This is a genomic window from Chryseobacterium sp. 7, assembly GCF_003663845.1.
Lineage (GTDB): Bacteria > Bacteroidota > Bacteroidia > Flavobacteriales > Weeksellaceae > Chryseobacterium.
In genome coordinates, this window is the sequence record NZ_RCCA01000001.1 from 3,806,314 (window position 1) to 3,921,656 (window position 115,343).

Here is a 115,343-nt window from a genome sequence, read left to right on the forward strand (position 1 = left end):
AAGGAGGTATAGGTCCTAACCTTACCGATACCCACTGGATCAATATTAAAGAAAAAAGCTTATTTAAAAATGTATTCTGGATGCTTGAAAATGGCTCTCCAAACAATCCTACCATGAGACCTTTCATTAAGGAAGGAACCATTACCGGAAGAGACGCTGAAAAAATTGCAGCCTACATTTATCACATCAATCAGGAAACCGCTCCTATCACTACGGCACAAGGCGGTGCCGCTCCTCAGGGAGAAGAAGTGAAATGGGAAAACGGAAACAACTAAATTATTATTATCTATCATATAAACCATGCCACGCCCCCTTCACAACTACTAACATTTGAATTTCATTTTTGCTAACTACCTTTTCAACATTAAAAAATGATAACATGGGGGCGTTTTTTACAAATAACAATCCTTACTTTGGCTGTCTTACTCAACTATTCACTTGACAACTACAAACTAGAAATTCCATAAAAAGACAGCCAAGGCAGGATTTTTGCATACGCAAAGGGTACCACAACAAAGACCAAATAAAATAGTATTATTATCTTTGTTAGAAACCACCTCGCATTTGAAACTGAAAATCAACATCACAAAACTCTTAAGGCGTATTGCAATAACCTTTATTTCGATATTGGTTCTTCTTACCCTGTTGATCCTAAGCTTAAGGATTCCTGCTGTTCAAAACTTCATCAAAGACAAGCTTATTGTTTATCTGGAAAAGAAAATTAAAACTCCTGTAAGCCTTGAAAGGGTTTATATAGGTTTTCCCAACAGCCTTGTTATGGAAAATCTCTACCTTAAAGGACAGGATGTAGATACTCTTCTTGCCGTTAAAAAGCTGGATGTAGGACTGCATATGTTGAAGCTTCTTAATTCTACGGCAGATATTACCTCTGTCAATATGGAAGGTGCGCGTGCTAATGTGGTACGAAAGCCGGATGGCAAATTCAATTTTGATTATATTATTGATGCTTTTGCTTCCACGGATAAGGAAGAAAGTCCTTCCAAGCCATTTATTATTTCTCTTGATAAAATCAATTTAAAAGATGTTGGGGTAACCTTCAATGACCAGCAATCGAAGAATGATATTCAACTCTACTTTAAGTCTTTTGATACCAGGGTAAAAACTTTTGATCTCAGCAAAAATAATTATGCGGTTAATGATATCAATCTTGACGGATTAAAATTAAAGTTAAAGCAGGGACTTGTAGAAGAAGTGGCAAAAAAGGTAGAGAAAAAAGTAGATTCTCTCAACGAAAAAAAGCCGATGAATATTGGATTGAGAGGAATCAAGCTTACTCATTTCGATATTGATTATGGTGATGAAAACACTAAAACATTCGCAAAAGTCATCTTCAAAGAATTGAGCACAAAGATCAATAAACTTGATCTTGAAAACAATGCTTACAATGTTTCCAATGTATTTCTTTCCGGGGCAGATATCAATGCTAATCTTTATCTTCCGGCTCAGAATGCCAATCCTAAAACAACAAAAGAGCCTGAAGTTTCTAAAGCATCTGATAAAGATAAAGCCATGAAACTTCTCTTAGGGAAACTTGTTTTAAATGATGTAAAGGTCAATTATAACAATACAGCCATCGCTCCGACAAAACAAGGAATGGACTTCAACCACCTCAACTTTTCAAAAATGAATGTAGAGGTAAGAAGCTTCAAAATGGAAAACAATACCTTTGCTGGGACAGTGAACACGGCAGAAATCAAAGAAGGAAGAGGCCTGGATATCCAGAAATTCAATACTGATTTTGTATACGCAGAAAAAGAAGCCTACCTGAAGGATCTTTATCTTCAAACCCCGAAAACGATATTGCGTGATGAGGTTATTTTAAATTATAACTCCATTGATCAGCTCACTTCAAACCTTGGTGCCGTAAAGATTTCAGCCAATATTAAAGATTCAAAAATAGGATTTTCTGATATTCTGAATCTGGTTCCGACTTTAAAAAATACCGTTCCGTTCAACAAATATCCGAACGCTATTCTTAATGTCAATGCAAATGTAAAAGGAAGCGTGAACGATCTTTTAATTCAGGATCTTAAAGTTTCCGGTCTGGATCAGCTTAGGGTAATGGCATCAGGAAAGATCAAAAATGCGATGAATCCTGATCAGCTGTATTATGACCTGAGAATCGGAGAATTTTCTTCCGGTGCCAAAACGATATTTAACCTTGTCCCTAAAAATACAATTCCATCCAATATTTCTCTTCCTTCTCATTTCAGTATCAAAGGAAATGCAAAGGGAACAACCAAAGTAGTGAATACAGATCTTAACCTCTACTCTACTTTAGGGAATGCCGCTATTATCGCGCAGGTAGACATGCGCAGGAAAAATCATGAATTGTATGATGTAAAGGCCAATCTTCAGGGAATACAGGTTGGAAAAATTATTCAGAATAAAGATATTGGTCCCATCACCGCACAAATTGCAGCAAAAGGAGAAAGCTTTGATTTTAAAAATGCCAATGCGGACTTAAAAGGTCATGTTGCTTCCGCGGTTTACAAAGGATACCGTTATCAAAATATGAACCTTACCGGAAAAATTAATAAAGGAGTTTATCATGTTATTTTGGATTCCAAAGATCCGAATGCCAGTTTACAGCTGACCGCTTCCGGAGTTTATGATGAAAAAAATCCTACAGTAAAAGTGAATGGAGAAGTCATCAAACTGGATGTCAACAAACTGGGTTTCTATGAAAAGCCAATGATTATTGCCGGAAAAATTGATGGAGATTTCACCAGCTTAGACCCCAATAATCTTAACGGATATCTGAACCTTAAAGATTTCGCTTTCTCTGATACCAAAGAAGTCTATCCTGTACAGGAAGTCAATCTGAAAGCATCATCCACAACAGATTCCACGCAAATTATTTTCAATTCTCAGATCGCGGATGTAGAACTGAAAGGTAAATATAAGCTTACCCAGATTTTTGGTGCTTTAACAAAAACTGTGAATCAGTATTACCAGTTCCAGAAACCGGATAACAAACAGAAAATTGATCCGGGACAGCATTTCATCTTTACAGCGAAAATTAAAAATGATGATCTGATCAGAAAATTTGTTCCGGACCTGAAAGATTTTGAAACCATCAATCTTGTCGGAAATTATGATGCAGATTCTCAGAAAATTGAGATTGACGGACAGATCCCAAGATTATTATATGGTGAAAATACCATAGAAAAAGGATCTTTAAAAGTTACCAATGAAAACCAGGCATTACAGTACAGCCTGAATGTTGCAGCCTTGAAAAGCTCAAGTTTTTCTTTAAATAAAATTAATATTGATGGAGATGTTGCAGACAATACCATCCGATACAACGTCACTACAAAAGACGAGAAAGATGCTACCCAGTTCCTGATTGCAGGAAATGCAAAATCACTGAATGACATTACCGAAATATCTTTAAATCCGAATGGATTGAAGCTCAATTATACAGACTGGAATGTTGCGGACAACAACAAAATCCAGATCAGCAGCAAAGGAATTCTGGCGGATAACTTTATTTTGTCCAATAGAAACAGCCAAATTGCAGTTCAGTCTGAAAGCAATAGCCCAAGCAGTCCTTTGAACATTTCGTTGAAAGATTTCAAAATTGAAACCATTACGGAACTTATCAAAAAAGATACGGTTTTGGCAAGAGGAACTATCAACGGAACAGCGCAGCTCCGGGATGTAACGAAAAAAATGACTTTCAATTCTGATCTGAATATTTCAGACTTAATTGTGTATGGAAGTCCTGTCGGAAATCTTGCCGTAAAAGTAAATAATGCTTCACCGAATGTTTTAAATGCTGACATCGCGCTTTCCGGAAATAATAATGATGTAAAAATCCTTGGTGATTATAATACTTCTTCCAGTACTTTCGACCTGAATATGGCCATCAACCAGCTTCAGATGAAGAGTATTCAAGGATTCTCCATGAATGCCATTACCAATACGGAAGGCTATCTTTCCGGAAATTTAAAAATCACCGGAACCGCTGACAAACCTAATATTTTAGGAAAAGTAAAATTCAATGATGCCGGACTGGAAATTGCAAAAACAGGAAGTGACTTCCGACATCTGAGTGATGAAATAGATTTTACCAGCCGCGGAATTGAGTTTGATAAATTCAAAATTAAAGATAAAGATGGAAATGCTTTGGTTGTAAACGGACAGGTTCTTACTCAAACTTACAGAGATTTTGCCTTTAATCTGGATGTGAATGCGAAGGATTTCAAAGTTGTTAATTCAGAAAAATCAAATGATGCGATGATGTATGGAATTCTGGCGATTGATGCCGGACTTCATATCCGCGGAAACCTTGACCTTCCTAAAGTAGATGGAAAACTGAATGTAGCAGATAATACAGACTTCACGTTTGTTCTTCCTCAATCTTCCCCATCTTTACAGGAAAGAGACGGTATTGTAGAATTTGTAGATCAGGATCAGGTTGTTTTAAATAAAACCATCAAAACAGATTCCCTCGACTCGAAAAGCCGTATCAAAGGAATGGATGTAAGTGTGAATATTGAGGTAAGCAAAGAAGCCAAGCTTTCTATTATTATTGATAAAGTAAACGGTGATTTTGTAAAACTTCAGGGAGAAGCAGAATTGACAGGTGGAATTGATCCTTCCGGAAAAATGACATTGGTAGGCGTTTATGAAGTGGAAAAAGGAAGTTATGATCTTTCTGTGAGCTTGCTTAAACGTAAGTTTGACATTCAGAAAGGCAGCACGATCACTTGGACGGGTGAACCTACAATGGCTCAAATGGATATTACGGCAGTTTACAAAACTGAAGCTGCTCCTATAGATCTTGTAGAACAGCAAGTAGGTACTGAAAATGGCGGGGCATCGCTCATCAACCAGTTTAAACAGAGAATCCCATTCAATGCTTTATTAAAAATGAAAGGGGAACTTCTGAAACCTCAGCTTACGTTTGACATTACTACGGAAGAAAAAAACAATTCTATTTCTACGAACGTAAAAGATGTTGTAGATCAGAAACTGGCTCAGCTAAGAACTCAGGAATCTGAAATGAACAAACAGGTATTTGCGTTATTGCTTCTGAACCGTTTTATTGGAGAAAATCCATTCGAAAGCGGTGCCGGAATGTCTGCAGAAACTATGGCAAGACAGAGTGTGAGCAAAATTCTTTCGCAACAGTTGAACAACCTTGCTGCCGGACTGATTAAAGGAGTAGATCTTAACTTCGGGCTGGATTCTACGGAAGATTATTCCAGCGGAGAAAAAAATACCAGAACGGATCTGAATGTTGATATCAGCAAAAAACTACTGAATGATCGTCTGAAAGTAACGGTGGGAAGTAATTTCGGGTTGGAAGGTCAGGCCCGCCAAAATGAAAATATGACCAATATTGCAGGTAACGTTTCCGTAGATTACAGTCTTTCCAAGGATGGAAGATATATGCTGCGTGCGTATCGTAAGGATGAATATCAGGTAGCTCTTCAGGGGCAGATCATAGAGACCGGAGTAGGATTTATCATTACATTGGATTATGACAAATTCCGTGAGATCTTCCAGAAATCTAAGGAGAAAAAGCAAAAAAAGAATCAAAATAACCAGGTGGTAGAATTTAAATAATGAGTAATAAGTTCCATATATATTGTAAGTATCTGTTGGTTTCCGGAATGGCATCCACAGTAGTCTCGTGCAGCAACACAAGGTTTTTGAAAGAAGGGCAGATGCTGTACACAGGAGCCAAAGTAAAGATTGAAAACGATACAATTTCCAAAAAAGAAAAAAAAGATCTCCAGGCCGCACTGGAAGAAAATCTTACACCAAAACCCAATTCTACATTTTTGGGAATGCGTCCTAAGCTGTATTTTTATAATATCGCCAAAGAACCTAAAAAGGATAAAGGTTTTAATTACTGGCTTAAATATAAAGTAGGTGAAAAGCCTGTACTCTTGGGAGATGTAGATCGCGAGTTCAATAAAGATATCATCGTCAATTATTCTGAAAACAAAGGATATTTCAATGCGAAAGCATCTTATGATACAGTTTCAAAGAACAAAAAGGCTCAGGTTATTTATACCGTAAGACCGGGTTCCAGATATCTGATTGACGGTGTAAAATTCCAGAAAGATTCTACGCTGGTTAATAAGGAAATTCAAAGTTTTACAAAAAGGACTCTTCTTAAAAACGGAAAACCGTTTGATCTGGATGTCATCAAAGCAGAAAGGGAAAGAATTGACAACAGATTAAAAGAAAGAGGTTTTTACTATTTCCATCCCGATAATATCATTGTGCAGGCCGACAGTACGGTGAGCAAAAATCATAAGGTTGAGCTTAATGTAAAACTGAAAGACAATACCCCTGATTTAGCCACCCAGCAGTTCAGCATTGATAATGTTATTGTATTTCCCAATTACAACATTCAGGATGTAAAAGATGGCAAATACAGTATCCCGATGGATAAAGATTCTCTTTCTAAATACGCTTTTGATGATATTTATGTTATTGATCCTCAACATAAATTCAAACCGAAAATTTTTGACAGAGCGTTATACTTCAAAAAAGGAGATCTTTATAACCGTTCCAATCACAATCTTACCCTAAACCGGTTGATCAGTCTGGGTGTTTTCAAATTTGTAAAGAATGAGTTCATCGTATCTGATTCTTTAAGCCATAAATTTGATACCTATTATTTATTAACGCCAAGACAAGTTCAGTCTCTTCGTCTGGAAGCGTTGGGTAGAACGAACTCTGCCAATTATGCAGGTAGTGAGCTGAACCTGAACTGGACCCACAGAAATTTCTTCCGTGGTGCAGAACAGTTTAAAGCAGCTATCTACGGAGCTTTTGATTTCCAGATGGGAGGTGCACAGAATGCCAATAATATTTTTCGTGCAGGAACGAATGTACAGCTTTCTATTCCTAGAATTGTGGCTCCGTTCCGTTTTCACTCGTCCAGTGAATTTGTTCCAAGAACGAATATCACATTGGGATATGAATTCCAGAACAGAACACAATATTATACCCTTAATAACTTCACCGGATCATTTGGATATGTGTGGAAAGAAAATGCAAGAAAAGAACATGACCTGAAGGTAATTGATATTACATTGGTTTCTCCAGCAAAGGTTACAGAAGAATATGAGATTAAATCTGCTACTAACCCTGCTATGCAAAGAGTCGTAGCGAAGCAGCTTATTTTCGGTCCAACTTATTCTTACACCTATACCAATACCATGTTGCCAAGGACCAATACGTTTTATTACAAGGGGACGCTTGATCTGGCAGGAAATATTACAGGACTGGTTACGGGAGCCGACGTAAAAAAAGATAAAGAGAAGAAAATTTTCGGTATTCCTTTTAGCCAGTATGTAAAAATTGAAAACGATTTAAGATTCTATCATAAGTTTACAGAAAAGTCATCACTTGCAACAAGATTTATAGGAGGAATCGCTTATCCCTACGGAAATTCAGAGTTTATTCCTTTCTCCAAACAGTTTTTCTCAGGAGGTAGTAACAGTATCAGAGCATTCCGTGCGAGAACTTTAGGGCCGGGAAGCTTTGATCCGAGAACTATTGATGCAGGTACTTATTTTGACCAGTCCGGAGATGTAAAACTGGAATTAAATGCGGAGTACCGCGCCAATCTTTATAAGTTTTTAAATGCTGCCGTGTTTGTAGATGCCGGAAATATCTGGTTGCTTCATGATGACAAAGACAGACCGGGAGCTAAGTTTTCAAAAGACTTTTTAAATGAAATTGCGGTGGGAGCCGGAGTTGGTCTGAGACTGGATTTTTCTATCCTGATTCTGAGACTGGATCTCGCGATGCCACTGAGAGTTCCTTACTATCAGAAAGGAGACAGATGGGCTTTCGATAAAATCAATTTCGGAGACTCAAGCTGGAGAAAAGATAATCTTGTTTTAAATATTGCCATCGGATATCCATTTTAATATGATCAAAAATGCTAAATTTTTCTGGGAAGTTCTGAAAGATACGTTTACGGAATGGAACAATTCTTCTGCATCAAAAGATTCAGCAAGTCTTGCTTATTATGCCATCTTTTCTATCCCCGGTTTATTGATTATTATTATTTGGGTGCTTGGAAATTTTTTTGGTGAAGAGGCCATCCGTGGGCAGATCAGTACACAGATCAGCGGTATTATGGGACCGGATGTGGCTAAAAGTATTGAAGGGATGCTCGCCGGTGCTTTGATTGACAAAAAGAATATTTTTATGAAAGCTGTAGGGGTCGGATCATTGGTTTTTGGTTCTACTACTCTTTTCTTTCAACTACAACATACGTTAAATACACTTTGGGAAGTAGAAGCTGCACCCAAAAAAGCACTGGTCAAGTTCTTATTAGACAGAGCCAATTCTTTAGGAATGATTCTTATTCTGGGATTCCTTCTGATGATCACAATGGTTTTATCTTCCTTAATCAGCCTTTTTAATACTATTATCACTCAATATTTTGGTTTTGAAACCTATATGCTGGTAGAAACGGTAAATTTTGCTGTTGGTTTTGGTCTTGTGATGCTTTTATTTGCTTTAATGTTTAAAGTTCTCCCTGATGTTTTGGTCAGCTGGAAACCGGTATGGAAAGGAGCATTTCTGACTACTGTTTTATTCACCCTTGGAAAGTTTTTATTAAGTCTTTATTTTAACCAGATAAAACCTACTTCAGCCTTTGGTGCTGCCGGAACAGTTATTCTGATTATGATGTGGATTAATTATTCCTGCATGCTGATATTCTTCGGTGCGGAATTTACCAAGGTTTACACTTACAAAAAAGGATATAAAGTAGTTCTTTCCAAACATGCACGATGGACTCCTGCGAAGTTGTATGCGGATAGTTTGAAGCAGATGAATGGTGAAAGTAATACTAATGATAAAACGTAGATTCGGGTTGCGAGATTCGAGATTGTGAGTTCGTTATTTTGATACGAGATTATTTTATGAACTATTTAAAGTTCTATTTCTGAAACATTAAGATTGTATTAAGGCGTTAAGAGTATTAAGATAAGCTTCGCTTTAAGCTTAAAAATCAGAATGATTCATCTTAACTATACTTTATTTCTTAACTCATTCTTAATGGTTTTAATATATTCAACATTTTTTAAGTCTAAACAACTCCTATATACAAAAAAGCCTCCTGAATTTTTCAGGAGGCCTTTTATTTTTACATTCTGTTTACCGTTCCGATTCCCAGCAATTCTAACGATTTTTTGATCGTCTTTGCTGTGATATCTGAAATATTCAAACGGAATTGTTTTACGTTTTCATCTTCCTGATTCAGAATTGGGTTATTCTGATAGAAAGAGTTGTAAGCCTTCACAAGATCATACACATAGTTGGCTACTAAAGCCGGACTTAAGGTTTCCGCTGATTTGGCTACTGTCGTTTTAAAGTTGGTCAACTGCATAATCAATTCTTTTTCAGATTGATTTAATTCAATATCAGCAGTTTCCGTCTGCAAACTACCTGCTTTAGACAGTAATGACTGAATACGTGCATAGGTATATTGAATGAATGGACCTGTATTTCCGTTGAAATCAATACTTTCCGCAGGGTTGAAAAGCATTTTTTTCTTAGGATCTACTTTAAGCATGAAATATTTCAATGCTCCCAGTCCTACCGTTTCATAAGATGCTTCTTTATCTTCTTCTGAAAGGCTTTCTAATTTTCCTAATTCCTGAGCTTTAGATTTTGCCGTTTCATACATTTCCTGCATCAGGTCATCCGCATCTACGACAGTTCCTTCACGGGATTTCATTTTACCTTCAGGAAGCTCTACCATTCCGTAAGAAAGGTGGAACAACTGATCTGCCCATTCATATCCAAGTTTTTTTAGAATTTTAAATAACACCTGGAAGTGATAATCCTGTTCGTTTCCTACTGTATAGATCAGTTTCTGAATATTATTTTGCTTAAAACGTTCCACTGCCGTTCCAAGATCCTGCGTCATATAAACAGATGTTCCGTCTGAACGTAATAAAAGTTTCTGATCAAGTCCTTCATCCGTAAGGTCACACCAAACAGAACCGTCTTCTTTCTGATACAGAACACCTTTATCCAATCCAGCCTGAATAAGATCTTTTCCTAAAATATAAGTATTGCTTTCATATTGAACCTGGTCAAAGTCAACACCTAATCTTTTATAGGTTTCATTGAATCCTTTGTAAACCCATGAGTTCATTTCTGCCCAAAGCGCTCTTACTGCCTCATCTCCATTTTCCCAATCTAAAAGCATTTTCTGAGCTTCTTTCATTACAGAAGCCTCTTTTTTAGCCTGCTCTTCTCCTACACCTTGCTCTACAAGTTCTGAAATTTCTTTTTTATAATTTTTGTCAAATTCTACATAATAGTTTCCAACAAATTTATCTCCTTTCGTATTCGTAGTTTCAGGAGTTTCTCCGTTCCCGAATTTCTCCCAAGCCAGCATAGACTTACATATATGAATACCTCTGTCATTAATGATTTGAGTTTTGATCACATCATATCCGGCTTCTTTTAAAATCTGAGCTACCGAAAATCCTAATAAATTATTTCTGATGTGCCCTAAGTGCAATGGTTTATTGGTATTCGGGGAAGAATATTCTACCATTACCGTAGCATTTTTCTTTTCTATAGCTGAAAAATTCTTGGTTACGGATCTGAAATTGTCTACAAATAATTGGTTTTTCACCTTTACATTAAGGAAACCTTTTACTACGTTAAAGCTTTCGAAAAGATCCGTCTCTGTCAAAGCTTCACCTAATTCAACTCCAATGCTTTCAGGATTTTTTTTCAACTGTTTTACCAACGGAAAAGTGACAATGGTAAAATCGCCCTCAAATTCCGTTTTATTTTCCTGAACTTCCAGCTTGATGTCTTTTAACTGATATACATTTAAAATGACTTCCGAAAGCTTTTGTTCTATAATATCTTTAATATTCATTTTTCTAAATTCTCTTTTTAATGCTTACAGCTGAAACATTTTCACAGTATGTTTCCGCCTAAAATCTGAGCTACAAATATACGGAAATAAAAAAACCGCCAAATGGCGGTTTTTTTAGATAAATAAGAATATTTATTCTTTTCTGAAAACTAACACAGCTTCATCATTTCCCGGGATATTATCCAGATTTTTACTGTTATCATTAATTCTCAGCTCTGTATCAGAATATGACTGTACTTGTTTTTTCATAGTTTTGGTATCTCCTGCATCTGTATAAGTAATTGTAAGTGTATTATACAGACTATCATAAGCCCATTTTCCTACAAAAGAGTCTGATAAATTACAATTCCCGGAAGTTCCGGATTCATATCTGTCATAAGATCCTGAAAAATCTGCATTAATCATTATTACTCCTTTATCTTCACAATCATTCAGCGCAATATTTTTACCTCTGAACTCATATTTAAATGGCCTCCAGGTTCCGTTGATACCTACCTCGTTTACCACCACATTATTATCTTCATCGCTGGAACATGAAACAATTCCCATCAATAAAAGAATTCCAATAACATACTTCATAATTAATTATTTTCTACATCCGGCTAATATTATTATGATTAACCGGATTATTATTCAAATTAAAACTTATCCCAAAAGATTTTCGTAGAAACCTTATCTCCTCCAATCTTTGCAGCAGCAGCATTTACGTTGGTAGAATTCAAAAGATATTCCTGATCAGAATAACGCATTCTTATTGGAACGGCTTCTACTCTTGAGTTTGAAGGATTTACAAATACCGGGAAGTCAAGTCTTCTTGAAAAGTTCCATGCCTGGAAACCTTTATTAAACATGGCTACCCATGATTGTTCTCCAATTGACTTTTTCCAGTTAACAGCATCATATGGATTGGCAGCAATATAAGCTGTAGCATTAGCATTGCTTACTCCATATTCTGTCATAGAAGCCATAATGGCATCAGAATACAAAGTAGCAGCAGCACCTCCCACACTAAATCCTCTTTGTGCCGCTTCAGCTCTTAAAAACATGATTTCTGTATAATCTAACAAAAATCCTTGTGCATTTTCTCCAGAAATAACATTAGTAAAGTGAGAATACTGCCCGAAAACATTTTGTTTAGCATATTTCCCGCCAAGATACGCACCGCCTACAGTAGTAAACCAAATAGCTCTTCTTGGGTCATTTTTACCGTTCATATAATTTACCAAAACATCAGAAGGTAAAAAGTCATTTCTACCAGACTGAATTACATCCTGATAAACAGGGTTTGATAGTAGACCTGAAGGGAAAGTCTGTAATCCGAAGTTATCTAATTTATCCGTAAATAATCCTCCTGAATATGCTGCTTCAGCATAAGTTTTAGCCAAAGCCGGCTCTACATCAGCAAGTGTGACCGCTAGCCTGAACTTCAAAGAGTTACCCATCTTTTTCCACTTTGACATATCTCCTTTATAGATCAAATCATTGGAATATCCTGTACCTGAAGTATCAATCATAGCAAGAGCCGCATCTATTCTTTTTATCAGATCTAGATAAATAGTTTTCGCATCATCATAAGGAATTTCAGAATTCCCAGGATTTTCTGCTGTGGCCTTAAGAGCTCCAAAATAAGGGATATCTCCATAGGTATCTACTAAATTAGCCCATGCATAAACATTTACCAATTCAATCATGGCAATATTGTTATTTTTCGCAATACCACTTACGCTTTCCCCATCTAAAAATTTTCTGGCATCTCTCAATGCTGAAAGAACTCCCGGAGAATTTACCGTAGCTGAGGAAGAAGCCATCATACGATTGTAATGGTTTCTAGGGATAGGTCGTGATACCATGTCATATCTTGATTCATCAATATATGTTGTTTCTGACCACTGCTGAGTAAAAAACCTGGTAATATTACGGTTAACATTCACATTCAAAATCTGATCAAGCAAAACCTGTTCAGCACTTGCAAAAAGTACCCCGGAAGGCACTTCCGTTGGATGCTTAGGGTCTTCATTCAACGATGTAATCTCTCTTTCACAAGACGTAAAAGTTAATGATAATGAAGCCAAGCCTATAATTAAAAATATTTTTTTCATTTTTTTAGAATTTTAAAGTTAAATCTATTCCAATATCACGAGTCGTAGGCAACACTCCAATAGACTGTCCTTTTGCGGCTAGTCCGTTCCCTGTACCCGCTTCCGGATCAGCATATGGCAAATTCTTATGGATAATCCATAAATTTCTACCTACAATAGATATTTTTGCATCCCGAATAGAAGTATTCGCTAAAATAGATTTTGGCAAAGAGTATCCAATACTAGCTTCTCTTAATTTTACATAAGAAGCATCATATACAAATCTCTTGTTTGGCATAACACCATATCCATCTACACTACCCGCCGAAGTTGGATCACCTGCAACGGTAGTATTTACATTTCCGTTTGGATTAACTCCCGGATTGATCACACCGCTTTCTCTGTAATAAGCTGTTTCTTCATATAATCCGGTTGCTGTACCATAAGCCATATCCGGAGAATATACATCTCCTCCTTGTTTAACATCAATAAGGAAGCTTACAGAAAAATCTTTGTAACGGAAACTGTTTCTTATACCTCCCACCCAATCTGGAGTAATATTTCCGATAACCTGGTTATTATTTCTAAGATAATTTCCACTAACAGGATCTACAATTTTATTCCCATTGGCGTCATACTGATAGTCTGAGCCTACCAATGCTCCAAATGCTTCCCCAACGCGGGCATTCAAAGAAACTCCATTCTGATAGGTTGCCATCAGATAATTCTGTGAATTCCCATTTAGTGAAATAACTTTATTTTCGTTTTTAGACCAGTTCACATTAATATCCCAGGTAAAGTTATCGGATTTAAATGGCGTACCATTCAATTGAATCTCAATACCTTTATTATCAATCTGCCCGGCATTTACTAAGAATGTTCTGTACCCTGTAGCTGAAGATACCGGTAAGTTGATGATCTGATCAATAGTTTTGGTTTTATAAATAGCGATATCAAATCCTAATCTATTTTTGAAGAACTGAGCCTCCATACCAAATTCGGTTTCTTTAGATCTTTGAGGCTTCAAATCAGGATTTGCAAGGAAATAAGGCTGATCAAACAAACCTTCTCCTCTTGCTTTAAATGTATTGGCTAATCTATAGTTGCTAGTAGAAGACCCTACTTCAGCATAGTTACCTCTAATTTTCCAGAAACTAAGCCAAGGCTGTTTCACAAATTCTGACAAGATAAGGGATCCTGTTACTGATGGATATGAGTAACTGTTATTTCCTTTTGGTAAGTTAGAAGATTGGTCAACACGGAAGGTTCCATCTACAAATAAGAAATTTTTATATCCGAAAGATGCCGTTGCATATAAACTTGATGTCACAAATTTTGCATAATTTTCATCTGGAGGAAGTATTGTTCTTACTGAATTGGAAATGGCAAAAAGTCCCGGTTTAGATAAACCTCCTTCTGTACTCATATACACGTTATCGATCAGATTTCGTCTAACGTTTCCTCCGGCAATACCACTCACATTCAAGTCAGGAGTAATGTCAAATTTATAGTTAGCAAACAAATCAAAATTCATTTCTGAATTTTTTACATTCGTTCTTGCATATCCTGAACCTACGTTAAGACCAGAAGCACCAAACACCTGAGGCAATGATCCGTTCATTAGTCTTTCTTCAACAACCATCTGTAAATCATCATAAGACAACTTACCTGTGATACCGAAGTTTTTAGAAACATCATACTTTAATTGCGCATAACTAAAGACTCTTGTTCTGTCATCTGACTGATAACTCTGATATCTTTGGAAATAAGGGTTATTCCAGTATTGTGGAGTACCATCATCAGCAGAAGTTCTGTTCCAGGAAAAATTACTGTTTCCATTGTTTTGGTAGGCATTTCTCAGAGCGTACACATCTGTGTTGGTCTGCCACCATTGTCTAAAACCAGAAACAATATTATCTGAATACCCTGTTTCATTACGCCCTCTTGTTCCCTGTAAAGTTAATGTCGTAAAAACAGAAGCATGTAATTTGTCCGTAAAATCGTGACTAAATTTTGCTGAGATTGTATTTTTTCTCAATTCTGAATTAGGCATCAAACCATTAGATAACATATTGGAATATGATAAGGAAAGGTTTGACGTTTTATTCCCTTTTTCAAGGGTAATGGTATTAATATAAGTGACTGGTGTTTCAAAAAACTTGATGGGTCCGTTTTTGGCGGCTACCCAAGGTGTTGCTTTACCATAATTAGGTGAAGACGGGTCAAATGAATCCCATTGATACACTAGTGAATTTGGGTTAAATGCTGGTCCATAGGATGCATCATCTCCAAAGTTAGCATAATTATATCCTCCTGGTCCAGGCGCTTCATTCCAAGATTCTCCTCCATATCCGGCTCCATATCTTGTCTGATATTTAGGAAATGTAGATTTATCAATGAAACCCGCTGTAATTCCCGAGTTTAAAGTAACTCCCCAGCTACCATCATTATTTCCTCTACCACTTTTGGTTACAATAAGAATAACCCCATCACTACCTCTTTCTCCGTATAAAGCAGATGCGGCAGCTCCTTTTAGAACGTTAATTGATTCAATATCTTCCTGGTTGATATCTGACAAGAAATTACCATAATCGAATGGAGCTCCCGTTGTTACTGTTGTATTATTAACAGGCGAGCCATCAATTACGATAAGTGGCGAGCCACCATTTAAAGATTTGTATCCTCTGATCAAAAGGTTGGCAGATCCGCCAAAGTTGTTATTTGTATTTACCTGTAGTCCGGCTACCTTACCTGAAAGAAGAGATGCTACGTTACCGGTATTGGTAGTTCCACCGGTTAATTCCGCAGCCTTAACTTCTTCAGAAGCATAACCAAGAGATTTTTTCTCTCTTTTAATCCCGAGCGCGGTTACAACCACCCCCTCAATTTCTTTTGTTTTAACAGTATCATTCTTTTGCTGAGCGTTGGCAACAGCTATAGAAGATGACACTACCAAAACAAGAAGACTTGCTGTTAGTTTCTTCATATCAAATTAAATTTTTATACTTTACAAATTTGTAAAACTTTCTTAATACCACAAAGAAAAATATAAAAAAATTACAACTTATTCAATATTTTAGAATAAAAACAATTAATAAATTATTAAAACACGTTAAAAACAAAATATTTAACAAAAAAAATTCATTTAAAACTTGGTTTTTTTAAGAAATAATAACAATCAATTAAATTGATATAATCTATATTTCAAATACAAGTAAAATCAAAAACAAACTGAATATCAATTATTTAAAAAAATACAAGATAAAAATCAGTAAGATTAAAAATCAATCCTATGCCACACATATTTCTACAACTAAAGAAATATTCACGCTTCAAGACAGAAAACCGACCAATTTTGATTTTAAGAAGTAGTCGTTTAATTCTTAGTAAAGTATTGTACATTTGTTATAGGAATGTTAGCTAGCTAACAGCATAGATCAATTTATATTTTATTAAGCTTCGATAAAGTTGTAATTATAAATGTTACTGAGAAATCTGTTCTGTTATAATAATGAAAGAGTTTTTGTTGGATCGATTCCTTCTTTAACCAAAATTTCTGAATCACAATTACGCCAATTTATTTAGTATTAAGCCTACCTTAAAACTACTTTACTTTGAAACACGACAATATGTATATTAGAAGTACTGAATGTCATATATATTATAAGTAATAAAAATAATTATAGTTACAACATTACAAAACAATAAAGATACTCACCAGCTCCATTAGCCAATTCTAATATTTTATATGCATAAGTAGAAAAAAAATTATATCTCAAGTAAGATCTTTTCTTTTAATGGGAATTAATCCTAAATCAAGCTCAATGCGTTAGTCTAATTTATTACGTTAAAAAAACTTTCCATTTTCATTAGGTAAAACAATAACTTATTGTTTTAATTTTGTACCGTTATTTAAGATCAATATGGAGCTAATAAAAAACTGGTCGAATCTTTATATAGAAGCAGGATGCGATGAAGTAGGAAGGGGATGTTTAAGCGGGCCGGTAGTGGCGGCAGCGGTAATTTTAGATGATGATTTCCAGCAAAACCTCGTTAATGATTCAAAAAAGTTAACATTTAAAACGCGGATGGAGCTGGATAGTTATATCAAGGATAATGTTAAAAACTACGCTATAGCAGAGCTCTCTCCTTCATTTATTGATGAGCACAATATCCTTAATGCAAGCATTCATGCCATGCATCGTGCATTGGATAAATTAACAATAACTCCGGAACTCATTTTAGTGGATGGCAATAAATTTCATCCTTATAATTACATTCCGCATCAATGCATTATTAAAGGAGATTCTAAGGTTTTATCTATTGCCGCAGCATCAATTCTTGCGAAAAACTACAGGGACACCCTAATGATTCAACTTCATGAGGAACATCCAGAATATGGCTGGGACACCAATTTCGGTTATGCTACAAAAAAGCATCAGGAAGCACTTATAAAATTTGGACCCACCCCTCATCACAGACAATCATTTAGGTTGAAATATGACTAAAAGCTATTGATATTCAATTATTAAATTCCTACAGACTGATCAGAAATTTAAAACCATTCTAAATAATTTTAAAAATAAAAAAAGAGAAGCAATTCAACAATTGCTTCTCTTTTTTATATCATAATGAAGAATTACTTCTTCTTATTTCGTTGTTGTTCCTGAGTTTTTTGCTGCTCCTGAGCCTTCTCCATCATTTCTCTCATTCTTTTCTGGAACTTACCTTCTGCTTTTGGTTTTTCCTTATTAGACTGAATCTGAGCATGAATTTTCTTCTCATCCAGAATTACGTACTTAATAACAAGGATAATTAAGATGTTAATCGCATTCGATACAAAATAATACCATGAAAGACCTGAAGCGGAAGTGTTAAGGAAGAATAAGAATGTAATCGGGAAGATGTACATTAATACTTTCATATTTGGCATTCCCTCCTGTTGAGGCTGCTGCATGTTTCCTGACGTCATTACTGTATAAATCAAAATAACAATGGTACAAGCTAATGCAAAAATACTCAAGTGATCTCCAAGGAAAGGAACTTTAAACGGAAGCTTGATCAAATCATCATAAGCTGTCAAATCCTTTGCAAACCAGAACCCTTGCCCTCTAAGATCAATAAAGTTCGGGAAGAAACGGAATAAAGCATAGAAGATAGGAATCTGAACCAATGCCGGTAAACACCCCGCCATCTGATTCACTCCGGCTTTTCTATAGATCTCCATTGTAGCCTGCTGTTTCTTCATTGGATCCGCATCCTTGAATTTAGCATTTGCTTCATCAATTTCCGGACGGATCACCTTCATCATTGCACTTAATTTGTGCTGCTTATACATAATTGGTGATAAGATCAGTTTTACAATGATTGTCATTACAAAAATAACCCAACCTGCTGATAATCCCCACGCAGCGATAATACCATATAACCACATAAAGAAATAACGGTTCATAGCACCAATGAAAGACCAGCCTAATGGAAGAATCTCATCAAAGTTTTTATCATAAGATTTAAGCAATGGCAAATCCAGCGGCATGAAATACCATGTAAAGTCCTGGTTCAGCTCACTTCCTGTCATCTGAACAAAACCTTCGTAGTTGAATTTCTTCAGATATTCTCCTTCTTCAACAGTTTCCTGATTTCCTTTACTTTGGGTAAATCCGTTTTTAGCTTCAATTACGGAAGAGAAAAACTGCTGCTTCACTCCAATCCAGTTAAGGGTTTCTTTTTCTTCCTCCATTGTAGTTCTTCCATCATAATCATAGTCTTTATAATTATTGAAAGCATAGGAAAATTCTGAGTGAGACTGCTCCTGAGCTCTACCCTTTTCTAAGTTTCTTACATTATAATCCCAGATGAAATCTGCTTTGTTATCTGAAGTAATTTTAGAAAGTCCCTGAGTTCTTACTTTGAAATCAAGGGTATATTTAGGAAGCAGTGTGTAAATAAACTGAATTACAGCACCGTTGTAATCTGCAGTTAGGGTTACGGCATTTCCATTAACAGTAGGTGAGAAAACTAAATCCTTAGTATTGATAACCTTTCCTGTTTTGTCTTTAAACTGAAAACCGTAGTTTGAGTTATTTTTAGTGATCAGATAAAGAGGCTGATCTGCATTGTCTGTTTTGTGATTGTAGGCTTTATACTTTAAAAGCTCTACTTTAGAAACCTGCCCTCCTAAGCTTGAAAATTCAAGTTTCAATTCATTATTTCCAAGACTTGCAGTCTGGATTGCATTAGGAGTTACATTTGGATTGATATTGTTTGCCTGAGTTTGTTTTACGGCATTTTTTACCTGTTCCGTTTTCTGCTGCTGAGCTTTTAACTCCTCTTCTTTCATTTGCTTGTTCTGGAAGTAGAACATAAAACCGAAGAGAACCAGGCATAAAACCGCGAAACTAATCATTTGTTTCTTATCGATTCCGTTGTTTTGTTGCATTTTATTTTATATTAAAATTTTAAATTTAAAATATACGTATCAACGTACGTAATTTGAGCTGACAAAAATACTGTTTTTTTATCAAAACTCTATGCTTTACGTTGTTACTATATAATAAACTCAAGCTGAGAATAATCAGCCTGAGTTTATATGTAGACGTTTATGATAAAATTTTACCTTATTTCTTTTCGCAAGCCTTAATGAAAGCTCTGAACAAAGGATGCGGCGTAGCTACTGTACTCTTATATTCCGGGTGATACTGAACTCCCACATAGAATGGGTGATCCGGAAGTTCAAGGGCTTCTACCAAACCTGTTTCAGGGTTTGTACCTGTAGCAAGGAAACCATTTTTTTCAAATTCCTGAAGATAATCACTGTTGAATTCATAACGGTGACGGTGTCTTTCAGAAATATTTTTGGCTCCGTAGATATCATTTAGTTTAGATCCGTTTTTCAAAGAACATTTCCAAGCTCCAAGACGCATTGTACCTCCTTTATCTACTACATTTTTCTGTTCTTCCATCAAAGAGATTACAGGATCCGGAGTAGCCGTATCAAATTCCATAGAGTTTGCTTTGGTATGTCCTAAAACATTTCTTGCAAATTCAATGGTCATAATCTGCATTCCTAAACAGATTCCCAACATTGGAATTTTATTTTCTCTGGCATATTTTGCCGTAAGAACTTTTCCTTCAATTCCTCTGTCTCCAAAACCAGGAGCCACAAGAATACCATTCACTCCTTTCAGTGTATCTTTGATATTTTCTTCTGTAATATCTCCACTGTAAACCCATCTTACTTTTACTTCAGTTTCAAGGTCTGCTCCTGCATGTTTGAAAGCTTCAGCAATAGAAATATAAGAATCCTGAAGAGAAATATATTTTCCTACCAACGCAATTTCAACTGTTTTCTTAGGGTTCTGGAATTTCTTAAGGAAATTCTTCCAGTCTTTAAGATCTGCATCTTTATCACTTTTCAGATCCAGCTCCTTCAATACTACATCATCGAAATTCTGTTTCTGAAGATACATTGGAACTTCATAGATGGTTTCAAGATCTTTACATTCGATAACATTATCTAAAGGAACGTTACAGAACTGAGCTAATTTCGCTCTCTGATCTTTAGGGATTTTATGTTCTGTTCTGCACACTAAAACATCTGCCATAATTCCGCTTTCCATCAATTGACGAACGGAGTGCTGGGATGGTTTTGTTTTTAACTCTCCACTAGATGCCAGATAAGGCAATAATGTTAGATGAATAACCATAGAATTCTTCTCTCCTAACTCCCATTTTAACTGACGAACAGTTTCAATGTAAGGTAAAGATTCAATATCTCCGACAGTTCCTCCGATCTCAGTAATAATGATATCGTAGTTCTGCTTGGAAAGCATTTTAATTCTACGTTTAATTTCGTTAGTAATATGAGGAATTACCTGAACTGTTTTTCCAAGGAAATCTCCTTTTCTTTCTTTTTCAATTACAGTCTGGTAGATTTTTCCTGTAGTAACGTTGTTGTTTTGGGATGTAGGAGCATCAAGATAACGCTCGTAGTGGCCTAAATCCAGATCCGTCTCTGCACCATCTTCAGTCACATAGCACTCTCCATGCTCATAAGGATTCAAAGTTCCCGGGTCGATATTGATATAAGGATCTAGTTTTTGGATCGTTACGTTAAAACCGCGTGATTTTAGCAATAGTCCCAGAGAAGCAGACACGATTCCTTTTCCCAAAGATGAAGTTACACCTCCTGTCACAAAGATGTACTTTGTATTCTTTTTACTCATTAGATTAGGTTTGTGCAAAGTTATGGGAAAAAGAGATACAAAGCAATCTTTTACATTTTGAAAATGATAAAACATCCTTCAAACAATCATAAAACCTGATAAAATTTTTTATCTATAATGAGTATAAGCAAATGAAACAAAGTGATAACCACAATGATTCTGGTATATAAATTAAAAGCAAAATTTTAGCAGTTTATCATTTCTGTTTTGTAACATTTTTAAGGTCAAAGCCAGGCATACTAAGCACACCTAAGTTTTATGAAAATCAAAGCTTTTGTGACTTTTGTAGTTTTGTAAGGTTTAAACAATTCTCATAAAAAAGGTTTTCCGTTCAAATGGAAAACCTTTTTAATTTAATATTTTTTGAAAGTCTACTGCTTCACCAGTTCAAAGTAAGCTGTTACCTCAACATCTTTTGCAATGCCTGCAGCTGTTGGATCATATTTGATTCCATAATCCAGACGGTTTACTATAAATTTTGTCTGAATTCCCATCACTTCTTTTCCGTCTTTGTTCTTTGTAATTCCGCCAAAAGTAACGGGTGCGGTAATTTCTTTCTCCACCCCTCTCATGGTCAGTTTCCCTTTAACGATATAATTGTTGTTTTTGTCCTTGGTTACGGAAGAACTTTTAAATTCAATGATGGGATATTTTTCCGCATCAAAAAAATCTTCACTTACCAAATGCCTGTCTCTTACGCTTACTCCGGTATTAATGGTAGCCACACTTACGGAGAAGCTTAGATCTGCCTTATCCAGGCTGGCACCACTAGTAGCTGCTCTTCCGTCAAATTTGTCAAATCTTCCCTGTACAAAGCTAATTCCCATGTGCTTAATATTAAAGTTAACAGAAGAATGCATCTGGTCTGCTTCCCAGGTACCCTGTGCAAAAGCAACAACACTTAAAAGCACAAATACAAAAGATAAAAATACTTTTTTCATTATAATGATATTTTACATTAATATTTTAGTTGAATGAAGCTAAGATATGAAAGATATTCCGACCAAAAATACATTAGTTTTTAATATTACCTGTATTTAGATTCTGAAAGAAAAATGCTTTTTTATAACTTCGCAGTATGGCAAAACTGAAAACAGCATATTTCTGTCAAAACTGCGGATCTCAATACTCCCAATGGATGGGACAATGTAAAAACTGCGGACAATGGAACACTTTAGTAGAAGAGGTGATAGAAAAACCTTCTCACAAAACGCCTCCTTTCTCAAAAACCAAGCAGCATGTGATTAATATTGTTGAAGTGGAAACAAGTGAGGAACCAAGAATAAAAACTCCTTCCGAAGAACTGAACCGCGTTTTAGGCGGCGGAATTGTTTTAGGTTCCGTTACCCTGATTGGTGGTGAACCGGGAATCGGGAAATCTACACTGCTGCTTCAGCTTGCTTTGAAAATGAAGAAAAAAATCTTCTATGTTTCCGGTGAAGAAAGTGCTTCCCAGATTAAGATGAGAGCAGACAGACTGACAGATATTCAAAATCCGAACTGTTTTCTCTTTACTGAAACTTCTTTGGAAAAAATCCTTCATGAAGCCAAAAAACTGGAACCGGATTTCATGATTATAGATTCCATTCAGACCCTGCAGTCTCAGCTGATAGAAAGTTCTCCGGGAACTGTATCTCAGATCAGAGAATGTTCTAATGAGATTATCAAATATGCCAAAGAAAATAATACTCCCGTATTTCTTGTAGGACACATTACGAAAGACGGACAAATTGCAGGACCAAAGGTTCTGGAACATATGGTAGATGTGGTTCTGAATTTCGATGGAGACCGAAATCACCTTTTCAGATTGCTGAGAGCAAATAAAAACCGCTTCGGATCTACTTCCGAGATTGGGATCTACGAAATGGTTTCTCAGGGACTGAAAGAAATTAAAAACCCTTCTGAAATTCTGATCACCAAGAAATTTGAAGAACTTTCCGGAAACTCAGTTGCCGTAACATTGGAAGGAAACCGCCCGATGCTTCTGGAGATTCAGGCATTGGTAAGCACAGCTGTTTATGGTACTCCCCAAAGAAGCTGCACAGGCTTCGATTCCAAAAGGTTGAATATGCTTTTGGCTGTTCTGGAAAAAAGAGCAGGTTTTCAATTGGGTGCTAAAGACGTTTTCTTAAATATTACCGGAGGAATTAAAACAGATGATCCAGCGCTAGATCTGGCCGTCATTGCTTCCGTTCTTTCTTCCAATGAAGACATTGCCATTTCGGAACATTACTGCTTTGCCGGAGAAATTGGGTTAAGTGGTGAGATACGTCCTATAGCACAGGTGGAACAAAGAATTACTGAGGCCGAAAAACTGGGTTATGAAAAAATATTTGTTTCCAATCTTAATAAAATTCCGAAAAGAAAATTTGGTATCAAGATCGAAGAAGTGAGCAAGATTGAGGATTTTCACGAGAGACTTTTCTGATCATAAATGGTCAATTTTGCTTCGCAAGTCAATTATCAATTGGGATGTCAGATAAGAAATTCACTAGCGAAGCGAATTCACTATTCACTATTCACTATTCACCTTTCACTATCCACATTTAATTCATATCTTTAAATTATGAATTATCTGGCGCATTCCTTTCTTTCTTTTACCGACGGGCAGATCGTGGGGCAGTTTCTCGAAGATTTCATTCCCAACAGAGACCGTTACTCTTTTCCGAAAGATATTCAGGACGGGATTACTCTGCACAGGGCCATTGATACGTTTACAGATTCCCATCCTGCCATTCATGAAGCCAAAAAGGTATTTGCTCCATTGGTAAGATTATATGCAGGAGCGTTTGTAGATGTTTCTATGGATTATTTTGTGGCCAATGATTTTTCTTTAAATACCCTCGCGGAATGGAAAGATCATTCTCTTAAGGTTTACAGTGTTTTGAATGCGAATGATCAGTGGCTGCCGGAAAACTTCAAAAAAATGCTTGTCAAAATGGAGCATGACGATTGGCTTTATAATTACCGTGAAGACTGGGGAATTAAATTCAGTATTCAGAATGTGTTGAATAAAGCGAAGTATCTTGATAAAGATATTCCTGTTTTTGAAGCTTTTTTAAAGAATAAAGATCATCTTCAGCAATGTTACGATGCCTTTTTCCCTGATTTACTGGTTCATGCGAAGGGAATTAATACCTTGATTCAGCTGGAAAATTAATATGTTTAAAACTGCTTATAAAGATAACGGTTAGGATAGGTAAGTTTTTCGCTCTTTCTTTGTCCGTTCACAATGATATGAACGATATTAATCTGATCATCAAAAAGATTATAGAGAAAACTAACTGCAGTTTCTACTTTTTTAGGCGTGGTAACGGGTTCAGATTCCAGAAAAACATTTACAGATTCCTGGTCTTCTTCGTAGCCAATATAATTAACCTTTAAAAATTTGTTATCGGCTTTTAATTTGAAATATTCAGCACAGTATTTCTGTAATGCATCATTCAGTTTTGTCTTGTATTTTTCATCATTAAAATGAAAAGCTCCTCCATATTTCTTTCCTAAACCATTTTCCATGTCATCAAGGAAGAATCTTCCTGTCACTTCAAATGTTCTGGATTTCGAATTATAATTAATTTCTACAGAACCTACATGATAGGGGTGAAAAGCTTCACCATTCGTAAAACTCTGAAAAACCATCGTTAATGATAAAAGAAAACTCAAAAAAACTTACCCGACATGAATCTTATTTTACAGCAAATATAAAAAAGCAGCAGTTATAAAAACTGCTGCTTTACTATTTGAATCTGATAATGAAGTCTTATTCTTTAATTACTTTTTTCGTAATTTTTGTGCTATCCTCCAGAACAATGCTAAACAGGTAAGTTCCTTTTACCAGTTCAGAAACATTAATTCTCCCTGAATTAGCATCTACATTTACAGTTTTTACTAATTTTCCTGAAGCATCATAAATCGTTACTGTTCCTTTGGAATGTCTGCCCAATGTTACATTGACAAAGTCTTTTGCAGGGTTAGGGTTGATATTCACGTCAGAATTGATCTTAACATCCGCTGTTCCCAGTGTAGTTCCTGTTTTAACAAAATATCCGCCAAAACCTGTTGCCTGAAAACTCACTTCCCAATATTGATAAGTATCATTCCAGATAATATCTGCAATACTCGGCGTAATAACTGTTGCCGTTCCTCCAAAAGAAGCTACGGTACCTGTAGTACTTGTTCCTGTATATTTTTCAATAAGAAGATTAGCTTTATTGGCAACATCGGTAGGTGAAGTAGGCAATTTTACTCCACTTGTAAGATTATAGGCATCAAAATCTGCCTGTTTGAAGTATAAAGTTACTTTTCCGGTTGCAATAGTTGTATTTGCATCAGAATTGATTTCATATCTTCTTGCAACATAATTTGGCTGTGCATTATCCACCCATACTTTTGAAGTCACATTTCCTGTTACTGTACTTGCCGTTTCTTTTTCCACTCTTGCGATAAGCTGGCAGGCATTGGTGAAATAATTGTTTCCATTGGCTACCGTACTTGCTTTCGTTTGATTGGAAGTTGCTAAATTCTTTACCTCAGCAACATTTTCATATACTGTTGCTCTCATTTTAAGGTCAAATGTTCTGGATGTCCATGTAGTGCCGTCTGTAGAAGTTTTGGATCTGTTATTCACTACTGCATTTTCGGCCTTCATGGCAATTCTTCCCCCTAATCCATTGACTACGATATAAAATTCTTTTCCGGTTACCATTTGTACATTCAAATCGGAAAGATTAACATAATTCCAGGTAAATCTTTGAGTATTATTAAGCCATGAAGTAATAGTTTTAGTGGCAATAATATCTCCTGGATTTCCATTGGTATCTACTTTTCTGATCTGAACATCTACCGGAATATCCGAAGGAAGTGAAGTTCCCGTTAAGAATGAAAAACCTCCCAGTTTTCCTGTTAATGTAGGGGTATATCTCACAGCAAGGGCTATATTATCAAAATAATAATTGGATTCTGTATTTGCAATAATATAAGGCTCATCATAACCTATTGTCTCAAAATTAGATTTCACACAGCCTAACTCATCCGTAACGGCTTTATAGATATCCAATTTTCCATATCCCCATCTCATATTCGGAACAGTACCGGTTGCACCATCCATTCTTGCGTTAGCTGTAAGACGAGATTTCACCTGTGCTGCCGTTAATGTAGGATTTGCCTGAAGCAATAAACCTACTGCTCCTGCAACTCCTGGTGAAGACATACTGGTCCCCTGATTTTTTACATAATAATTGGTTCCGGCAATAATATCTGTAGCTGTAGGAGCAGAATCAGCTGATCTGGAAGAGATTACATTCTGGCCAGAACCTGCAATTTCCGGTTTTTGAACACCATCCACTCTTGGCCCTTGTGAACTGAATGAAGAGATGGATTCCTGAGGAGTAAGTGTAAAATAACCGCTTGTTCCGCTATACCAGCTTGCTCTTCCCATATATGAAGCTACAGTAATAGCATTAGAAGCATTTCCTGGGGATCCTACAATATATTCATTATCTCCGTTTTGTAAAGTTGTTGTCACTCCCTGACTGTACAGCCAGCCATGGGTTGTAATCTGCTGTGTTCCGTTATTGGTAATTTCTAATGTATAATTCCCCTGAGCATTTGTAGCTCCTGAAGCCCTGGTTACAATCAGCTGAACATATCGTTTGTTATTGTCAGTTCCCCAATAGTTATACATAGTAGCTGTAAGATCACCTCCCAATATGCTATGAGCGGTATTGGTGCTTATATTCTGAGTATACTGTTGTCCGTCAGGAGTCGTTAATTTTGCGGTAACCGGAGTATTGTCATTGGCATACATGATGAATGAAAACACTGTAGCTGAAGAAGTATTACTTGCTACCGTAAAATTATAAGTCTGAGAAGTATTAGCTGCAATATCAACTTTTCTGTGAAGATTAGCTCCATAATCATTACCTGCTGAAATAACAACTACTCTTCCTGCTCCTGAAGTGGTAAAACTGTTAACCGCTACTTCATGACTGGAAGTTCCGTCGTGCGCAGTTCCCTGCCCTCCGATACTCATATTAACAACGATGGGTTTATTAAGAGCCGTAGCTACATTTTTGAAATAAGTTAAAGCATTAATAGTATTAGTTGTAGGGAAAGATCCGTTACCTCCTTTTACAAAAACAATATCTGCATCGGATGAAAACCCTTTATGCCTTTTATCTGTAAAGGCTGCACCATTTCCTGCAGCAGTACCCGAAACGTGGGTTCCGTGCCCGTTGGTATCATTTTCACGAACGAAACCTACAGGAGTTCCATCCAGTTCATCTTCAATCTGTGCTCTTGTATATTCTACGCCTGTTGAAAATCCTGTTGGTGTTGTTTCTCCTGCCTGTGCAGTTAATGTTTGATCCCAGATGGAAACAATTCTGCTCTTTGTCTGATCGTCAGCTTTTCTGAAATCCGGATGTTTCCAGTCTATGCCACTGTCATAAATCCCTACTAATACACCGGTACCGTTATAAGCAGTATTATTAAAAACACCATCCTGCAAAAGGCTTGCTCCGGACTGCGCTCTGCTCACATCATTATGAAGCTCATCAAATGCAGGCCCCATTACTGAGGTTACATACGGAAGCTTTGTAAGTCTTTCAATATCTTCAATAGAAACCAAAGCTGTGGAAAAGGTTGGAAGCTGGCTCTGTACAAGGAAACCATCAGCTTTTAGCTTTTCCGGTTCTTTAGTATAAATTATACATGAATACATGGTTTGTGCTCCCTTGGAAGTCACTACCAAATGTTGATCCAATTTCATATCCGGGCGTTCAAGCTCTTTAACCGTTCTTCCGTTGGCAATGCTTTCTTTATTTTTCAATAAAAGATCAAATCGGGAGTCCAATTTCTGAACCTGCCCGTGAAAAGCATAGGAATATAATCCTAAAAAGGCTGCGGTAGCATTTCTGAGAAACTTCGTTCCTCCGGGCGAAATGTGTACTTTTGTAAAGAATAATTTTTTAATATCCATATTTTATTTTTAAGCAATACAATTATACAATTTTTATTTAAAATAAAAATAAAGTAAAATATTAATAATAATTAAGCGTAAAAATTAAACCAAACAATAAAATTAATAACATTTTAACAAAACATTCAAAATATTAAAAATTTTAACCAAAATGCAAGATTTTATTTTTTATTTAAACCTTGGGTGGGAACATATTATCTCTTTGGATGCTTTAGATCATCAGCTTTTTGTTCTTGCTTTGATTGCCGTTTATTCTTACAGTGACTGGAAAAAAATTCTTATTCTGGTAACCGCATTTACTATCGGACATTCTATTACACTAGCTTTAAGCATTATGGATGTTTTTCGGGTTCCTTCTGATTGGGTTGAATTTTTAATTCCTCTGACTATCGTTGTAACCTCATTAGATAATATCATCATGAAAAACCAGAAACAGACTTTGATGCGGGCTAACTACTACCTTGCACTGATCTTCGGACTGGTTCACGGAATGGGATTTGCGAATACAGCAAGAGTAATGATTGCAAAAAGTCAAAGTATTGCTGTACCTCTTTTGGGATTCAATATAGGTCTTGAATTGGGACAGATTGTAATTGTTGCTGCTATTTTAATCATTCTGTTTATTTTACTTAATCTTTTTAAAGTGAATAAGAAAGATTGGATTCTGTTTGTTTCTTCCGGAGTATTTGCTCTTTCTTTAAAAATGACTTTGGAAAGAATTCCGTTTTAAAAGTTAAATATTTTTATTATTTCAATAGCTTATTCCTATCTTTGATCATTAATAAATCATTTTCGGTTATGAAACTAAAAGTTGTTATACTTTCACTTTCTGTATTTGCATATACAGGTTTCACCGCACAAAATATTCAGAATAACCCTGGCAGCAATCATGGAAACAAGTTTGAGCAGCTGGGAACAATTCTACCAACACCCAACATCTACAGAACGGCTTCAGGAGCTCCGGGTCACGGATACTGGCAAAACAGGGCCGACTATAACATTTCCGCTTATCTGGATGAGGATAAAAGAAATCTGAAAGGTTCGGAAACCGTTACTTATTACAACAATTCTCCGGATGAACTGGATTATATCTGGCTGCAGCTTGATGAAAACGAGCATTCCAGCATCAGAAATGCCGGATATGACAATTCATCTGTACTTCGTCCTTCCACTACAGATCAGCAGCTTAAAGTTTCTGAGCTTCCTGTGAAAGACAATGGCTATGGAGTAAGTCTGGAAAAAGTGACTGATGCTTCAGGAAATCCTTTGAAGTATACCGTCAACAAAACGATGATGCGTATTGATCTTCCTAAGGTTTTGAAAAAAGGGGAGAAATTCGTTTTCAAAGTAGACTGGAACTACAATATCTCTAACAGAATCAAAATGGGAGGCCGCGGCGGCTATGAAAATTTCCCTGAAGATGGCAATGATTTGTATACTATGACACAATGGTATCCAAGAATGTGCGTATACAGCGACTTCCAGGGATGGCAGAACCATCAGTTTACAGGAAGAGGTGAATTTGCTTTGGTTTTCGGAGATTTCAAAGTTTCCGTGAATGTTCCTTCCGATCATATTGTAGGAGGAACCGGAGAGTGTAAAAACTATGACCAGGTGCTTACTTCTGATCAGCTGTCAAGATACAGAAAAGCTGAAAACGCAGCTGAACCTATTGAAATTGTAACGTTGGATGAAGCTAAAAAAGCCGAGAAAAATCATTCAAAACAAAGAAAAACATGGGTTTTCGAAGCGAAGGATGTTCGCGATTTCGCATGGACTTCTTCCAGAAAATTTGTCTGGGACGGAATGCGTGTAACGATTCCTGAAAACAATAATAAGGTAATGGCAATGAGTTTCTATCCGAAAGAATCTTATGGACTTTACAGAAAGTTTTCCACAAAAGCAGTTGCGCATACCATTAAAACCTATTCGGAATTTACTATTCCTTATCCATATCCTGTAGCGCAGTCTGTAGAAGCAGCCAACGGAATGGAATATCCTATGATCTGCTTCAATTTCGGAAGAACGGAGAAAGACGGGACGTATTCTGAAGGAACCAAAAACGGAATGCTTGGGGTAATTATCCACGAAGTGGGCCACAACTTCTTCCCTATGATCATCAATTCTGATGAAAGACAATGGGCATGGATGGATGAGGGCTTGAATACCTTTACAGAATATCTTACAGAAGAGAAATGGGATAATAAATTCCCATCTAAAAGAGGACCGGCATGGACAATCGTAGATTATATGAAACTGCCGAAAGATCAGCTGGAACCTATCATGAGCAATTCTGAGAATATTGTTCAGTATGGCCCGAATGCGTATTCAAAGCCTGCTACAGGATTGAATATTCTACGTGAAACCATTATGGGAAGAGAACTATTCGACAAGGCATTTAAAACCTATGCTAAAAGATGGGCTTTCAAACATCCTGAACCTGCAGATTTATTCCGTACGATGGAAGATGCAAGCGGTGAAGACCTTGACTGGTTCTGGAGAGGATGGTTCTACGGTACAGATCCTGTAGATATCGCTATTGATAAAGTAACAGTAGCTGTTCCAAACCTTGAAACAGATCCAAAAGCTGCGGCGGAAGTAAAATATCAGGTAGAGAAACCTTTGGTAAGCAGTTTTGAAGATCTTTCAAAAATCAGAAACAGAGAAGACAAGAATATCAAATTCTATGTTGACGGTGATAAGGACGCTCAGGATTTCTATTACAGATATGACAGAGGTCAGGAAAAGGTAGATAATAATAGGGAATACACCATCAAAACAGAGGCAGGCCTTCCTTTAGATGCCAAGGATAAAGAAAAGTTCAAGAATATTACAGGATATCAGATTGATTTTGTGAACAAGGGCGGATTGGTAATGCCTATCATCCTTGAATTTACTTTTGAAGATGGTTCCAAATTATATGACAAGTCTGCCGCACAGATCTGGCGACTGAACGAGCAAAAGGTTTCCAAAACCTATTATTTTGATAAAAAAATAAAATCTATTCAGCTTGATCCGATGAGAGAAACTGCTGATATTGATACAACTAATAATTTATGGACCAGTGCCGGATCCGGTGCTGAAACTTCAAAATTCCAGCTCTTTAAACAAAAACAGGAAGCGGGTTCTGTAAGAGGAGGCTCCACCGGAAAGGTCAACCCAATGCAGGCCGCCGGAAAGAGTTAAAAGCCAAAAGGTTGTAACTTTTAACAAATACAGCATTACTTATTATTAAAAAGATCATGAAAACTATTCTTTTCCTTTTAATACTAAGTAGTGCTAATTTTTTTCCCCAGAAACTACTTACTCCTGAAAATTCCGGGATCAATTCAAAACTCATCCAGAATGAAACTTCTGAAGCGGTATGGTTTGCTGAAAATGCAGGCACAAAAATAGAAATAGGAAGCATTATTACTGAGATCAAAAAACTCAACAAAGCAGATCTTCTTATCAGAACTACTGTAAAAATGAAACAGGCTCCGGATGCTCAATGGACGGATTCTACTCTTGTAAAAACTTCCAATTTCAGCCCAGTCTACCACTCTTCTTACAATTCAATGAGAGACATGGTTCTCAAGTCTGAAAAAGATAAGGTCACCGGATATTATCTGGATAAGAAATCTCAGAAAAAAGACGTGATCGAAATTCCTGCAGATCCCTATTTTGACAGCAGCAGCTATGCCATGCTGATCAGATATCTTCCTTTGAAAGAACACTATACTGCCGAGATTTCTATTTTCGATTATAACCCCAAATCTGAGAAAAAAGGGATGATGAAAGCCTACATTCTGGATACTCAAAAAACAGAATATAAAGGAAAACCAGTTTGGGCAGTAAAAACCAATGATGACATTAGCAATAGAGCTACCGCAGTAACCTATTATATTGATGCAGCAACAAGGAAAATTGTAAAGCAGGATATAGAAATGGCAGGAAGAAAAATGTATTTAGAAACAGCTCCATAAATTACTTAAATCCAGATACCAACATCTTATTTTCATCTACAAAAAAACATAACAACCTGAATTAAAAAGTTTTATATTTGAATCACCATAAACACCAAATGTCAAAAACCTGATTGACTTTAAATGTTCAGGAACGTACAAATCAAAATATTACTTATGAAAAATGCAAAATTATTAAGCAGAGATGCTCAAAAAACAATCAATGGCGGAATTGCTGCCAGACTTGTATGCTGCGAACGCGACGACAACGGAAAATGTACTTTATGGATTGGGCCGGGACAAAACTGTCCTTAGTTCGATGATGTGATAACAATTTTGAATAAAGCCGGAAATTTCCGGCTTTCTCTTTTTATATCTTCCATTATCTGTTCATTACAATCTGATAATCAAAATTTTATTAAAAAAAAACACTAATAAAATATATCACACAATAAAGAAAAATAGTATCTTTGATTTACTTCTTTTACACCAAATGTCAAAATCCTGATTGACTTTAAATGCTCAGGAATGTACAAATCAAAATATTTCTAACTATGAAAAATGCTAAATTATTAAGCAGAGATGCTCAGAAATCAATCAATGGCGGAGCAGCAGGACGTTTTTGCTGTGAGTACAATTACAAAGGACAGTGTATCCTGTGGATAGGACCGGGACAATATTGCCCATAGTCTGTCATCAGATAACAATTTAAGATAAAGCCGGAAATTTCCGGCTTTATTTTTTATCCTAAATGTTCTTTTAAATTCTTTTTATAAGTTCTTCCCAACGGAAGTTCATCTCCGTTTTTCAAAAAAACATGTCCGGAGTTATAAGAATTGATATGCTCTGATAACACAATATAAGACTTGTGAATTCTGATAAACCCGAAATGTTGAAATTTCTCTTCAAAATTAGACATTCTATCCAGAATCATATACTTTTTCAGAGGCGTCATCAGGACAATATACTCTCCAAATCCCTGTATCCATAGAATATCTTTAAGAAAGACCTTATTCATCACATAATTGGATTTGAACATGATGTAGTCTTCCTGCTGCTGATTATTAGCCGAGCTTTTAAATTGAACAAAATCCCTTGCTTTATTGACTGCTTTTTTAAAAGTATCAAAATCTACAGGCTTGATAAGATAATGAACAACATCCAGCTCAAATGCTTTCACCGCATATTTTGTTTCTAAGGTAATAAAAATACAAAGTGGCGGATCGGGAAGCTGCTGCAAAAGTTCAACTCCGTTGATCCCGGGCATATTGATATCGAAAACAACCAGATCTACTTTATTTGCTTTCAGAAAAGCCAGTGCTTCTTCCGGTTTCTGAAATGAAGCCAGCAATTCAACCTCTTCAAGCTGATCGCAATATTGTTTTACAAGCTGCAATGCAGGATATTCATCATCTACATTAACGATAGTCAGATTAGCCATTGATAGTAATTGTTAAAGCAATTTTATATTGATCTTTTTCTTTCGGTCCGGAATAAAATTCATACTGATCCATATAAAATTTTTCCAATATATGAATAATTGCTTCATTACCCAACCCGTGATAATTGGATTCCACCTCATGAATTCTATCTTTCCCGACAGAATTTATAATTTCAAAATACAGTTCAGACCGTTCAATTTTACAGAACAGTTTTATAAAACCGTGAATATCTTCCCCTATCGCTGAATGTTTTAAAGCATTTTCAAATAAAGTAAGCAATATAGCAGACGGAATTTCAGCAATGTCAAATTCTTCCTGATCTTCAATATCCATCACAATATCAAGTTGATTATTGTATTTAAGCTGGTATAAAGCGGCAAGTGCTTTCAATGAAGAAAATTCCTGGGAAACGGTTACTTTTTCTTTTCCGCTGTCATAAATAATATATTTCAAAAGTTTGCTCAGCTGCAAAATAGAATCCGATGTCTTTTCTGAATGGGTAAAACTGTTCGCATAAATGTTATTAAGGGTATTCAGCAAAAAGTGAGGATTTAGCTTAGATTTCAACAAATCAAGGTAAAGCTGATCTTTCTCTTCACCAAGGCTGATCACATCCTGCTCTATTAAAAATTTGTCTTTGGTAATCCCCAAAAAAGAACCTACAAGGATTATTATTCCCTGAGAAATATACACATTATACAGAAAACCGACATGGTAGCCTTTTTCGCTGAAGTCTATCTGAAAAACGGCTGGCTCCCACAGAATCCTGAAAAGGCTGGATACTAAAAAGCAGATTAAAGCATACAGGATAAACTCCGGATATTTATTGGATAAATAGAATCGGGGAACCAAATAATAGTACACCAGATAATAAATTCCAACATTGAAAATGGTATTCAAAATAATGCTCACTACCAGCTGAGTGGAATCCAGGAAGTAGTTTTCGGTGAAATAAGTCATCAAAATGAAGATGAAAAGGAAAAATACATGCTGAAACCTCAACAAAAACTTCCAACGGTACTTCATAAGACTTTCCAGAATCTTACCACTAAATAAAATCCTGATAATCAATAATATAATTATAAAATTAATGATTAAAAACATACTCCATACCTTATTTTGAAACGCATCAAATATAATATCTTTTTATCTCAAAATGCAGTTCGTTGAGAAAAACTGTCATTGATTGAAAAAATCTAAGCCCGCTCTTCTGAATAAATATATTTGAGAAACCGCAATATTAATCAAATATTACATGAAACTTAATATACAATTAACGCTAATTTTATCATTTTGCTTGATAACTGGTCTTTTACGTAGTCAGAGTAAAGACAACTATAATATGTGGTTTCAGTACCTGATGTCGGCAAAATTAACCGATAAAAGTACTTTAACTGCACTTACCCAATATCGTTCCTTTGACCTGGCTTACGACACAAGGCTTTTTCTTGTGAACGCTTATGTGGATTATGAAGTGGCAGAAAATATCAGACCCGCTGCAGGAGCTATGTTTTTGATCCTCGAATCTTATAATGCTGACGATTCCAAAAAGATAAGATATGAAAAAAGACCTTTCCAGCAGGTAACTGCTGATTATTACATTGGAAGAACGTCAATTTCCAACCGTCTTAGAGTAGAAGAACGTTTTATCAGCAATCCTGATGAATTTGAGGTAAGGATCCGTTATCTGATCTCTGTGAGAATTCCTTTCAATAAAAAAGGAGAAAAAGAAAAACTCTACGGTATTCTTAAAAATGAAATAAGAATGAATGTTGACAAATTAGAACCTTTCGACAGCAATCGTATTACGGCAGGCCTTGGAATAAAACTAGGAAAAAATTCCGCTTTGGAGCTTGCCTTTATCAATCAGCTGGAAACCAAAAAAACAAGTAATTACGGATTTATAGGTTTCAGAAACAACTTTGACTGGAGAAAAAAGAAACAACAATAACCTCATTAACATTATAACATACTATGCTTACATTTCTTGGTTTTTTAATGATTTTCATCTTCATGATCCTCATCATGAACAAAAAGATGACTCCGCTTACGGCTTTAGTTCTGGTACCGGTACTTATTGCTGTAATAGCAGGATTCGGGCCTGATCTTGGGAAAATGATGAAAGATGGGGTAAAAGAAATAGCACTTACGGGGGTTATGCTGATTTTTGCCATCCTGTATTTCAGCCTGATGATTGATACAGGGCTTTTCGAGCCTCTGGTTAATGTCATATTAAAGGCTGTAGGAGATAATCCTGTAAAAACAACCATCGGAACTGCCCTTCTCACCACTTTAGTTTCTTTAGACGGCGATGGCTCTTCCACTTACATTATTGTAGTAGCTGCGTTACTCCCACTTTATAAAAAACAGGGCATGAACCCTTTGGTTTTAACCTGTATTATTATGCTCGCAGGTGGTATTATGAATATTCTACCATGGGGAGGTCCCACCGCCAGAGTAATGAGTTCTCTTAAGCTGGGGCATACTGAAATATTTGTCCCTATGATTCCGGTCATGCTGATCGGGCTGGTATGGGTATTTTTTGTTGCTTATATTCTGGGAGTTCGAGAGAAAAAAAGAATAAGCAAACATGGAAAATATACCAAATACAGCGGACAGGATATTGCCGGTGAAGATGACCCTGCATTAAGACGTCCGAAACTTATTATTGTCAATTTAATCCTGACCATTATCCTTCTTTGCGTTATGATTCTTGATATTATTCCTTTGGGCATTGCCTTTATGATTGCCTTCTGTATAGCTTCTCTGATTAATTATCCGAAACTGAAAGACCAGCAGAAAATTATTTCAAAACACGCTGGAAATGCTTTATCCGTAGCCGGAATGATCTTCGGTGCAGGAATTTTCACAGGAATCCTGAACGGTACAGGAATTATGAATGCTATGGGAAACAGTATCATCAGTATTGTTCCTAAAACCTGGGGTGGCTATCTGAATGTCATCACCGCAGTATTCAGTGTACCGCTTACGTTTTTCCTGACCAATGATGCTTATTATTTTGGAATATTACCTGTCATCACAGCAACGGGCAGCCAGCTTAATATTCCTCCTGATATTTTGGGACGTGCCAGTCTTGTAGGGCAGGCTTCTCACTTATTAAGTCCGTTGGTACCATCTACTTATCTGTTGGTTTCACTGGCAGGGGTTGAATTCTCTGACCATCTGAAATTCACTTTAAAATGGGCTATCGGATCATCAATTGTAATGTTGCTGAGTGCATTGGCTCTTGGTATTATATAAGATTATATCTTTGAATTTTGTAATCTTACCTTATAAAAAGTGAATGATGAAACCTTCTAAGCAAAAAACGTTTACAGACTCCTATTTAAGAAACCTTACTCTGTATGTGTTCACAGCGATTATCTGTGGAGCATTAACCGGTTATTATTTTCCGGAAGTCAGTAAACATCTGGAAACAGTAAGCAGTTACTTTTTCACACTTCTTGAAGTTTTGATTATTCCTGTTATTTTTATTGCAGTAACTTATGGGGTAAGCTATATTTTCAGCACCAAAAATGCTTTTAAAATTGTAAGTCAGATGGTTCTCTATTTTTTAATCATCACTTCCATCAGTATTTTATTGGGCATCGGATCCGGACTTCTTTTAAAGCCGGGAGCCAATACGGGGATTATGATTTCTTCCCACAAAGCGCTTCCGGAAAGATTTTTAACAAGAACAACAAATCCTTTACATATTAGCAACTATGTACTTTTTCTTTTAATATCAATAACTGCAGGTATCCTGATTGGTCTTTCAAAGAAAAAGAATAACATTCTTAAGGCTATAGACCTGGGAAGAAATCTGTTTTTCAAACTCATCAAGTATGTTTACATCTTTCTTCCCATCGTCATTTTCTCTAATATCGCTTATGGAATTTCTGTTTACGGAATTAATACTTTGCTGCCATTAAGTAAAATTGTAGCCACAGTATATCTTACCTGTGTATTTTTCATTTTCGGGATATTAGGTGTTATAACGGCTTACTTTAAAATTAACCTTTGGGATTTTTTGATCAGCATCAAAGAAGAAATCATTCTTGTGGTAGCAACTTCGTCGTCAAAGACCGCATTTCCAATGATCTTTGATAAAATGGAATCTCAGGGATATGACAGGAAAATTCTTCGCCTTATTATTCCTCTAGGATACAATTTTAATTTGGCAGGAGCTTGTATTTACCTTTCCATTTCATGTATTTTCCTGATCCAGTTTTATAATATTCCACTTACCATAAAAGATTATTTCTGGCTTTTCATCACCATTTCAGTTGCTTCAAAAACGGCTTCTGGAGTTCCAGGATCAGGCTTCCTTGCCCTGATGTTTACATTAAGCCGGTTTGGCAAAATTCCTACTACCGATCTTGCACTGCTGTACAGTATAGACCGCTTTATGAATGAAGCCAGATCTGTCACCAATTTCATCGGCATTTCAGTTTCTGCTGCCATTATTTCAAAACTTAACCAAAAATCAACCCCTCTAAAAAATGATATTTCCTGATTTCACACACCTCTTCAATGACATATTAGAAAACCCAGCAAAATCAATAGCCATTATTGGCAATCTTATCCTTATCGAAAGCCTCCTCTCTGTAGACAATGCAGCAGTACTGGCAACCATCGTCATGGATCTGCCCGAAAATCAAAGAAAAAAAGCTTTAAAATACGGAATTATTGGAGCTTATGTATTCCGTGGACTGGCTCTTATTTTTGCTTCTGTATTGATTTCCGTTTGGTGGCTAAAACCACTGGGAGGATTATACCTTCTCTATATTTCTTTTGATTGGTTTATCAAAAAGATGAAAAACACAAATGATGAAGAAAATCCGGAGGAAAATCCTGACAAAGAATCCAGCTGGCTGTATAAAAATTCTATTGGATTGCTGGGGCATTTCTGGGCTACGGTTGCTATTGTGGAAGTAATGGATCTTGCTTTTTCTATAGATAATGTTTTTGCTGTAGTGGCTTTTTCAAACAATTTGCTACTGATTACGCTGGGTGTATTCATAGGAATTTTAGCCATGAGATTTATTGCACAGTGGTTTGTTCGTCTGATGCAAATTTTTCCTTTCCTGGAAACTGCCGCTTTTGCTGTGATTGCTATTTTAGGAATTAAACTAAGCTTGTCATTATATGAGCACTTCTACCCTGCTACGGCATTCGCTCAATTTTTAGGCAGTCATACCATGGAAATTCTAGTTTCCGTCATTACCGTTCTTTTGTTTGTAGTACCTGTAGCTACCAGTTATCTTATTGGATTTCCCGCCCGCAAAAAATAATTTTTCTGCCAAATTTTCACATTCGGAAATAAAAGTCTGCCATTTCATCCATCAGTGTCTCATGGCATACATTTAGAGAATTACTATGCAGAAATAATTAATAAATAAACATATTATGTCAGTAAACTTTAAACCATTAGCAGACAGAGTTCTGGTAGAACCTATCGCTGCAGAAACTAAAACAGCTTCAGGTATTATTATCCCCGACACTGCAAAGGAAAAGCCGCAAGAAGGTACTGTAGTGGCAGTAGGTCCTGGTAAAAAAGATGAGCCTACAACTGTTCAGGTAGGTGACAAAGTTCTTTATGGAAAATATTCAGGTGCTGAATTGAAGTTGGAAGGTAAAGATTACTTAATCGTAAGAGAAGCTGATTTATTAGGAATCATCGGTTAATTTGTAAAAAGTAAAATGTATTCATGTAAAATGATATTTTCAGGATACAAAATCATTAATACATTGTACAAAGTACATTAATACAATAAAAATTATGGCAAAAGAAATAAAATTCGATATTGAATCAAGAGACGCTCTAAAGAGAGGTGTAGATGCATTGGCTAATGCAGTAAAAGTAACTTTAGGCCCTAAAGGGAGAAACGTAGTCATCGAAAAATCTTTCGGTGCTCCACACGTAACTAAGGATGGTGTGTCTGTTGCAAAAGAAATCGAACTTGAAGACAGAGTAGAAAATATGGGAGCGCAGATGGTAAAAGAAGTGGCTTCCAAAACTAATGATATTGCAGGAGATGGTACTACTACCGCTACTGTATTGGCACAGGCTATCGTAAGAGAAGGTCTTAAAAACGTAGCTGCGGGTGCTAATCCAATGGATCTTAAAAGAGGAATCGACAAAGCAGTAACTGCTGTTGTTGAAAACCTTAAAGCTCAGTCTCAGGCTGTGGGAGATTCTACAGATAAAGTAAAGCAGGTAGCTTCTGTATCAGCTAACAACGACGAAACAATCGGTGCTTTAATCGCTGAAGCTTTCGGAAAAGTTGGAAAAGAAGGAGTAATCACTGTAGAAGAAGCTAAAGGTATTGATACAACGGTAGACGTTGTAGAAGGTATGCAGTTCGACAGAGGATACCAGTCACCTTACTTCGTGACTAACCCTGAGAAAATGCTAGCTGAACTAGAAAACCCATATATCCTTTTAGTAGAGAAGAAAATCTCTTCAATGAAAGAATTGTTACCAGTTCTTGAGCCAATTGCACAAGGTGGTAAATCTCTATTAATTATCTCTGAAGAAGTTGAAGGTGAAGCTTTAGCTACTTTGGTAGTTAACAAATTAAGAGGTTCTCTTAAAATTGCTGCTGTAAAAGCTCCGGGATTCGGAGACAGAAGAAAAGCAATGTTAGAAGATATCGCAATCCTTACAGGTGGACAGGTAATCTCTGAAGAGCAAGGTTTCACCATGGAAAATATCTCTTTAGATATGCTTGGAACTGCTGAGAAAGTAACGATCGACAAAGACAACACTACAGTTGTAAACGGTGGTGGTGACGAAGCGAAAATCAAAGGAAGAGTAGCTCAAATCAAAGCTCAGATGGAAACTACAACTTCTGACTATGACAGAGAAAAACTTCAGGAAAGATTAGCTAAGTTAGCTGGTGGTGTTGCTGTACTATACGTAGGTGCCGCTTCTGAAGTGGAAATGAAAGAGAAAAAAGACAGAGTAGATGATGCCCTGCACGCTACAAGAGCAGCTGTAGAAGAAGGTATCGTTGCAGGTGGTGGTGTTGCTTTAGTAAGAGCAATCTCTGCTTTAGACAACCTTACAGGAATCAATTCTGACGAAACTACAGGGATCAAAATCGTAAAAAGAGCAATCGAAGAGCCATTAAGACAAATCGTTGCTAACGCAGGGGGTGAAGGTTCTGTAATTGTTGCTAAAGTAGCAGAAGGAACAGGAGACTTCGGATACAATGCTAAAACTGACGAGTATGTTCAAATGCTTGAAGCAGGAATCATTGACCCAACTAAAGTAACAAGAGTTGCTCTTGAAAATGCAGCTTCTGTATCTGGAATGCTTTTAACAACTGAATGTGTAATCACTGAAGTAAAGAGCGCTGAACCAGCTATGCCAATGGGTGGTGGGATGCCAGGAATGATGTAATAGCGTAAGCTAAGACAATTTAATATACTAACCGTTCTACTTTGTAGGGCGGTTTTTTTGTTTAATTCTGATTTTATTAGTAAAATAGTATATTTAGATTTTTAATTAATAACCAAAAAATAGATAGAATCTAAACAAGATTAGCACAATTGTATATTGTGTAATCTGTAATTTGAATGCTATCTGCAATTTACCAGAATGAAACGTATACTACAATTTACATTACTGATTAGCTCAATGAGTTTGTTTTCTCAAAATTTAGAGGAAAAAATTTCAAACGAAATTTGTACCTGTTTAGGAAATGTAGAAAATTTAAAAGATCCGGAAAAAAAATTGGAAGAGTGTGTCCAAAAAAGTTTTGAAAATAACTATAATAAAATCATTAAAAAATTTAATGATCCTCAGAATACAAATACAAAAGACATTCAGGATTACTATGTTTCTATCGAAGGACTTTTATTAAGTAATTGTAAAAGTTTTTTAGATTACAGAAAAAAGAATTTATCCGCGAAAAACAAGAAAGTATCTCTAATTGTGACGATATTAAAACAGGAATTTACTATTATGAAACGCTGCAAAAAAGAGAAAAATCGTATCTGACATTTACAAAAAATGAAGTTATCGAAACAAGAAGAAATAATGTTTATACAATTAATAAAATTGAATGGACTGATAAATGTACCTACAAATTAAATCTGAAGGAAACTAACAGTAATTATGATGAAACATATCTCAAAAATAAGTCACTAGTTTTCAAAGTCATTGAAAATAACCCAACCTACTTTGTTGTACAAACTGAATATTTTGAAAACGGAGGCTTAAATAATGTGAAAATTTTTAAACTTCCCTTTACCAATGAATAAAAACTATTTAGTATTAGCAAAATATAGAGTCACTGACGAGTATATAAACATCCTTGAACAGATATCATTGACCCAACTAAAGTAACAAGAGTTGCCCTTGAAAATGCAGCTTCTGTATCTGGAGTGTTTCTTACAACTGAATGTGTGTTATCACTGAAGTAAAGAGCACTGAACCAGCTATGCCAATGGGTGGTGGAATGCCAGGAATGATGTAACGGTCAGCGACCGAGACAATTTAATATACTAACCGTTCTACTTTTTGTAGAGCGGTTTTTTGGTTGAATTATGATTTTCCTTAAGAAAATGGTATATTTTAATTTAATGATTCACAAATAGATACCTAAAATCAAAACGTCATTAGCCCAATTGCATATAATATATAATGGCACAATGCGTAAATTTGAATACTAACAGCCATTATAGAAGACTATAACCAAAGATAAACGAAGAATTGATGACAGAGAAATTTCCCACAATAAATAGTACGCTTTCACCGAATGCACTTGGCCAACTTATTCAACAAAAATATGGATTAAGTGACAGAACCGAATGTAGCATATTTCGACTTGCCATGAACCATTTATACATCGTTCACGACAACGAAGACAAATATGTTTTTAGAGTTTATACTTATGATTGGCGGACAAAATCACAAATTAAAGAAGAGCTAAGGCTTTTACTTCACTTAAAAGAAAATAACCGGCAAGTTGCTTATCCAATAAAAGACAAATCAAACGAGTACATTCAGGAAATTGAAGCACCGGAAGGAAAAAGATTTGGAGTTTTGTTTTCATATGCCAAAGGAACAAAGACCGCAAAATTTTCATCTCAGACAAGTTTTCTTATCGGGGAGGCATTGGCCAAAGTACATCAATCGACAGAAGGTTTTGAACTGGAAAGGATGTCTTACAATAGTGAAAACCTGCTTATAAAACCTGTTTCCAGGATAAAAGAATTCTTTCATAAAAACATCAGCGAAATTGAATTTTTAGAAAAACTTTCTGCTTTTTTAACGCTGAAAATCCAGAATGCTGACCTATCGAAAATGAGACATGGGAGTGTTCATCTTGATGTTTGGTTTGATAATTTACACATTGATGATGAAAAGGAAATAACATTTTTTGACTTTGATTTTTGTGGTAATGGGTATTTATGTTTTGACATTTCTTATTTTATGTTCCAGCTACTTTCCACTCATTTAAACGAAGAAGAATATCAGGAAAAAGTAGGAAGCTTTTTGAAAGGTTACGAAACAGTAACTAAAATCAGCAACGAAGAAAAGCAGTTTTTACCCTTCGCCTGTTTAGCCATTATGATCTACTACATCAGTGTACAATGTGACAGATTTGAACATTGGACGAATATTTTCCTGAATGAAGATCATTTAAAAAGAATGGTTGGAAATTTGAAACGTTGGCTAGAATACAACAAAATTGAAATTGAATAACGGTCAGCGACCGAGACAGATTAATATACTAACCGTTCTACTTTTGTGGGGCGGTTTTTTTGTTTCATAATTTTAAAACTACACAAAAGGGTAATTGATAGATATCTCTTAAATGAAATAACTTTTGGTAATAAAAACAATAATTATGGAAAAACAAAAATCATTTTTTAAGTTTCAATATATTACACAAGAAAATTTACAGAAAGAAATCATTAGTTTTATATTTGGTGTATTTTCTATAGCGACAGGTTTAATTTTAGGATTAAATGCTGAGCGTTGTACACAAGAAAATAAAGAAAAAAATCAAATAAACAAGCTCATAGATGCTATAAAATTAGAAGCCAAAATAAATGATTCAATCTTTCCGTTTTATAAAAGATATTCTCAAAGTGATACAGAAAATATTAAAAGCGAATTCAATATTTCAATAGCAATTGAAACCAGTAAATCTGAAATATGGATAAAAAGAGCAACTCCAAATCAAATGCTTCAACTGAATCAATATCTGGTTTTTGTAAATAAAGTGAATAAATTTAAAGAAGAAGATACTGAGTTTAAGAAAGAAAAAATGAAAGGAAATACCACTTATCCTGTAGAATACAGAAATAACTTTAAAAAAGCTTTTGATATGACTTTAAATAATTGTCAAAGAAGTATTACATCAATTTTATTATTAAAACAAACTAAATAACATAAGTAAACTACAGATTAGTAAATTCCCTGCAACCTATCACCGGACTCAGGACACTTTAGAGAAATTTATACTTTTCTAAACTTTATGTGTAATCACTGAAGTGAAGAGCGCTGAACCAGCTATGCCAATGGGTGGTGGAATGCCAGGAATGATGTAAGGGTCAGCGACCACGGCAATTTAATATACTAACCGTTCTACTTTGTAGAGCGGTTTTTTTGTTTTATGGTTTCCCGTAAGGAAAAACCATTTTAATATTTTAGTTTAGAAGGAAATTTATATATAAAAAACAATCTGCAAAAAATACAACATTAATTATATAAAATATTAATATAATATGTAGATTCGGATTTTATTTAAAACACTAATAACTAAAGAAACTCATGAAACCAAGAGTATTTATAAGTTCTACTTACTATGATTTGAAACATATAAGAGAGAAAATTGGGAAATTTCTTGATAATTATTACTTAAAACTATCAAAAAACCAATGATACTTCCATGGATATAAGTTCTAAAGATTTCAAACAAATTTTAAATGGTACACCTATACAAGATAATATTGTACAATATGAAAGTGATAGAATCATATTAAATGGAGATTTCAAATTAAGTGATGATATTATTTTTGAAGAAAATGAAATTTATGACAAAGAAATTATTTTTGATGGAGGCACATATAAAAACATAATTTTCCTTGGAGCAAAGTTCAATAAGGTTTTATTTCGGAGAGGTGATTTTAATGGTTTTGTAAGTATTAGAGGCGGAACTATCAAAAACTTAATTTTACTAGGCGGCAATTTCAAACATTGGCTTGGCACGCTTGATGGAATTCTTAATAATGAAAATGAAGTTTTGAAAACTAGCCAAAGCCTTAAAATAAATAGATTTGAAATTGAAGGTGGAAGTTATACTAACAATATTTGGATTTCAGGCGGTGATATTAATAGTTTAGAAATCAAATGCGTTACCCCTGTTAAAATTCATTGCTTACCCAATGATGATAAAATTTTTGATATCAAAACAAATACTTATACTAAAAAGTATTCTTCAAAACCAAGAATAAAGAATTTTCTAATTTCTCGCTATTCAAATAGAGATACCTTCTATCATTTAAGCGAATTAGATTTAGACACTTTAAAATTTGAGAACTTTACAAATATTGGAAATATAACAATTTCGAAAATTTCAATTTCGGAATCGTTATCCTTTGAAAATTCAGATTTGGGTAAAACAACATTTATTGACTGTAATTTTTTTGATCAAAAAATGATATTCGATTCATCAAAAATTACAGAAATAGCTCTTGCAGGGACATCTCTACCTAATCCTATAAATATAGATAGTACAAATATTGATAAAACATCTCAACGAAAACTTGCTCTTAGCCAAATAAAGAAAATATATCAGAATATGGGTGATAATCTAGCTGCGAGCCAATACCATACTGAAGAATTAAACACATATTTAAGTACATTAAGCTGTGGAGCTGAAAAAATTAATCTAAGCCTTAACAAATTTACAAATAACCATGGCCAAAGCTGGGAGAGAGCATTATTACTTTTATTTGCATCAACAATTATATTATATTCATTATATTGTAATAGCTTAGGTTTCAAAATTAATTGTAAAAGTCATGGAACTAATTATTTTTGGAAAAATGCAAGTTATCTACTAGAATTTCTAAACCCAATTAGGAAAAGTGACTTTTTACCAAAAATTTTGTTAGATAAATCAGAATCAGAAATTTCTCCGGCAAGTATTTTTATTGATAATGTCTCAAAAATAATAAACTCCTATTTAATATATCAATTTGTTGCTGCATTTAGGAAATTTGGAAAAAAGAGCGAATAATTAATAGCATTGTAAAAATTCAATGGAATATCCAAACTATCTATATACATTAACAAAATGCAGTCATATGATTTTAAACCAATTACTAAACGATCACATCATATAGCTTTAGCTTTTTTAGATTATATTATTAGAATGTTTAATCTATAATACTAAAAAAACATGAAAAGATTCGGATCAAAAACAGAAGAATATGAAATTAGAAGAATATAAAACATTTGAAGAAAAAAAAGATTTTTTTAAAAATGGTGATTCAAAATTGGATAAAAATGTTCAAAAAATATTTGAGCTAATTAAAGCTTTTCAAGAGACAGGAGATGGCTTTATATACAGAGGTTGTGGAGAAGCCAAATATAAACTATATAATTCTGCTCAACGAATGTATATAAATCAAGAACTGCACAAACAGGTAACTGATGATATGATTAGTGAACATTATAAAGACTTTATATCAAACTTAATTTCCGCAACAAAGAAATGGAATAATGAGGTAGTGAAAAAACTTTTGATAAATTCTGGAATTGATGAAAACAATGATTTAGCTTATCTAAGTTACATGCAACATTTTGGTGTTCCAACACCATTTTTAGACTATACTAATAACCCATATGTTGCTTTATTTTTTGCTATAGATGGTATAAATTTTACTCCTAGTGATAACGAAATCGACAATTATTTTTCTCTATATTATACTTATAAAACGAATACAGCATTTTTAACCTGGCAAATGGTTTTTGATAAAAATATAAAAGAAAAGGATATTTCATATGAATCAATTGATTTAAATTGTATGAGCATAATATTACCTGAAACTGAATTTTATAAAATTTTTAATAGTGCAAATATTATTAATCAAGAGGGCTTATTTTTTTTTAATAATCATCCTTGGTATCCCCTAGAAAAAACTTATAAAGAAGATGTAGAATATACTAAAAACTCTCTGGGAGAAGATAAATTTAATGAATTAATGATTCTAGATGATTTTTCAGGTTGTATGAATATACATAAATCATTAATTCCTGCAATAAGACTTAAATTAAATGAGATGGGAATTACAGCAAATTATATTTACCCAGATATGATCAATTTTAAACATAAAATTACCAACGATGGGATATTGAAAAGTTTAAGCTAACAATTTATATTAAATTATAGATAGCAAATATTAAGTAATATATATTTATTTTATTTATCCGCTGCGCAAAGTCTCCTAACTTCGAGCTAATAAAGTAAAACAAGCATATTTAAAAATAATCTCCGAAGTCTTCAGACTTCGGAGATTGGTTTATTATTCTATTTTAAAATCAAACAATTCTTGAGGATGTACTTCTAAACCTTTAGCTAATTCCTGTATCGTTGAAATTCTTAAATCAACTTCTCCTTTTTCAATTTTGCTGATATTACTATGGTCTACATCACATTTTTGAGCTAACTCCCGATAGCTTAATCCCAACTTCTTTCTAAATTTTTCAACTCTTTTACCAAAAGCTATTCGAAACTCAATTCTATCCATTGCAATACCATTATCAAAGCAATTTGGAAAGATTACAATAAAAAAATGTAGTTGAATTAACCTACAATTCGAAAATTGTATTATATTTGTACAATAAGCTACAATAAATGTAGCTTTGCGATACTTCAAAGAAATATAGAAGCTATTGCTTAGAATCTTGCTTTTGAAAACTGGTAATTTTTAATAGGAACAAGACGATAAGCAGGAAGCTCACGACCTAGGCGTGGGCTCTCCTTATCTGTTCCAATGGTATACCAGTGCCTCAAAAGCGGATATTGTAGAGTCTCATGCCGTTTTTATGTTCATGCCGTACTGTTCTCTACAATCATCTTTTTCTAAGCCTGCTTTACCATATAAAGTATCATGATACGGTACAATGGGGTGTACAATCCATTGCGGCTTTCGGGCTTTTAGAAAAACACAAATTCTATTATATTCATTGGCTTGTATAGGCAGAAAGTTCAGAACTTTCTCCTTTACAGCCAGTAAAATTGTGCAATAAAAACAAAATATATAACCATTAAGGAAGATGAAGAGAATAAGATAAGTTAAGATCCATCAAAGAGGGATGAAGCACCCCGCTGAATACATAGCTTCAGCTATGATCTTAACAATTCTTAATCCCTTAAAAACTCTTAATGGTTCAAAAAAATTGCACCCCAATTAATCATTTTAAAATCACAAAAAATACAAACTCATGAAAAAAATCAGAACAGACTTTCAGTCCCGGCTGGGGAAAAATCACAAGAAGTACTATGGCATACAGATGATGGAGACTTATTTTCAGCTCAATGACCTTACCGTATCCAAAGAACAGCTAAACAGCATTATGAATTATGCCCTCAAACGAAACAGCCGGATACAAGAAGATCCGTGCGTTATTCTTCATTTTTACCAGGCGATGCGGTCATTCATCCGTGCAGGTTATTTCATAGCGATGAAGGAGAAGAAAGGAACCTTCAATACTCCATTGGAAGAGGTCTCTCCATTAGTTCTTGGCCTGCTTTCTGAGAAGGAATACCAAAATCCTCTGCTGGTCTTTAAAAAAGCATTCAGAGAATACAGCATACAGGAGTTTGATTATTTTATATCCGGGATGGCCTACTTCTCACTTGGGGTATATAACAATCTCCCGGAAAGGAATATGATAAACCCATATATTCATCTGATCAAAATGCTGGATGCAGCGTATCTCCTTGTGGAAAGGAGAAGGAAGAAATAAAACCTCCGCTACATAGAGTCTCCGACTTTGCACCAATAAAATAAATCATTCCAAAATCATCACATTTCGGTACTAAAACACCCTTTACCCCCTTATCTAAGAGGGTAGCTACACCTGATAATAGAATACAAAACGTGACTGAAGTAGTCCATTTTTTAGTAAAAGATCTTTAAATGGCTAAAAAGCATTCTTTTCAACTTTTTCTTATCTTTAAACCACCTTATTCAATTAAAGAGACTTAAATAAACTAAATACTAATGCCATTGAAAAAGTTATTAATTCTTTCATTTTTAGGTTCAATGCTAGCCCATGCACAAACACTTCAATTTAAAAGCCTTGCCAATATGTCTATGGGCAGAGGTGCTATAACCAGTGTAATGGTAGACGATAACATCTATGTGAGCAATGGATATCAGGAAACCGGAGGCAATGCCAATTATATTGAAAAATATAATATTACTGATAATAAGTGGAATGTTCTCAATACTACCCTGATTCCCAAAAGATATGCTAATTCGGAGACGTATAATAATAAAATTTATATTTTTAACGGTTGGGGAAACAGCCATCTTGAAATTGTAGACCTCAAAACTTATAAAGTAACAAAGGGCGCTGTTAACCGTTCCTATACAGGACATGCAGGTTCTGCCATCCATAACGGCAAAATATATGTGTTCGGTGGCAGTGGATTAAACGGAGCTGCCACCACTTCATTTTCCAATAAATTCCAATATTACGATATTGCTTCAGACACATGGCATCCATTACCCAATATGCCTACCGCCAGGGAAACAAAGGGCAAAATTGTGAATGATAAGCTGTATGTTATTGGAGGTTTCAACGGTACCCCATCCCGTCTGATCAATGTTTACGACCTCAACACTAATCTCTGGACCGATCAATATACGATGCCTGCCGGGATATCCGGACACTCATTAGCCGTATCCGGTGATAAAATTTTTATTGTAGGTGGTTTTAATAATCAAAATTTTCTGGCCTATTTTGATACTACTACCAATAAGGTACATCAGCTATCATCCAATATGATTCCCAGAAGGCACGCTGCAGCGGAAGTATATAACAATCAATTATACATCATCGGCGGAAGTACAACGTCTTTAACCAAATCTTCTATTAAAAGCATACAAGCAGCAGATATCAGCGAAAGTGCATTAACCAGTGAAAACCGCACATTAGAAAAAAAGGTATATACAACGGCATCCAGAGATAATTTTGTAATCGGTAACGAAAATAACAGCAATCAGTTTGAATATACCATTTACTCAGCAGATGGAAAGCAGGTCAGTAATGGTTTTGCTTACTATAATAAAACCATAGATCTGTCTAAAATACAGCGCGGAACATATATTTTTAGTTATAAAAATGAGAAAGGAGTTTTACAGCAGGTTAGAATTGTGAGATAATGCACGTGCTCAGAAAAGTCTCCCGCCTTTGTGCAAATAATGCAACTCATCCGAAGTCAAATAAAGTATCTCAACCTATTCAAAAAATGATCATCATTTTACTCATACCATGAAAATTATACATCTTTTGATGACCTGCCTTACCCTGGTGTTTTATCTCAACATCAGCGGGCAAACATTCAACATCACTGAACGTCAAATCCAGATCAATACAAACAATATTTTCAGACCAGCTTCAAGAATTACAATGATCAGTTCATTGAAGTTTAAAAATAATTATTATTCAATTTTTGAAGAAACCCAAGTTTATGATTTTGGGCAGACAAGAAAGTATCTTGTAAAATATAATCCTCAGGGAGAGATTCTATTCGCAGAAAAATTACAGCAGGAGCTTTCCAATAGCCATTATATAGATCTTTTTGTCTTGGATGATCATATCTATCTTCAGCTCAATAATAATGCAAGATATATTCTTGATGCTGCTACCAACCATTTTACAGAAACCACTAAAGGAAATGACCTTGTATATGATGATGACCATTATAAAGTGATGTATAAAAATTTTGGAGAATGGGGTGAAGCCACATGGTTTATCAATAAAAAAGATAAGTCCGAGTATTTTACAAGTTTAAATGGGCAGGATATCAATTTTTTGGCGGGAAAGTTTTACGTCACCAATCTTTCTTCCATCTGGGAAATTTCCAATCCTAAAGAATTGACCCAATGCAAACCCAATCAGTATTATGATTACATCAATAAAAAGGAATTTGGGATGTTTGATTCCTATGATTACAGAAAAGGAGTTACTTCTGTTTATAAAGATTCTGCTCAATATGATCCTTATAACAGAAAATCTATTGATCAGTTAAATTACATCTTTATGACCTCTTTCGTTAATGATGATCAGCTGTATCAGATTACCCAGCTAAAAGGCAGCACTGCCATTTCCAGAATTCATCAGAATAAGGTAGAAATCATTCACAAGTTCAAAGAAAAATATAACTTTTTTTCATGGTATAATCAGTTCAGAAATACCCGTAATGATTATAAATTTCTGAGATTCAATAATGGGTATAACGCGTTTGGTTTTTTTGAAACAGATCATCATAATATTGATATCACCAAAGTAAATTACAGCTATGATACTTTACAATATGTAAAGTCTGACAGTATTACCCGGCTCATTACTGACATTTCAAACAGAAATATGCTATCTAAAAAAGAAATCATTGAGCTTGAAAAAGCAACTCTTGGATCAGACATTCAAAACTATAGAACCAGCATCAATCACAATGGATATTACCCTCGTAAGTTTGAAAAAACTGATATTGAAACCATAAATTTTGTAAAATCAGAAAACGAATATATTACACAGGACATAGAATATTTATTCACTAAAAAAGATCAGGAATTAAATGCCATCTTCATCGATTGGGGAAGAACAAAATTTTTTAATTCTACAGGTAAGAATTATTTCCCCATCACAAATGAAAACACCTCTGAAAATGATAAAAAATTCAAAGAGAAATATTTGAAAATAAAAGAACACCTAAATAAACTGGGAAAAAAAATACCTGTAAAAGTAAAACCAGGTAAATCCGGATACGAAGCATGGATTATTAACGGATGGCGCTTCAACCTCTATGGAATTTCTGAAAAAGACATAAACGGGTTCAGATTTTTTATCTGTAGACAGGAAGACTTCAATGAGAATGAATAAACTCTGCTAAAGAAAATATCCAGCTTTGTGATCATAAGGTAATCATGATAAGTAAAGGTATATTTTACCAATTAAGATATCATGGTAATTCGTAGATTTGGACGACAGAAAACTAAAAACCATTTTATGAGAAATTCAATTTCAATCGTTTCTTTATTGCTCTCAACATTTTTATATGCACAAAATCTTTCAGATACAACAGACCAGATGATTGATAAAATGTGCTTAGATCTTAAGAAAAATGAAACCCTTAGCGACTCATTAAAAATAGAAAGTATCAACCAAAAATTTATTCTTCCTTATCTGGCTCAGTTTCCAGATTCAGAACATGAGGATAAATTTAATCATATCTATTTCAGACTGCAAAAGAGATGTCAGCATTTTAAAGAATTTCTGCAAAGAACAGATCCTATAAAAAATGATAGCTGGATCAGGCTGGATACTCGCCCCAATATTACAATATCAGAAAGTGAAATCAATAATTTCAAAAATAATAATCAATTCTACTATTTAGAATATGATGGTGGTGAAAAAATAATCGTAAAAACGGATAAAAACTTTTGGATAGAGACTTTTGTTGACGGAACCAATTCAAAATTACACTACAAATGGATCGGAAAAAATAAATTTGAGCTGGAATTTATTGAAAGTAATAATACAATCAGAAAGAATTTCAGCAAAAAAGGAGATCGATATATTTATCAGATTATAAATAAAGAAGATAATTTTTACTGGATACTTGTTGAATCTCCGAACGAAATCGTGAAGTTTAAATTATTTGTAAAGAATTAAAAGTTTTCATCTATAAATCCATCAGTTTATCATTTCAAAATGAGACTGACACATGCTAAAAATACCCCCTAACCATGAAAAAAATAATTTTATTCTTTTCTGTTTTATACTCATTAATACTATATTCACAGGAAAAACCCAATTATCCGGAACCCGAAAAAGGGATGAAAAGAGTTGATCTTAAACTGCCAAAAATTGAGAACTACAAAGACTATAAAGTTGAAATAAAATTTGGGATAGAAATGGAAGTTTCTGAATGCTCATCTGTTGAAGATTTCAGCTTTAATAGTAAGAATTTAGTAGAAAAATTTGCAATCCAACCGTACAGATACCCTTACTACGAATTACCCAAAGAAATGCCCATAGAGATGCTAACCTTTAACAAGCCGAATTGTGATGAAACCAAAAAGATAAAAAAGAAAGTTGTAAGCTCTCAGAATATCTTTAGGGAATATAATGGGTATTATGCAATTCCGTTCTATATTCCTGAAAAATGGACGGTAGAATACAGATTGTGGAAGGTGAGCTCAGAATTTCAAAGTGCAGGACTTTAGAAAAATTTATGCAATATTGTACTGGCAAAATATAAGATTAAAGCCACAACAGAACTATCAAATTCAAACAAAAACAATGAGAAAATATATTATTTCAGGTATTTTAGTATTCATTTTTCAGGCATTCTGTGCACAGATTAATACCGACTTAATCAAAAAGAACGTCACTGAAAATCCGCAGGAAAATTTTTATAAGCTTTTAGAAGTATTCAAATTAAATCCTTCTGAATTGACTCAGGAACAGTTGAATCAATTATATTACGGGAGTAAATTCATAAAAATTGATTATACCATTGGGAATTATAACAGTGAATCCGGAACATTCTGGAAACCCGCTCAAAAAAGGCTGTCAAAAAGTAAAGCAGAAAAAATGGTGAGTGAAGCTGAATCAAAATATGCCATTAATCCTCTCAACAAAGATTTACTGGATGATATGATGAATATTTATCGTGCACTTGATAATAATGAAAAAAGAGAATTGTGTTCCAAACAAAAGGATGTAATCATGCAAACGATAGAAAAAAGTGGCGACGGGAAAAGTGAAGAGACCGCAATTTGTGTTTTAACCCCTGGAGAAGTTTTACAACAGCTTGACAAACTTGCTATCTCAGGGCCGAGAGCTGAATTCAGCCAAAAAATGAAACAACTTTCAGACGGTAGTATACTAACAATTTATAAAATCGGAGACAGGGAAGTATTTGTAAAATTAGTTGGTGGATATTTTTTCTAAAATGATTTCTGTTTTAAACAATACAATTTACTTTTCTTAATACAAAAAATATTTAACAAAAATGATGATCAAAGAAAAAACTAATCATGTCATATTATAAACAATTATTCTTATTTTTCAATATACTTCTTCTTTCCATCAATAATTCATTTGCCCAAAACAAAAGTACAGCTAAAATAGATTCCCTGATGAAGGAGTTTCATCAAGCGGGTTTCTTTAATGGAAATATTTTAGCAGCAAAAAATAATAAGATCATTTACAATGCTTCTTTCGGTTTCGCTGATGCTGCAAAAACGGTAAAGCTGACTCCTGATTACAGATTTAATATCGGTTCTATTACAAAAGAGTTTAGTGCCGTTGCGTTATTACAATTACAGGAGCAAGGTAAATTAAAGCTGGATGATCATGTTTCTAAATACATTCCGGAATTACCTAAATGGGCAGATAAAGTCACCCTAAAAAACTTACTGCAGTACACAAGCGGCATTCCTAATGTAAACTGGAAAAAAATTAAAAGTAATCAGGATATTTTCGATGATTTAAAATTAATTGACAAACTTGATTTTGTTCCGGGAACTCAGTACAATTACAACATGAACAATGTCTTTCTAAGGCAGTTTATTGTTGAAAAAATTACTGGAATGACCTACAAAAAATATATAACTAAAAATATTTTCAAACCATGCAAAATGAGTTCAGCAGAAATCACCCCTATTGTGGATGAAAAATTTGTTGCCAAAGGGTTTAATAACAAATTGATAGAAGATAAACCAGATTTTTTAGTTGGCGGAACCTTCTTAACGACAACTGATTTGCTAAAATTCTTGAATTGTCTTCATTCAAAAAAACTGATCAATGAAAATTCGCTGTTTGCATTGGGACAACAATTTGATTTGCCTGATACTCAATCCTCTTTAGGTGAAGCTAAATTTAAAAACAAGAAATTAATTGACCACTCTCATGATGGGAGAGCGGGAAGCTATGAAGCGCTTCTGGTTTCTGATCTGAATGAAAAATTGACCGTTATTTTATTAGGAAACAACTACAACGGAAAGTTATTTGAGATTTCTGATACCATTAAAGCTATTATGAATAACAGGAAAAATAGTTCTCTAAAAAAGTAAGTAAAATTTACTGTTAATCATAAAGCCATACTTTCACAATCTATTTTTTAGCCTAATTTTACAAAAAATAACACTCAATATGAAAATTGAATTAAAAGCAATACTTTCAATCGAACACGAAGAGTTTCCTCAAATTCTTGAAATCGATATTGATGAAAACTCATCATCAATTGGAGAACTTATCTCTAAGATCCATGAAGTGACAAAAATCCCGACCCATATAGAACTAAAATGGGATAATCAAATTGAAAATATATCCTGCATGCATTATGTTTTAGAAAAGAAAGAATATGATGAGTACATTATAATTACAGATTTAGAAGAAAAAATTTGTAATTTCCCTAAACATGGGCAAGACGGATCGTTATTCATACTTATAGAAGGAATTACCAGCCTTGTCAATTAATTATATCTGGGGACAGGATCTCAGCTATCCGGAAATAAAAGAAAATTTACAGCAGGGAAATTCTTTGGTAATTGTAAAAGGCTTTCCACTGGATGACGATGAACTGCAGGCATTCGTAAGTCAGCTGGGAATTTCATTAAATGAAAAACGGAATAATAACGGCAAAGCGGTTTTTGATGTAAAAATAGCCCGCCGTAATCATTTTTTTACATCCATTGCCAATTCAAATCTGGTTTTTCCTTTACATACTGACTGTGCTGATTTTGATACCATTCCCAACACCATAGGATTACTGTGTGTAGAACCTGCTGAAGAAGATCAGGGAACTAATTATTTCATGCTCCTGAATAGCCTTTTGAAACATTTAACGGAAGATGAAAAACAGAAACTTTTAAATAAAAAGTGGAAATTCAGAAACAGGGAAAGAAGTATTTTAGAAATTGAAAACGGAAAATATAAAATCTGTTACGACAGAATTACAATGGAATCTTTTTCGAAGCTTACTCCCACTGAAACTGAAGAACTGAGCCATCTTGATCAACTGTTCAAAAGTCTTTCTTTCAGCATCAAATTAGAAAAAGGAGATTTGATTTTATTTAGGAACGATCTCATGTTACATGGAAGGAGCTCTATTAATGTAAATTCCAACAGGTTGATAAAAAGGATCAGATTTACAATAAGCTAAGTATTAAAAACATCCCAATGATCATCGAAAACAAAGGAATAAAAACAGAAACTTTTTATATCCCGCCATTCACTTTGAACGCGGGAGAAATTGTTGTACTACATCTCTACAACGGATATCATTTCTATGAAACAGAAATGTTTCTTAAAGATATATTTTGTGGTAAGACAGATCATGAAAATGTTATTATCCACAAAAGCATGACTTTTGCTGAACCTTTTAGAGAATCAAATTTTAGAGATATTTTTTTTCCTGTGACTGTGGGAGAATATTTAAGGAAAAATGCCAATCTTTTAAGTCCCTATGCCACAAAAATTTATGAAACGGAATGGATAAACAAAAAAATAAAAGTCAATACCCTTGCAGGTACTCCGAGACGCTTATTAACTTTATACACAACGCTTTCAAAGACAAATAATATTGTTTTTGATTTAGTAGGACAAGATCCTATGGGGGCTAAAGAAACTTATAAAATTGTAAAAGAAGTAGTAGAAAAAGGTGGTTCAGCAATTTTACTCGATGGATATAACGAATTAAAAAACGACTGTACAAAATACATTGAGCTGCAATGGCTGCAAGCATAACCTTCATTTAATAAAAAGACATGAAAAAAGCATTTGAATTTCTGACTCATTTAAAAGAAAACAACAATCGTGAATGGTTTGCTCAACACAAATCTGAATATGAAGCCATTGTAAAAGAAAACAAAGTTTTTTTTACTCAGATCTATCATGAGCTTCAGGAGCATGATCAGCTCAAGGGAATTCATATTTTCAGAATTTACAATGATGTTCGTTTTTCTAAAGACAAGGCACCTTATAAGAATAATTTCGGAGTTGGATATTCCCGTTCGAAACCTATGCTGAGAGGTGGATATTATATTCAGCTGGAACCCGGCAATAGCTTTGTAGGCGGTGGATTTTGGGGTCCTGAGGCCAAAGATTTACTTCGTATCCGTAAAGAATTCGAAATCAGCAGTACAGAAATTGAAAAAATTATTTCTGATAAGACTTTTATACAGTATTTTGGAACACTCAAAGGTGATTCTGTAAAAACAGCTCCGCGAGGTTTTGATAAAAATCATCCGGCAATAGATTTGATTAGAAAAAAGCAATTTCTGGTGATGCGAAAGTTTACCGATAAAGAAGTTTTATCTGACAATTTTCAAAAAGAAGTACTTCTCACCCTGCTTGCCATGAGACCTTTTTTTGATTATATGAGTGAAATTCTGACCACGGATCTAAATGGAGAACCTTTGTTCTAACATTCAGTTATCATCCATTTTTAAAAACTAAAACCATATGAAACCTCTCCTTCTGTTTTCTTTTTGTTTATTGATATTAGGATGCCACTCATCAGACAAGGCTCAAACGATGAATCCGAAACATACATTTGAAATTATAAAGGAGACAGATTCAACATCTTTTTTACGCTGGACCAACGGAAAAAGCACTTTCAATTCTTCAATACCCATTAGCAACCATTATCTGGATCATAAAACATCCTTACAATGGAGCAATGATCTCTATATGTGTTTGAGACATCCCAACGGTAGCGATACATGGACAGATTTAATTTTACCATTTAACAACAATGAAGTCAGGTTGTATGAAAATGCATTAGCTTATGACAAAGTAAACGGTATTGTTATCTATGAAACAGATTCTCTCCCTTATCGGTTAGCGGCTGAAAATATGATTGAAAAAAAAAGACAGTTCCTGGGGGAAAACTGGAAAAACTGTTCAAGTCTGTTTCCTCATTATTGTATTGACAGTATTCATGTTGAAAATAAAGAATTGTATATAGATTGGGTGACTCCTAACAAAATCGACAAGCCCAATACAACAGAAGTAAAAAAAATTAAATTGGAGCTTTAAAACAACGATAATCAGCTATGAAAAATATATTCTTATTCATTACCACTTCTTTTATATTCTTTAGCTGTTCTGAGAATTCACAAAAAACAAAATTACTGACCTTTGGCAGCTTTACAATTCAGGCACCCAAGGATTGGAAAAAAATAAACTCGGATTCTTACGATAGCAATGCCGGCATCATTGTTACAAAAAATAATGATTCTATTTTTTATGATTATGGACCTTATTCCTATTCATTAGAAGAAAATGTCACCATTATTAGCAGAAAAGATTTCAACGAACTTCTAACAGTGAATCCAAAGGCTGATACAACAGAATTTATTGTCATTGATAAAAATACCAATAGAGAAGATTTCATCAAAAGTAAAATAACCTATCAAAAAGTTGATGGATACAGGGCAAAAATATTAGTACCAAAAAAAGTTGGAAAAGGAATGACCGGAATTTATATAGACAGCCTCAAGACCGGACCAATAGGAAAAATAAGCTTCAACCTATATGGAACAGACCTGCCAAAACAAAGCCAGACCGAGCTTCTAAAGGTTATTCAAACTTTGCAGTTTTCCCACTAACTTTTTATATTTTTGAGATTCCTAAAAACAAATCACCAATCCTTAAAATGAAAAAAATAATATTAGACCTTGCCACTACTCTAGACGGATTCATTGAAGGACCCAACGGTGAAACCGACTGGTGCATCATGGACGATGATATGGATTTTGATGGATTTCTTTCCGGAATAGACAGTATTTTTTATGGAAGGGTAAGTTATGATGCCTGGGGAAATTACCAGCCGGAAGAAAACGCTGCTGCCGAAGAACAAAAGCTTTGGAAGGCAGTGCATTCAAAAAATAAATTTGTCTTTTCCAGTCAAAGCAGAGAAGATAACAATGCTGTTTTTATTAGTTCTGACATTGTGGAAAAAGTTTTGGAAATAAAAAATCAGGGAGGAAAAGACATATGGCTGTACGGAGGGGCAAGTCTTATTAAAACCTTTATTGAACATAATCTTATTGACACTTATAGAATATCCGTACATCCAATAGCTCTGGGGAAAGGGAAACCTCTTTTTGAAGATTTAAAAGAACGACTGAATCTAAAACTTGTCAGGACCCATATTTTCAAGTCCGGTGTTGTACAACTTATTTATGAAGCTTAAATTAAGAAGATATGAATGTTCATCTCAGCACCATTATTCTGTATGTAAAAAATGTTCCATTACTTACCCATTTTTATGTAGAAAATTTTAATCTGAAAGTGATTGAAGAAGATCCAATATGGGCTTTGCTTGATACTGGAGGTATTCATATCGGATTGCACAAAATTGGGGAACAGTACTTTGACCAAATAGAGGAAGAACATACTTTTGACAACAATACAAAACTTGTTTTTGAAATTGATATGGATATAATATCTGCAAGAAATGAGCTGATTTCAAAAAACATCAACATGAGAGAAATCAAAACCTTTGAAAACTATCCTTTCTGGCTTTGTGACGGAACCGATCCTGAAGGAAATGTGTTCCAGTTAAAAAGTAAAAAATAAGTTATGAATTTGATTATAAAGTAACCCCTGGAATCGTAAAATTAAAAGATCAGCTTTATGATCATCTTCCAGGCTGGGAAATGGATTCTCCAACAGTCAGAATTAATAATTTTGGTCTTGAAAAAACCTTATTGTTTGAAAGGAAAGATCTTTAAGATTTTTAATAGGTTAATTTTATTTTAATCTGATAACTACGCCATGAAATATACATTAATATTAATTTTATGTTTTTTCTTAAGCTTCATTGATGCCCAGAAATGTGGTTGCTCAAAAAATTTGAAATTAAAGAATTTAATTTCCTGTAAACCTGCACAATTTCAAAATGGGGCGAAGGTATTTTGGGAATACGACTGTAACACTTCATGGATCACTTTTCAAAACAGAAATATCAAAAGAAAAATCTTCGAGCTTGAAAAAGACTTTATAGAATTAAGCGGAAGACTGGGCTACAGAAACTGGACGGAGTACAAAAAATCATTTCTCATAGAAAATAGCATAGTATCTGGCTGCTGCCAACCGGGAGAATATATCTTGTATGACAAAAATAACGGCAGAAAAATAGCAGATCTCGGTTCTATTATTTTCATCAGTAAATATAAAAATATTCCCTATACTATAACTTTAAAAACAAATAGCAAATTATTGTATACCAACCTTAATAGTAGTAAATCATACCCTATTAATATTCCAAAAGATAAAATTGAAAAAACATTAAAAAGTGCCCACGAATTTTATCCTGAAAATCTTTTTGAAAATATTAAAATCAAAAATAATATACTGTATATTCAACTAAGGTATAAAGTATCAAAGAAAGCTCACTGGAAGATAGAAAACATAACAATGAATGTAAAAAATGCTAATCACTATTAAAATAAAAAACAAAACCAATTGGGCAGTAACCATTGTATTGGGTTTAGGTTTATTGATGCTCTCTTTTATTATTCTGATTATTATTCCTCTTACAAGTCTTCAGGAGCAAGGGTTTTATGCTGTTTTAAACTTTTTTTCGTCTGTCACTCCTTTTGCAGCTTTTTTTATACTGTTCTTATATTTCTGGCTATGGAACACCTTTGGAAAAACAATTCTTATCATCGAACCCGAACAAATAACAGTCCGGTATAAAAACAAGCTGTTTACAAAACCAAAAATCTACCTGAAAAAAGAAATTGAGCAGATCATGGTAAAAGATTTCAAGGTGGAGAAGTCTAAATTGGGTGTTCGTTATCGATGGGTCAACTTATTCTGTTGTGTTTATACAAAACGGAAACGAAACAAGAATTGTAGACTGGATCACCGAAGCCAAAGCCAGCGAAATAGTGGACGAAATAAAAAAATAGGGTATTACAATGCATAATCCAATTCGAAGAAATAGAAATATCGGCACAAAAAATCAAGGGCACGGCCAGAATAATAAACTGACCATTTCTTCTCCTTACGGAGATCTCAGGCCTTTTTATGAAAAACTTACTGATTACCAAAAAGAAATACGGCTCATCAACAATCATGAATTTATTTTTATAGTTGAAAGTACCCGTAAAAATTCTTTCCACTCCTGCTCCATTAATGATATTCAAAGAATTATAGAGAATATCCCGGCAAAAGATTATGGAGAATTAAAATATATCATTTTAAGGCAGCCTAAACGCAAAGAAGAAATCCTTTCACCAGTTTGGGGAAGATTAATTTATAGTTATGACTTCGAAAATGAGTATTTCCCTGCCATAATTCTGGATGCTGTTGATTTGGAAAAATATTTATCATGGCCAAAGAAACAGACTATTGAAGATCAGCAGGAATTTGAGAGGCTAAAAGCAGATGGCCACATCTTTACTGAAACAAAAAGAAATTTCATAGCAGAGTTTCGCACTGAAAATATCAGAAATACTCAACTTTACAGAACTTTACCACACGAATTCGGACATTATGTTCATTATTTGGAAGTTGTTGAAAGACCTGGGCATCATGATAATGAAGAAGACATAGATTATGATGCACAGGACAAAAGAATGGATTTTTATTTTCGTATTCCCAAAAGTGAAAAAGAAAAATTTGCCCATACTTACGCTGAGAAATTTAAAGACAAACTCATTAATGAAAATAAAATTCCTTTTGATTCTTTAGACTAAAGAGCAATTGTAAAAAACCGTATCATTCATTCTTAAATATCTTTCCAGGTCCATGTAATATTATCACACCCAAAAGTGTCTTATTTAAAAAAATTACATGAAACCTATTTTAATCTGTATCGTTTTATTACTGACGGTGAATCCTCTTTTTTCACAGAAGTCTAAAAAACTGGAACAGTTATTCTCAACCTATGAAAAAGCTGGATTGTTCAGCGGCTCTGTTCTGATTGCTGATAAAGGAAAAATTATTTTTGAAAAAAGCTACGGCTACAGAAATGCTCCTAAAAAAGAGAAAAATACCAATAACAGCCTTTACCGGGTTTTCTCTACCACAAAAATGTTCACGGCAACAGTTATTTTTCAGCTGGAAGAACAGGGGAAATTATCCCTGAATGACAAACTATCCAAATACTATCCTGACTTTCCGAAAGGCGACAGCATTACCATTGCTAATCTGCTTTCCCACACTTCAGGAATTCCTAATGACACAAATTCTGAATATACTGTAGATGAGGAAACATTTATAAAGTATATTTCTGCAAAACCTTTGAATTTTTCTCCGGGAAAAGATTGGGACTACTCCAATTCCGGTTATTATATTCTCAGTTATATTATTAAAAAAGTGACAGGTCTGGATTATGATCAGGTCATAGAAAACAATATCCTGAAGCCGCTCAAAATGAACCACAGTGGCTTTCATTTCAATAACGTGATTGATGAAAATAAAGCATTTGGGTATGAATTTTTATCTGATAATAAATCTAATGAAGCATTACGTTTCAAAACCGACCATCCTTTTGGAGCCGGAGCCATGTATTCTACGGTGGAAGATCTTTTTAAATTCAACGAAGCATTAAAGAATTACAGCATCCTGAAAAAGGAAACCATAGATAAAGCTTTTACCCCTTATCTTAAAGATGATTATGGATTAGGGTTTCAGATTTCGACTGTTTTTGACAAAAAAAGAGTGGGTCATGATGGCGGCGGACCTGGCTATAGAAGCAGATATTACAGGATTCTTCAGGATGATATCTGTGTGATTGTAATTTCAAATTCAGAGCTATCACACACGGATTTTATTTTTCCTCTGGTAGAAAAGATACTGTACAATAAACCTTATAACATTCCTACCATTGCAAAAGTGAGCAGGGAGGACTTAAAAAAGCTGGAAGGCGTTTATTCTGCTGAGAATTCAAATTTCTATATAAAAAGTGCCGATGGGAAACTTGTTTTTAAAGAAGGCAGTTATCCCAGAAACGCTTTATTACCGTTAAACAAAACGTCCTTTCAGCTGGATGAGAAATTCACCTGTACATTCCAACCGGATCAAAACGGAAAAATAAATACTGTTGTTATTCATTTCTGGGACGGAACTGTGAAAACAGCAAAAAGAAATACCAGTAATCCTACCTGGGGAATTATTGGAAATGCTACACCAAGTGGCTGGGACGGAAAAGATATTCCACTGCAGACAGATCCTAAAAATCGCAATATTTATTTCCTGAAAAACTATACATTGAAAAAAGGCAATCTGAAATTCAGGTTTAATAATGACTGGGGATATAGCCTAGGACTGAATAATGATAATAAAAGTATCGCCTTTGATGCCTATGATTTTCCTATTCATGAAGATGGAGTTTATGATATTACTCTTGACATGACTGATATTGTAAAACCACAATACAGCATTAAAAAATCGAATTCATAAAGCAGGTATTCATTAAGTAAAAAATACATTTTCAAACCGTTTTGTTTTCAGAACGGTTTTTATTTTTAATATTCATTGATATTTTTTATTATTTTTAACTTACACAAAATCAAAACACAAAATATAATCTATGCCTCATTTTATTATAGATTGTTCGCAGGATATTCTTCAGCATAGACCGCCTGATGAATTAATGGATGCCGTTTATAAAGTAGCTGACGCAACAGGTCTGTTTGCTCCCAATGACATCAAAGTAAGACTTCAACCCTATCAATATTACAGATTGGGTACAGGTAAGAAAAATTTTTTGCATGTGTTTGGATATATCATGGAAGGGCGCACTACAGAACAAAAAGCAGAACTTTCCGGACAGATCAGTACCCAACTTTCAGAATTACTGCCGGATATTTCTTTTCTTTCTGTGAACATCAGTGATTTCGAAGCGGCAACTTACAGCAACAGAGCACTCATTAATCCTGAAAATACAGATAAAGACCGGCATTTCGGATTGTAATTTCTTCTGACACCAACTAAATACTAATATTATGAGCTTAAAAGCATTAGTCAACAAAACCGTTCAGTACAACAACTGGGTAGTCAATAAGTACATCGACTGGTTATCCACAAAGTCTGACGAACAGCTGAATCAGGAAACTATTTCAAGCTTTCCTACAATTTTGAAAACATTACATCATATCTGGCAAACCCAGGAATACTGGTGGAGTCATATTTCTGAAAAGAATGATTTTGATTTTACTAAAACTACAGAAACCACCAGTAAAGAAGATGTTTTCAATGCGATAAGAAACAATTCACAAATGCTGGTAGATTATGTAGAAAGCTTGTCTGAAGAGAATCTTTCGAAAAATGTAAAGATAGATTCCCAATGGTTCCAGTGTGATTTTTCCAAATACGAATATATTCAGCATGCTATTATTCACGGGACTTATCACAGAGGACAAATCGTAACAATGGGAAGAAATATCGGAATCACCGACGCTCCTATGACGGATTTTAATTTCTGGAATATTTATAAAGATCAGCAATAAATCCATCAATTTTGTGGATAAGTATGAAAGAGAATTTCAGAATAGCATTTCCATTTAATTAAGTTATTGGTTTCAAATTATTTACACTCTAAACAATCAGTTATCCACATTTTTGACTATTTGTGGATAACTTTTTATTACCTAATTTTTACTTGTGGATAAACTATGGATAAGTTTTTAGATAATAAAACAAAACGTTATAATCATCTATATTTCATTAAATTACAGCAAATATTATTTTTTGTGAATTTTCCACAATAGAAAACCATGTGGATAAATTTTGTGGATAAACTGTCCACATTTTTACTTTGAATTCATGTTAATCCACAATTGTAATTCTTATATGATCATAGTGATTTTGTAAATTTGTTATTACACACTAATACCAAAATTTGAAATGGAAAACTACGCAATCTCATCAGAGGGTCAGAAAATTTATTATAAAGAATCCGGAAACGGGAATCCAACCCTTCTGTTTATCCACGGATGGCTCGGAAATACCGAATGGTGGCAAGTTCAGCAAAAATATTTAAATAACCAGTATCACATTGTACTGATGGATCTTTCCGGACACGGAAAATCGGATTCTTCCAGACTGGAATGGACGAGCGAGCGATATGCAGATGATATCAAAGCTGTTGCAGATGCTGTTAATTCTCAGGAAATAATTCTTGTGGGGCATTCAATGTCCGGAGCCTATGTTTTGGAAGCTTCTTTAAAAATCCCACAGGTAAAGGCTTTAATCCTTATTGATACCTTGAAAAACTTAGATGAATATTATACTGAAGAACAGACTGAAGAAGTTTTATCACTGTACAAAGCTGATTTCAAATATACCGTAGAAAACCTCTTACCACAATATCTTTTTTCTGAACAAACTCCTTCTGATGTAAAAGAAAGATTACAACGCGAATTTCTTCAGAATGAACCTGAAATGGCTATCAACCTTCTCAGACCTTTATATAAAACTGATTTTAATACTATTGCAAAGCACGTTCAAATACCCGTTATAGCCATCAATTCTGATGCCTCTCCTACTGATCTGGAAGCCAACCGCAAATATTTGAAAAACTATGATTATGTTACGATAGAGGGGGTCGGGCATTATCCTATGCTTGAAAAGCCGGATGACTTCAATACCATTTTAGATCATGTTCTGAAAAGACTGATTTAAATGTATATTGAGAAAAAACAGCAACTAAAGACGACAATTACTATGGCTAAAGCAAATAAAACTACCGAGACAAATGTAAACGTAACTGATTTTATTAATTCATTTGTAGAAAAAGATGAAAAGAAAGAAGACAGCTTCCAACTAATACAATGGATGAGTGAATGGACAGGATTTGAGCCTAAAATGTGGGGACCTACCATCATAGGATTTGGCAGTTATCATTATAAATATGCAAGCGGACATGAAGGTGATATGCCCCTTATTGGATTTTCACCCCGTAAAGCAGAATTTTCACTGTATGTTTATTCGCCAACCGAAGAAAGTAAACACTTATTAAATGATTTTGGAAAATTTAAAATGGGAAAATCCTGCATTTACATCAAAAAACTTTCTGATATCAATATTGAAACTTTAGAGAAAATGTGTAAAGCAACCATTGCTTATTTAAATGAAAATCATGAATGTGCCTGTAGAGAAAAATAATGTAAGTGATTAGTTATAAATTTCTTCTCCAATTCAAAAAACTTCCCGAAATTAGCGGTCTGTGCGTTAAATACTATTCAATGAAATAAAAATTTAAATTACAACATACAGCAAAACTTAGTATAAGTTTTCTTCGGGGCAGGGTGCAATTCCCTACCGGCGGTTACAGTCCGCGACTCCTTTCTTCGGAAAGGACTGATCTGGTGAAATTCCGGAACCGACAGTTAAAGTCTGGATGGGAGAAGAAAATGAGATGACCAGTAAGATTCCTTATGGACTCTTATTGCGTTGTATTTCATTTCCATGTACCGAAGAGTATTTTAACTTTTAAAAGTAAAATAACATGGAAAAATTATTAGAACAATTCGGAGCAACCTCCAAAGAACGTGTAGAAAAAGCACTTCACACATTACAACAGGGAAAAGGTATTCTATTAGTAGATGATGAAAACCGCGAAAACGAAGGCGACATTATCTTTCCCGCTTCCACAATTACAGAACAGGACATGGCACTTCTTATCCGCGAATGCAGCGGTATTGTCTGCTTATGTATTTCTGAGGAAAAAAGCCGCCACCTCAACCTTCGTCCGATGGTGGAGGACAACAATTCAAAAAATCAAACTGCATTTACCATTTCTATTGAAGCCAGAGAAGGGGTAGAATCCGGAGTTTCTGCAAAAGATCGTGTAACGACTATCAGAACCGCTGTTGCATCAAATGCCCAGGCAGAACATATTGCAAGCCCCGGGCATGTATTTCCCCTGATCGCCAGAAAAGATGGTGTTTTTGAAAGACGCGGTCATACTGAAGGCAGTGTAGATCTTGTAAAAATGGCCAATCTGGGAGATGATGCCGTACTCTGTGAACTGACCAATGAGGACGGTTCTATGGCAAGACTTCCGGAAATTGCAGACTTTGCTATCAAAAAAGGGATGAGTGTAGTTACCATTGAAGACATCTACACTTACCGTAAAATGATTATAAGCAACTAAATTTTAGTTTTTTAACGCACAGAACCGCCGGCTGATCTTATCAGCCGGCGGTTTGTTTAAATATTTAATCAAAAACAAATTAATTTAAAAATTCAATACTATTTTTAATTAATTTTAACAAAAAATTTCCTGACTATGAAAAAATCTATACTCTTTTTATTGGGGACTTCTGCCATGCTTTCTGCGCAGATTACATTGACGAAAGCCGCCAATGATCCCGTTTCCGGAGACGTTGTTAATTACAATCAGCTAAACGGAACTGTGGACAACTCTGCAACAGGAGCTAACGTTACATTTTCAAACGGAAGTCTTACGATGGGAGCTTCATCTCAAACGACTTATTCTGTTCCTACTTCAACTGAAATCACTACATTTCCCGGATCTACCATTAAAATGGTGGATGGAACAAATACTATTTATTATAAAGCATCTGCAACAAAGCTGGAAATTACGGGAATTGTAAATCCTCAGGCCACTTTAAATTTCAGTGTAGATAATGGTACTTATAATAATTATCCTACAACCTACGGACCTGCTCAAAACGATACTGCTAAAGGCACTTTCACCTCATCTGTTGCCAACGGACTATTCAGTGGAACACTAGCCACTCAGGCTGACGCATACGGAACTTTGATTGTAGGCAACCAAACATACAGCAATGTCCTTAGAGTAAAGTATACTCAGAATTTTAATTTATATTCTTCTTTTGATGTCATTTACTCTAACCCGATTGGAACAGTTACCAATACTGCATATGCCTATTATGATGCTTCTCACAGATATGCAATATTAAGCACAACCAACGGAAACATCAGCGTTCCATTATTAGGAATCAATCAGTCTACTTCAAGTGCACAGGCGTTGAGCGAAACATTTCTGGCTGTAAACAATGCTGTAAAAAAAGAAAATCTGGTTGTTTATCCTAACCCGGCTAAAGATTTTATTGGCTTTAAAGGAAATACAGAAAATTACTCCAAAGCAAATATCTACAGTCTGGATGGAAAACTGGTTAAAACTTCAGAGGTAAAATCAGGAAACATTCAGATCTCAGATCTTCCGCCAGCTTCTTACTTCATTGAGATCAGTGGAAAAAATACGGCAGACAAAAAGAATACAAAATTCATTAAGAAATAATAAAAAATCCCGTTCAACAGATTGAACGGGATTTTTTGACAAGGAAGCTGGAGGATGGAAGTTATTTTAGTCTAAGAATACATAGAGTTTAATTTTTATTCTATTTTCATAATCTGCACAATATAAACTCCCACCTTCCAACTTCCCTCCCTCTCCCCTCCTAAAAACAACTTTTAAAAAGTAGCAGCAGGAGCCGTTTCATTATTCAGTTTTCGCTGAATTTCTGTCTTTTTGCCTTTGGAAAAATCATAGCTTAGCCCTAATACAAACATTGATTTATTATTCATAATTTGTGTATGAACTTTATAATCTACCAAACTTTCCGGCAGACTTTTCGTTTTGTATTCTGAAGGCATTCCAATCCAGTACATTCCGGTGGAGAACGTCCAGTTTTTGTGTTTATAACTTACAAAAATATTATTCTGGTTTTCATTCGTATTAAGGAATGCGCCATTAAGGCTATAGACCGGAATATTGAACTGATACTGCACTGAAAAAGATTTATATTCAGAAGAAAGCGAAAAATAATTTCCTAAATAATCATTTTTGATCAAAGCACCTTTACTTGTCCTTACAGTCTCAGACGTTGGAGTGATGACTGCTTTTATCACAAGAAGGCTATTTCCAAAAGGTTTATAAGATCCCGTTAACTGAGCACCATACCGTTGTCCGTTTTTTCCATTCTCATACGTCAGAGCATATCCTCCCAATACATCATCCTGAACGTAATACTGATTGATTACCCTGTTGGTATATCTGTAAAATAAACCTGCATTAAAATCAAAGTATTTATTATTAAAAGAATAAGTCAGGTTATTAGAAAAAACCTGTTGAGATTCCAGGAAAGGGTTTCCCCGCTGAACAATATTAGGTGCCAGCTGCACCACATTACTGCTCAAAGCATTACTCCCCGGACTTATCGGATTGTAACTTGCCGTAAAACGAAGGTTTTGGTTTCCTTTAAGCTGATAGGCTAAAATAACTTTTGGGGTAAACGTCCATTCATCAAAAGTATTCTCTGCACTTTTATTGTGAATATTGGTCAGCCCCGCTCCAAGACGGTAACTGAATTTATCTACTTTTCCGGAAAATTCTGTATAAAAATACTGTTCCAGATAAGTGACACTGTACTGGGAATATCCGGCCAGGTTATTCAGGTCATTGGAAATAGAAGACCTTGAAATTCGGTATCCCGATGACAATTTTCCGGCTTTAAAATCATGAACATGGGCAAGTTCTCCTACCAGACTCGTTTGCCTGGCTTTCAGAACCATATCATTATCGTATACGGACAGTCCTGAACCAACGATCCATTCTTGGGCTGTTTCTGTAGTATTTGTCGTATAGTGAGAACCTACCAGGTTAATGCTCAATTCATCTTTTTCACCGATTTTTTTAGAATAATAAAGATCCAGCTTAGGAATTACGTAGTCTGAGCCATTATTTTTAAACATATTATGCTCTTCCATCAGATTATCCTCGGTAAAGACACTTGCCCCCACTCCTTTTGAAAATCTGCTGAAAATATCCATATTCAGTTTAGCCTGAAAAGAATAATCATTAGGAACAAGTCTGGTATAACGCAAGGCCACATTCTGGAAAGTATACCCGAAATGATCTGTTTTGTTTTCATCAGAGCGGTAATGTGTTCCGTTCAGCTGATAATCATAGATACTATTGACCCTTCTGTCATTGTAATCCCTAAGGTTCAGGGAATATTCCAGTCCGAAATTATTTTTTCCTTTTGTATAATTGGCGTAAGCAGAACCATTCACAAAGCCTGTATTTAAAGCCGCAGAAACATCAGCACCAAAAACATAGCCCGTTTCTGTAGATCTTGTCAGAATGTTCACCACTGTATCAGCTCTTGTTGCCCATCTTGCAGGAGGAATATCATAATACTCTACTTTTACCACTTCACTGGGTGCTACACTCCGGATCTGCATATCGGTAGCTTCAATACCGTTGATCAGAAATAAGGTAGTTCCACCTTTCGTACTTGTGATTGTATTGGTTACCGGATCCAGCTGCAATTCCGGAAGAGTGCTCAATAAATCTTTTGCGTAGCGCGCCTTTTCCAGCGCTTCCTTATCAAAAGTATATACAGCTTTATCTGCAAACTGTTTCTTACGCTGTGATTTCAAAATAACTTCCTGAATTTCTTTTGTCGCTGCTACATTTGCCGTATCATTTTTCTTCTCCTGAGCATACAGTAAAGTTCCGCAAAGCAAGAAGATGGTATATATCGCTTTTTTCATGTCCGAAGATGGGTTATACCATTAGGACAATCAATCTCCGATGTTTATTACATTCATAATCACAACTCAATAAATAATTATCAATAAATTTTCTTTAATTATGATTATTATGTTAAATTCAGCCCGTTTTTTGCTGGTATTTTTTTACATCACAAAATATAGAGTCATGAAAAAAGCATTCCTATTAATCCCGTGCTTCCTGTTTTCCGGATTAGGAGCTCAGGAAATTGAGAACAGTTCTGCTGAGAAGATGAATATTATCAAGACCAATGTTACGGCCTATGCATTCAGGAACATTAATCTGTCTTATGAACGCGCCATCACCCAATGGTTTTCTTTGAACATCGGCTTCGGAACAATGCCGGAAGGTAAAGTACCTTTCATCAATGCCTTTCTGAAAGATGAAGACGAGAAAAGATTCCAGAATTTGAGAGTAAAAGCTACAAACTTTACGATAGAACCAAGATTTTATATCGGAAAGGGTTATGGAAAAGGATTTTATTTTGCACCATACTACAGATATTCAAGTGTTACTTCCAATACTTTTGATTTTTATTATGATTACAAAGGTCCTGATGGAAATACCTATCCAATTCCACTCAGAGGACAGGGAGATACTAATGGAAACAGTGGAGGATTAATGGTCGGTGTTCAATTCTTTCTGACCAGAAGTCAGAATCTTGTATTGGATTTCTGGATTGCAGGAGCCCATTATGGAAGTGGAAAAGGTGATTTTACAATGAATTCAGATTATGTTTTAACACCTGACATGCAGGCTCAGCTTAAAAAAGAAATTGAAAACCTGGATATTCCGTTTGTAAAATATAGCGTAGAAACCAATGCCAATGGTGCCAGAATAAAAGTGGACGGCCCATGGGCAGGCTTTAGAAGCGGACTTTCCATTGGATATAGATTTTAAAAAATACAACCTTGCAACAGGTAAACCGTTCTTTTTCAGAGCGGTTTATTTTTTTCTGAAATTTGTATCTTGGAGGCTATTATTAAAAACTTTCTGGAAATAACATCTATGGACTCAACCTCTATCACCACAGGCCAAAGAATCAAAGCTATTATTGGCGGATCTATCGGGAATCTTGTTGAATGGTACGACTGGTATGCGTATGCAGCATTTGCCATTTATTTCTCCCATTCATTTTTCCCGGATTCTGACCTGAATGCTCAACTGATGAATACGGCAGGAATCTTTGCTGTAGGTTTTCTGATGCGACCTATCGGCGGATGGATGTTCGGAAGTATTGCAGATAAATTGGGAAGAAAAAAAGCGATGACCCTTTCTGTTCTTTTGATGTCGTTTGGGTCTTTATTAATTGCCCTTACTCCTACGTATGAATCTATAGGAATTTTAGCACCGTTATTACTTTTATTGGCAAGGTTACTTCAGGGATTAAGCGTTGGCGGTGAATATGGGGTTTCTGCAACTTACCTCAGCGAAATGGCAACACAGGACAGAAGAGGATTTTATTCAAGTTTTCAATATGTCACTCTGATTGGCGGGCAGCTTATAGCATTGGGAATTCAGCTTATTTTACAGAAATTGTTACTCACTGAAGCTCAGCTTGAAGAATGGGGATGGAGAATTCCTTTCGTAATTGGAGCTCTGCTTTCTATCATTGCATTATACCTCCGGGCAAATCTTCATGAAACGGAAGCTTTTGAAAATAAAAAAGAAATCAGCGAAAAGAAAAAAGGAACCGTACAGGAACTTCTTAAGCACCCAAGAGCTCTGCTTACCGTGGTAGGACTTACTTTAGGAGGAACACTGGCTTTTTATACGTACACCACTTATATGCAGAAATTCCTGGTTAACACCGTACATCTTACGAAGGAAGAATCTACGTTGGTATCATTTATTTCCTTGTTTATTTTTGCCTGTCTTCAGCCTGTATTTGGAGGGTTATCTGATAAAATCGGGAGAAGACCGCTCCTGCTAGGTTTTGGTATCCTGGGAACTTTATGCACTGTTCCGCTTCTTACTGCATTAAGTACAACAACTTCCATCTGGACTGCATTTTTCCTGATTATGGCAGCTTTAATTATTGTAAGCGGCTACACGTCTATCAACGCTGTGGTAAAGGCTGAACTTTTTCCTTCTGAAATCAGGGCGCTGGGTGTAGGTTTGCCTTACGCTATTACGGTAGCTGTATTTGGAGGAACGGCAGAATATATTGCGCTTTGGTTTAAACAGATTGGTTCGGAAGAGTATTTTTATTGGTACATCACCGGATGTATCCTTTTTTCTCTGGTTGTATATGTCGGAATGAAAGATACCAAGAAGACTTCCACTCTGGATAAAGATTAATTTCTGATCACTTTATAAAAATCGCGCGCCGCAGATACTCTGCGGCGCGCGTTCTATTTTTTAATGATAGGCCTGTTTAAATTTTTCAATCATACTATCCAGATTATGACGCTGGACGTATATGCTTTTTACCTCTTCATACCTCGGCGATTTGTAGAAAACCTCGTGGAAATCCATACTACCGTTCCCTACTTTTACAACTTTCTGTACTTCGATATTCAACTTTCTTAATTCGTCTTTAAAGACTTTAAATTCATCTTGGATACTACTGCTCATTAATATTTCTAGTTTTTTAGTTAAAAATTCCGTTCACCCCTTCAAATGTTAGGGGTTATCTCTCAAATTCCGAATAAAGTTAGTAAATTTATTAACACAAAATAACACTTTGACAATATTTTATTATTTTTTTTACAAATAGTCAGACGATATAATCCAATTGATACATATTCCGTATTTTTAACCAGTCAAAAAATTGTAACAACCTTATACAAACCATGAATATTAAAGCATTTTTCTCTTTATTCTTTTTAATCCTGCTCACTTTCCTTCATGCTCAGAAAATGGAATTTAAAGCCCCGGATTATGCTGCCATTCAAAAAAATATTGAGGATAAAAATTCAGAATTCTATTATCCTAAGCTTTTAAAAAGATTAAAACAGAATGATACGCTTCTTACAAGCAGCCAATACCGTCATCTTTACTTCGGCTATACTTTTCAGAAAGAGTATCAGCCTTATAAAATTGGGAAGAAAGCTGAAGAGGTTGCTAAATATTACCGGGGAGAAGGAATTTCACAAAAAGACCTTTCAAAAGGAATTCAGCTTTTTCTGGATGCATTAGATGAAAATCCGCTGGATCTTCGTGCTATGAACTATCTTGCTTATCTGTATCATTTAAATAATGACGATGCTACTGCTGAAAAAATTGCAGGAAATTTCCACGGTTTGCTGAATGCTGTTCTTACTTCCGGTGACGGCTTGAAATGTGAGACAGGCTTTCACGTCATTTCCGTTACAGATGAATATGTACTTCTGAATAGGTTTCAAATGGAAACAAAATCACAAAGTCTGAAAGGAAAATGCGATTATCAGGAGTTTGAAAAGGACAAATATAAAGTTCCGGGATTTTATTTTAACATCAGCAGATTCTATGGAAGAATATTAGATTAGCAGTCTTCTGTTTTTATATTATTGTAGCCATTAAATAACAACCATCAATTTTTATAAAAATTAATTTTATATGATTTCACCCTAATACAAGGGGTTTCCGGAGAAGGAGAAATATTTTTTGATGAAAAAATAAATTTTTGTGTAACATTTTTTAAAGGCGCGTCTCTAAAAGACAAATAAACCTTAAAACCTTAGAAATCATGAAAAAATTCACATTCCTTCTTATCATCATGTTATTTTTTTTAGCGGCATGCAATATATTCGGGCAACAAAAATCATATCCGTTTGAAGTAAAAAAAACCGGAAAAGGAAATCAATCTATCATTTTAATTCCAGGCTTTGCTTCTTCAGGAGATGTATGGAATGAAACGACTGCAAAATTTGAAAAAAACTTCACGTGTTACACTTTAACAATGGCTGGATTTGCCGGAACAAAACCACAGGCTGATGCCAGCTTTAAAGATTGGGAAAAAGGAATTGCTGATTATATCAGTAATAATAAAATTGACAAACCTATCATCATCGGACACAGCATGGGAGGCGGTTTTGCACTGGCATTGGCAGCAGATTACCCTGAGCTTGTAGGGAAAATCATTATCGTAGACACTCTTCCCTGTCTGGCCGCAATCTCTGATCCTAATTTTACATCTAAAGAAAACAATGACTGCACTCCTACTATTGATAAGCTGACAGCGATGACTGAAGAGCAATTCAGAAACATGCAGACTCAGACTATGCCACGTCTTCTGGCTGATACCTCTATGCAGGAAACCGTAATTGGCTGGAGCATGGAATCTGATAGAAAAACATTTGCCAAGATGTATTGTGACTTTTCCAACACTGATCTCAGAGAGAAAATAAAAAATATCCAGTGCCCCTCTCTTATTCTTTTGGAATCTTTTTTTGTGAACCTTAAACCAACGATTGAAGGCCAGTATAAAAATTTAAAAAATGCCAATTTGCAGTATGCTTCAAAAGGTTTACATTTCATTATGTACGATGATAAAGACTGGTATTTGAATCAGCTTACTAACTTTTTATCTGCGAAATAATGGCATTTGAAGAGATATACGAACTCTACTGGCAAAGGATATTCCGTTTATGTATGGGATATGTGAACGATTCTGAACTCGCTCAGGATCTTGCCCAGGAAACATTTATCATTGTATGGCAGCAGCTCCCGAAATTTAGGAATGAATCCAGCATAGGAACATGGATTTTCAGAATTGCTTCTAATAACTGTCTCCGGCAGATTGAAAAGGAAAAGAAATTTGCCAAAACAGATCTGCCCATCAATCTGGAAGAAAAAAAACAGGAATCTATAGAACCTCAGATCCAAATGCTCTATCAGTTTATTTCTGAACTGCCTGAAACGGATAGAATTATTATCTCATTGGAACTGGAAGAGATAAAACAGGCTGAAATAGCTCATATCGTAGGACTTTCGGAATCTAACATCAGGGTAAAGATTCACAGGATAAAGGAAAAATTAACACAAAAGTTTAAAGAAAATGGCTACTAATATAGATTTCAAAAATATATGGAAGCAGCAGACTTCCAACAAACCCAATATGGAAGAGCTTCTCGGAAAGCTTAAAAAATTCAGAAACCAGAACCTGCGCAGGCTGATCCTTACTAACATTGGATTAATAGCAACTTCATTATTCATCCTTTTCATATGGTACCGTTATCAACCTCAAATGATTACAACAAAAATAGGCATTATACTGGTTATTCTAGCCATGGTTATCTTTCTGTTTGCCTATAACAAAATGTTTATAGTATTTTATAAAATTGACCAGACGCAGTCTAACAGCGGGTATCTTCAAAGCTTATATGTGGTAAAGAACAAGCAGAAACTGATGCAGACTACCATTCTCAATGTATATTTTATCATGCTGTTTCTGGGCATCTGTTTGTATATGTATGAATATACTTCAAGAATGACTCTTGGCTCAGGTATCCTGGCCTATGCCGTAACACTGGCATGGATTGCTTTCAACTGGTTTTACCTAAGACCCAGAACAATAAAAAAACAACAAGGGAAACTTGACGAATTAATTAATAAATTTGAGGAGATCAATAATCAATTAAAAGAATCATGATATCTTCTGACAACAAAAGCCACTGGGAAAACGTCTATGAAACCAAAAATCCGGATCAGGTAAGCTGGACTCAGAAAAAACCTCAAACCTCTCTTGATTTTATCAGGTCTTCCGGACTGGGCAAAGATGCCAGCATCATTGATATTGGCGGCGGGGACAGTAACCTTGTTGATTTTCTTCTTGAAGAAGGCTATGAAAATATTACGGTTCTTGATATTTCTGCCAAAGCCCTGGAGAAAGCACAGGAAAGGCTCGGAGATGCAGCTGGTAAAGTAAAATGGATTGCCACAGACATTACCAGTTTTGAACCTACTGAAACCTATGATATCTGGCATGACAGAGCAGCTTTTCATTTTCTTACAACACCGGAACAGGTTTCAAAATATATTGCCATCGCAGAGAGAAATGTGAATCATTGTATGATCATCGGAACTTTTTCTAAAAACGGACCTGCGAAATGCAGCGGACTGGATATCCAGCAGTATGATGAGGAATCATTATCAGAAAAATTCGAAAGAAGTTTTAAAAAAGTACAATGTATTACGGAAGATCATACAACACCTTTTGGGACGGTTCAGAATTTTGTCTTTTGCAGTTTAAAAAAACATTAATTATTTATACGTATTTTTTATTTATTTTTAGATTCACAACTCTTAAATGAAAAATACTATGAAAAAATTATTATTTCTGCTTATTTCAGGAGCATTCTGCTCTAATTTTTATTCACAAAGTATAGAATTTCAGGAATGCGGAACTGATGAATTAATGAAAAAACATTATGAAAGGCATCCGGAAGAGAAAGCGCAGGACGATGCTTTCAACCTGAAATTATCAAAAATGATCAAAAGCGGAAAGCTTGCTTCTAAACTCAACAATCAGGTCTACGAAATTCCTATTGTTGTACATGTGGTAGGAGACGGAAGCGCCGTAGGAACTACGAATAATAAATCTGATGCGGATATCATTGCATGGGTTAATTATACCAACGGTGTGTTTGCAGGAAATTCCACCAGCGGAATGTCCGGAACAAGTGCTATCTTGCCTGTAAAGTTTGTTTTTGCTACTAAAGACCCAAGCTGTAATGCTACCAACGGGATCAACAGAATCAATGCATCTTCTCTTCCCAAATATGTAAGCGGAGGCGTTAATAATGACAATACCACCAATGCTGTAACGGCTTCTGAGATTACGGCAATGGGCATGTGGGACACTTCAAAATATTACAATATTTATGTTGTTAAAAAATTAACATCCAACTCCGGAGGATTGAACGGTTTCGCCTATTATCCCGGAGGGAGCAATGATTATGCTTTTATGGCAACCAGTGCTTCTGCTGTGAATGCACAAACATTAGCGCATGAGTTTGGGCATGCTCTGGGACTTAGACATACCCATGAGGGATATAATGAAACTACGGGAGATTGTCCTGTTAACAACGATTGTACGCTGGACGGAGATCTTGTTTGCGATACAGAACCGATGAAAAGTCTTTATCACCCTACAGTTCCTCAAGCATGTCAAACGGGACAAATCAACCCTTGTACCAACCAGTTATACAACGGTGGAGAGAGAAATGTAATGGCGTATACTTATTGTTTTAGAAATCTATTTACACAAGGGCAGACGGACAGAGCCACCGCACAGCTTTTACAGTACAGACAGTCATTGATCAATTCACAGGTTGCTTCTACTACAACCATTAATAACAGTTCTACTTTAACGAATGCATGTACCCCTGCTTCCATCACAAATCCAGGTGGATATAACATAGGAATTACTTCTGTAAAATTCGGAAGTATCAATAATTATTCAAACAATTATAAACAAGTTGCGAATAATTTTTATGAAAACTTTACAGGAACTTACTGCTCCGGAATATCCAAAACCAACATTCCCCAAAATTCAGCTACAACCCTTACTGTAGCTCCGGGAACAAGCAATTCTCACGTTATCAAAGCATATATTGATTATAATAATGATGGTCAGTTTAATGAAACTACAGAACTGGTTCTTAACCAAAGTGGTGTAACCAACGGTTCCTTTGCTACGGCTCAGGTAACTCCGCCTGCAAATGCTGTAACCAATACTCCTTTAAGAATGAGAGTAATCGGAGAGTTCAACGGAACTGCGGTAACAGCATGTTATACTCCGAAATATGGGCAGGTAGAAGATTATTCCGTAATCATTGAAACGCAGGCATTATTAGCAGTAGAAAATACAGGACTGAAAAATTCACCTGTTATTTTTAAAGATGAAAATGCTGTATCCGTAAGAAGTAATGTGAAAATTTCTTCAGTGCATATTTATGATGCTTCAGGAAGGTTACTGATGAGAAAAACAGATGTAAAATCTTCAGAATTCAAATATCCGGTTGATCAGAAAAATATAATCATTACGGCAACAGTAATACTGGAAGACGGAAAAGCGGTTACGAAGAAATTAAAATTCTAAAATATTTTTATTCATAAAAAAGAGAGCTGTCATGGCTCTCTTTTTTGTTTATTATCAATCCTTAATAGGTTATAATTCTTTTTCTTCTTCCATTTCTACTTCATGGCGAAGCTGGGCCTTGTAAAGAGTAGCATAATATCCGTTCTTATCCAGAAGATCAAGGTGTTTCCCTTCTTCTACAATTTTACCATGTTCCATTACAATAATCTTATCGGCCTTTTCAATAGTAGAAAGTCTGTGGGCGATGATAATGGATGTTCTGTTTTTAGTAATTTTTTCAGTGGCTCTCTGAATCAGTTTCTCACTTTCATGGTCAATGGAAGACGTAGCTTCATCCAGAATTAAAATTTTTGGATCAGATAAATACGCTCTCAGGAAAGACAGCAATTGTCTCTGACCTAAAGAGATGGATGAACCTCTTTCACTCACTACATAATCATATCCACCGGGAAGTTGCTGGATAAACTGGTCAACTTCAATCTCTCTGGCACCTGCTTTTATTTTATCCAATGTTATACTGTCATCTCCAAAGGCAAGATTCTCAAAAATACTTCCGTGGAAAAGGAAAACATCCTGTAATACCACTCCGATATGACTTCTCAGATTATAAAGCTCGTAATCTTTTAAATCCACATCATCAATCAGAATATTTCCGGAATTGATATCATATAATCTTGTAATCAAACTGATAATAGTAGATTTTCCTGCTCCTGTAGCCCCTACAATAGCAACCGTTTCTCCAGGATTTACTTTAAAATCAATTCCTTTCAGAACTTCCTGCTTTTCATCATAGGCAAAATGCACTTTCTGAAATTCAATTTTTCCGGCAAAGTGGTCTTTCTTCACCGTTCCGTTATTCGGCATGGAGTTCTCTTCATCCATGAGTCCCAACACTCTTTCTGCTCCTACAATTCCTCGCTGGATATTATTGAAACGGTCTGCAATCTGTCTCAAAGGACGGATCAGCATTGAAATATACTGGATAAATGCAATTACCACCCCTGCACTAATCGTAATATATCCGCCATAGAAAAGGATAAACCCGATGAATAATGAAGAAATAAGCTCTACTACAGGAAAGAACAGTGAGAAAATAAATACGGTTCTCAGTAATGCTCCCTTAAGGGTAATATTGATATCATCAAATTTCTTAAACTCAGATTCCTGCCTGTTGAATACCTGAATAATTGACATTCCCGCCAATCTTTCCTGTACAAATGAATTTTGATTGGCTGTCCAGTTTCTTTCATCCCCAAAAGCTTTTTTAAGTCTTTTCTGGAAGAATCTTGTAATCACCACCATTAAAGGCAAAATAGCCAGTGTAATATAACTCAGGTGAACATTGGTACTGAACATCATCACCAGTACAAACAAAATTCTCAGAATATCCCCGAATACCATCAGAAAACCATCCGTGTACACCGTTGCAATAGTTTCCACATCTCCTACCGCACGGGTTACCAACTGTCCGATTGGAGTTTTATCAAAAAATGAAGTTTTGAAATAAATCAGCTTAGCATATAAACGCTCTCTGATATCCCTGATCACATTCTGCGAGATGAAATTTGAAAAATAAACTAAGAAAAAGTTTAAAATAGTTTCTGCAAACACCAATCCTACAAGAATGTAGATATGTTTCATCATCAAAGCCTTGTCATGCAGCTTTGTAATGTCATTATCCACCACCTGCATGGTAAGATAAGGCCTGTAAGTAGAAACGATAGAAAGGAATATGGAAATAATAAGGGTAAGGATGAACCATGAACGAAATTTCATTCCGATAAAGAACAGCCTTTTTATAATTTCCCAAGTATCTTGTTTTTTCATTGTACGAATCGAAAGAAAGAATTAAAATAAAATTCTATGCAAAAATAAGACATTATAACCGGACTGCCTTTACAACTTTTGCAAATCGTCATAGAAAATTTCAGATACCTACTATTTACAGAATGAATATATTAAGCATTCTTTTGGGATAATAAGAAAATAAATGTTACGGTTCTTACTGATCAATAGTCTTTCCTATTTCTTCAATTTCAATGATGGGCTTTACAGGTCTTTCTTTTATAAATTTATTTTCAAGGAATTTATAAACTCCCCAAACTGCAACAATAGAGATTAACCAACCAATGATATTCACTCCGGAAAAGCCAGTATAATTGATATTTTCTACAGATTCAGGATCTGTTAATCCCAAATATATACCATAACCAAAACCTAATAACAGTTGAGTCCCCAGATAAATACCGATCGCCAGAACACCATACTGCCATTTTGTTTTTCCAAACCTTTCTGCTAATTGTGCGTAATATCGGTAAGCACCAATAAGAATAAAAATTGATAACATGATTATTATTTTGTTTTTAGTTTTTTATTTAAAATTCATACCCTACATCCACCAGATACAACCCATGCCCCGGTGCTGAAGTTCCCGCAGCATTACGGTTTTTATCTTCAATTACTTTACGGAGATCTTCAGGCTTCAGTTTTCCGGTTCCAATTTCTACCATGGTGCCAACAATAGCACGAACCATATTTCTGAGAAAACGGTTGGCAGAAACTGTAAACTTCAGTTCCGATCCGTTCTGCTCCCATTCTGCCTTGTACATTTTGCAGATATTGGTTTTGTTGTCAGTCTTCAATTTTGCAAAACTGGTAAAATCTTCATATTCAAAAAGAATCTTACAGGCTTCATTCATCGCATCAATATCCAGAGATCTTTTCCAGTGCTGCCACGCAGATTCCTGAGTAAACGGATTTTTTTCCAGAGAGATATAATATTCGTAAGTTCTGAATATAGCATCAAAACGGGCGTGAAAATCATCTTTTACCGGAAAAATTCTTTTAATGGAAATATCAGGCGGAAGAAAACTGTTCAACCTTCGTGGAAGCTGGTCATCTAATTCCTTTTCCGTATCAAAATGAGCAAATATTTTTTTGGCATGAACTCCTGTATCCGTTCTTCCTGCACCTGTAGTTTTAATCTCTTCGCGCAAAATAGTAGACAGCGCTTTTTCCAGTTCTTCCTGTACAGAAATGGCGTCCGGCTGTATCTGGTAGCCGAAATAATTCTTTCCGTTGTAAGAAAATTCAATAAAGTATCTCAATGTATTGTAATAACTCCACAAAAATACTTTAATTTAACGAAATATTTGTTGAAAAGTCTTTGAGAATATTACACCAAATGCTTATGAAAATTACTATTTTTGCAATCGTATGAAAAGATGGTACCTTTATCCTTTTTCCCTTGGTTATCATTTGGTAACGGGTATCCGGAACACCATGTATGATCTGGGAGCTTTTAAGTCGACAAAATTCAAAACACCGATAATTAATGTCGGAAACCTTTCTGTGGGCGGAAGCGGGAAGTCACCCATGGTGATGTATCTTGCCCAGTTCTTATCCAAACATTACAGAACCGGTGTACTTTCACGTGGCTACGGAAGGCTTACCAAAGGCTATGAAGTAACCAATTACGAAAGCAACTACAAAATGGTAGGTGATGAAGCCATGCAGCTTTTTGAGCGTTTTAAAAACCGTTTTGTGATTGCTGTTTCCGAAGAACGCGTGCCAGGAGCCAAGAAAGTAATTGATGATATGGATCTTGAAGTTCTGGTACTTGATGATGCCATGCAGCACAGAGCCATCAAGGCCGGATTCAATATACTGATGACTGATTTTAATGATCCTTTTTTCAAGGATTATCTTCTTCCTGCCGGAGATCTGAGAGAATCAAGAGCCGGATATAAAAGAGCAAACATCATCATGGTCAGCAAATGTCCGGACGAACTGACGGAAGAAACAAAAAGGTATTATATCTCAAGGATAAGACCTGCTTATGGGCAGAAGGTTTTCTTTTCATCCATTGGCTATGACGAAAATGTATACGGAAAAGATAAAATGCTTCCGGATAACAACCTGAATTATTATGATATTTTACTGATTACCGGAATTGCGAATCCAAAGCCACTTCTGGAACATCTGGCAAAATTCTCAAAAAGGGTAAAGCATTTAAAATTCAGAGATCATCATAATTTCACGGATGATGATATTAAAAAAATCCTTGCCGAGTATAAAAAACTGGGAGAATATAAACTGATATTAACCACAGAGAAAGACTATGTACGTCTGAAAACTTTTGACTATCTTAGAGAAATTGTTTACTACTGGCCTATCAATGTACTTATTGATAAGAAAGAAGAATTCAACCAAATCATCTTAGATTATGTTAGAAAAAATTAAAGAGACTGCAGATTTTATTAAAAATATTATTCAGGAAACTCCTGATTTTGCAGTCGTTTTAGGATCAGGACTGGGAAAGTTACAAAATGAAGTAGAACCGATCCATGTTTTAGAGTACAAAGACATTCCTCATTTTCCACAGACTACCGTGGCCGGACATACCGGAAAACTGATTTACGGACTTCTGGAAGGCAAAAAAGTACTGATGATGAGCGGACGTTTCCATTATTATGAAGGCCATTCAATGGAAACGGTCACTTTTCCCATAAGAGTTTTTCATTTGCTGGGAATTCAAAACCTTATTCTTTCCAATGCCTGCGGTGGTGTAAACCCGGCTTACAGTGTTGCAGATATTGTCATTCTGAAAGATCATATCAACATGATGCCTGAGCATCCTTTACGCGGAAAAAATATCGATGAGCTTGGACCGCGCTTTGTGGATATGAGTGAACCTTACAACAAAAAAATGATTGCCACTGCGGAACAGGCAGCTGCAGATCACCAAATAAAAATCCATCAGGGAGTTTATGTTGCCCTTCAAGGACCAACCTTTGAAACGCCGGCCGAATATGGAATGATCAAAGCTATTGGTGGTGATATGGTAGGAATGAGCACCGTTCCTGAAGTGATTGTTGCCAGACATATGGGAATGGATGTTTTCTGTATTTCTGTCATCACAGATCTTGGCGGGCCGGATGTAGCTTTTGCCGTTTCTCACGAAGAAGTTTTGAATGCAGCCAATAAAGCAATGCCCAATGTAATTGCCGTTGTTAGAGGTTTGATTAAAAACTATCAATAAAATCTTACAGTATTACAACTGAAGGTTCAATATTCCACTCCTCCGGAGGGGTGGCGAAAATTCAGAGAATTTTTGACGGGGTGGTTTACCCCATAGAATCCATCAATATTATAAATTTTTCCTAATTCCAGAGAAATCAATCCCAGATTGCAATTCATTGTTTAGATTTGTATAAATGAAATTGTACGAGATGAAAAAGTTGATACTAATTTTTATGATGGGTATTTTTGGAATAAGCTATTCACAAAAAGTCCCTGCCGTCCTTAAAACAGGATTTTCAAAAGAAGCTTTACAGCAGAAACTGGAAGATGAAGAGGGAAAAACCGTTACCATCAAACAGATTCTGGCTCAGCATAAAGGAAAAGTTTTAGTGATTGATTTCTGGGCAGGATGGTGTAGAGATTGTTTAAATGCACTTCCAAAAGCCAAAGAATTAGAAGAACATAACAAGAATATTGATTTTGTATTTCTGTCATTAGACCGTTCAAAAGAAGGATTTGAAAAAAGTCTGGAAAGATTTGATATGAAAGACAAAGAAAATTACTGGTTTTCTACAGGCTGGAAAAACGATTTCAATAATTACGTAGACCTTAACTGGATCCCAAGATATATGGTGATTGATCAGAAATCTTCGATTGCAAAATACTATGCAATTTCCCCGGAAGATCCTGAACTTCAGCAAACCATAGACAAGCTTTTACAATAACATTTATTTTATCCGAAAAACATCAAAAATTCACTGAAATCAGAACTTTCAGTGAGTTTAAAAATTTTATACCCATAACGCCATGATCACAAGAGAAGCCACAGACCAGGATTTGGAAATTCTATTAGAATTTGAACAGGGAGTTGTAAGTGCAGAAAGACCTTTCAACAGCACCCTTATTGAGGGAGAAATTCATTATTACGATTTAAACAGCCTTATGGTGTCTTCGGACGCGACTGTAATTGTTGCCGAAGAGAATAATGAAATCATCGCATCAGGCTATGCCCTGATCAAAAAAGCAGAGAAGAATTATTATCAGTTTAAAGAATATGCCTACCTCGGCTTTATGTATGTAAAGCCTGAGCACAGAGGAAAAGGAATCAATAAAGTGATTACCAATGAGCTCATTGCCTGGGCAAAATCAAGAGGAGTCACTGAGGTGAGACTAGAAGTATATGCTCAAAATGAATCCGCTATAAAAGCTTATGAAAAAGCAGGTTTTGAATCCCATATTCTTATGATGAGATTAAAACCGTAAGAGATAAAAATAGTTTAAGTACTGTGAAGGATCTTCCATCATCTGGCCTCGCCCTTCCCTTCTATAAAAAATTTACCATAAATAAATGAATCCATATCTTTGTATATGGATTTTTCTTTGCCTCTTCGTAAAATTATTCATGTGGATATGGATGCATTCTATGCATCTGTGGAGCAGCATGATAATCCTACGCTGAAAGACAAGCCAATAGCCGTAGGAGGACAGCACCGTGGTGTAGTGGCTGCCGCAAGTTATGAAGCCAGAAAATATGGTGTGCGTTCCGCAATGCCCAGTAAGACGGCTAAAGAAAAATGCCCGCATCTTATTTTTGTTCCTCCCCGGTTTGCCCGTTATAAAGAAATCTCCAAAAAGATCCGGGAAATTTTCTATGAATATACAGATCTGGTAGAACCTTTGTCTCTGGATGAAGCCTATCTGGACGTCACCGAAAATAAAAAAGGAATAGAATCTGCCAACCTGATCGCCAAAGAAATCCGTCAGAAAATCTTTGAACAGACCGGATTAACAGCTTCTGCAGGGATTTCTGTCAATAAATTTTTGGCTAAAGTAGCTTCCGATATTAATAAACCGAATGGCCAAAAAACCATTCATCCTGATAAAATGGAGCATTTCCTGGAAGAATTACCTGTGGAAAAATTTCACGGGGTTGGAAAAGTTACGGCTAACAAAATGTTTAGTTTAGGAATTTATAAAGGAAAAGATTTAAAGAAAAGATCACTTGAAGATCTGGTAAGACTTTTTGGAAAATCCGGTCAGCATTATTATAATGTGGTACGTGGGATTCATACTTCAGAAGTAAAACCTCATCGTATTCAGAAAAGTGTGGCGGTGGAAAGAACTTTTTTTGAAGATCTTCTGGATGAACAGCAGATTAATGAGAAACTGCAAAGTCTTGCAGAGGAAATTCATCAGAGATTACAGAAAAATAATATTCTCGGAAGAACTTTAACCTTAAAAATAAAATATAAAGATTTCTCTCTTTTCACAAGAAGTATAACAAGAGAAGATTATTTCTCATCACCCGAACAGTATTATAACACTGGAAAAAAACTTTGGGAACTCCGTCCTTTTGATAAAGCGGTACGTCTGCTCGGATTATCCCTCTCCCAACTGAATACGGAAGAAAAAAAGCAGGTTTCTGTTCAACTAAAAATCCCGTTTGAGGAATTTGAAAGTGATTAGGTCATATTTTTTCGCTAACTTGTATTAATCAAATCAGCAAATTTATGAACCCAACTATGATCCAATTTTTTCACTGGTATTCTGAAGGTGACGGAAAATTGTGGAAAGAAGCCGAAAAACAGGCCAGATATTTAGCAAAACTTGGAATCACTTCTGTATGGTTTCCTCCTGCTTACAAAGGAACAAATGGTGGTTATTCTATCGGGTATGACGCCTACGACCTGTATGATCTGGGAGAATTTGATCAAAAAGGAACCCTTCCCACTAAATACGGTACAAAAAATGACTATACAAAAGCCATTAAAACTCTAAAAAAACAGAATATACAAGTCATTGTGGACATCGTTCTGGGTCATAAAGCCGGTGGTGATGAGCTGGAAAAATTCAAAGTGGTAAAAGTAGATGAGGAAAACAGGGAAAAAGTAATTTCCGATGTTATCGAAATAGAATCTTACACAAAATTCACCTTTCCTGGAAGAGGAAAAAAATATTCTGATTTTGAATGGAATTTCACCTGTTTCAGCGGCGTAGATTATGCTGAAGGAATGGATTCTCACATTTATAAAATTCAATCCGAATACGGAAACGACTGGGAAGAAATGATTGATGATGAAAAAGGAAATTACGATTACCTGATGTATAATGATATTGAGCACCGGAATCCTTTTGTACGGGAAGAGCTCAACACGTGGGCAAAATGGTATTTTGACCAGACCGATTTTGACGGGGTAAGACTGGATGCTTTAAAGCACATTTCCTTTGATTTTTACAAAGAATGGCTTACCCTGCTTCGTTCCAACTCCGGAAAAAATATTTTCGCAGTAGGAGAATACTGGGCTCCGGGATATCTTCATCTGCTCCAAAAGTATATTGAAGTAACGGACGGATGTATGAGTCTTTTTGACAGTTCGCTACAGAATAATTTCCATACGGCTTCCAGGGAAGGTAGTTCTTATGATCTCAGAAGGATTTTTGATGAAACCCTTACCCAGGCAGATCCTATGCATTCTGTAAGTTTGGTAGCCAATCATGATACGCAGCCCTTGCAGGATCTTGAAGCTCCGGTAGAGCCATGGTTCAAGCCTCTTGCCTATGCCCTTATTTTGTTGAGAAAAGATGGCTATCCATGTGTATTTTACCCGGATCTTTATGGCACTCATTATGTGGATAAAGACAGAGAAGGTAATGATCAGGAAATATTTATGCCCAAAGTAGATGGCATTGAAGAATTATTAAAAGCGAGAAAAGATCATGCCTACGGAGAACAGCAGGATTATTTTGAAGATGCTAATTGTCTCGGCTGGGTACGTACAGGAGATGATGAACATACAGGATGCGCTGTGGTTTTAAGCAATAAAGATTCTTACAACAAACCTATGGAAGTAGGAACACTGTATGCCGGTAAAAAATTCAAAGATCTGCTGAAACGATTCAAAGAAAAAGTAACCATTGATGAAAACGGATGGGGAGATTTTCCTGCTCCGGCAGGAAATGTGAGTGTATGGATTCCTGAATGAGATTAATTTACCTGAAACCCTTGTCAAAGTTTGGAACCTTGACAAAGGTCTTTAAGATTTAGCAGTAAATGTATCTGCAATTCCAGACATCTTTAGCCCATTCACAGCATTGTCCGTCTTCTGTGGAAGTACAGCATACTTTACCCCAATTTAAGTCTCCGGCTTTTAAGCTCTTTAATTCCTGACGATCAAGCTTTCTTACTTTGAATTCTTTGTTTGTATTCATAATTATTATTTTTTATGGTTTAGTTATTAAATATACATTAAAAATAACAATTATGAATACATATCTCACACGAAAACAAGTGAATACTAAAAATATGTTTGACCACCCCGTCAAAAATTTTTTGAATTTTTGCCACCCCTCCGAGCAAGGGAAATGTTTACGTCTTCAGTTGGGATATTGATTAAGACGAGAAGCTTTCATGAGCCTTATTATGGTTTATATCTTTCGCAATTCCAGGATTTCTGGTTTTTCAGAGGGGTCTGATATTTTTCCGGTGCGGGCAAATTCAGCCCAGAGAGCCCTCAGCTTTTTACCGTTCTCATGAATTTGGTTCCAGGGAATGTCTTTCAGCAGTTCGGAAGATTTCCAGGCAGATTCATTTCCAAAAATCAAAGGAAGATCAATACAATGAGGTGCACCGATAGGGTTGTCTTTCAATTTAGAATGAATCCTGAAGAGATATACATTTCCACCAGCTTCAGCCAGATTTTGAGCAAACTGCTTTGCCGGATTTCCATAGATCAATGCTGTGGTCTTCTCAACGGTTTTATCCATGATTTTTAAACCGAATCCTTTTCCGAAATATTTGTTTAAAGCCTCTGAGGTTTTAAGATAAAAGGCCGTTTCATCATTATTTAAACCAATCAGTACATCAAATTTCTGGGCATTCTTTTTCCACATCTCCACCGATTCTTCTTCTGTACATAAAGGATAATGTCCGTATTGAGTTCCAAAGGGCATCGCAGCTTTCAAACCATATTTTATTACAGAAGGTACAGCTGTTTTGTACTCATCCATCATTTTTAAAACATCGGTTTCATCTTTCAAAAATTCTGTTTTTTTCAGAAATTCTGCAGTCATTTTCTGTCTTTTATGCCGTAATCCTAAAGGTGCACTCTGAATTATCACACGCCGAAATAAATTTTCCACTCTTTCTGAAATCATTAAATGGGCAATGGCATCTCCTCCTGAAGACTGCCCGAGAAGGGTAATATTATTTTCATCACCTCCCAGATCTGCAATATTGGTTTTTATCCATTTTAATGCTTCAATGATATCCAACAATCCAAGATTGGCAGGTCTTTCTTCATTGCCACCTAAAAATCCAAATAGCCCTAAACGATAGGAAACAGTAACTACAATAACATTTTGTTCTTTCACCCACTCAGAAGGATCGGCAGTGGCCAGATCTCCACAGCCAATCTCATGAGAACCTCCATGGATCCAGACTATAACAGGGAGTTTTTCATTTTCAGAAACAGTTTCTGGCCGGGTTATGGAAAGATATTGTGTTGATTCATCAGCTTCGAAAGTTTCAACAGGTGTTGCTCCAATCATCTTTTCCACGAGCGGACTTAGAGTCTGCGGACACACGGGAGTTTTTTCAGGAGAAATAATTATTGAAGATAAAGAAGGTTCTACCGCAACAGGTTTTTTAAATCTTTCAGAATGCGCATAACGAATACTTCGGGCTCTGATAATCCCTCCTACTTTTACTGCTAAAATTTTCCCGAAGTGGGTTTCGAAAATAATGGTATTCTGCTGATTGGGTGTCATCTTTACAAGTGTGAAAACTTTTCTCCTTAAATTTAATTATTTAAACACAAATTTCAAAAACCATCATTGTGTCATTCGTGAAAAAAACTAGTGCTATTAGTGTTGAAAAAATCTAAACACAAATTTCACAAAAGCAGGCACAAATATTAACGAATCATCGTAGTGTTATTAGTGAAAAAAATTAGTGTAATTCGTGTTAAAAAACTAGTTCAGGATTTTATATTCACTTGGGGAAATCCCCACTTTCGTTTTGAACAGTCTTGTAAAATGCTGTGGATATTTAAAGCCCAAGTCATAAGAAATTTCACTGATCGTTTTTGCCTGATCCAGAATCTGTTCTTTGGCAATATCGATAAGTTTGTTGTGGATAAATTCCTGAGCAGAAATGCCCAGTTCTTTTTTGATCAGATCTCCAAAATAATTCGCGGACAGATTCAACTTTTCTGCAAAGTAATTCACCATGGGGAAACCTATATTTTTTGGATTTTCAGATTTCAAATAATCATCTACCAGATTTTCAAATTTCCCAATGACTCCCTGGTTAATATGATCTCTTGTAATAAACTGTCGGTCATAAAAACGCATACAATAATTCAGGAACAGTTCAATATTATTAACAATCAAAGATTTGCTGTGCTTATCAATGGCCTGTTCCAGTTCCAGCTTAATATTTTTAAAACAATCCAGCACCACTTCTCTTTCTTTTTCTGAGAGATGGAGCGCTTCATGTACGTCATAAGAGAAAAATGAATAATCTTTGATATTCTTCCCCAAGTTGGTTCCTTTGATTAAGTCCGGGTGAAAAATCAGAGCAAAACCTGCAGGCTGAACAGATCTGTCTCTGTTATAAATTCCATACGTCTGACCGGGAGCAATAAATACTAATGTTCCTTCCTGATAATCATAGCTGTGTTTTCCATATTGCATGTCTCCGCACATTACGTCTTTCAGAAAAACGGTATAAAACCCAAATTTCCTTTTATACTGGCAAATAGGATCAGACTTGGAAAAATCAATAACACTCACCAGCGGGTGCAGAGTTTCGTGATTCGCCATTTTATTATATTCCGAGACCGTATTATAGATTTCAACCTCCTGATTTTCCATGAAGTATATTTTTATTACTATTCAAAATTACCACTTTCCTTTGTAATTAAAATAAGGTCTGTAAAATTGGTAAGTAATTCGGTAATCTGTATAAGTATGGTTTAAGTGAAAGTGTCGACTTTTGTATCGTTATGGAAACTTTTAATACCAACATTTTTCCGAAAGGAGAAAAAGCTTCTCCAGATTATTTCTCCGGAGGAACAGCCTGGGTTCATATTCTGAAACCCAATGAAGATAACCTGAACTGCCAGATCGGAAATGTAGTTTTCGAACCGGGATGCAGAAATAACTGGCATTCTCATGGAGGCGGACAGATTTTAATTGTAACTTCAGGAACCGGATATTATCAGGAAAAAGGAAAACCTGCTCAGATTTTAAATCCTGGAGATGTTGTTAATATTCCTCCTGATATCATCCACTGGCATGGAGCAGCTCCGGATAGTGAATTTACTCATATTGCTATTAATCCTAATACACAAAACGGGATTGTAGCATGGCTGGAGCCTGTAACAGATGAAGAGTATAACAATTTATAAACCTAAATAAACTAAATATAAAAAATGAGTACAATTACAGTAAAAGCTTATGGTGCAGAGTCTACCACAGCAGATCTGAAAGAAATGAATATTGTAAGAAGAGAAGTAACCTCAAAAGATGTAGAGATTGAAATTCTATACTGCGGGGTATGCCATTCTGACCTTCATACAGCAAGAAACGACTGGGGCGGGTCTTTGTATCCTGCAGTTCCGGGGCATGAAATTGTAGGAAGAATCACAAAGGTAGGAAGCGAAGTTTCCAAATTTAAAGTTGGTGATCTTGCTGGTGTAGGATGTATTGTAGATTCGTGTGGACACTGTGACAGCTGCAAGCATGATCTTGAACAATACTGTCTGAACGGGTTCACCGGAACATACAATGGAAAAGACAAACATTTGGGAGGTCATACTTTTGGAGGATATTCTCAAAAAGTAGTTGTGGATTCCCACCATGTTTTAAAAGTACCTGAAAATCTTGATCTGGCAGCCGTAGCACCACTACTTTGTGCAGGTATTACCACATGGTCACCTTTAAAACACTGGAATGTAGGTCCAGGTTCTAAAGTAGCTGTTGTAGGATTGGGAGGTCTTGGACACATGGCAATTAAACTGGCAAAAGGATTGGGAGCTGAAGTTACTTTATTCTCCAGAACTCCGGGTAAAACTGAAGATGCCAAACAATTGGGTGCCGATCATGTTGTGATTTCTACAGATGAAGCTCAAATGGATTCTGTAAAAGGAAAATTCGATGTAATTATTGACACAGTTCCTTATGTACATGACATCAATCCGTATGTGACTACTTTAAATATCAATGGAACTCATGTTTTGGTAGGATATCTTGGAGGTTTAGAACCTATTTTGAATACAGTTCCTATGATTTTGGGAAGAAAGTCAGTAGCGGGTTCTGTAATCGGTGGTATTGCTGAAACTCAGGAATTACTGGATTTCTGTGGAGAGCACAATATTGTTTCAGAAATTGAGATGATCAAAATGCAGGACATCAACGAAGCGTATGAAAGAATGCTTAAAAGTGATGTGAGATACCGTTTCGTTATTGACATGCAGTCTTTATAATTCTTCTATAAGATATTAACAGAAACAGGCTCTTCAGATTGAAGAGCCTGTTTTTATTTTTTCAGATTTTGGCTAAAAGCATTCTGATCCTGATTTGTGATGTATCTGTTTCCTTCAGCACATTTGATATCATTTCTTTCCATATCCTGAAAAGCCCAAGCTGCCATAGCATCAATAACGGGAGCCAATTCATTACCTGCTTCACTCAGTTTATACGTCACATGAGGAGGGATTACAGGTTTTGCCGTTCTGATAATTAATCCGTCTGTTTCAAGCTGTTTCAAATGTTGAATGAGCATTTTTTCCGTTACTGCAGGAATGGCTTTTTTCAATTCGCTGTATCTTTTTTCTCCTGTGGAAAGATTGAACAGGATAATCGGTTTCCAAAATCCGCCAATTCTTTCCATAACATACATTACAGGACAATCCTGCACTGTCTTTTTATTCTCCTGGATGGTTGAACTTTCTTTGATAGCTGTCATATCTACATACTTTAGGGTAAGTACTTGCATAAAAGTAAGTACAAATATAACTTTGTTCTCAGAAATAAAAAAATATTTATTATGAAAATTATAATCACAGGATCACTAGGAAATGTAGCTAAACCATTAGCCCAACAGTTAATTGCCGAAGGGCATCATATTACTGTAATAAGCAGCAGCGAGGCCAGAAAACAGGAAGTTGAATCTCTGGGAGCAACACCAGCCATAGGATCTATTACAGACGTCAACTTTTTAACTCAAACTTTTGAAGGTGCAGATGCCGTTTTTGTAATGACTCCTCCAGCACTAAGCCCGGATAAAATTGTAGAAAACACTACCAATGCAGGGAAAAATTATGCAGAAGCTTTAAAAAAAGCCAATGTAAAAAGAGCTGTAATGCTAAGCAGCGTAGGTGCTGAATCTCCTGTAGAAAACGGCCCGATTGCAGGACTTCACAATATTGAAAAAATATACAATGAAGTAGAGAATACCTCTTTTACTTTTTTAAGAGCGGGATATTTTTATAATAATTTTTTCAATGATATTCCTTTAATTCAAAATGCAGGAATCATTGGGGCAAATTATCCTGCAGATATTGAAGTACCCGTAGTTCATCCCAACGATATTGCAAAAGCTGCCGCTGAAGAACTGGTAAAAGACGGAAATTCCAACAATATCAGATATATTGTAAGCGATGTAAGAAAAGCCTCTGATTTTGCTAAAGTTTTAGGAACTTCTGTTAATAAACCTGAACTTCCATGGGTAGAATTCTCCGATGAAGATTCTTTAAACGGAATGCTTCAAGCCGGACTGCCGGAAGATATGGCTAAACTGTATGTTGAAATGGGTAGAGGAATAAGAACCGGTGTTGTACAGAAAGATTTTATTGATCACGGTTCTCCAGTTACAGGAAATGTTAAGCTAGAAGATTTTGCAAAGGAGTTTTCTTCTAAATTCTAATTTCTTTTGTCTTGAAACAAAAGTTCAAGACTGGAATTAAAATGCTAAAAATAATTTTTGTTCTCTAAAAATTCTAAACTCGCGCGGATTCACTATTAATTTATTATAGAATTTAATTCCCGCGCTTCAAACAGTAGAATTTTCTTAACGTTCACAAAACTTATTTTTTTAACGCTTTCAATTCCTAAGTCAATTCCTAAAAATAGTTTCGGCGCACCAAAGGTGCGCCGAAACTATTTTAACTATTATATATCTTAATCTCTAAGATTATTTTTTCTCTTTCAGAGTTTCTTTTAAGACTTTCAGTTTTCCATCAATAGGCTGATCTATTTTTAATCCTAAAACCTCTGCAACCAAAGGATAAACATTAATGTTGGCAAATTCAGGGATCACCAGATTATTTTTAAATTCCGGACCCCAGGCAAAGAAAGTAGCTTTCATTTCAGGAACTACTTTAGGATTGTAGCCATGTTTCCCTACTGATGATTTTTTTCCTTTTTCCAGGAAAATTTTCGGTGCTTTCGGGATCAGAAGAATTTGTCCTATTCTGTTATACTGGTCATCTCTTGTTGCGAAGTGCAGGTATTTAGGAAGTTTTTTATCTAAATACACCTCGTAATCATCTGTTTTATTAGCTTTCAGTTCTTTGTAAACCTTTTTTACCTCATCCGGGTTTTTAACATACACTCTCAGTAAAGTCTGGGAATTGTAAAAATCAAATCTGTTTTTATCAAAAAGAAGAGCTGGAATTTCCAAAGGGGTACCCCCATCTACTTTAATCATTCCATGATCAGAAACAAAAACAAAGTTGACATTTTTTAATCCTAAATCATTTACTTTCTGAACAAGATCACCTATTGCCTGATCTATCAGATGAACAGCATCTTCTGTTTCTTTGGTATCCGGACCAAAATGATGTCCGCTTCCGTCTACTTCAGGGAAATATAATGAAATAAAGTGAGGTCTTTTATCTTCCGGCAGTTTCAGCCAGTTGACTACTTTTTCTACTTTTTCGGAAGGGGTAAATTTTTCGTGATAAGGGTAATAATAAGTTGGTCTCATTCCTCCGGCATCACTTGCAGATCCTACCCACATTAAAGAGGCTGATACCATTCCCTGTTTTTCAGCAAGTCCCCAAAGAGGAGTTCCTCCATACCAGCTTCCGTCTTCAGCATTTTTTTTGCTGCTCATTGCATAGCCATCTTTTCTCTTATAGTCATAGAAAAAGTTATCAATCAAACCATGATGCGAAGGATAAAGTCCGGTGATTAAGCTCCAGTGATTGGGAAAAGTAATACTAGGATAGCTCGGAATCATTGCTTCAGCTTTTACACCGCCATTGGCCAATTTCAAAAGGTTTTCAGCATTGTATTTCTGGGCATAATCATAACGGAAACCATCCGTTGATATCATAATCAAATAAGGTTTTGACTGCGCTTCCGTACTGTTCTGTCTTCCTGGTATTACAACCTGGGCAGTATCTACACTAGCCTGTTGGGCAAAAGCCGTAAAGGAAATAAGCAGCAGTAAAAAATGGATTCCTCGCTTCATTATTTTAAAATTTTCGGCAAAGTTACATTCTATACTTCTCCCCGAAAAGCTTAAGAGATTAAAAGTATATTAAAACCTCTTATTTTTTCCGATTCAAAATTAGTATCTGTCAAATAGGTCTTTTCATCTCAAATTGTGAGAGCCAATTATTCAGTCCTATTTTTTCGCTAAGAAATTGGCTGATCTCTTTTGAAGAATCATCTACATTGTTCAATATTACAGCTTCCCCGCCATTTCTTTCCAGAACAGCATTAAAAAGTGCTGTTCCAATTCCCTGATTTCTATACTTTTTATTTACTGCAATCTGATATACTTTTCTAGAAGTAGTGCCGTAAATGATATATCCAATAAGATTTTCATCTTTATAAGCTACTAAAGTGATATAATTTTCCGGCATAGGTTCCAACACGAAAACAGATCCCTGCCATGAAGGTTCAATATCCCAAAAAGAACAAAGCACATCCCATTGAAAGTCTTTCAGCTCTTTTATAGATATATCTGTATTTTCTTTCCCTTTTTTAATATTTCCTTTAAAACAAAGCAGTCTTCTTACAATTGTGAATCCTAAATTTTCATAAGCTCTGATCGCCGGCTCATTTCCTTCAATCACCTCAAGAAGTAACGTATGGGCATTTCTTTCTTTTAAAACAGGAATGATAAAATCATACATTTTTCTTACCAAACCTTTTCCTCTACTTTCAGGAATTACTCCTGTTCCTCCGTTATAAATAATCTTCTCCCCATTTTCAATTTTTTCAGCCTGAAGAATAAAACTCACCAGTTTTCCATTTTCAAATGCTCCGGCAGAAATATTCATATCCAGTTTCTCAGCATCTATTTTCGAGACAAGCACATCTCTGGTTAAATGAAATGGTACTATATAATCTGAAAATGAATGGTTGAACACTGATAAAAGTTCATCTATTGTGATATTGGCTAAAGTTTTAAATTCCATCGATTGTAAAAATTATAAGGCCAAAAAACTACCTTTTGTTAAGAATCCGGGTATACACAAATATAAGAATTTTGAAGCAACCTCTCTAAAGTTGGCATTTTAAGAAAAAATGATACCCCTGAAAAATCAGAGGTATTCATTGCTAAATATTTAGGGTATTAAAAAGAATTATTCTTTAATCAGTTTTTCATAAGACACAGTTCCATCTTTCAAAGTGATTTCAAAATAATAAGTACCCGATTTTAAATCTCTGACACTGATATTTTCTCCTTCAACTTTTACAGATCTTACTTTTCTTCCGGCAGATTCATAAATATCTATCGATTTTATTTTATCTGCATTTTTAAAGCTCACTGTTTCTTTAGCCGGATTGGGATAAAGATTCATTTTTTTACTTTCCAGAACTGTTTCATTAGTTCCTAATGTACCAAAATTAAGGGCTGTAGTACCGCAGCTGTTAGAGCCATGATAAGCAATTGTAAAATTTGACAGCCTGCGTCCATAAGTAATGTTTAAAGGGCTTGTAGGCGGAACAGTAAAGACATAATCATTAGCATCCCCAGTGTTTAAAGCTCTTGTAGCAATTACAGTACGAACGCTACCTGCCACTGTATTGGATGTTACAGTCCAGTTTTGAGTCGCGTCCAACGGCGGAACAATTCCCTGCCCATTAAATGTTCTGTCACTTAAGTTGGTACCATCAAAAATGACAACATCTTTCCCTATATCATCCATATTCGTTGTATTGAATGCCATTCCTAACCATCCTGAAGAAGGACCGATAAGGGTAAGAGTAACTAAAGAAGGGGTAAGGTCTATCTTAACTGAATAAGCCAAATCTGCTCCTCCCGGTGTAGAAAAGAGAGGCACAGTACCTGTCGAATACTGACTTTTTACTTGCAAAAAAGCAAAAAGTCCAACCAATAATAATGTAGTTTTTAATTTCATATGGTCAATTTTTTAGTAGGTTAATAATATCTTGATTTTTAGAAGACAGGGCGTACTCAAAAACAGTTTTTCCCTGTTTATCTGATAATGTTTTATTGGCTTTATTCTTTAGCAGCAACTCAATCATTTCTTTGTTTTGAGACTGAACAGCATATATCAGTGGAGTTACACCGCTGCTGCTGGGCACATTTGGATCAGCATTGTTCTCTAATAATTTCTTAGTGAGATTTCTATCTCCTTTAAAAACAGAAGCCGTTAAAGCTGTTCCTTCTCCACTTGCATAATTCATATTTTTAACGTGGGTAATTAAAAATTCAGCAACCGGAGTATTTCCTCTGTAGCAAGCTAAAATCAGCGGTGAAAATCCGTTCTCATTAGTTTGATTAATGATATCCGGATTTTGTTTCATCAGTACCTGTACTTCAGCTACCGTTCCGCTTCTCGCAATATCAAATATGGATTTTGCCTTGTCCTGAGCAGATACCAATGAGCTCAGAAACAGTCCTAATACTAAGATTATAGTTTTCATTGTTTTACCATTACGTAGTTGTACTCAATATTGACATTTTCTGCCACTTTCTTGGTAACCATTTTAGGAATGGTCACTTTATAGTCGGCAGGTTTGGCTACAAACCCACCCTGCATATAGATTTTACCGTCTTTTGTATATAAAGTAGCAGAAGAGGCAACGGCTTTGTCCACTCCATGAAAGTTTAGAGTTCCCTGAACGGTATACTTTTGTGGGCTTGCGCTAAGCTTTGTTTTATCAAAGTTGACAATCTTCCCTTTGAAAGTTGTTTTCGGGTATTTTGCAGATTCAGCATAGCTTTCATTGAAATGCTCTTCCATTAATTTTGTTTTAAAATGAAAGTTTTTAACGGTTGAAACAGAAGCCATTTCACCATTATCTGTATTGAGAATAACAATATTGTTATCATCCTGAGCAAAAATGTTATCAAACAGAGGAACCGAAGCTTCAAAAGTTACTTTCCCTGTTTTAGAACTGTATTTTTGCGCGGAAGCGTACCCCGCAGAAACGAGTAATATGCTTAATAATGCTAATTTTTTCATATTAATTTTTTTTTAATTTTCATTTAACCCGTCAGCTTTCCACTTGATGAAAATATTGATTTGGGCAGCAGACAGGGATCCTCCCTTCGGCATCTTCTTCGGATCTCCATTGGGTCTTTGAATACGGTCCAGAATTCCGTCTATATTATTTTTCACCTGATCATAAGTAACCAGCGGTTTAAAACTTCCTGAGGAATGACAGTTTATACAGCTGTTATCCACAATTGGTTTTACATCTGCCGTATATTTTACAGCAGTAGTGATGGGTGTATTAGACGTATTATCAGAGATCTCTTCATAAGTTCTGCTGTCACAAGCCATCAGTATGATTGCTGATGACAATACCAGTAAGGATGTTCGCTTTTTCATATTAAAAAACTCTATAAAGATTAAACCCAAAGAAAATATGCCCTTTTCCCCATGTTCCAGTGGCATTGGTAAGATATCCGATATCTGAATTTATCTGGGAGTTTGTGAGTAAAAGCTGGAAAACATGTCCCCCGGTTTCTATATCTACCCCTAATGATAAAGGGTTTTTATAAAAACTGTGATCGTCGAAATTCACAAAGTATTCTGCATTCACAGAAACTCTTTTTGAGATTTTGTAGCGTCCTCCCAGACCTGCCAGAAACTGATTTTTGTTTTCAATGGTAGGTTCATAAAGGTTTTTATGAACAAAGGAAGGCGTAAGCTGTACTGAAAGCTTATCACTGAATCTTCTTGAAATCAGTGCCTGCGTAAGATAAGAAAGCCTGTCACTGAATTTAAGGTGCGGATAAGTATCTTTATCCAATTCAGTATTGGTAGCCATTACATTGTACCCCACAATATCCACGGGAAAATTTTCGCTTTGTTTTACCAGCTTGTATTTCACTGCCCCTTCAAACGTTTTCATATTCGTTTCTCTGGAAAGGCTTACTGATACTGCATCTGATATCCCATAAATGACCCCAAGCTTAGTGGAAGCATGATCCAGGCCGAAAAAGTCTTTGAATCCTGCACTTATATCTCCAAATCTATGAGCTACAACAATGTACCATTCTTTTTTGGCTGCGAGTTTTGTGGATTGCCCTGTAACAATCTGAAGGGCTTTAAAGGCGGGTTGTGAGGTTTCCGTATTGGTTTTAACGGTGTCAATATCTTTCAACAAGTCTTCCTGTGCAAAGACAAGACCTGAAGAAAATACTGACAAAAATAAGAGAGTTTTTGTCATATACAATTTGATTTAAATTATGATATAACAAACTTATCGAGTTCTCAATTCAAAAACAGGTGATAAAAGTCACCACTGAAATTGTTTTTATCAATGACAGAGATAAACTTTTCAAACAAATAAAATTAGACCATCCTAACATTTTCATTTACAGTAACTTTTATTCCTTCTTTGGTCTGAACAATTTCACCTTCACTTTCAATTTTTTTCAAAACTCTGCTTACAACTTCTCGGGAAGTTCCCAAACTGCTGGCTATTTCACGATGAGTGATCTTAATAGGATTGCTTCCTGTAGTTGAAATCTGTTGTTTAATGTAATTCAGAACTCTTTTATCCAGCCTGTGGAAAACAGCATCGTTTACCATACTCATCACTTCTGAAAACCTTCGGTCATATTCGTGATAAAATAGTTTATTGATTTCCGGAAATTTAATGAGCCATTCATGCATGATAGAAACAGGAATAAGAATAGCCTGGGAATCTTCTTCTGCAATAGCATATACTCTACTGATGTAATCTGTCAGGATAGATGAAAAGGTCATCAGACAGCTATCTTTAGGCTTGATGTAATAGTAGATGAGTTCTCTTCCATCATTAAGGGTAAAAACCTTGATAGAACCTTTTATTAAGAAAGGGACAAATTTGTTTTTCTGCCCTTCCCTTATGATTTCAGTTTTTGCTTTTATATCAATAGCAACAGCATGCTTTTCCAGCTCAGATAAAAAATCGGCGCCTAAAAAGCCAAATTTACTTATAGCGAACGAGTTATCAATCATATCTTATATTTTCTGCTTTTTCTTAAACAAAGATATAAAATTGATATATTGTTAGTATATATTTTTACCTTATTAAAAAAAATTAACAATCTTCAAATTGATCTGCGTACTTCTATTTACTCATTAAAAATACCCTGATAAAGACCAGGGTATTTTAAGTTAAAAAATGTTTTATATGTGATAAACTGTTTTTTAGAATCTGTATTTAACGTTGAATCCGTAAAAGAAGTAGGCTTTCCCGGGTCCCGGATTAAGGTCTGTACTCACTCCTTTAGGATATCCATTTCCTGCATCAGAATCATTGATACTGTTTCCTAAGAACAGGAAGGTATAATTAATCTGGCTGGTAAGGTTATTCCCCATTACATATACATCAAGATCAAAATTATTGAAAGATTTTTTAAATCCTAATTTTGAATTAAGCAGCCCAAATCCTTTTACCAGGTTTGTATTATTAAAGTCTGTGTACACATTTCCCAAATAATTATAGGTATTCACAAGATAAAAACCTGGTTTGGTAAAGATATCCAATCCTACAGCGTATTTATTTCTTGGGACTCCCACTACGGTTTTGTGATCATAGGTATCCTTTCTTCCTCCCACTATGGTTGTAAAGTCTTTATACTTCGCGTCATAATAAGACAGGTTTACAAAAGGAACAATTCTTTCAATAAAAGAATTTTCGGCTCTGTACTGGTACCCTACGCTGACTTCCAGTCCTGTATTTTTCTGGCTTCCGGTATTAGTCCAATACGTTTGTCCCGGAGTGGTGCTGTTAGGAATGACAAGCTGTGTAAGTTTATCAGAATAGTCGATTCTGAATGCAGAAATCCTATAATCTAATTTCGTATTCAGTAAAAGTCCGTGCACACTGAAGTCAAGCATTCTTGCACGTTCAGGTTTTAAATCATCATTCGTTGTATTTGTAGCAGTAATAAATGAAGAGGCTGCGGTAGGAGAATTGTATCCTTCGCTGTAGCTCAGATTAAAAATCTGATGTTTCCATTCTTTCTGTAACGCAAAATGCGGGGTATAAGCCATTTCATATTTTTTATTGAATGACTGGTCTTTACGGCCGGCGATGAGACCTGGCAAGGCATAAAGATCTTTTCTGTCATAGTTGGTTCTATTCCCGCTGATCCCCGCCAACAAAGTAAGTCCCCAAGGTTTATACGTTAGATAATCAATGACAAAATAAGTGGATTGATTGTTATTGTATTTAAAATAAGAAGCTCCGGCCATTCCTGTTGTCTGTAAAGGTTCTGTTTCTGATCCGGTAAAGCGGTAACTTGAAGTTGTAGATACAGAATTCTGTATTTCAGCTCCGAAATCCAATCGGTTTTCAAAGTCTTTAAAATCGTTCTTTAATGTAAAAGTGGAACGTAACCCTACATTCGGAGCGCTTGTAATGCCATATGCTCCGGCCGAAACACTTTCTGTGTTTGCATTATAATAAAACAGGGTTGTATAGTTTCTTAAATTTGAAGTAAGACTTACCGTATTGCTCAATCCTACTCTTGTGGATTTTATTTTCGTCCCTGAATTTTTCCGGATATAAGCAGGGTTTCCATTATCAATACCTGCATAATAGTCATCGTAGGAAATCTGTCCTGAGGTATGTTCATAGGAATATGCCTGGCTTGCAAAGAAACTTAACTGGTCTTTTTTGCTTAATTTTACGGTACCGTTTATATTGAAGAAGTTTTTCAATCCTCCTCCATTCGGTCTGTATCCGTCTGTTTCAAGATGTCCGTATGCGGCACTTACTGAATAATTATCATCAGCAACATTCAACTGTGTTCTTGACTGAAAGGTCTTGAATGCTCCAAACATTGCATTTTCGGAAACGGATGCTCCTTTTGTAAAGTCCGGACGGGTATAGAAACGTACTGCACCTCCTACTCCTCCTCCATACATGGTAGCAGCAGGCCCTTTAATAACCTCAACGTTGGTTACGTAAGCAAAATCCACATCATCCAATACGGTAATTCCTTCGGCATTGGTCAAAGGCATATTGTTCCAGTAGGCTTTTACGCCCCAGTTATTAAATTTCTGATCATTCCCATAGCCCCTCAATACCAGCCTCTGCCCTCCGAAATTGGTTCGTTTGTCTACCTGAAGTCCAGACATTGTAGATAAAGTCTGATCTATTGCGGCAGGATTATTTCTATTCAGATCCTCTTCAGAAAGGGTTTCTACGGATTGTGCGTGTCTTTTGAATTCTGCACGCTCCTGTTTAATTTTTTTTCTTCCCAGAATATTGACCTCATCAATTGATCCTTCCTGTGTTTGCTGAGCATATGCAATTGTACAGCCTAACAAAGCTGCTATGCCTATATATTTTTTCATTTTTTAAATTTGTTACCATTAATATTATATTCGCCTAATTGTAAAGTACATTTCCGGCGGAGGAAAAATAATGGTTAAATAATGGGTGTTTTCCAGTTCATGAGAATGTCTGGAAACGGTTTCTGAAAAACGATTTGAAAAAAAACTGAATTCTTTTGTTTCAAAAACGGCAAAAGAGATATGGGTTTTAAACAGGCTTTTGTTGTGACCGGGTAGGTCTATCTGCAGCCGTAAGCATTTTTTTTTCGCTGCCAGCTTTCTGGAAAAGTCCAGCAGAGAATTGAGGATAATATCTTTTTTATCAATATAGCAGAAAATATATTTCTTTCCCTTGATCATACTGATTCTGATGATATCATATGAATATCCGTGGAGTGTAAACTCTTTTTCTTCTTTCCATTCCGCTTCTTCCAGGTCTTTTTCTGTAAAACAGATGGTTTCTGACTTTCTGAAATTACCTTCTACAATGCAGTATTGTGTTTTTTTATACAGCTCTCTTTTAACATCAGAAACTACAGAATACATCACATTACTGAATAATATGATTACCGGAATACACAGAAAAATAAAAAGTAGTTTTTTATTCAAAGAATGAAAGGTATTTAAGGAGCAGGTTCTTCAGATGACTCTACAGCAGTAAATTTTGAAATGCTTACTTTGTACAGTGTTGGTGATCCTTTTATGGTGTATTGTATCCAATTGTTTTTTGGATTTGTTTTTTGAGAAGCAGGATTTTCCACGGGGGCACCTGCCGGAAAATTATCAACTGTCACAGCGTCTTCATTATTTTTATAGGAAAGACTGCCTCTTACCGTTATTGTATTTCCTGTATTGCTTTGAACGAACGAAATGGCATTCCCTTCTGCCATCAATGTTTTTACGGTAATCACACTGTTATTTTTCTTTTTCAGTTTAAGAGTATATACGGCCCCTCTTACGCCTGCTCTTCCTCCTGTCCATTCGGTTTTTTCAGCAGAGATTACAGATACTGTCTTATCCTGATACAAAGAGGATACCGGCATCCCGCAGGAAGCCAGCGTCCAAAATATTATTAAATACAATTGATTATTCATTTTTCTAATCATCATCACCTCCAGTACGTCCTAATACCAGGAAGTTTCCACTATATACAATTTCTCCTTTAGATTCGGCTTTCAGTATATAAGTTCCGGGTACCAGCTTTTGTCCAAACTCTTCATCAGACTTTACATTTTTCTTGCTGTATACCAGTCTGCCTGATCCATCAACAATGCTTATATCTACAGTGCTGTATCTATTCGTATCAAATCTCAGATGAGAAATTCCCTTAGACGGGTTTGGATAGATAATATTCACATCTTTTTTAGATTTTGTTTCTGTTGTTGCCAATGAAGTCACAGTATTCTGAGTTGTCCAGGCTCCTCTTCCGTAAGTGGAAACCAAAACAGTTTTAGTGGCGGGTCTGTAATCTAAATTGGTAATTCTCACATTTCCTATATTTCCTGTTACAGAAGCCCATTCAGGAGTTAGAGACAGGAAGTTGGTAGTACCCCATACGCCCATTTCCGTTCCCACCAGCACTTCATCCGGATTGTCAGGGTTTCTTAATACAGTTCTTACAGGCATGTCCGGAAGGTTACCTTCTTTATTCTGCCATGTAGTTCCGCCATCTGTAGAATAAAAAACACTGGTCAGGTTATAGTTGGAGAAAGTGGTGATAATTTCATTTTCATTTGCTCCAAATTCTATATCAGATACAGTTCCAGTTACTGGTGAAGTTAATAAGGTTGCCGCGTAAGATGTAGTGTTGGCATTTGTCACTTTAAAGATTCTTCCCAGGTTGGTCCCTACAAAAAGAGAGGTAGAAGCTGTAGTATAGGGAGATACTTTCATCCAGGAAATCTGCTCTCCGGTTTGTGCAGTTCCTACCGTGACTGTATTGTTGGTAAATGATGTAGCCGTAGCAGAAAGTCCGGATGTTCTGAAAAGCGTAAGTCCGGAACGGTAAGAAAAGAAAACATCATTTATTCTGTCCAGCGCTATTTCGTTCACAAAGTGCCCTAAGCTTCTGTTAGCACTGGTAGAGATAAGGTTATATGCGTTATTTGTTAATAAATAGTGGTTATTGTTTGTATAACTTGCAATTTCGTAGTTATCCTGATCATCATATTCAGTATACATTCCGTCTCCACCTGTAGCAGACTGAGCCGTAAGGAAATTATTGGCCAGCGGTACACCATACAGCCACCATGATCCGTTATCCTGTGCTCCTGCTAGTAATTCTTCATCAGCAGGTGTTTTTACAGGGTTCAGCATTGCAGAGTAAAACTGCGTTACATTATATCTGGTATTTCTGACCGAAAATCCGCCTACGGATCCGATAGTGGATTTGTTAGCGGCATAATAGATTCCTCCGTCATTTCCAAACAACATCTGTCCTGTTGCGTAGTTATTATAAGGATTGAAAACAATTTCGTGCTGGTCCGCATGCACCTGTGAAACCTGCAAAGCAGCCATATTATTGTTATTGGACCACTTTGAGATCTGTGTCCAGTTTGCTCCTCCATTGGTAGATTTGTACAAATCAATACCGCCGATATACAGGGTATTATCATCCTGAGGATCTGTTTCAATAATGAGATCATAAAAGGACTGTCCTCTTGTAAAGTCATTAGCAGGAATACTTGTATCAGTTGCAGTAGGTAATGTCAAAACAGGAGCTACATCATTGGTGGCCAGCCAGGTGGCCCCTCCGTCTGCTGATTTCGCAATTCTGATTGGCTCAGACGAACTGGCTCCCTGCATAAATGCATATATTTTATTGGCATCTGTTTTAGAAAGGGTAAAGTTTACTCTTGCACCGCTGCTGCCTACATTATACATCTGATTAAATGTATTTCCATCTGCAGATTTAAAGATTCTCCCTCCGGAATCTATGTTTGAAAACCGGGAAGATCTTGTAGAAACCCATACTGCATTATCCGCTCCTATTTCTATCTGCTGAATAGAGTATCCTGTTGTACTGGTAACACCGGTAGTGGTATTAAGAGCAAGCAGGCTGTTATTCTTAGTGAATGTCGCACCGCCATCAGTAGATTTATATAATCCTGCCTGGCTCAGTCCCTGCCATCCATCATTGAAAGAAATTCCTACATAGGAACCGCTTACTCCGGCATATACTTCTGAAACGCCATTATTATTCCTTACTTTAATATCATTAATATAGAAATTACCATTTCTTACTCCAGAAGAAGAATAAGTTACCGGAATGGTGAAAATCTGCGTCCAGGTGGTTCCTCCGTTCGTTGATTTCCATATTCCTGATCCTACTGCATCAGTAGTGGGTGCCTCTCCTGTTCCTACATAAAAAATTTGTGGGTTATTAGGGTCATACGTAATACTTGAAACAGAGGTATTGGCCCAGAATGTACTTAATGGCTGCCACTCGTTGGAGGCTACGGAAGGATCCTGATTTACCCAAAGACCTCCTGAAACACTTCCTGCAAATACTCTTTTACCTGTAGGATCATTGGGATCATACATGATTGCTCTTGTTCTTCCGCCTACGCTGTATGGACCTCTTTCAATCCAGGGTTCGTTGACAATTTTACTTGTTGCGGAGGTATTTGGTCTGGAGATAAAAGACATAGGATGTGAGGCCTTGTATTTACCTGTTAAGATATCCTGGTTCACTTTTGTCAGTCCTTCGAAATTGGTTCTTCCTGTAACAGGGTCCATTGTTCTTTTGTAATCCTCTTCATTGTATAAATTAGGAGGTATTCCTGCTGCTTTTGCAATTTTATGAGCTTTTTTCAGATCTTTCTCATATTTAGCATACATTTTCTGGAGCTGTTTTTGATTGTCCTTAAGCGTATTTTGCTCCTGTGCATACATATTGATACAAAGCAAGACTGCTGCAATAGGGTAAAGTTTCATTCCATTCAATTTTTTACAAATTTAACCAAGAAAAATGATATTTTTTAATTAATTCGAATTAATTATTATTAATTTATAACAAAAATTAACAAGAATATCGTAAATTGAGATATTGATAATTATTTAAGGTATTTTGAAAAAAAAATTGCGAAATATAAAAAAAGTTTAAAAAAGGAACAGGTTGGTGAATTATTTCCTAATCAGCATTGAACAAAAAAATGCCCTGATAAAATCAGGGCATTCTTATTTTATTGTAAAAGAAATCTTACGCTTGAACGTTGTTTCCTCCCAATACGAAAGGCTCAACTTCTTTGATTTCTCCGAACTGCTGCTCGTAGTTTGCGATGTTCTGCTGAAGAGCGCTTAATACTCTTTTAGCATGAAGTGGAGCAAGAATAACTCTTGATCTTACTTTAGCCTGCTGAACACCTGGCATCAACTGAATAAAGTCTACTACAAATTCAGATGGAGAGTGGTTTACCAATGCAAGGTTAGCATAGATACCAGCAGCTACCATTTCGTTTAATTCGATGTTGATGTTTCCGTCTTGTGGATTTTGATTGTTGTCCATTGTTATAAATTATGTTTTTAAAATTCGAAATTTGAGATTGTGAAAATATAAAAATAAATTCAAATCCCAAATTTCAAATCATTAATTTTAGTTAAGGTCTTCGAATTCTTTCTTAGAACCTACAATAACGTTCTGATACTCTTTAAGACCTGTACCTGCAGGAATTCTGTGTCCTACAATTACATTTTCTTTAAGACCGTTAAGATCGTCTATCTTACCAGCAACTGCTGCTTCGTTAAGAACTTTAGTTGTTTCCTGGAATGATGCTGCAGACATGAATGACTTCGTTTGAAGTGCTGCTCTTGTAATACCTTGTAGTACAGGAGTTGCCGTAGCAGGAAGAGCTTCTCTTACTTCTACCAGACTTAAGTCTTCACGCTTCAACTTAGAGTTTTCGTCTCTTAATTCTCTCGCAGTAATCATCTGACCTGGTTGGAATTCTTTAGAATCACCAGCATCTACCACTACTTTAAGACCGAATACTCTGTTGTTTTCTTCCAAGAAATCATACTTGTGCTCAAGAGCTCCTTCAAGGAATTGAGTATCACCTCCATCAACGATAGATACTTTCGTCATCATCTGTCTTACGATAATTTCGAAGTGCTTATCATCAATTTTTACCCCTTGTAGACGGTAAACTTCCTGAATCTCGTTTACTAAGTATTCCTGAACGGCAGTTGGGCCTTTAATTCTTAAGATATCTTCCGGTGTGATAGAACCGTCAGAAAGCGGAGAACCTGCTCTTACGAAGTCATTCTCCTGAACAAGAATCTGGTTAGAAAGTTTTACTAAGTAAATTTTTCTTTCTCCAGTTTTAGCCTCAACAATAAGTTCACGGTTACCTCTCTTAATTTTTCCGTAAGAAACTACCCCGTCGATTTCAGTAACAACCGCTGGGTTTGAAGGGTTTCTTGCTTCGAATAATTCGGTAACTCTCGGAAGACCTCCGGTGATATCCCCTGCTTTTGCAGATTTTCTTGGGATTTTAATTAGGACTTTACCAGCCTTAATTTTTTCACCATCGTTTACCATTAAGTGGGCTCCTACCGGTAAGTTGTAAGCTTTCTGCTCAACTCCTTTAGAATCTACCACCTTCAAGGTAGGTACGGCTTTCTTATTTCTAGATTCAGAGATTACTTTCTCTTCGAATCCTGTTTGTTCGTCAATTTCAAGCTGGAATGAAATACCCTGGATGATATCCTCGTATTCTACCTTACCTGAAGTTTCAGCAATGATAACCGCGTTATATGGATCCCATCTACAGATTGTATCTCCTTTCTTCACTTTATCACCTGGTTTTACAGATAATATAGATCCGTAAGGTACGTTAGCTACCATTAATGGAGTTCTGGACTCATTATCAGCAACTAATCTGAATTCTGTTGAACGGGAAACTACAACCTCAGCTGTATTACCGTTTTCATCTTCAGAAGTAATTGTTCTTACTTCATCCATTTCAACGATACCATCTCTTCTTGCAACGATAGATGGGTTTTCTGATACGTTACCTGCAGTACCCCCTTGGTGGAAGGTTCTCAACGTAAGCTGAGTACCTGGTTCCCCAATTGACTGTGCTGCAATTACACCTACCGCTTCACCCATGTGAATCACTTTACCTGTTGCTAAGTTTCTACCGTAACATTTCGCACAGATACCTTTCTTAGCTTCACAAGTTAATGGTGAACGAACCTCCACAGCTTCTAATCCTGCTTCTTCGATTCTCTTCGCCAATGCTTCAATGATCACCTGATCTGCACTTGCAATAAGTTCATCAGTTTCAGGATCGTAAATATTATGAAGAGATACTCTACCTAAGATTCTTTCAGAGATTCTTTCAACAATCTCGTCATTTTTCTTAAGTGCAGTAACTTCTGTACCTCTTAATGTTCCACAGTCGTCTTCTGTAACAATAACGTCTTGTGCAACGTCTACCAATCTTCTCGTTAAGTAACCAGCATCAGCTGTCTTAAGAGCGGTATCCGCAAGTCCCTTACGGGCACCGTGGGTAGAGATAAAGTACTCTAGAATCGAAAGACCTTCCTTAAAGTTGGCAAGGATCGGGTTTTCGATGATCTCCGCTCCGGTAGAACCAGCTTTCTGCGGTTTTGCCATCAAACCTCTCATCCCTGATAACTGACGGATCTGTTCTTTAGAACCCCTCGCTCCAGAGTCAAGCATCATATATACAGAGTTGAAACCACCTTGGTCAGTTTTCATTCTGCTCATGATCATTTCAGTTAATCCTGCGTTGGTATTTGTCCAAACGTCGATTACCTGGTTATAACGTTCTGTATCTGTAATTAGACCCATGTTATAGTTGGCTCTAATTTCGTCTACTGTTTCAATAGATGAAGCAATCATTTGTTTTTTCTCAACAGGAACTACAATATCCCCCAGTGAGAATGAAAGACCTCCTTTGAATGCGTTTGAGTAACCTAAGTCTTTCATTGCATCCAGGAACTTCACAGTTGTAGGGAAATCTGTATCAGCAAGGATCTTACCGATAACGTTTCTCAATGATTTCTTCGTAAGAAGTTCATTGATATATCCTACCTGTTTAGGCACAATCTGGTTGAATAGAATTCTACCTACAGAAGTTTCGATCAATCTTGTAACGATTTCTCCGTCTTCTTTGATAGGTAGTCTACATCTTACTTTAGCATTTAAAGATACTCTACCTTCAGCATAAGCAATTTCTGCTTCTTCAGGAGAATAGAACGCAAGACCTTCACCTTTTACTTTCATGGTCTCAGTAGAACTTAATTCTTTAGTCATGAAATAAAGACCAAGAACCATGTCCTGAGATGGTACTGTAATTGGAGAACCATTTGCAGGGTTCAAGATGTTCTGAGAACCTAACATCAATAACTGAGCTTCAAGGATCGCTTCTGGTCCTAGCGGCAAGTGTACCGCCATCTGGTCACCATCGAAATCGGCGTTGAAGGCCGTAGTTACTAATGGATGTAGCTGGATTGCCTTACCCTCGATCATCTTAGGTTGGAAAGCCTGAATACCTAGTCTGTGAAGCGTAGGTGCTCTGTTCAATAGAACAGGGTGACCTTTCATCACGTTTTCAAGGATATCATAAACTACCGGTTCTTTTCTGTCGATAATTCTCTTTGCAGATTTTACTGTTTTTACAATACCTCTTTCAATTAGTTTTCTAATGATGAATGGTTTGTACAATTCAGCTGCCATATCTTTAGGAATACCACATTCGTGAAGCTGTAAGTTTGGACCTACAACAATTACCGAACGCGCAGAGTAGTCAACCCTTTTTCCTAGTAAGTTCTGACGGAAACGACCTTGCTTACCTTTCAATGAATCAGAAAGTGATTTCAATGGTCTGTTTGATTCAGATTTTACTGCAGAAGATTTTCTTGTGTTATCGAATAATGAATCTACTGATTCCTGAAGCATACGCTTCTCGTTTCTCAAGATTACTTCAGGAGCTTTGATCTCCAATAATCTCTTCAAACGGTTATTTCTGATAATAACTCTTCTATAAAGGTCATTCAGGTCAGAAGTAGCGAAACGTCCTCCATCCAATGGAACCAATGGTCTTAATTCTGGTGGGATAACAGGAAGTACACGCATGATCATCCACTCTGGTCTGTTGATCATTCTTGTATTAGCACCTCTTAATGCTTCTACAACGTTCAATCTCTTAAGAGCTTCAGTTCTTCTTTGTTTTGAACCTTCATTGTGAGCTTTGTGTCTCAAATCGAAAGACAATGCATCAAGATCAATTCTTTTTAACAGATCTTCTACAGCTTCAGCACCCATTCTGGCGATGAATTTGTTTGGATCAGAATCATCAAGATACTGGTTTTCTACAGGAAGAGTTTCCATGATGTCAAGGTACTCTTCTTCTGTAAGGAATTCCATATTTTCAAAATCAGAACCGTCTAATTTTTTAGCAATACCCTGCTGAATCACTACATATCTTTCGTAGTAGATGATCATGTCTAATTTCTTAGAAGGAATTCCTAAAAGGTATCCAATTTTGTTTGGTAATGAACGGAAATACCAGATGTGTGCAATTGGAACTACAAGATTGATGTGCCCGATTCTCTCTCTTCTTACTTTTTTCTCAGTAACTTCTACTCCACAACGGTCACAAACGATCCCTTTGTAACGAATTCTCTTGTATTTACCACAAGCACATTCGTAATCCTTTACAGGACCAAAGATTTTCTCACAAAACAGCCCGTCTCTTTCAGGCTTGTGAGTTCTGTAGTTAATAGTTTCCGGCTTTAAAACCTCCCCTCTAGAGTCCTGTAAGATAGACTCCGGTGAAGCTAAACCGATGGTTATTTTATTAAATCTACTTGATTTATTTTTATTTGACATAATTTTTTTTAGATTTTAGATTTCAGATTTCAGATTTCAGACGAAATCGTCATTCCAAATTCAAGGATTATAAAATTTTTAGAGTACCATAGTCTGACATCTTGTGTCTGACATCTGACAGCTTACTCCTCCAATCTTACGTCTAATCCAAGACCTTGTAACTCGTGAAGTAATACATTGAATGATTCTGGAATACCTGGTTCAGGCATAGATTCACCTTTTGCAATGGCTTCATAAGTTTTTGCTCTACCAATCACGTCATCCGACTTCACAGTAAGGATTTCTCTAAGGATGTTAGATGCACCGAATGCTTCAAGTGCCCAAACCTCCATCTCTCCGAATCTCTGACCTCCGAACTGAGCTTTACCTCCTAACGGCTGCTGAGTAATCAATGAGTAAGGACCAATAGAACGTGCGTGCATCTTATCATCTACCATGTGTCCTAGTTTCAACATGTAAATGATACCTACAGTCGCAGCCTGTGTAAATCTTTCTCCGGTACCTCCATCATAAAGGTGAGTGTGACCGAATTTAGGAAGACCTGCTTTCTCAGTGTACTCCGTAATCTGATCAAGACTTGCTCCGTCGAAGATTGGCGTAGCGAACTTCAATCCTAGTTTTCTACCAGCCCACCCAAGAACGGTTTCGTAGATCTGACCGATGTTCATACGAGAAGGTACCCCTAGTGGATTCAATACAATATCTACCGGTGTTCCGTCTTCAAGGAATGGCATATCTTCTTCACGAACGATTCTTGAAACGATACCCTTGTTACCGTGACGTCCTGCCATTTTATCCCCTACATTCAGTTTACGTTTCTTAGCGATGTAAACTTTAGCCAACTTCATGATACCTGCCGGAAGCTCATCTCCGATTGAAATTGCAAATTTCTCACGGTTTTTAACTCCCTGGATGTCGTTATATTTGATTTTGTAATTGTGAATCAATTGTTTGATCAATTCATTCTTGTCAGCGTCTACTGTCCAGTCTGCACCACTAACGTTTACATAATCTTCAACTGAAGTCAATAATTTGTGAGTGAATTTCACACCTTTACCGATGATTTCTTCGTCAAGGTCATTTTGTACCCCTTGAGAAGTTTTACCGCTTACCAGTGTATTTAATTTTTCAATTAAAGTATTTCTCAACTCATCAAACTTAGCCTTGTAAGTGTTTTCAATTTCTTCAAGTTTAAGTTTTTCTTCAGTTCTTTTCTTTTTGTCTTTAATGTTTCTAGAGAACAATTTCTTGTTGATAACAACTCCTCTTAATGAAGAGTCAGCTTTCAATGAAGCATCCTTCACATCACCAGCTTTATCACCGAAGATTGCTCTAAGAAGTTTTTCTTCAGGAGTTGGGTCAGATTCACCTTTTGGAGTAATTTTACCAATCATGATATCTCCAGGCTTCACTTCAGCACCAATTCTGATCATACCGTTCTCGTCAAGATCTTTAGTAGCTTCTTCAGAAACGTTTGGAATATCTGCTGTAAGTTCTTCCATACCCAGTTTGGTATCACGAACTTCAAGAGAATATTCATCTACGTGGATTGAAGTAAACCAGTCTTCACGTACAACTTTTTCGTTGATTACGATTGCATCCTCAAAGTTGTATCCTTTCCAAGGCATGAACGCTACCACTAAGTTTCTACCAAGAGCCAATTCTCCTTTTTCAGTAGCATAACCGTCGCAAAGTACTTGTCCTTTCTCCACTACATCACCTACTCTTACGTTTGGTCTTAGTGTGATGGTTGTACTCTGGTTGGTTTTTCTGAACTTAGTAAGTTTGTATGTTTTAGTAGCAGACTCGAATTGTACTAAATCTTCGTCTTCGCTTCTTTCATATTTAATAACGATTCTGTCAGCATCTACGTACTCTACAGTACCTGTACCTTCAGCGTTAATTAAGATTCTTGAGTCTCTTGCAACTTGCTGCTCAAGCCCTGTACCAACGATTGGAGCCTGTGGCTTCAATAGAGGAACGGCCTGACGCATCATGTTAGATCCCATCAATGCACGGTTCGCATCATCATGCTCCAAGAATGGAATTAACGAAGCGGAAATACCAGAAATCTGGTTTGGTGCAACATCGATAAGGTTAACCTGAGCTGGTTCAACTACCGGGTAGTCACCATCTAATCTTGCAATAATTCTGTCTGTTAAGAAATCACCATTATCGCTCAATTCAACGTTTGCCTGAGCAATTACTTTGTCTTCTTCGTCTTCTGCATTTAGATAGATAGGATCTGCGTTAAGCTCAATCTTACCACCTTCTACCTTTCTATATGGAGTTTCAATGAAACCTAGTCTGTTGATTTTAGCATAGATCCCTAGAGATGAAATCAAACCGATGTTTGGTCCTTCCGGGGTTTCAATCGGGCAAATTCTTCCGTAGTGAGTGTGGTGAACGTCACGAACCTCGAAACCTGCTCTTTCTCTTGATAAACCACCAGGCCCTAGTGCAGATAATCTTCTCTTGTGAGTGATCTCTGATAGAGGGTTGGTTTGGTCCATGAACTGAGATAGCTGATTGGTACCGAAGAACGAGTTGATTACAGATGTTAATGTCTTAGCATTTACAAGATCAAGTGGAGTAAAGATTTCGTTATCTCTAACGTTCATTCTTTCCTTGATTGTTCTTGCAATTCTTGAAAGACCTACACCGAACTGTCCTGCTAATTGCTCACCAACAGTTTTAATTCTTCTGTTTGATAAGTGGTCAATATCATCAACATCCGTTTTTGAGTTTACTAACTCAATTAAGTGTCTTACAATTGCAATGATATCTTCTTTTGTAAGAACTTCAGTTGTAGTTGGGATGTTTAGGCTTAACTTTTTGTTTAGTCTGTAACGTCCTACTTCACCTAAAGAGTATCTCTGCTCAGAGAAGAATAATTTTTCAATGATTCCTCTTGCAGTTTCCTCATCTGGTGGATCTGCGTTTCTTAACTGACGATAAATATACTCTACTGCTTCTTTTTCAGAGTTAGTAGGGTCTTTTTGTAATGTATTCTGAATGATTGAGAATTCGTTGCTGTTTTCTTTGTGAATCAGGATTGATTTCACACCAGCATCCAGGATAAGATCTAAATGTTCTTTTTCAAGGATTGTTTCTCTATCCAGGATGATCTCGTTTCTTTCGATAGAAACTACTTCACCTGTATCTTCGTCTACGAAGTCTTCGAACCAAGTGTTCAATACTCTCGCAGCCAATGTTCTCCCTTCTACTTTTTTAAGGGCAGCTTTAGAAACTTTCACTTCTTCAGCAAGGTCGAAAATCTGAAGGATATCCTTGTCAGATTCATAACCGATAGCTCTTAATAAAGTTGTTAATGGTAATTTTTTCTTACGGTCGATATACGCGTACATTACGCTGTTGATATCTGTTGTAAATTCCATCCAAGATCCTTTGAAAGGGATAATTCTTGAATAATATAATTTGGTCCCGTTCGCGTGGTAAGTCTGTCCGAAGAATACACCAGGTGAACGGTGAAGCTGCGTAACGATAACTCTCTCAGCACCATTGATGATGAAAGAACCACTTGGCGTCATATAAGGAACCGGACCTAAGTATACGTCCTGAACCACAGTTTGGAAATCTTCGTGTTCCGGGTCAGTACAATACAGTTTAAGTCTAGCTTTTAGAGGAACTGAATAAGTAAGTCCTCTTTCCACACACTCATCAATTGAATAACGTGGAGAATCTACCAGATAGTCTAAGAATTCTAATACGAATTGGTTTCTTGAATCCGTAATTGGGAAATTCTCTTGGAAAGTCTTGTAAAGAGCTTCTGTCTTTCTGGCTTCAGGAAGTGTATCAAGCTGGAAAAATTCTCTGAAAGACTCAATTTGGATATCCAAAAAGTCTGGAGTGATAATTTTTCCTTTCGCTGATGAGAAATTAATTCTCGGATTTCCTTGAGTTGTTGATTTTGTTTTACTCATAAAACTTTTAAGAAAGGGTTAAAAAATATTTTGATTCATTAAAAAATATCAGAAAAGAACAAAAAAACAAGATAAAAGTAAAGGTAAAAGTGTTTTTGGCGCTCACAAAGAACCTTAGGCTCTTTTAAACTTTGTACTTAGTTCTTTCTAACTGCAACACTGGTATATCTTTTCACAGCGTAATGCAAAATATTTTTATTACTTTTGAGGCTATATTACCGCAATATCTATATACACGAAATCCCTTCCATGCTTCACCAATGAAAGAGTTGATTTTCAGTATTTTATAAATTTACAAACAATTTTTCGCGCCAAAAGAGGGGCAAATATACAAAAAGTTATCC

At 35.8% G+C, this 115,343-nt stretch carries 103 protein-coding genes and 1 riboswitch (1 of these 104 running past the window's edge); of the genes, 66 read left to right on the plus strand and 37 right to left on the minus strand.

Annotated elements, in window-relative coordinates:
• From CLU97_RS17440 to CLU97_RS17455, 4 genes are all read left to right on the plus strand, one after another.
• Nucleotides 1–275: the 3' portion of a cbb3-type cytochrome c oxidase N-terminal domain-containing protein gene (locus tag CLU97_RS17440; RefSeq protein ID WP_121489058.1), read on the plus strand. Its footprint begins 613 nt before the window's first position; the window shows 275 of its 888 coding nt (coding positions 614–888); its start codon lies off the left edge, out of view; its stop codon occupies nucleotides 273–275.
• 289 nt (nucleotides 276–564) lie between these two features.
• Complete coding sequence (locus CLU97_RS17445; protein WP_121489059.1) at nucleotides 565–5,598, plus strand: translocation/assembly module TamB; 5,034 nt, start codon at nucleotides 565–567, stop codon at nucleotides 5,596–5,598.
• Entirely contained in the window at nucleotides 5,598–7,925 is a 2,328-nt protein-coding gene (locus tag CLU97_RS17450; protein ID WP_121489060.1) for a BamA/TamA family outer membrane protein, read from the plus strand. The genes CLU97_RS17445 and CLU97_RS17450 overlap by 1 nt, the downstream gene beginning before the upstream one ends.
• A 1-nt stretch (nucleotide 7,926) precedes the next feature.
• Nucleotides 7,927–8,874, plus strand: a complete 948-nt coding sequence (locus tag CLU97_RS17455; protein ID WP_121489061.1) for a YihY/virulence factor BrkB family protein — start codon at nucleotides 7,927–7,929, stop codon at nucleotides 8,872–8,874.
• A gap of 280 nt (nucleotides 8,875–9,154) precedes the next feature.
• On the opposite strand, the gene argS is transcribed toward CLU97_RS17455, so the two are convergent.
• From argS to CLU97_RS17475, 4 genes are all read right to left on the minus strand, one after another.
• Nucleotides 9,155–10,912, minus strand: a complete 1,758-nt coding sequence (gene argS, locus CLU97_RS17460; RefSeq protein ID WP_121489062.1) for an arginine--tRNA ligase — start codon at nucleotides 10,910–10,912, stop codon at nucleotides 9,155–9,157.
• Nucleotides 10,913–11,044: 132 nt separating this feature from the next.
• Nucleotides 11,045–11,491, minus strand: a complete 447-nt coding sequence (locus CLU97_RS17465) for a lipocalin family protein (RefSeq protein ID WP_121489063.1) — start codon at nucleotides 11,489–11,491, stop codon at nucleotides 11,045–11,047.
• Nucleotides 11,492–11,550: 59 nt separating this feature from the next.
• The gene (locus CLU97_RS17470; RefSeq protein ID WP_121489064.1) at nucleotides 11,551–13,011 is read right to left on the minus strand and encodes a SusD/RagB family nutrient-binding outer membrane lipoprotein; all 1,461 of its coding nucleotides are present in this window, start codon (nucleotides 13,009–13,011) and stop codon (nucleotides 11,551–11,553) included.
• Between the two features lie 4 nt (nucleotides 13,012–13,015).
• Nucleotides 13,016–15,976 carry a SusC/RagA family TonB-linked outer membrane protein gene (locus tag CLU97_RS17475; RefSeq protein WP_121489065.1) on the minus strand — a complete coding sequence of 987 codons (2,961 nt, stop codon included), beginning with the start codon at nucleotides 15,974–15,976 and terminating at the stop codon, nucleotides 13,016–13,018.
• A gap of 937 nt (nucleotides 15,977–16,913) precedes the next feature.
• Between CLU97_RS17475 and CLU97_RS17480 the strand changes: the two genes are divergently transcribed.
• On the plus strand, nucleotides 16,914–17,498 hold the full coding sequence (locus CLU97_RS17480) for a ribonuclease HII (protein ID WP_121489066.1): 585 nt from the start codon (nucleotides 16,914–16,916) through the stop codon (nucleotides 17,496–17,498).
• A gap of 131 nt (nucleotides 17,499–17,629) precedes the next feature.
• Here CLU97_RS17480 and yidC read toward each other — a convergent pair whose 3' ends face one another.
• The 3 genes from yidC to CLU97_RS17495 all read right to left on the minus strand — a co-directional run bounded on the left by yidC (nucleotide 17,630) and on the right by CLU97_RS17495 (nucleotide 22,156).
• Complete coding sequence (gene yidC, locus CLU97_RS17485; RefSeq protein WP_121489067.1) at nucleotides 17,630–19,429, minus strand: membrane protein insertase YidC; 1,800 nt, start codon at nucleotides 19,427–19,429, stop codon at nucleotides 17,630–17,632.
• Nucleotides 19,430–19,607: 178 nt separating this feature from the next.
• Nucleotides 19,608–21,215 carry a CTP synthase gene (locus CLU97_RS17490; RefSeq protein WP_121489068.1) on the minus strand — a complete coding sequence of 536 codons (1,608 nt, stop codon included), beginning with the start codon at nucleotides 21,213–21,215 and terminating at the stop codon, nucleotides 19,608–19,610.
• A gap of 371 nt (nucleotides 21,216–21,586) precedes the next feature.
• Nucleotides 21,587–22,156 (minus strand): YceI family protein, encoded by a 570-nt coding sequence (locus tag CLU97_RS17495; protein WP_121489069.1) that lies wholly within the window; start codon nucleotides 22,154–22,156, stop codon nucleotides 21,587–21,589.
• Between the two features lie 137 nt (nucleotides 22,157–22,293).
• On the opposite strand from CLU97_RS17495, the gene radA reads away from it, so the two are divergent.
• Both radA and CLU97_RS17505 read left to right on the plus strand, forming a co-directional pair.
• Nucleotides 22,294–23,643, plus strand: coding sequence for a DNA repair protein RadA (radA, locus tag CLU97_RS17500; protein ID WP_121489070.1), 1,350 nt, complete (start codon nucleotides 22,294–22,296; stop codon nucleotides 23,641–23,643).
• Between the two features lie 138 nt (nucleotides 23,644–23,781).
• Nucleotides 23,782–24,375 carry an ACP phosphodiesterase gene (locus CLU97_RS17505; protein ID WP_121489071.1) on the plus strand — a complete coding sequence of 198 codons (594 nt, stop codon included), beginning with the start codon at nucleotides 23,782–23,784 and terminating at the stop codon, nucleotides 24,373–24,375.
• Between the two features lie 5 nt (nucleotides 24,376–24,380).
• Here CLU97_RS17505 and CLU97_RS17510 read toward each other — a convergent pair whose 3' ends face one another.
• Nucleotides 24,381–24,854, minus strand: a complete 474-nt coding sequence (locus CLU97_RS17510) for a DUF6702 family protein (RefSeq protein WP_121489072.1) — start codon at nucleotides 24,852–24,854, stop codon at nucleotides 24,381–24,383.
• Nucleotides 24,855–24,975: 121 nt separating this feature from the next.
• A complete protein-coding gene (locus CLU97_RS17515) occupies nucleotides 24,976–28,194 on the minus strand; it encodes a S8/S53 family peptidase (protein WP_121489073.1) in 3,219 nt (1,072 codons plus the stop codon).
• A 151-nt stretch (nucleotides 28,195–28,345) separates the two neighbouring features.
• Here CLU97_RS17515 and CLU97_RS17520 point away from each other — a divergent pair, with 151 nt between their 5' ends.
• The 5 genes from CLU97_RS17520 to CLU97_RS24225 all read left to right on the plus strand — a co-directional run bounded on the left by CLU97_RS17520 (nucleotide 28,346) and on the right by CLU97_RS24225 (nucleotide 32,827).
• On the plus strand, nucleotides 28,346–28,924 hold the full coding sequence (locus tag CLU97_RS17520) for a HupE/UreJ family protein (protein ID WP_121489074.1): 579 nt from the start codon (nucleotides 28,346–28,348) through the stop codon (nucleotides 28,922–28,924).
• 68 nt (nucleotides 28,925–28,992) lie between these two features.
• Nucleotides 28,993–31,380, plus strand: a complete 2,388-nt coding sequence (locus CLU97_RS17525; protein WP_121489075.1) for a M1 family metallopeptidase — start codon at nucleotides 28,993–28,995, stop codon at nucleotides 31,378–31,380.
• Between the two features lie 56 nt (nucleotides 31,381–31,436).
• Nucleotides 31,437–32,159 (plus strand): hypothetical protein, encoded by a 723-nt coding sequence (locus tag CLU97_RS17530; RefSeq protein ID WP_121489076.1) that lies wholly within the window; start codon nucleotides 31,437–31,439, stop codon nucleotides 32,157–32,159.
• A gap of 156 nt (nucleotides 32,160–32,315) precedes the next feature.
• Nucleotides 32,316–32,453 (plus strand): hypothetical protein, encoded by a 138-nt coding sequence (locus CLU97_RS23795; protein ID WP_165790518.1) that lies wholly within the window; start codon nucleotides 32,316–32,318, stop codon nucleotides 32,451–32,453.
• A 239-nt stretch (nucleotides 32,454–32,692) separates the two neighbouring features.
• Nucleotides 32,693–32,827 (plus strand): hypothetical protein, encoded by a 135-nt coding sequence (locus CLU97_RS24225; protein ID WP_262484685.1) that lies wholly within the window; start codon nucleotides 32,693–32,695, stop codon nucleotides 32,825–32,827.
• Between the two features lie 53 nt (nucleotides 32,828–32,880).
• Here CLU97_RS24225 and CLU97_RS17535 read toward each other — a convergent pair whose 3' ends face one another.
• Complete coding sequence (locus CLU97_RS17535; protein WP_121489077.1) at nucleotides 32,881–33,579, minus strand: LytR/AlgR family response regulator transcription factor; 699 nt, start codon at nucleotides 33,577–33,579, stop codon at nucleotides 32,881–32,883.
• On the minus strand, nucleotides 33,572–34,540 hold the full coding sequence (locus CLU97_RS17540) for a sensor histidine kinase (RefSeq protein ID WP_228437775.1): 969 nt from the start codon (nucleotides 34,538–34,540) through the stop codon (nucleotides 33,572–33,574). The genes CLU97_RS17535 and CLU97_RS17540 overlap by 8 nt, the downstream gene beginning before the upstream one ends.
• Nucleotides 34,541–34,922: 382 nt before the next feature.
• On the opposite strand from CLU97_RS17540, the gene CLU97_RS17545 reads away from it, so the two are divergent.
• From CLU97_RS17545 to CLU97_RS17600, 12 genes are all read left to right on the plus strand, one after another.
• Complete coding sequence (locus CLU97_RS17545) at nucleotides 34,923–35,531, plus strand: DUF2490 domain-containing protein (RefSeq protein ID WP_228437777.1); 609 nt, start codon at nucleotides 34,923–34,925, stop codon at nucleotides 35,529–35,531.
• Nucleotides 35,532–35,554: 23 nt separating this feature from the next.
• On the plus strand, nucleotides 35,555–36,841 hold the full coding sequence (locus tag CLU97_RS17550) for a CitMHS family transporter (protein ID WP_121489079.1): 1,287 nt from the start codon (nucleotides 35,555–35,557) through the stop codon (nucleotides 36,839–36,841).
• A 43-nt stretch (nucleotides 36,842–36,884) separates the two neighbouring features.
• Complete coding sequence (locus CLU97_RS17555) at nucleotides 36,885–38,096, plus strand: cation:dicarboxylate symporter family transporter (protein ID WP_121489080.1); 1,212 nt, start codon at nucleotides 36,885–36,887, stop codon at nucleotides 38,094–38,096.
• Entirely contained in the window at nucleotides 38,083–38,874 is a 792-nt protein-coding gene (locus tag CLU97_RS17560; RefSeq protein WP_121489081.1) for a TerC family protein, read from the plus strand. The genes CLU97_RS17555 and CLU97_RS17560 overlap by 14 nt, the downstream gene beginning before the upstream one ends.
• A gap of 115 nt (nucleotides 38,875–38,989) precedes the next feature.
• Nucleotides 38,990–39,268, plus strand: coding sequence for a co-chaperone GroES (gene groES / locus CLU97_RS17565; RefSeq protein WP_034696138.1), 279 nt, complete (start codon nucleotides 38,990–38,992; stop codon nucleotides 39,266–39,268).
• Nucleotides 39,269–39,362: 94 nt separating this feature from the next.
• Entirely contained in the window at nucleotides 39,363–40,988 is a 1,626-nt protein-coding gene (gene groL, locus CLU97_RS17570; RefSeq protein WP_121489082.1) for a chaperonin GroEL, read from the plus strand.
• A gap of 198 nt (nucleotides 40,989–41,186) precedes the next feature.
• Complete coding sequence (locus CLU97_RS17575; protein ID WP_147436507.1) at nucleotides 41,187–41,588, plus strand: hypothetical protein; 402 nt, start codon at nucleotides 41,187–41,189, stop codon at nucleotides 41,586–41,588.
• Between the two features lie 834 nt (nucleotides 41,589–42,422).
• Nucleotides 42,423–43,298: a phosphotransferase gene (locus tag CLU97_RS17580; protein ID WP_228437779.1), complete on the plus strand. Its 876-nt coding sequence runs from the start codon at nucleotides 42,423–42,425 to the stop codon at nucleotides 43,296–43,298.
• Between the two features lie 145 nt (nucleotides 43,299–43,443).
• Entirely contained in the window at nucleotides 43,444–43,989 is a 546-nt protein-coding gene (locus tag CLU97_RS17585) for a hypothetical protein (protein ID WP_121489085.1), read from the plus strand.
• Between the two features lie 383 nt (nucleotides 43,990–44,372).
• Complete coding sequence (locus CLU97_RS24410; protein ID WP_121489086.1) at nucleotides 44,373–44,483, plus strand: DUF4062 domain-containing protein; 111 nt, start codon at nucleotides 44,373–44,375, stop codon at nucleotides 44,481–44,483.
• A gap of 7 nt (nucleotides 44,484–44,490) precedes the next feature.
• Nucleotides 44,491–45,843 (plus strand): hypothetical protein, encoded by a 1,353-nt coding sequence (locus tag CLU97_RS17595; protein ID WP_121489087.1) that lies wholly within the window; start codon nucleotides 44,491–44,493, stop codon nucleotides 45,841–45,843.
• Nucleotides 45,844–46,036: 193 nt separating this feature from the next.
• Nucleotides 46,037–46,978: an FRG domain-containing protein gene (locus CLU97_RS17600; protein ID WP_121489088.1), complete on the plus strand. Its 942-nt coding sequence runs from the start codon at nucleotides 46,037–46,039 to the stop codon at nucleotides 46,976–46,978.
• A gap of 153 nt (nucleotides 46,979–47,131) precedes the next feature.
• Here the strand turns inward: CLU97_RS17600 and CLU97_RS17605 are convergent, their stop codons facing one another.
• Entirely contained in the window at nucleotides 47,132–47,356 is a 225-nt protein-coding gene (locus tag CLU97_RS17605; protein WP_115958603.1) for a helix-turn-helix domain-containing protein, read from the minus strand.
• A gap of 697 nt (nucleotides 47,357–48,053) precedes the next feature.
• Here CLU97_RS17605 and CLU97_RS17610 point away from each other — a divergent pair.
• From CLU97_RS17610 to CLU97_RS17730, 25 genes are all read left to right on the plus strand, one after another.
• Entirely contained in the window at nucleotides 48,054–48,578 is a 525-nt protein-coding gene (locus CLU97_RS17610) for a hypothetical protein (protein WP_121489089.1), read from the plus strand.
• Between the two features lie 263 nt (nucleotides 48,579–48,841).
• Nucleotides 48,842–50,002: a T9SS C-terminal target domain-containing protein gene (locus CLU97_RS17615; RefSeq protein ID WP_183084603.1), complete on the plus strand. Its 1,161-nt coding sequence runs from the start codon at nucleotides 48,842–48,844 to the stop codon at nucleotides 50,000–50,002.
• 109 nt (nucleotides 50,003–50,111) lie between these two features.
• Nucleotides 50,112–51,722 (plus strand): hypothetical protein, encoded by a 1,611-nt coding sequence (locus tag CLU97_RS17620; protein WP_147436508.1) that lies wholly within the window; start codon nucleotides 50,112–50,114, stop codon nucleotides 51,720–51,722.
• 126 nt (nucleotides 51,723–51,848) lie between these two features.
• Nucleotides 51,849–52,514: a hypothetical protein gene (locus CLU97_RS17625; RefSeq protein ID WP_121489092.1), complete on the plus strand. Its 666-nt coding sequence runs from the start codon at nucleotides 51,849–51,851 to the stop codon at nucleotides 52,512–52,514.
• Between the two features lie 74 nt (nucleotides 52,515–52,588).
• Entirely contained in the window at nucleotides 52,589–53,068 is a 480-nt protein-coding gene (locus tag CLU97_RS17630; protein WP_121489093.1) for an ecotin family protein, read from the plus strand.
• 76 nt (nucleotides 53,069–53,144) lie between these two features.
• Entirely contained in the window at nucleotides 53,145–53,798 is a 654-nt protein-coding gene (locus CLU97_RS17635) for a DUF4919 domain-containing protein (protein WP_121489094.1), read from the plus strand.
• Between the two features lie 86 nt (nucleotides 53,799–53,884).
• Nucleotides 53,885–54,922 carry a serine hydrolase domain-containing protein gene (locus CLU97_RS17640; protein ID WP_121489095.1) on the plus strand — a complete coding sequence of 346 codons (1,038 nt, stop codon included), beginning with the start codon at nucleotides 53,885–53,887 and terminating at the stop codon, nucleotides 54,920–54,922.
• A gap of 79 nt (nucleotides 54,923–55,001) precedes the next feature.
• Nucleotides 55,002–55,328, plus strand: coding sequence for a hypothetical protein (locus tag CLU97_RS17645; RefSeq protein ID WP_121489096.1), 327 nt, complete (start codon nucleotides 55,002–55,004; stop codon nucleotides 55,326–55,328).
• Nucleotides 55,318–56,013, plus strand: a complete 696-nt coding sequence (locus CLU97_RS17650) for a TauD/TfdA family dioxygenase (RefSeq protein WP_121489097.1) — start codon at nucleotides 55,318–55,320, stop codon at nucleotides 56,011–56,013. The genes CLU97_RS17645 and CLU97_RS17650 overlap by 11 nt, the downstream gene beginning before the upstream one ends.
• A 17-nt stretch (nucleotides 56,014–56,030) precedes the next feature.
• The gene (locus tag CLU97_RS17655) at nucleotides 56,031–56,597 is read left to right on the plus strand and encodes a hypothetical protein (RefSeq protein WP_121489098.1); all 567 of its coding nucleotides are present in this window, start codon (nucleotides 56,031–56,033) and stop codon (nucleotides 56,595–56,597) included.
• Nucleotides 56,598–56,617: 20 nt separating this feature from the next.
• Complete coding sequence (locus CLU97_RS17660) at nucleotides 56,618–57,277, plus strand: DUF2461 domain-containing protein (protein WP_121489099.1); 660 nt, start codon at nucleotides 56,618–56,620, stop codon at nucleotides 57,275–57,277.
• 37 nt (nucleotides 57,278–57,314) lie between these two features.
• Nucleotides 57,315–57,890, plus strand: a complete 576-nt coding sequence (locus tag CLU97_RS17665; protein WP_147436509.1) for a hypothetical protein — start codon at nucleotides 57,315–57,317, stop codon at nucleotides 57,888–57,890.
• Nucleotides 57,891–57,907: 17 nt separating this feature from the next.
• On the plus strand, nucleotides 57,908–58,462 hold the full coding sequence (locus CLU97_RS17670; protein ID WP_121489101.1) for a hypothetical protein: 555 nt from the start codon (nucleotides 57,908–57,910) through the stop codon (nucleotides 58,460–58,462).
• Between the two features lie 47 nt (nucleotides 58,463–58,509).
• On the plus strand, nucleotides 58,510–59,049 hold the full coding sequence (locus CLU97_RS17675; RefSeq protein ID WP_121489102.1) for a dihydrofolate reductase family protein: 540 nt from the start codon (nucleotides 58,510–58,512) through the stop codon (nucleotides 59,047–59,049).
• An 11-nt stretch (nucleotides 59,050–59,060) separates the two neighbouring features.
• On the plus strand, nucleotides 59,061–59,435 hold the full coding sequence (locus tag CLU97_RS17680) for a VOC family protein (protein WP_121489103.1): 375 nt from the start codon (nucleotides 59,061–59,063) through the stop codon (nucleotides 59,433–59,435).
• Nucleotides 59,436–59,711: 276 nt separating this feature from the next.
• Nucleotides 59,712–60,305 (plus strand): hypothetical protein, encoded by a 594-nt coding sequence (locus tag CLU97_RS17685; protein WP_147436510.1) that lies wholly within the window; start codon nucleotides 59,712–59,714, stop codon nucleotides 60,303–60,305.
• Nucleotides 60,289–60,789, plus strand: a complete 501-nt coding sequence (locus CLU97_RS17690; RefSeq protein WP_121489105.1) for a hypothetical protein — start codon at nucleotides 60,289–60,291, stop codon at nucleotides 60,787–60,789. The genes CLU97_RS17685 and CLU97_RS17690 overlap by 17 nt, the downstream gene beginning before the upstream one ends.
• Complete coding sequence (locus tag CLU97_RS17695; RefSeq protein WP_121489106.1) at nucleotides 60,782–61,561, plus strand: hypothetical protein; 780 nt, start codon at nucleotides 60,782–60,784, stop codon at nucleotides 61,559–61,561. The genes CLU97_RS17690 and CLU97_RS17695 overlap by 8 nt, the downstream gene beginning before the upstream one ends.
• A 97-nt stretch (nucleotides 61,562–61,658) precedes the next feature.
• On the plus strand, nucleotides 61,659–63,269 hold the full coding sequence (locus CLU97_RS17700; RefSeq protein WP_121489107.1) for a serine hydrolase: 1,611 nt from the start codon (nucleotides 61,659–61,661) through the stop codon (nucleotides 63,267–63,269).
• A gap of 130 nt (nucleotides 63,270–63,399) precedes the next feature.
• On the plus strand, nucleotides 63,400–63,783 hold the full coding sequence (locus CLU97_RS17705; protein WP_121489108.1) for a 5-carboxymethyl-2-hydroxymuconate Delta-isomerase: 384 nt from the start codon (nucleotides 63,400–63,402) through the stop codon (nucleotides 63,781–63,783).
• A 31-nt stretch (nucleotides 63,784–63,814) separates the two neighbouring features.
• Nucleotides 63,815–64,318, plus strand: coding sequence for a DinB family protein (locus CLU97_RS17710; protein WP_121489109.1), 504 nt, complete (start codon nucleotides 63,815–63,817; stop codon nucleotides 64,316–64,318).
• A gap of 397 nt (nucleotides 64,319–64,715) precedes the next feature.
• A complete protein-coding gene (locus tag CLU97_RS17715; RefSeq protein WP_121489110.1) occupies nucleotides 64,716–65,492 on the plus strand; it encodes an alpha/beta fold hydrolase in 777 nt (258 codons plus the stop codon).
• 42 nt (nucleotides 65,493–65,534) lie between these two features.
• On the plus strand, nucleotides 65,535–65,975 hold the full coding sequence (locus CLU97_RS17720) for a DUF1801 domain-containing protein (RefSeq protein ID WP_121489785.1): 441 nt from the start codon (nucleotides 65,535–65,537) through the stop codon (nucleotides 65,973–65,975).
• A 125-nt stretch (nucleotides 65,976–66,100) separates the two neighbouring features.
• Nucleotides 66,101–66,226: riboswitch (FMN riboswitch) on the plus strand.
• 92 nt (nucleotides 66,227–66,318) lie between these two features.
• Nucleotides 66,319–66,966 carry a 3,4-dihydroxy-2-butanone-4-phosphate synthase gene (gene ribB, locus CLU97_RS17725; protein WP_121489111.1) on the plus strand — a complete coding sequence of 216 codons (648 nt, stop codon included), beginning with the start codon at nucleotides 66,319–66,321 and terminating at the stop codon, nucleotides 66,964–66,966.
• A 135-nt stretch (nucleotides 66,967–67,101) separates the two neighbouring features.
• The gene (locus CLU97_RS17730; RefSeq protein ID WP_121489112.1) at nucleotides 67,102–68,100 is read left to right on the plus strand and encodes a T9SS type A sorting domain-containing protein; all 999 of its coding nucleotides are present in this window, start codon (nucleotides 67,102–67,104) and stop codon (nucleotides 68,098–68,100) included.
• 173 nt (nucleotides 68,101–68,273) lie between these two features.
• Here CLU97_RS17730 and CLU97_RS17735 read toward each other — a convergent pair whose 3' ends face one another.
• Nucleotides 68,274–70,358, minus strand: a complete 2,085-nt coding sequence (locus CLU97_RS17735; RefSeq protein WP_121489113.1) for a TonB-dependent receptor domain-containing protein — start codon at nucleotides 70,356–70,358, stop codon at nucleotides 68,274–68,276.
• Between the two features lie 166 nt (nucleotides 70,359–70,524).
• Between CLU97_RS17735 and CLU97_RS17740 the strand changes: the two genes are divergently transcribed.
• On the plus strand, nucleotides 70,525–71,277 hold the full coding sequence (locus tag CLU97_RS17740) for a DUF3575 domain-containing protein (RefSeq protein WP_228437781.1): 753 nt from the start codon (nucleotides 70,525–70,527) through the stop codon (nucleotides 71,275–71,277).
• 108 nt (nucleotides 71,278–71,385) lie between these two features.
• On the plus strand, nucleotides 71,386–72,678 hold the full coding sequence (locus tag CLU97_RS17745; protein ID WP_121489786.1) for an MFS transporter: 1,293 nt from the start codon (nucleotides 71,386–71,388) through the stop codon (nucleotides 72,676–72,678).
• 60 nt (nucleotides 72,679–72,738) lie between these two features.
• On the opposite strand, the gene CLU97_RS17750 is transcribed toward CLU97_RS17745, so the two are convergent.
• Nucleotides 72,739–72,954: a hypothetical protein gene (locus tag CLU97_RS17750; protein WP_034696179.1), complete on the minus strand. Its 216-nt coding sequence runs from the start codon at nucleotides 72,952–72,954 to the stop codon at nucleotides 72,739–72,741.
• A 218-nt stretch (nucleotides 72,955–73,172) separates the two neighbouring features.
• Here CLU97_RS17750 and CLU97_RS17755 point away from each other — a divergent pair, with 218 nt between their 5' ends.
• From CLU97_RS17755 to CLU97_RS17780, 6 genes are all read left to right on the plus strand, one after another.
• Entirely contained in the window at nucleotides 73,173–73,847 is a 675-nt protein-coding gene (locus tag CLU97_RS17755) for a DUF4919 domain-containing protein (RefSeq protein ID WP_121489115.1), read from the plus strand.
• A gap of 200 nt (nucleotides 73,848–74,047) precedes the next feature.
• Nucleotides 74,048–74,899, plus strand: a complete 852-nt coding sequence (locus CLU97_RS17760; RefSeq protein WP_121489116.1) for an alpha/beta fold hydrolase — start codon at nucleotides 74,048–74,050, stop codon at nucleotides 74,897–74,899.
• Complete coding sequence (locus tag CLU97_RS17765; protein ID WP_121489117.1) at nucleotides 74,899–75,369, plus strand: RNA polymerase sigma factor; 471 nt, start codon at nucleotides 74,899–74,901, stop codon at nucleotides 75,367–75,369. The genes CLU97_RS17760 and CLU97_RS17765 overlap by 1 nt, the downstream gene beginning before the upstream one ends.
• Nucleotides 75,359–75,952, plus strand: coding sequence for a hypothetical protein (locus CLU97_RS17770; protein WP_121489118.1), 594 nt, complete (start codon nucleotides 75,359–75,361; stop codon nucleotides 75,950–75,952). Before CLU97_RS17765 ends, CLU97_RS17770 begins: the two co-directional genes overlap by 11 nt.
• Nucleotides 75,949–76,563 carry a class I SAM-dependent methyltransferase gene (locus tag CLU97_RS17775; protein ID WP_121489119.1) on the plus strand — a complete coding sequence of 205 codons (615 nt, stop codon included), beginning with the start codon at nucleotides 75,949–75,951 and terminating at the stop codon, nucleotides 76,561–76,563. The genes CLU97_RS17770 and CLU97_RS17775 overlap by 4 nt, the downstream gene beginning before the upstream one ends.
• Before the next feature lie 58 nt (nucleotides 76,564–76,621).
• Entirely contained in the window at nucleotides 76,622–78,403 is a 1,782-nt protein-coding gene (locus CLU97_RS17780) for a M43 family zinc metalloprotease (protein ID WP_183084604.1), read from the plus strand.
• A gap of 69 nt (nucleotides 78,404–78,472) precedes the next feature.
• Here CLU97_RS17780 and CLU97_RS17785 read toward each other — a convergent pair whose 3' ends face one another.
• From CLU97_RS17785 to truA, 3 genes are all read right to left on the minus strand, one after another.
• A complete protein-coding gene (locus tag CLU97_RS17785) occupies nucleotides 78,473–80,230 on the minus strand; it encodes an ABC transporter ATP-binding protein (protein WP_121489121.1) in 1,758 nt (585 codons plus the stop codon).
• A 175-nt stretch (nucleotides 80,231–80,405) separates the two neighbouring features.
• A complete protein-coding gene (locus tag CLU97_RS17790) occupies nucleotides 80,406–80,750 on the minus strand; it encodes a hypothetical protein (RefSeq protein ID WP_121489122.1) in 345 nt (114 codons plus the stop codon).
• A gap of 28 nt (nucleotides 80,751–80,778) precedes the next feature.
• The gene (truA, locus tag CLU97_RS17795) at nucleotides 80,779–81,531 is read right to left on the minus strand and encodes a tRNA pseudouridine(38-40) synthase TruA (RefSeq protein ID WP_228437782.1); all 753 of its coding nucleotides are present in this window, start codon (nucleotides 81,529–81,531) and stop codon (nucleotides 80,779–80,781) included.
• 88 nt (nucleotides 81,532–81,619) lie between these two features.
• Between truA and lpxK the strand changes: the two genes are divergently transcribed.
• Entirely contained in the window at nucleotides 81,620–82,645 is a 1,026-nt protein-coding gene (gene lpxK / locus CLU97_RS17800; protein ID WP_121489124.1) for a tetraacyldisaccharide 4'-kinase, read from the plus strand.
• Complete coding sequence (locus tag CLU97_RS17805) at nucleotides 82,629–83,444, plus strand: purine-nucleoside phosphorylase (protein ID WP_121489125.1); 816 nt, start codon at nucleotides 82,629–82,631, stop codon at nucleotides 83,442–83,444. The genes lpxK and CLU97_RS17805 overlap by 17 nt, the downstream gene beginning before the upstream one ends.
• A gap of 26 nt (nucleotides 83,445–83,470) precedes the next feature.
• Here CLU97_RS17805 and CLU97_RS24230 read toward each other — a convergent pair whose 3' ends face one another.
• The gene (locus CLU97_RS24230) at nucleotides 83,471–83,602 is read right to left on the minus strand and encodes a hypothetical protein (RefSeq protein WP_262690460.1); all 132 of its coding nucleotides are present in this window, start codon (nucleotides 83,600–83,602) and stop codon (nucleotides 83,471–83,473) included.
• 32 nt (nucleotides 83,603–83,634) lie between these two features.
• On the opposite strand from CLU97_RS24230, the gene CLU97_RS17810 reads away from it, so the two are divergent.
• The 4 genes from CLU97_RS17810 to CLU97_RS17825 all read left to right on the plus strand — a co-directional run bounded on the left by CLU97_RS17810 (nucleotide 83,635) and on the right by CLU97_RS17825 (nucleotide 87,408).
• Entirely contained in the window at nucleotides 83,635–84,150 is a 516-nt protein-coding gene (locus tag CLU97_RS17810; protein ID WP_121489126.1) for a TlpA family protein disulfide reductase, read from the plus strand.
• A gap of 82 nt (nucleotides 84,151–84,232) precedes the next feature.
• Nucleotides 84,233–84,688 (plus strand): GNAT family N-acetyltransferase, encoded by a 456-nt coding sequence (locus CLU97_RS17815; RefSeq protein ID WP_121489127.1) that lies wholly within the window; start codon nucleotides 84,233–84,235, stop codon nucleotides 84,686–84,688.
• Nucleotides 84,689–84,793: 105 nt separating this feature from the next.
• Nucleotides 84,794–85,891: a DNA polymerase IV gene (gene dinB, locus CLU97_RS17820; protein WP_121489128.1), complete on the plus strand. Its 1,098-nt coding sequence runs from the start codon at nucleotides 84,794–84,796 to the stop codon at nucleotides 85,889–85,891.
• Between the two features lie 56 nt (nucleotides 85,892–85,947).
• Nucleotides 85,948–87,408, plus strand: a complete 1,461-nt coding sequence (locus CLU97_RS17825; protein ID WP_228437784.1) for an alpha-amylase — start codon at nucleotides 85,948–85,950, stop codon at nucleotides 87,406–87,408.
• A gap of 58 nt (nucleotides 87,409–87,466) precedes the next feature.
• Here CLU97_RS17825 and CLU97_RS23800 read toward each other — a convergent pair whose 3' ends face one another.
• From CLU97_RS23800 to CLU97_RS17835, 3 genes are all read right to left on the minus strand, one after another.
• Nucleotides 87,467–87,634, minus strand: a complete 168-nt coding sequence (locus tag CLU97_RS23800) for a hypothetical protein (protein ID WP_183084605.1) — start codon at nucleotides 87,632–87,634, stop codon at nucleotides 87,467–87,469.
• Between the two features lie 216 nt (nucleotides 87,635–87,850).
• Nucleotides 87,851–89,191, minus strand: coding sequence for a carboxylesterase family protein (locus CLU97_RS17830; protein ID WP_121489130.1), 1,341 nt, complete (start codon nucleotides 89,189–89,191; stop codon nucleotides 87,851–87,853).
• Between the two features lie 204 nt (nucleotides 89,192–89,395).
• A complete protein-coding gene (locus tag CLU97_RS17835) occupies nucleotides 89,396–90,298 on the minus strand; it encodes a helix-turn-helix domain-containing protein (RefSeq protein ID WP_121489131.1) in 903 nt (300 codons plus the stop codon).
• A 131-nt stretch (nucleotides 90,299–90,429) separates the two neighbouring features.
• Between CLU97_RS17835 and CLU97_RS17840 the strand changes: the two genes are divergently transcribed.
• The gene (locus CLU97_RS17840) at nucleotides 90,430–90,834 is read left to right on the plus strand and encodes a cupin domain-containing protein (protein WP_121489132.1); all 405 of its coding nucleotides are present in this window, start codon (nucleotides 90,430–90,432) and stop codon (nucleotides 90,832–90,834) included.
• 24 nt (nucleotides 90,835–90,858) lie between these two features.
• Nucleotides 90,859–91,911 (plus strand): NAD(P)-dependent alcohol dehydrogenase, encoded by a 1,053-nt coding sequence (locus tag CLU97_RS17845; protein WP_121489133.1) that lies wholly within the window; start codon nucleotides 90,859–90,861, stop codon nucleotides 91,909–91,911.
• A gap of 53 nt (nucleotides 91,912–91,964) precedes the next feature.
• Here the strand turns inward: CLU97_RS17845 and CLU97_RS17850 are convergent, their stop codons facing one another.
• Nucleotides 91,965–92,423 (minus strand): winged helix-turn-helix transcriptional regulator, encoded by a 459-nt coding sequence (locus CLU97_RS17850; protein ID WP_228437786.1) that lies wholly within the window; start codon nucleotides 92,421–92,423, stop codon nucleotides 91,965–91,967.
• Between the two features lie 51 nt (nucleotides 92,424–92,474).
• Here CLU97_RS17850 and CLU97_RS17855 point away from each other — a divergent pair, with 51 nt between their 5' ends.
• Nucleotides 92,475–93,353, plus strand: a complete 879-nt coding sequence (locus CLU97_RS17855; RefSeq protein WP_121489134.1) for an NAD(P)H-binding protein — start codon at nucleotides 92,475–92,477, stop codon at nucleotides 93,351–93,353.
• A gap of 267 nt (nucleotides 93,354–93,620) precedes the next feature.
• Here the strand turns inward: CLU97_RS17855 and CLU97_RS17860 are convergent, their stop codons facing one another.
• The 15 genes from CLU97_RS17860 to rpoB form a co-directional block, all read right to left on the minus strand.
• Entirely contained in the window at nucleotides 93,621–94,904 is a 1,284-nt protein-coding gene (locus tag CLU97_RS17860) for an ectonucleotide pyrophosphatase/phosphodiesterase (protein WP_121489135.1), read from the minus strand.
• A 109-nt stretch (nucleotides 94,905–95,013) separates the two neighbouring features.
• Entirely contained in the window at nucleotides 95,014–95,859 is an 846-nt protein-coding gene (locus CLU97_RS17865; protein WP_121489136.1) for a GNAT family N-acetyltransferase, read from the minus strand.
• A gap of 168 nt (nucleotides 95,860–96,027) precedes the next feature.
• Nucleotides 96,028–96,807 (minus strand): T9SS type A sorting domain-containing protein, encoded by a 780-nt coding sequence (locus CLU97_RS17870; RefSeq protein ID WP_121489137.1) that lies wholly within the window; start codon nucleotides 96,805–96,807, stop codon nucleotides 96,028–96,030.
• 4 nt (nucleotides 96,808–96,811) lie between these two features.
• Entirely contained in the window at nucleotides 96,812–97,336 is a 525-nt protein-coding gene (locus tag CLU97_RS17875; RefSeq protein WP_121489138.1) for an ankyrin repeat domain-containing protein, read from the minus strand.
• Complete coding sequence (locus CLU97_RS17880; RefSeq protein WP_121489139.1) at nucleotides 97,333–97,878, minus strand: YceI family protein; 546 nt, start codon at nucleotides 97,876–97,878, stop codon at nucleotides 97,333–97,335. The genes CLU97_RS17875 and CLU97_RS17880 overlap by 4 nt, the downstream gene beginning before the upstream one ends.
• Before the next feature lie 12 nt (nucleotides 97,879–97,890).
• Nucleotides 97,891–98,247: a hypothetical protein gene (locus CLU97_RS17885; RefSeq protein WP_228437788.1), complete on the minus strand. Its 357-nt coding sequence runs from the start codon at nucleotides 98,245–98,247 to the stop codon at nucleotides 97,891–97,893.
• A gap of 1 nt (nucleotide 98,248) precedes the next feature.
• Nucleotides 98,249–99,091, minus strand: a complete 843-nt coding sequence (locus CLU97_RS17890; protein ID WP_121489141.1) for a DUF5777 family beta-barrel protein — start codon at nucleotides 99,089–99,091, stop codon at nucleotides 98,249–98,251.
• A gap of 125 nt (nucleotides 99,092–99,216) precedes the next feature.
• A complete protein-coding gene (locus tag CLU97_RS17895; protein ID WP_121489142.1) occupies nucleotides 99,217–99,867 on the minus strand; it encodes a Crp/Fnr family transcriptional regulator in 651 nt (216 codons plus the stop codon).
• Between the two features lie 192 nt (nucleotides 99,868–100,059).
• The gene (locus CLU97_RS17900; RefSeq protein ID WP_121489143.1) at nucleotides 100,060–102,216 is read right to left on the minus strand and encodes a TonB-dependent receptor; all 2,157 of its coding nucleotides are present in this window, start codon (nucleotides 102,214–102,216) and stop codon (nucleotides 100,060–100,062) included.
• A gap of 24 nt (nucleotides 102,217–102,240) precedes the next feature.
• Nucleotides 102,241–102,804 carry a hypothetical protein gene (locus CLU97_RS17905; protein WP_147436511.1) on the minus strand — a complete coding sequence of 188 codons (564 nt, stop codon included), beginning with the start codon at nucleotides 102,802–102,804 and terminating at the stop codon, nucleotides 102,241–102,243.
• 14 nt (nucleotides 102,805–102,818) lie between these two features.
• Nucleotides 102,819–103,289: a hypothetical protein gene (locus CLU97_RS17910; RefSeq protein ID WP_147436512.1), complete on the minus strand. Its 471-nt coding sequence runs from the start codon at nucleotides 103,287–103,289 to the stop codon at nucleotides 102,819–102,821.
• A gap of 4 nt (nucleotides 103,290–103,293) precedes the next feature.
• Nucleotides 103,294–106,131: a T9SS type A sorting domain-containing protein gene (locus CLU97_RS17915; protein ID WP_121489146.1), complete on the minus strand. Its 2,838-nt coding sequence runs from the start codon at nucleotides 106,129–106,131 to the stop codon at nucleotides 103,294–103,296.
• Nucleotides 106,132–106,396: 265 nt separating this feature from the next.
• Nucleotides 106,397–106,702, minus strand: a complete 306-nt coding sequence (locus CLU97_RS17920; protein WP_027375539.1) for a DUF3467 domain-containing protein — start codon at nucleotides 106,700–106,702, stop codon at nucleotides 106,397–106,399.
• 87 nt (nucleotides 106,703–106,789) lie between these two features.
• On the minus strand, nucleotides 106,790–111,055 hold the full coding sequence (gene rpoC / locus CLU97_RS17925; protein WP_121489147.1) for a DNA-directed RNA polymerase subunit beta': 4,266 nt from the start codon (nucleotides 111,053–111,055) through the stop codon (nucleotides 106,790–106,792).
• 122 nt (nucleotides 111,056–111,177) lie between these two features.
• Nucleotides 111,178–114,999, minus strand: coding sequence for a DNA-directed RNA polymerase subunit beta (gene rpoB, locus CLU97_RS17930; RefSeq protein ID WP_121489148.1), 3,822 nt, complete (start codon nucleotides 114,997–114,999; stop codon nucleotides 111,178–111,180).
• Between the last annotated feature and the right edge of the window lie 344 nt (nucleotides 115,000–115,343).

Bases quoted from the DNA above. Each gene is read 5' to 3' on its own strand.
- CLU97_RS17560 (WP_121489081.1), top strand. From the start codon at position 38,083: ATGATATTTCCTGATTTCACACACCTCTTCAATGACATATTAGAAAAC.
- CLU97_RS17530 (WP_121489076.1), top strand. From the start codon at position 31,437: ATGAAAACTATTCTTTTCCTTTTAATACTAAGTAGTGCTAATTTTTTT.
- CLU97_RS17900 (WP_121489143.1), bottom strand. From the start codon at position 102,216: ATGAAAAAATATATAGGCATAGCAGCTTTGTTAGGCTGTACAATTGCA.
- CLU97_RS17465 (WP_121489063.1), bottom strand. From the start codon at position 11,491: ATGAAGTATGTTATTGGAATTCTTTTATTGATGGGAATTGTTTCATGT.
- CLU97_RS24230 (WP_262690460.1), bottom strand. From the start codon at position 83,602: ATGAATTGCAATCTGGGATTGATTTCTCTGGAATTAGGAAAAATTTAT.
- CLU97_RS17645 (WP_121489096.1), top strand. From the start codon at position 55,002: ATGAAAATTGAATTAAAAGCAATACTTTCAATCGAACACGAAGAGTTT.
- CLU97_RS17555 (WP_121489080.1), top strand. From the start codon at position 36,885: ATGATGAAACCTTCTAAGCAAAAAACGTTTACAGACTCCTATTTAAGA.
- CLU97_RS17660 (WP_121489099.1), top strand. From the start codon at position 56,618: ATGAAAAAAGCATTTGAATTTCTGACTCATTTAAAAGAAAACAACAAT.
- CLU97_RS17455 (WP_121489061.1), top strand. From the start codon at position 7,927: ATGATCAAAAATGCTAAATTTTTCTGGGAAGTTCTGAAAGATACGTTT.
- CLU97_RS17845 (WP_121489133.1), top strand. From the start codon at position 90,859: ATGAGTACAATTACAGTAAAAGCTTATGGTGCAGAGTCTACCACAGCA.
- CLU97_RS17545 (WP_228437777.1), top strand. From the start codon at position 34,923: ATGTGGTTTCAGTACCTGATGTCGGCAAAATTAACCGATAAAAGTACT.
- CLU97_RS17640 (WP_121489095.1), top strand. From the start codon at position 53,885: ATGTCATATTATAAACAATTATTCTTATTTTTCAATATACTTCTTCTT.
- CLU97_RS17745 (WP_121489786.1), top strand. From the start codon at position 71,386: ATGGACTCAACCTCTATCACCACAGGCCAAAGAATCAAAGCTATTATT.
- CLU97_RS23800 (WP_183084605.1), bottom strand. From the start codon at position 87,634: ATGAATACAAACAAAGAATTCAAAGTAAGAAAGCTTGATCGTCAGGAA.
- CLU97_RS17585 (WP_121489085.1), top strand. From the start codon at position 43,444: ATGGAAAAACAAAAATCATTTTTTAAGTTTCAATATATTACACAAGAA.
- CLU97_RS17495 (WP_121489069.1), bottom strand. From the start codon at position 22,156: ATGAAAAAAGTATTTTTATCTTTTGTATTTGTGCTTTTAAGTGTTGTT.
- CLU97_RS17895 (WP_121489142.1), bottom strand. From the start codon at position 99,867: ATGATTGATAACTCGTTCGCTATAAGTAAATTTGGCTTTTTAGGCGCC.
- CLU97_RS17625 (WP_121489092.1), top strand. From the start codon at position 51,849: ATGAGAAATTCAATTTCAATCGTTTCTTTATTGCTCTCAACATTTTTA.
- ribB (WP_121489111.1), top strand. From the start codon at position 66,319: ATGGAAAAATTATTAGAACAATTCGGAGCAACCTCCAAAGAACGTGTA.
- CLU97_RS24410 (WP_121489086.1), top strand. From the start codon at position 44,373: ATGAAACCAAGAGTATTTATAAGTTCTACTTACTATGATTTGAAACAT.
- CLU97_RS17610 (WP_121489089.1), top strand. From the start codon at position 48,054: ATGAAAAAAATCAGAACAGACTTTCAGTCCCGGCTGGGGAAAAATCAC.
- CLU97_RS23795 (WP_165790518.1), top strand. From the start codon at position 32,316: ATGAAAAATGCAAAATTATTAAGCAGAGATGCTCAAAAAACAATCAAT.
- CLU97_RS17655 (WP_121489098.1), top strand. From the start codon at position 56,031: ATGATCATCGAAAACAAAGGAATAAAAACAGAAACTTTTTATATCCCG.
- CLU97_RS17790 (WP_121489122.1), bottom strand. From the start codon at position 80,750: ATGTTATCAATTTTTATTCTTATTGGTGCTTACCGATATTACGCACAA.
- CLU97_RS17505 (WP_121489071.1), top strand. From the start codon at position 23,782: ATGAATTATCTGGCGCATTCCTTTCTTTCTTTTACCGACGGGCAGATC.
- CLU97_RS17675 (WP_121489102.1), top strand. From the start codon at position 58,510: ATGAAAAAAATAATATTAGACCTTGCCACTACTCTAGACGGATTCATT.
- CLU97_RS17740 (WP_228437781.1), top strand. From the start codon at position 70,525: ATGAAAAAAGCATTCCTATTAATCCCGTGCTTCCTGTTTTCCGGATTA.
- CLU97_RS17605 (WP_115958603.1), bottom strand. From the start codon at position 47,356: ATGGATAGAATTGAGTTTCGAATAGCTTTTGGTAAAAGAGTTGAAAAA.
- CLU97_RS17765 (WP_121489117.1), top strand. From the start codon at position 74,899: ATGGCATTTGAAGAGATATACGAACTCTACTGGCAAAGGATATTCCGT.
- CLU97_RS17525 (WP_121489075.1), top strand. From the start codon at position 28,993: ATGAAACTAAAAGTTGTTATACTTTCACTTTCTGTATTTGCATATACA.
- CLU97_RS17885 (WP_228437788.1), bottom strand. From the start codon at position 98,247: ATGAAAAAGCGAACATCCTTACTGGTATTGTCATCAGCAATCATACTG.
- CLU97_RS17480 (WP_121489066.1), top strand. From the start codon at position 16,914: ATGGAGCTAATAAAAAACTGGTCGAATCTTTATATAGAAGCAGGATGC.
- CLU97_RS17580 (WP_228437779.1), top strand. From the start codon at position 42,423: ATGAACCATTTATACATCGTTCACGACAACGAAGACAAATATGTTTTT.
- CLU97_RS17680 (WP_121489103.1), top strand. From the start codon at position 59,061: ATGAATGTTCATCTCAGCACCATTATTCTGTATGTAAAAAATGTTCCA.
- CLU97_RS17770 (WP_121489118.1), top strand. From the start codon at position 75,359: ATGGCTACTAATATAGATTTCAAAAATATATGGAAGCAGCAGACTTCC.
- CLU97_RS17810 (WP_121489126.1), top strand. From the start codon at position 83,635: ATGAAAAAGTTGATACTAATTTTTATGATGGGTATTTTTGGAATAAGC.
- CLU97_RS17550 (WP_121489079.1), top strand. From the start codon at position 35,555: ATGCTTACATTTCTTGGTTTTTTAATGATTTTCATCTTCATGATCCTC.
- CLU97_RS17750 (WP_034696179.1), bottom strand. From the start codon at position 72,954: ATGAGCAGTAGTATCCAAGATGAATTTAAAGTCTTTAAAGACGAATTA.
- CLU97_RS17910 (WP_147436512.1), bottom strand. From the start codon at position 103,289: ATGAATAATCAATTGTATTTAATAATATTTTGGACGCTGGCTTCCTGC.
- CLU97_RS17775 (WP_121489119.1), top strand. From the start codon at position 75,949: ATGATATCTTCTGACAACAAAAGCCACTGGGAAAACGTCTATGAAACC.
- CLU97_RS17705 (WP_121489108.1), top strand. From the start codon at position 63,400: ATGCCTCATTTTATTATAGATTGTTCGCAGGATATTCTTCAGCATAGA.
- CLU97_RS17540 (WP_228437775.1), bottom strand. From the start codon at position 34,540: ATGACTTATTTCACCGAAAACTACTTCCTGGATTCCACTCAGCTGGTA.
- CLU97_RS17670 (WP_121489101.1), top strand. From the start codon at position 57,908: ATGAAAAATATATTCTTATTCATTACCACTTCTTTTATATTCTTTAGC.
- rpoB (WP_121489148.1), bottom strand. From the start codon at position 114,999: ATGAGTAAAACAAAATCAACAACTCAAGGAAATCCGAGAATTAATTTC.
- CLU97_RS17620 (WP_147436508.1), top strand. From the start codon at position 50,112: ATGAAAATTATACATCTTTTGATGACCTGCCTTACCCTGGTGTTTTAT.
- CLU97_RS17805 (WP_121489125.1), top strand. From the start codon at position 82,629: ATGTTAGAAAAAATTAAAGAGACTGCAGATTTTATTAAAAATATTATT.
- CLU97_RS17780 (WP_183084604.1), top strand. From the start codon at position 76,622: ATGAAAAAATTATTATTTCTGCTTATTTCAGGAGCATTCTGCTCTAAT.
- CLU97_RS17815 (WP_121489127.1), top strand. From the start codon at position 84,233: ATGATCACAAGAGAAGCCACAGACCAGGATTTGGAAATTCTATTAGAA.
- CLU97_RS17630 (WP_121489093.1), top strand. From the start codon at position 52,589: ATGAAAAAAATAATTTTATTCTTTTCTGTTTTATACTCATTAATACTA.
- CLU97_RS17830 (WP_121489130.1), bottom strand. From the start codon at position 89,191: ATGACACCCAATCAGCAGAATACCATTATTTTCGAAACCCACTTCGGG.
- radA (WP_121489070.1), top strand. From the start codon at position 22,294: ATGGCAAAACTGAAAACAGCATATTTCTGTCAAAACTGCGGATCTCAA.
- CLU97_RS17840 (WP_121489132.1), top strand. From the start codon at position 90,430: ATGGAAACTTTTAATACCAACATTTTTCCGAAAGGAGAAAAAGCTTCT.
- dinB (WP_121489128.1), top strand. From the start codon at position 84,794: ATGGATTTTTCTTTGCCTCTTCGTAAAATTATTCATGTGGATATGGAT.
- CLU97_RS17920 (WP_027375539.1), bottom strand. From the start codon at position 106,702: ATGGACAACAATCAAAATCCACAAGACGGAAACATCAACATCGAATTA.
- CLU97_RS17510 (WP_121489072.1), bottom strand. From the start codon at position 24,854: ATGGTTTTTCAGAGTTTTACGAATGGTGAAGCTTTTCACCCCTATCAT.
- CLU97_RS17850 (WP_228437786.1), bottom strand. From the start codon at position 92,423: ATGCAAGTACTTACCCTAAAGTATGTAGATATGACAGCTATCAAAGAA.
- CLU97_RS17535 (WP_121489077.1), bottom strand. From the start codon at position 33,579: ATGGCTAATCTGACTATCGTTAATGTAGATGATGAATATCCTGCATTG.
- CLU97_RS17760 (WP_121489116.1), top strand. From the start codon at position 74,048: ATGAAAAAATTCACATTCCTTCTTATCATCATGTTATTTTTTTTAGCG.
- groL (WP_121489082.1), top strand. From the start codon at position 39,363: ATGGCAAAAGAAATAAAATTCGATATTGAATCAAGAGACGCTCTAAAG.
- CLU97_RS17710 (WP_121489109.1), top strand. From the start codon at position 63,815: ATGAGCTTAAAAGCATTAGTCAACAAAACCGTTCAGTACAACAACTGG.
- argS (WP_121489062.1), bottom strand. From the start codon at position 10,912: ATGAATATTAAAGATATTATAGAACAAAAGCTTTCGGAAGTCATTTTA.
- CLU97_RS17635 (WP_121489094.1), top strand. From the start codon at position 53,145: ATGAGAAAATATATTATTTCAGGTATTTTAGTATTCATTTTTCAGGCA.
- CLU97_RS17595 (WP_121489087.1), top strand. From the start codon at position 44,491: ATGGATATAAGTTCTAAAGATTTCAAACAAATTTTAAATGGTACACCT.
- yidC (WP_121489067.1), bottom strand. From the start codon at position 19,429: ATGCAACAAAACAACGGAATCGATAAGAAACAAATGATTAGTTTCGCG.
- CLU97_RS17890 (WP_121489141.1), bottom strand. From the start codon at position 99,091: ATGACAAAAACTCTCTTATTTTTGTCAGTATTTTCTTCAGGTCTTGTC.
- CLU97_RS17575 (WP_147436507.1), top strand. From the start codon at position 41,187: ATGAAACGTATACTACAATTTACATTACTGATTAGCTCAATGAGTTTG.
- CLU97_RS17870 (WP_121489137.1), bottom strand. From the start codon at position 96,807: ATGAAATTAAAAACTACATTATTATTGGTTGGACTTTTTGCTTTTTTG.
- CLU97_RS17880 (WP_121489139.1), bottom strand. From the start codon at position 97,878: ATGAAAAAATTAGCATTATTAAGCATATTACTCGTTTCTGCGGGGTAC.
- CLU97_RS17860 (WP_121489135.1), bottom strand. From the start codon at position 94,904: ATGAAGCGAGGAATCCATTTTTTACTGCTGCTTATTTCCTTTACGGCT.
- CLU97_RS17515 (WP_121489073.1), bottom strand. From the start codon at position 28,194: ATGGATATTAAAAAATTATTCTTTACAAAAGTACACATTTCGCCCGGA.
- lpxK (WP_121489124.1), top strand. From the start codon at position 81,620: ATGAAAAGATGGTACCTTTATCCTTTTTCCCTTGGTTATCATTTGGTA.
- CLU97_RS17735 (WP_121489113.1), bottom strand. From the start codon at position 70,358: ATGAAAAAAGCGATATATACCATCTTCTTGCTTTGCGGAACTTTACTG.
- CLU97_RS17755 (WP_121489115.1), top strand. From the start codon at position 73,173: ATGAATATTAAAGCATTTTTCTCTTTATTCTTTTTAATCCTGCTCACT.
- CLU97_RS17695 (WP_121489106.1), top strand. From the start codon at position 60,782: ATGCATAATCCAATTCGAAGAAATAGAAATATCGGCACAAAAAATCAA.
- CLU97_RS17490 (WP_121489068.1), bottom strand. From the start codon at position 21,215: ATGAGTAAAAAGAATACAAAGTACATCTTTGTGACAGGAGGTGTAACT.
- CLU97_RS17520 (WP_121489074.1), top strand. From the start codon at position 28,346: ATGCAAGATTTTATTTTTTATTTAAACCTTGGGTGGGAACATATTATC.
- CLU97_RS17475 (WP_121489065.1), bottom strand. From the start codon at position 15,976: ATGAAGAAACTAACAGCAAGTCTTCTTGTTTTGGTAGTGTCATCTTCT.
- CLU97_RS17720 (WP_121489785.1), top strand. From the start codon at position 65,535: ATGGCTAAAGCAAATAAAACTACCGAGACAAATGTAAACGTAACTGAT.
- CLU97_RS17865 (WP_121489136.1), bottom strand. From the start codon at position 95,859: ATGGAATTTAAAACTTTAGCCAATATCACAATAGATGAACTTTTATCA.
- CLU97_RS17470 (WP_121489064.1), bottom strand. From the start codon at position 13,011: ATGAAAAAAATATTTTTAATTATAGGCTTGGCTTCATTATCATTAACT.
- CLU97_RS17835 (WP_121489131.1), bottom strand. From the start codon at position 90,298: ATGGAAAATCAGGAGGTTGAAATCTATAATACGGTCTCGGAATATAAT.
- CLU97_RS17825 (WP_228437784.1), top strand. From the start codon at position 85,948: ATGATCCAATTTTTTCACTGGTATTCTGAAGGTGACGGAAAATTGTGG.
- CLU97_RS17715 (WP_121489110.1), top strand. From the start codon at position 64,716: ATGGAAAACTACGCAATCTCATCAGAGGGTCAGAAAATTTATTATAAA.
- CLU97_RS17875 (WP_121489138.1), bottom strand. From the start codon at position 97,336: ATGAAAACTATAATCTTAGTATTAGGACTGTTTCTGAGCTCATTGGTA.
- CLU97_RS17665 (WP_147436509.1), top strand. From the start codon at position 57,315: ATGAAACCTCTCCTTCTGTTTTCTTTTTGTTTATTGATATTAGGATGC.
- CLU97_RS17730 (WP_121489112.1), top strand. From the start codon at position 67,102: ATGAAAAAATCTATACTCTTTTTATTGGGGACTTCTGCCATGCTTTCT.
- CLU97_RS17915 (WP_121489146.1), bottom strand. From the start codon at position 106,131: ATGAAACTTTACCCTATTGCAGCAGTCTTGCTTTGTATCAATATGTAT.
- rpoC (WP_121489147.1), bottom strand. From the start codon at position 111,055: ATGTCAAATAAAAATAAATCAAGTAGATTTAATAAAATAACCATCGGT.
- CLU97_RS17785 (WP_121489121.1), bottom strand. From the start codon at position 80,230: ATGAAAAAACAAGATACTTGGGAAATTATAAAAAGGCTGTTCTTTATC.
- CLU97_RS17700 (WP_121489107.1), top strand. From the start codon at position 61,659: ATGAAACCTATTTTAATCTGTATCGTTTTATTACTGACGGTGAATCCT.
- CLU97_RS17600 (WP_121489088.1), top strand. From the start codon at position 46,037: ATGAAATTAGAAGAATATAAAACATTTGAAGAAAAAAAAGATTTTTTT.
- CLU97_RS24225 (WP_262484685.1), top strand. From the start codon at position 32,693: ATGAAAAATGCTAAATTATTAAGCAGAGATGCTCAGAAATCAATCAAT.
- CLU97_RS17855 (WP_121489134.1), top strand. From the start codon at position 92,475: ATGAAAATTATAATCACAGGATCACTAGGAAATGTAGCTAAACCATTA.
- groES (WP_034696138.1), top strand. From the start codon at position 38,990: ATGTCAGTAAACTTTAAACCATTAGCAGACAGAGTTCTGGTAGAACCT.
- CLU97_RS17690 (WP_121489105.1), top strand. From the start codon at position 60,289: ATGCTAATCACTATTAAAATAAAAAACAAAACCAATTGGGCAGTAACC.
- CLU97_RS17450 (WP_121489060.1), top strand. From the start codon at position 5,598: ATGAGTAATAAGTTCCATATATATTGTAAGTATCTGTTGGTTTCCGGA.